The organism is Klebsiella sp. RHBSTW-00215 (assembly GCF_014103785.1).
Classification (GTDB): Bacteria; Pseudomonadota; Gammaproteobacteria; order Enterobacterales; family Enterobacteriaceae; genus Klebsiella.
Map to the genome: position 1 here is coordinate 4,707,451 of NZ_JABXQS010000001.1, position 109,910 is coordinate 4,817,360.

Here is a 109,910-nt window from a genome sequence, read left to right on the forward strand (position 1 = left end):
TCGCACTACGTCGGCCAGGAGAAGCTGCGCCCGCAAACCGGCTGGCTACCGCTGGCGTTCGCCCTCGACTGGAACCGCCCGCCGCGCCAGATGAACAGCACCTCCTATTTCTACAATCACGCCTGCCAGTGGCGCTATGAAAAACTTACCGCTCAGGAGCTGCTGTCGCCGCTGGCGGACGCCAGTAAATTTAGCGGTCACTTGATCGACTTTAACGTGCGCGCCGAGCGTATGGGCTGGCTCCCCTCTGCGCCGCAGCTGGGCGTCAATCCGCTCACCATCAAACAGCAGGCCGCCGCCGCAGGTCTTTCCCCGGCCGACTTTACCGCTCAGGCGCTGAAGTCCGGCGATATCCGCTTTGCCTGCGAGCAGCCGGATAACGGCAAGAACCACCCACGTAACCTGTTTATCTGGCGCTCCAACCTGCTGGGTTCCTCCGGCAAGGGCCACGAGTACATGCTTAAATATCTGCTGGGTACCGACAGCGGGATTCAGGGCGATGAGCTAGGTGCGACCGATGACGTGAAGCCCGAAGAGGTGGAGTGGCAAACTGCCGCCATCGAGGGCAAGCTCGACCTGCTGGTGACCCTTGATTTCCGCATGTCCAGCACCTGCCTGTTCTCCGATATCGTTCTGCCGACCGCCACCTGGTACGAAAAAGACGATATGAACACCTCGGATATGCATCCGTTTATCCACCCGCTCTCCGCCGCCGTTGACCCTGCGTGGGAGGCGAAAAGCGACTGGGAAATCTATAAGGATATCGCCAAAACCTTCTCCGAAGTCTGCGTCGGTCATCTCGACAAAGAGACCGATGTGGTGCTGGTGCCGCTGCAGCACGACTCCCCGGCGGAGCTGTCGCAACCCTTTGACGTGCTCGACTGGCGCAAGGGCGAATGCGATTTAATCCCCGGTAAAACCGCCCCGTCGATTGCCGTCGTTGAGCGTGACTATCCGGCCACTTACGAGCGTTTCACCTCTCTCGGCCCGCTGCTCGACAAGCTGGGCAACGGCGGCAAAGGCATTTCGTGGAACACCCAGAGCGAGGTCGATTTCCTCGGCAAGCTTAACTACGTCAAACTTGATGGCCCGGCAAAAGGCCGTCCGCGCATTGATAGCGCCATTGACGCCTCGGAGGTGATCCTCTCCCTCGCCCCGGAAACCAACGGTCAGGTGGCGGTAAAAGCCTGGCAGGCGCTCGGCGAATTTACCGGGCGTGAACATACCCATCTGGCGCTGAATAAAGAGGATGAAAAAATCCGCTTTCGCGATATTCAGGCCCAGCCGCGCAAGATTATCTCCAGCCCGACCTGGTCAGGCCTGGAAAGCGAACACGTTTCATATAACGCCAGCTATACCAACGTCCATGAACTGATCCCCTGGCGTACGCTGTCCGGTCGCCAACAGCTATATCAGGATCACCCCTGGATGCGCGCCTTTGGTGAAAGCCTGGTGGCCTATCGCCCGCCAATCGACACCCGCAGCGTCAGCCATATGAAGGAGATCCCCCCTAACGGATTCCCGGAGAAAGCGCTTAACTTCCTGACGCCGCACCAGAAATGGGGCATCCACTCCACCTACAGTGAAAACCTGCTGATGCTGACCCTGTCGCGCGGCGGGCCGATTGTGTGGCTTAGCGAAACCGACGCCAAAGAGCTGGGCATTGAGGATAACGACTGGATTGAAGCCTTTAACGCCAACGGTGCGCTCACCGCCCGTGCGGTGGTCAGCCAGCGCGTACCGCCGGGCATGACCATGATGTATCACGCTCAGGAACGCCTGATGAATATTCCGGGCTCGGAAGTCACCGGTCGGCGCGGCGGGATCCATAACTCGGTCACCCGCGTGTGTCCGAAACCGACGCATATGATCGGCGGCTATGCCCAACTGGCCTACGGTTTTAACTACTACGGCACCGTCGGCTCCAACCGCGATGAGTTCATCATGATCCGCAAAATGAAAAATATTGACTGGCTGGATGACGAAGGTCGCGATCAGGTTCAGGAGGCGAAAAAATGAAAATACGCTCACAGGTCGGCATGGTTCTCAATCTCGACAAATGCATTGGCTGCCACACCTGCTCGGTCACCTGTAAAAACGTCTGGAGCAGCCGTGAAGGGATGGAATACGCATGGTTTAACAACGTGGAAACCAAACCGGGTATCGGCTATCCGAAGAACTGGGAAGATCAGGAGGCGTGGCAAGGAGGCTGGGTTCGCAGCATTACCGGCAAGCTCACTCCGCGCCTCGGCAACCGTGTCGGCGTACTGTCTAAAATCTTTGCCAACCCGCTGATTCCGGGCATTGACGACTATTACGAACCGTTCACCTACGACTACCAACATCTGCACAACGCGGCAGAAGGTAAACATCTGCCCACCGCCCGCCCGCGTTCGCTGATCAGTGGCCAGCGTATGAACAAGATTGAATGGGGCCCGAACTGGGAAGAACTGCTCGGCGGCGAGTTTGAAAAGCGTGCCCACGACCAGAACTTTGCCGCAATGCAAAAGGAGATGTACGGTCAGTTCGAAAACACCTTCATGATGTATCTCCCGCGTCTGTGCGAACACTGTCTCAACCCAAGCTGTGTCGCCACCTGCCCGAGCGGCGCTATCTACAAGCGTGAAGAAGACGGTATCGTACTGATCGACCAGGACAAATGCCGCGGCTGGCGACTGTGCATCAGCGGCTGTCCGTACAAAAAAATCTACTTTAACTGGAAGAGCGGCAAGTCGGAGAAATGCATCTTCTGCTACCCGCGTATCGAATCCGGACAACCGACGGTCTGCTCCGAAACCTGCGTCGGGCGCATCCGTTACCTCGGGGTGTTGCTTTATGACGCGGACCGCATCGAAGAAGCGGCCAGCACCGAACATGAAACCGATCTCTACGAGCGCCAGTGCGACGTGTTCCTCGATCCGCATGACCCGGCGGTGATCGAAGAGGCGTTGAAGCAAGGCATTCCGCATAACGTGATTGACGCAGCGCAGAAATCCCCGGTCTACAAGCTGGCGATGGACTGGAAGCTGGCCCTACCGCTGCATCCGGAATACCGCACTCTGCCGATGGTCTGGTACGTCCCACCGCTGTCACCGATTCAGTCGGTCGCCGATGCGGGCGGCCTGCCGAGCAACGGCAACATTCTCCCGGCGGTAGAAAGCCTGCGTATTCCGGTGCAATACCTCGCCAATCTGCTCAGTGCGGGCGATACCGGCCCGGTGCTGCGTGCCCTGAAACGCATGATGGCGATGCGCCACTACAAACGCTCCCAAACAGTGGAAGGCGTCACCGATACCCGCGCCATCGAAGAAGTTGGCTTAAGCGTGGAACAAGTTGAGGACATGTACCGCTATCTGGCGATAGCCAACTACGAAGACCGCTTTGTGATCCCAACCAGCCACCGCGAAATGGCGGAAGACGCTTTCCCGGAGAAAAACGGCTGCGGCTTCACCTTCGGCGATGGCTGCCACGGGTCAGATACCAAGTTCAACCTCTTCAACAGTCGGCGCATCGACGCCATTGACATCGGTGGCGTGCGCAAACACGGGGAGGGAGAATAATGCAGATCCTCAAAGTCATTGGTCTGCTGCTGGAGTATCCGGACGAAGTGTTGTGGGAGAACCGTGAGGAGGCGCTGACGCTGGTCAGCGCCGATGCTCCGGAGCTGCTACCTTTCGTCGGGCCGCTGCTGGCGGCGAAGCTCCTCGACCGACAGGCCGAATGGTGCGAAGTGTTCGAGCGCGGGCGTGCTACTTCGCTGCTGCTGTTCGAACACGTCCACGCCGAATCCCGCGATCGCGGTCAGGCGATGGTTGATTTAATGGGCCAGTATGAACAGGCCGGTTTGCAGCTAAACAGCCGCGAACTGCCGGACCACCTGCCGCTGTATCTGGAGTATCTGAGCATCTTACCGGAGAACGAAGCCCGCGAGGGTTTACAGAACGTTGCGCCGATTCTGGCGCTGCTCGGCGGGCGGCTAAAGCAAAGGGAGTGCGAATACTATCGGCTGTTTGATGTGCTGCTGGCGCTGGCTGATAGTCAGTTAAACAGTGACAGTGTCACGAAACAGGTGGCGGGGGAAAAGCGTGACGATACCCGCCAGGCGCTGGATGCAGTGTGGGAGGAGGAGCAGGTGAAGTTTATCGAAGATAACGCCACTGCCTGCGACAGCTCCCCAATGCAGTCTTATCAACGACGCTTTAGCCAGGACGTGGCACCGCAGTATGTCGACGTCCGTGCCGGAGGCCCGAAATGATACAGTACCTTAACGTCTTCTTTTACGATATCTACCCCTACCTCTGCGGCACGGTTTTCCTGATCGGCAGCTGGCTGCGCTACGATTACGGACAGTACACCTGGCGCGCCTCGTCAAGCCAGATGCTGGATAAGCGCGGGATGGTACTTTGGTCGAACCTGTTCCATATCGGCATTCTCGGGATCTTCTTCGGCCACTTCTTCGGCATGTTGACGCCGCACTGGGTCTATTCCTGGTTCCTGCCGATGTCGCAGAAGCAGTTGATGGCGATGATCCTTGGCGGGGTTTGCGGTGTGCTGACGTTGGTCGGCGGTATCGGCCTGCTGGTTCGTCGTCTGACGAATCCACGCATTCGCGCCACCTCCACCACCGCTGATATCCTGATTCTAAGCATTCTGCTGATTCAGTGCGCGCTCGGCCTGACGACCATTCCGTTCTCCGCACAGCACCCGGACGGTAGCGAAATGCTAAAACTGGTGGACTGGGCGCAGGCGGTCGTGACTTTCCACGGCGGCGCGTCGACGCATCTTGACGGCGTGGCGTGGATTTATCGTATCCATCTGGTGCTGGGGATGACCATCTTCCTGATATTTCCGTTCACCCGCCTGGTTCACGTCTGGAGCGCCCCGGTGGAGTATTTCACCCGCCGCTATCAGGTGGTACGTTCAAGGCGATGAGTCTTTCCCCTCACCCCGACCCTCTCCCCAAATGCGGGGAGAGGGAGAAAGGCAGACCGGCGCAGAACTCAAACTCCGCACCGTACGATCCCCTCTCCCTTCCAGGGAGAGGGTTAGGGTGAGGGTAAAACGTCAAAACCTACTTCCCCGCCTCCGGATGCGTATCAAACGCCGCCATCACCGCCGCTAACTCCGCTTCGCTAAAGCCATATTTCGCATCGTCAACACCGAGGCCGAAACGTGTTTGCAACGCTTCGTACAGCGCCGGAACATCCGGTAAGTCCAGCTTTTCGACCACATGGTTTTTATCCCAATGGGTAAAGTGGAAATTGGTTAACGTCATCTTGCCACCGTCCGGTAAATGGCGGCACATCAGCAGATGATGACGAAAGTGCGACTGCGGCCAGTGTGCCGACCAGAAGTTGCCCATCACGTAGTCAGAAGCGTACTGACGACCCAAATCAAAATGGTACATCGACTGCCAGTGACCGTGATGGCTGAACTGCAGCGCCCATTCATCCCCTTCATAAATCAGGCGATACTCACCGTGCGGCGTGGTTTGTTCAACATCCGCCAGCAGCTTAATCGGCGCGGTCAGAGTCTGACCGCCAAAACCGACATCGGCAATCCAGCGTTCTCCCTCGACCTCCACCAGCAGCAGCCGATGAGTACGCGGCGGCATATGCGGCGGGTTCGCCAACACCACCCGTCCCAGCAGGCTGCGCACGTTAAAGCCAATCTCGCGCAGCGCTCTTTCCAGCAGACCATTTTGCTCAAAGCAGTAACCGCCACGACGGCCATGAATCAACTTATCTTCCAGCGTCCGATCGTCGAGATGCATCTCTCTGGGCAGCAACACATCCAGGTTCTCAAACGGGATCGCGCCGTTATGGTGGATATGCAGTTCACGCAGGGTGTTAATCGATACTTCAGGGGTTCCCGTCCAGCCCAGACGAGAAAAATAGGCGCTTAAAAATGGACTCATCAATGCCTCCAGCAATCGGTGTCCGACATTTATAGCCTGTTTTTTCTGCCTGACCAGCTATTTTGTGCGATCGCCTTTATTCACGCGTGCCCCGCTGCATCAGCGCCAGCGCGCTGAGCATTAAAGCCAGGCCAGTAAATAGCGTCAGGGAAGCCATTGCCATCCCCTGTCCTACCGAGCCCTGCTCAAACTGACGCCAGATAAACACCGCCACGGTTTGCGTCCCCGCCGGAGCCAGCAGCAGCGAGGTCACCAGCTCGCGGGAAGCCACGGCAAACACCATCAGCATTGCCGCCAGCAGCGCCGGAAATACCAGCGGCAGAACGATCAAACGTAGCGCCTGCAATGGCGTTGCGCCGTGCACCCGCGCCGCCGGTTCAAGGTTGTTACCGAGTTGACGCAGCGCGCTGCCGACATAGCGCACCGGCCACGGCAGCAGCAGACAGCAATAAGAAAGCAGCAGCATAAACCAGGTGTTATAGGGAGAAACCGGCCAGAACGGCTGATTCCACAGCAGAATCAGCCCAACGCCGACCACCACGCCCGGCAGCGCTGCTGGCATCAGCGATAATGCATCGACAATCGCACTCCCTCTGATTTTCTGCACCAGCACCAGCCAGGCCGCCAGAAGACCAATCAGGCCGACGATCAACGCTGAAGCCAGCGCCAGCGAAAGGCTGGTCCCCAACGCTGACAGCGCATCGCCCTGCTGGGCAAACAGCGCATCGAAATGTCTGAAGGTAAAATTGTCGGCATGAATACCACCCGACAGCGTCCCCATCAGGCTGGTCAACACCATTGATGCCCCCGGCAGCAGCACCGCCAACCCGCCGATGCTCGCCATAAACAACACCGCCGGAAGCGTCAGCCAGCCTAAATCCGCCCCGCTATTCTCTCCCGGCTTGCCGGTGACGCTGGTCACTTCTTTATCGCCAACCAGCCGCTTTTGCAGCCACCAGGCCAGCAGCGCTACCGCAATCAGCAGCAACGACAGCAGCGACGCGCCCGGCAGGTCGATAGGCCAGTCGGCGAGCTTTTTCTCTATCCCGACGGTGAGCATCACCAGCCCCGCCCGTGAACCGAGCGCCGCCGGAACGCCATACTCTTCAATGGCGAGGGTAAACGCCAGCAGCATCCCCGCCGCCAGCGCCGGAGAAAGCATCGGCAGCGTGATATGCCAGAACGCCCGCCAGGCGCTGGCTCCGTGCACCCGCGCCACTATCGCCAGTCGCTGACCGCTCGCCAGCAGGCTGCGCGAGACCGCAAAATAGACCACCGGGAAGATGTTGAGGGTCATCACCAGCACGATCCCGCTGCGGCTGAACAGCAGATCGTTCAGATCCCAGCCGGTCAGCTGTTGCAGATAGCCGTTGCTTTGCAGTACCAGCATCCATGACAGCGCGGCAATATACGGTGGCGTAAGAAAGGGGATCAGAAATAGCAGATCCCACAGGCGCGGCAGCGGCAAGTTAAACAATCCGCGCAGCACGCCCAGCGGCAAACCGATAATCACGCTCATCAGCGCTACGCCGCAGGCCACCCATAGGGTGCCGCCAAGCATCGTCGGCAGCTGCGGGTCGGCAATCAGCGTCGATACGCCGCTGAACGCGCCGCCCAGCGAACCGGCGCTAAACTGGGGGAATATCGCCTGTAGGACGATAAAAAAGAGCGGTAACGCCACCAGCACCAGCAGCGCCGTTAGCGTTCCCGTCGAAATAAGTTTCTGTTTCACGGTAGTTTCCTGGAAACGATCCCCGTCTGCGATCCGATAGCCCGGACAGGCGCGCCAGCGCCGCCTCCGGGAGATGCGCCGGGCTCCTGATGCCCCGGCTTTGTGTCTTCCCGGTGGCGCTGCGCTGACCGGGCTACGGGGTCACAGCCGTCTGCGATCCGGTAGCCCGGACAGGCGCGCCAGCGCCGTCTCCGGGAGATGCGCCGGGCCCCTGATGCCTCAGCGTTGCATCTTCCCGGAGGCGCTACTGTATGACTGGGCTACTTTGGCCGAGCAACGTTTCGCAACCCGGGGAAATCGATTTACTGCGCGAAGAGCGAATTAAAACGTGAAAGGACCGCGCTACGTTCGCTGTTGCCATCGCTGGTGGTCGGCAGAATTTTCAGCTCATTGAGCAGCGGACGCTTAGCCTGAACATCGCTACGGGCGGGCATTAACCAGGCATCGGCGACCTGCGTCTGACCTTCCGGGGACAGGACATAGTCAACAAAAGCTTTAGCATCGTCTGCATGCTGGCTGGTTTTAAGGATCATCATTGGACGCGGCGCAATAACCGTACCGCTGGCCGGGAAAATCACCTTCAGCGATTCGCCCTGATGAATATTGCCGTAAGAAACATAGTCCACCGCGCCGAAGACCGCCGCTTTCGCCCCCTGCATCACCGGCGTTACCGCCTGGGCATTCGGCCCGCTGACCACCATGCCGTTCTTTTTCAGCTCGTCAAACAGCGCCCAGGCTTTATCACCCATGCCATTCTGTAACCCGATCAGCAAATCCAGCGACGCGCCGGAGAGCGCCGGGTCCGGCGTGGTGACTTTATCTTTGAACGCGGCTTCGGTCAGGTCGCGCCACTCTTTCGGCTCCGGGGTGCCGCTTTTGGTGTTCCAGACGATCCCCAGCGCCGAAATACCCTGAGCGACGTAATCAGCGGATTTCAGATTCGCCGGAACTCTATCGGCATTAGCGCTCTGATACGCCAGCAGCCAGCCGCGGTTATGCAAATCCTCCGCCGTGTCCCAGGAAGCGGAGATCAGCACGTCCGCCTGCGGGTTCGCCTGTTCGGCTTCAAGACGCGCCATCACCTTGCCGGTAGTGGCCTGGAAAATATTCACCTTCACCCCGGTTTTCTTCTCATAGCCGCTGGCGAGACTTTTCGCCAGAGAGCCCGGGCCGGCGGTGTATACGGTCAGCGCGTGGGCGCTGGAGATCATGGTGGTCGATAACATAATCGCGAGCGCAACTCCTGTCTTAATGGTCATAACGGTTTTCATGCGGGTTCCCCTGAGGATGAAGTAACGGCGCGGACGGCGGCAATGCTGCCCGCAGATAAATGCACAATCTTGTCTGCCAGCAGCTCGGCTTCGCGACGGTCGTGGGTGACGTAGACGGCTGTAATACCCAACTGGCGCAGCAGGCGGCTCATCTCCACGCATAGCGACTCGCGCAGTTCGCTGTCGAGGTTGGAGAGCGGCTCATCAAACAGCAGCACGCGGGGTTCTGCCACAATGGCGCGGGCCAGGGCGACGCGCTGCTGCTGACCGCCGGAAAGCCCCGACGGTTTACGGTCAGCAAAGCCGTTGAGACCGACCATCGCCAGCGCCTCCTCGACACGCTTTTGCCGTTGGTGACGCGCTACACCGCGCATACGCAGCGGAAAAGCCACGTTCTGCGCGGCCGTCATATGCGGCCACAGAGCATAATCCTGAAAGACCATACCGAGATCGCGCTGTTCCGGGGGCATTCCCCAGCCGGTTTTCGCCACCAGACGATCGCCGAAGTGAATTTCACCGCGGGCAGGTACGGTTAGCCCAGCGAGCAAGCGCAGCAGCGTGCTTTTGCCGCAGCCCGAAGGCCCCAGCAGCGCAACGATGCTGCCCGCGTCGATATGCAGACTGATCTGATTAAGAACGGTATGAGTGCCGAAGGCGAAGGAAACGCCGTCGAGTTTGATGCCGGTAAGCGCGCGCATTATCGCCCTCCCCATTGGGAAAGCGATGCTCTGCCAGCGGTCAACATCCGCCGGGCCGCGCTCACCTGAGATAAATTCAGGGGAGCTAACATATTGTGATCCTCTTTGGGACTTTTACCCGTCATACTTCAAGTTGCATGTGCGTTGGCCGCATTCGTTCACCCCAGTCACTTACCAAAGTAAGCTCCAGGGGATTCGCTCACTTGCCGCCTTCCTGCAACTCGAATTATTTAGGGTATCGTGCCGCCGACTATAGGGAGCCTGTATGACGTATTGATTACATTTTCATTGCGGATTAACGTGTGGTCAGGCATCAGACCCATTTACCAAGGAACGCATATGAGCCGTTTTCGCCACGTGGAACTCCAGTACGCCAGTCGCCTGCTTAATCATGGCCCGACCATTCTGATAACCAGCTATGACGCCCAGTCTCAACGCCGTAACGTCATGGCCGCCGCGTGGTCGATGCCGGTGGAGTTCGCGCCGCCAAGGCTGGCTATCGTGGTGGATAAAAGCGCCTGGACGCGGGAAATTATTGAGCGCAACGGTACCTTCGGCATCGTCGTCCCGGGGGTGGAGGCAGCAAGCTGGACCTACGCGGTCGGCAGCATCAGCGGGCGCGATGAGGATAAATTTAACGCTTACGGCATTCCGGTGGTGCAAGGCCCGGAGCTGGGATTGCCGCTGATCGAAGAGAAATGTCTGGCGTGGATGGAGTGCCGCCTGCTGCCGCCAACGGCGGCTCAGGAGCAGTACGACACCCTGTTTGGCGAGGTGGTTTCAGCCGCTGCAGATGAGCGCGCGTTCGTCACCGGTCGCTGGCAGTTCGACGACGATAAGATCAATACGTTGCATCATCTCGGCACAGGAAATTTTGTCGCCAGCGGTCGCCACGTACAGGCCAATACCCCGGAAGAGTAAACCTTACCGACCCGCAGATTGTTGAGAACGGTAGCCCGGACAGATGCGCAGCATCGCCTCCGGGAAATGTCCAGGGCCGGGTAAGGCGTCAGCCGCCATCCGGCAAAAAAACAGGCTCGGCGTTCAGGCCAGGCTTGTCCTCAATCTCCACATTTTTCGCTTGATCGTCTATCGCTTCAATCATATAGTTAGGCACCATACTATATGGCTAAGGCTGTTATGGAACTTGAACAAAAATACCTTTCGCTGCTGCAGGAGGCCGAGCGTCATCAGCTTGCTGACGTCGACAATATCCGCCTCTGTTTTCAAACTCTATCGTTAGCGGCTGCCATCGACCGCGATTGCGCAACGCTGCTGGCTCCGTGGGGATTATCCGAGGGACGTTTCGTGCTGCTGTTTTTGCTCGATGCCGCAACCGACGGTCTCGCTCCCAACGTGTTGGCGGAAAAAGCAGGCGTCACCCGGGCAACCATTACCGGGCTGCTTAACGGTCTTGAGCGTGACCAGTTAATTGAGCGTCATGCCGACCCTCTTGATGGCCGGGCCATGCGCATCGCATTAACCCCTGAGGGCAAGCAGCTAATCGGCAACGTCTTCGCCCAGCACGGCCGTTGGATTGCTGGCTTATTCAGCCACCTCTCAGCGCAGGAACGCACCCAGCTATCCGAACTGTTGGCGAAAGTCGCCGCCGGTACGCTGGCAGGAAAAAGTCTCTCATGATCTGGATATCAACCCAAAGGAGTCATCCGTTATGTCCCACTATTTAGTCGAACTTTATACCCCTAACCCCGCCTGGCACGCGCTGTCTGTGGAGCAGCGTCAGCAGTTTATCAATGGCATTCAGTCTGGAATGAGCGGCCTCGCGCAATGGGGCGTTGAACTCCTGACGCTGGCCCAGACCGATACCGCTATCGATAAAGCTTCCCCACACCGTTTTTTAGGGATCTGGCGTTTTCCTGACGCTCAGGCCCGCGATGCGCTGTTGGCTGGTATCGCCGCCAGCGGCTGGTATGATTATTTTGAACATATCAATGCCGCCGCGAACACCGGTAGTCTTGAAGAGCATCTGAGCGCGCTAGGTTGATTCTCTGCGCGCTTCCCCCGGGGGCGGCGCAAAGCGCCTGCCCGGGCTACCGGTTCGCAGACGTCTGAAGACGGGTAGCCCGGACAGATGCGCAGCATCGCCTCCGGGGAATCATGTCACTTAGAAAGGAACTCGCTATGAGCGTACCGCAAACCCAGGCTCAGCTACTGGCAGCCATCGAAAAAAACTTCGCTAAATTGGCCGATTACCTGGCACATATTCCCGAAGACAAAACGGACGAAAAGGCCCTGGCTGGTCACGCGCAGGGTACGATGATGAGCGTTCGCGATCTGGTCTGCTATCTGCTGGGATGGAATGAGCTGGTGCTCAAATGGGTAACTCTTGACGAAACCCGGCAACCTATCGACTTCCCGGAAACCGGCTTTAAATGGAACCAGCTCGGACTGCTGGCGCAGAAGTTCTATGCCGATTATCCATCGCTGAATTACCCTGCTCTGCTTACTGCCCTGCATCAGGCGAAACAGCAGATTGCCGCCTGCATCGAAGCGCGGGATGACAACACGCTTTACGGCCAACCATGGTATGGCAAATGGACGCTAGGGCGGATGATCTCCTTCAACACCTCGTCAACTTATGCCAACGCCTGTGGTCGTTTGCGCAAATGGGCAAAGGAACAAAATGTGCCGTTGAAATGATCTTTGTCTCAGCGCAGCAGTCGACGCCGGTCTTCGCTGGGGGTCAGGCCAAACACTTTTTTATATAAGGTGGTGAAGTGGTTACTGTTCGCGAAACCGCATAAATAAGCTACTTCTGTAATCGTCATATCGGTTTCGCGTAATTTTACGCGGGCCGAAACTAAACGCAGGCGTTTTAAATAATTATCCGGCGTCAGCCCGGTGGCCTCTTTAATATGGCGAAAAGCGGTTCGCGTGGTCAGATGAAATTTCTCCGCCAATTGCTGCCAATTATGCTCTTCAAAACAGTGCTCCTGCAGCCAGGTAAGCAACTTATGTAGCTTATACTTTGTATTGCTATATTCGGCTTCTGATTCCGCATGCAAAATGGTGGTAACGAGCTGGAAAAACGCAGCTTCGCGCAGTGCGCTATTTTCAGCCTGCTGGCATTCAGCCGAGAATATTTTTTCAACCAACTCCCGGCAGATATGACGGGTATCCGGGGCCAGCCAACCGTAGCAAGAGGCCTGCTGTGCCGAGAATTTATGTAATAATGCATCAAGATGCTGTAAATATCGAAACTCAACCAGCGGATTAATTAACACATTAATCAGCTTAAGCGTCCCCAGCTCATCATAATAATGCACATCGCCCGGCTGAACGTAAAAAACATCGCCCTGTTGAATATATAAAGGCCGACCATTAATAACGTGTAAACCGTGTCCCTCTTCAACAATCACCAGTTCGGCAAACTCGTGACTATGCTCATGGCTATTATCTTCCGGGTCACTAGCGTACATCCCCAGCTTATCCTGCGGATGGGTGAAATAATACTCAACGGTCAACATCATCATTTATTAAGTCCAAAACGGCATACGGCGCAGTGGCAAGATAATGCATTTTGGCGGTCGTCACGAGCAAGATTTATGGAATTGTGATCGCCAACCTCCCCATCCCACCATCATTGCCATTTTCTCAAACGCTTTGGCATTGCCAGAGTGGTTGCCGCAGGCAGCGGCATCTTATGCTGCACTCAAATAAACACAGAGGACGCAGTATGTCACAGGCTATTCAGCATAATTCTCAGGTCAAGATGACCCGTCACCAGGATTTTTTACGCACCGCCGAGGTGCTCCGGCCCTCGCTGCGCAGCGAATTACACCCGCCTGTCGCCGTGATAGAAGCCCAGACTGACTCCCACGCGCTATTTGGCTGGCGTGCTGAAACGGTGAGTACCCTGGAGGCCTTTTATCAGCGCGAACTGACCAGCGGCGATAGCGTCATCATCGATTTTGGCAGCCACTATGTCGGCTACCTGCATTTGCTCTGCCAGAGCGCAGGAAGCCCGCCGGATGCCCCTGCACACCTGCAACTCACCTTTGGCGAAACCCTCAGCGAAGTCTGTGAACCCTTCAGCGAATACCAGGGCTGGCTCAGCAGCAGTTGGCTACAGCAGCAGGATCTGTGGCTTGACGTACTGCCCGCAAAGATTGATCTGCCGCGCCGCTACTGCTTCCGCTACCTGAAAATCGAGGTCAAAGCGGTATCAAGTAAATTCCGCCTGCGTTTCGACCAGATACAGGTAAACGCCGTGACCTCGGCTACCCAAACTTGCCCAGCGAGTATCTCCGCCGATCCGCAACTGCGAGAGATCGACCAGATTGCCGTTCTGACTCTGCAAAACTGCATGCAGGAAGTCTTCGAAGACGGCCCCAAACGCGACCGCCGCCTGTGGCTCGGCGATTTACGCCTGCAGGCACTGGTCAACGATGTGACTTTCTGCCGACACGACCTGGTGCGCCGCTGCCTGTACCTCTTCGCCGGACATACCCGAGAAGATGGCATGGTGTCGGCCAACGTTTTCGTCCAGCCGGATGTCATTGCTGATGACACCTTCCTGTTTGATTACTCACTGTTTTTTGTCGATGTTCTCTACAACTATCTGCAAAGCGCTGAGGATATTGCCACCGCTCGCGAGTTGTGGCCCACGGCTAAGCGTCAGATCGATCTGGCGCTAACCCGCTGCGATGACTCAGGCCTTGTGCGCGACAGCGACGACTGGTGGGTATTTATCGACTGGCAAGAGTCGCTGAATAAACAGGCTTCCGCACAAGGAGTGTTGATTTACTGCCTGCAACGAGCGATCTGGCTGGCGGAACGTTTTGAACCTGAACGGGCGGCGAGCTATCACACCTGCCTGCAACAGCTCAAAGCCGCAGCGCTCAATAGGCTATGGGACCAAGAGCAAGGCTTTTACGTTAGCGGCGCGCAGCGACAGGTCTCGTGGGCTTCGCAAATCTGGCTGGTACTGGCGGAAATCGGTACTCCTCAGCAGCGCCAGGAGATGATGCGTAACCTGGAGAAAAATCCCCCCGTAATCGCCATGAACACGCCCTATCTGCGCCACCACTATATCGCCGCCCTCTTGCAGTGCGGGCTGCGCGAGGAGGCGATTGCGCAGATCAAAGCCTACTGGGGCGCAATGGTCGATTACGGCGCTGATACCTTTTGGGAAATTTTTGACCCGGCGCGCCCTGAGTTTTCCCCTTATGGCAGCAAACTGATAAACAGTTATTGCCATGCGTGGAGCTGTACCCCGGCCTGGTTTATTCGCCAGTACGGACTTTAACAACAACGATAAGCGAGTTCATTTTATGGCAGAAACAACTTTTACCCTGTGGCGGCAGCGCGTTGGCTACGGCATCGCTGACCTCTCCTGCAACCTCGTGTGGCAGATGATTTCTCTTTATCTGATGTTCTTTTACACCGACGTGATGGGCCTTCCCGCCTATTATGTCGGCCTGATGTTCCTCGTCACGCGTCTGGTAGATGGCGTTGCCGACGTACTGATGGGGCTGGTTATCGACAACACCACCACCCGCTGGGGGCGCTGTCGTCCGTACTTGTTGATTGGTGCGGTGCCTTTTGGGCTGTTGTGTATTCTGGCCTTCTACGTGCCCGATTTCGGCACCACCGGTAAGCTGATTTACGCGTTTATCACCTATCTGTGCCTGTCGTTTCTCTACACCATCGTCAACATTCCGTTCTGCGCGATGCTGCCGTTTCTGACGAACGACTCGCGGGAGCGCACGACCCTGTCAGCGGTGCGTATTCTGCTGGGATCGCTTGGGGCGACGATTGTTGCGGTCGCTACTCTCCCCCTCGTCGGCGCGTTAGGCAAAGGTAATCAGGAACACGGTTTCTTCTATACCGCCGTGATTTTCGGCATGATTGCCACCTTTTTCCTGCTGGTGAGTTTTCGTAACGTCAAAGAAAATATCAGCATTACTCAGGAACGCATGACCTTAAAACGCGCCTGGGTCAGCCTGCGCGCCAACCGTCCGTGGCTTGTGTTCGCCATTAATATTTTCCTGATGTGGGGAGCATTCTTCTTCCAGACCGGTGCGCTGGTTTACTTCTTCCACTACTACGTTGGCAATAACGGTCTGACGGCGATCGTTGCCGGGATCTCCACTTTTGTTCCACTACTCGGCACCCTCACCGTGCCGCTGCTCGCCAGCCGCATGAAAAAACGCCATGTCTATCTGATTGCCAGCGCGATCAACCTTATCGGGATGGGCATGATGATGGCGGCGGGCGTTAATAGCTGGGGACTGATTGCCGGTGCCGTCGTGCTGTCGCTTGGCGCAGGGCAACGCACGGCTATCTACTTCTCTATGCAGGCCGATCCTGTGGATTACGGGGTATGGAAAACCGGTATCAACACCGCCGGGATTTTAACCTCGATCAACGGCTTCCTCGGTAAAGTCGCCATGGCAGGCGCAGGTGCGATTACCGGCGTGCTGCTCTCTTCCGGCGGCTATATCGCCAACCAAGCGCAAAGCGACAGCGCGATGCTGGCGATTAAAGCCTGTTATCTCTACATTCCGGCACTGCTGATTGTTGCCTCAATGCTGTGGATTGGTCGCTTCTATCGCCTGGACGACCAGTACGAGCAGATCCGCGCCGACCTCGACGCCGGACGCCGCGCGCCGTCGGACACGTCGTCGGTATCTGGAGAAAACCACGCCCTGTAAGGCGTACAACACCGCACTACTTCTGGAAAAATAAGGATTCAAATGCGTATCTCTTTGATTAGCGCAGCGGTTTGCTGCGCCCTTTTTTCGGCCTGGGGCGCGAGTGCAGCGCCTCTCACCATCGAACAACGGCTGGCGCAACTGGAGGCCCGGCTTAATCATGCGGAGCAAGAAGCGGGAGAAGCCAGCCGTCGGGCACAGCAGGCGGAACAACGTACCAGCGCCGCAGAACAGCGCGCGGCGGCAGCGGAAAAACAGGTACAGGGCCTGAGCCGGCGCACTGCAGCGACCGAGCAAAAACAGCAGGCCACCGACAAACAGCTGGCGAAATCCAGCCTTACCGACGGTTTTGAATTTAACGCTTATGCCCGTTCCGGGATGCTGGTTGATAGCCACGGTAAAGGCGCGCGCGGCGGTCCAGGCATCTCCCCGGCCAGTTCGCTCAACGGCGATGCCCACGTTGGCCGTCTCGGCAATGAAAAAGATAACTATGTGGAGTTGAGTTTCGGCAAGAAAATGACCTTCAGCGACGGGTCATGGGCGCACTTTAAAACCATGCTCGCCGATGGCGCGACCAACCCGGACCCTTGGGTGCAGGATAACGACAGCCACCACCTTAACGTACGCCAGCTGTACGTTGAAATGGGCAACTTCGCTGATTTTTCCGGGCCGTTTAAGAGCGCCTCCATCTGGGCGGGCAAGCGATTCGACCGCGATAACTTCGATATTCACTTTACCGATAGCGACATTATGTTCCTTGGTGGTACCGGCGGCGGCATCAACGACGTGGCCTGGGGCAGCCATCTGCGCGGTGATTATTCGGTTTATGCACGTAACTTCGGCGATCTGGGTAGCGATAACTACGAAGACAACGATATTCAGAACCTGATGTTCACGGCGAACCACTTCTGGAACAACTGGCAGTTGATGACCACGGCGATGACTGCCCAGGGCAACGATGACCTGAAGGATAACACCTCGACCACCGGTAGCTATGCCCTGCGTAGCGATAATACGGCGAAGAGCGGTTATTACGCGATGCTGGCTTATCACGATAAGCAGCAGTTCTACGGCCTGGCGCCAGGGGTATCCGAAAGCGCCTTACAGTACGGCGGTGGCCTTGGGGCCGAAGCGCGTCAGCCCGGCAGCGATGGCGATCTCACCGAGAATGCAAAATCCTTGCGCTTTGCATCATACGGAATTTTGCCGTTGGGGAAAAACTGGGAGCTGGCACCATCGGTTATCGCCCAGCACAGCGAAGACCGCTACCGCGATGGCGACCGCTACGATTGGGCAACCTTCAACCTGCGGGTGTCTCAGGGGATCACCCGCAACTTTGCCCTGCTGTATGAGGCTTCCTGGCAGTATATGGACCTCAATCCAAACGGGAGAAGCTATCGTTACTATGACGGCGTGCATCAATACCAGGCGGTGAGAGGCGATTTTTATAAGCTGACATTCGCCCCGACGTTCAAAGTGGGCGATGTGTTTGATATTAAAGCGCGCCCGGAGATCCGTTTCTTCGTGACATGGATGAACTGGGATAAAGACCTTGATCGCTACGCGATTAACGACGATTTCGGCAGCAAAGGCTTTACCGCCGGTGGTAACTGGAACTTCGGCGTGCAGACGGAGATTTGGTTCTGATACAGCAGCACGGCGCCGTCTTCCTCCCGGGGGCGGCGCAAAGCGCCTGCCCGGGCTACGGGCTCGCTGACGGCTGAAGGCGGGTAGCCCGGACAGATGCGCAGCATCGCCTCCGGGAAGACTCTGCAACACTCTGCGGTCTTCCTCCCGGGGGCGACGCAAAGCGCCTTGCCCGGGTTACGGGTTCGCAGACGGCTGAAGACGGGTAGCCCGGACAGATGCGCAGCATCGCCTCCGGGAAGACTCTGCAACACTCTGCGGTCTTCCTCCCGGGGGCGGCACAAAGCGCCTGCCCGGGCTGCGGGTTCGCAGACGTCTGAAGGCGGGTAGCCCGGACAGATGCATAGCATCGCCTCCGGGAAGGCAGCGTAGTTACATACTGTAACCCGGTTTCTTAATCAACTGCTCCATCTGCGGGGCGATTTCGCTGTCCCAGACCTGCTGCCAGTCGCTCGGGTCAACCTGCTTGAGGGCCACGCTCACCGAGCTGTCTTTACTGCTCAGATGGCGAACCAACACTTCGGTAATATCGGCAGCCAGCGCCGTTTTTTGTTCATCGTTCAGATCGCGGGGGAAACATTTAATATCTACGTGTGGCATAGCAGGCTCCTTATTGTCAGAACGATAAAGCTATCACAGACCGGGTATCTCGACTTTCTTTTCGTGCCTTAACATTGCTCTGCAATACCCCATTCCCCCTTTAACAAATCTACGCTGACTCCCGCACCACCAGGTGAAAGCCGATATCAACAATCACCTCTTCTTCTCCGCTGCCTTCGATGCGGTCGGCTAACAAAGTTGCCGCCTGCTCACCGATGGCGTGGCGGTCAACGCTGACGGTGGTAATAGCCGGACGGTTGCTGGCGGCGAAATCCAGATCGCCAAAGCCGATCACCGCCAGGTCCTCCGGTACGCGCAGACCGCGGCTTTCGGCTTCCATAATCGCACCTTGTGCCAGGGTATCGGAACTGCAGACAATAACGTCAAACTCGCCGGAACCGAGCAGCTCAGCCAGGCCGCGGCGCCCGAGCGCCAGCGACGCCGGAAGCGGCACTTCGACCTGCGGCGCATCTTCAAAACCGTGTTTAGCCAGCCGGGCGCACAGCCCCTGTTTACGCAGGGCCGCACGCGAGTCCCCTGCCCACAGCAGTCCCGGACGGCGATAGCCTTTTTCCAGCAAATACTCGCCGATGGTCTCGCCCACTTTTTCATGGGAAAAGCCCACCAGCATATCCAGCGGTGTCGGCGTCAAATCCCAAATTTCCACCACCGGCGTGGCGGCATTAAGAATGGTTTTCTTCAGCGCCGGGGCGTGCTGGATCCCGGTCAACACCACGCCGTCCGGGCGTCGCGAAAGCAGGGTTGCCACAAGCTCGGCTTCGGTCTGTCGACTGTAGCCCGCCACGCACAGCAGCATATGGTAACCGCGCGCCGCCAGGGTATCGCTCAGCGCCTGAATGGTATCGACAAACATATTGTTGTTGATTTGCGGCACCACCACCGCAACCAGCTTGCTGCGCCGTGACGCCAGGCCACCGGCCAGCGCATTGGTGATATAGCCCGTGGCCTGCACCGCCTGCATCACCTTTTCTACCGTTTTTGGCCTGACCAGCTGCGGCGTATTCAGCGCCCGACTGACCGTCATCGACGACAGCCCGGCGGTACGGGCAACATCATCCAGCGTCGGTGCACGCGTCGGTTTTCTGCTTTTCACGACTAAGTCCCCGTGTTGAGTCGTTTGTTGTGGGCATTATTGATGAAGCCCTACGCAATTGCCAGCCTGCTCCTGCGCATCCTCAATAGAATCAACGATCTGCAAAATAAAATGTTATCGCTATCATTATGCATTGTGAATATTCACAAATCTCTTTGGATCGTGATATGCATTGCATAATTTTACCATTAAGAACCGTTAATTGTGATCGTTTGTACAAATTAAAATCAACGTCGTGGCGCAAAAACAAAATCAGGATTAAAAATGTTAGCGCAAACATTTTTAATCCAAAAGGAACTTACCATGACCTCTAGCGCTAATTCCGAGTCCGTGACTTACGCCAAAGCTTCCGGCGTCAAAACCGCCGCTGAAACCGGCGATCGCATTGAACACGTCAAACTGTCGCTGGCCTTCCTGCCGCTGGCGACCCCTGTCAGCGATGCCAAGGTCCTCACCGGACGGCAAAAACCGCTGACCGAAGTGGCGATTATCATTGCCGAAATCCGCTCCCGCGACGGTTTTGAAGGGGTTGGCTTTAGTTATTCCAAGCGTGCAGGCGGCCAGGGTATTTACGCCCACGCCAAAGAGATTGCCGATAACCTGCTCGGTGAAGACCCGAACGATATCGACAAGATCTACACCAAACTGCTGTGGGCCGGTGCTTCGGTTGGTCGTAGCGGCATGGCGATGCAGGCCATCTCCCCTATCGATATTGCGCTGTGGGATATGAAAGCCAAACGCGCCGGGCTGCCGCTGGCAAAACTGCTCGGCTCGCATCGCGATTCCGTGCAGTGCTACAACACCTCCGGCGGCTTCCTGCATACGCCGCTGGATCAGGTGCTGAAAAACGTGGCTATCTCCCGCGAGAACGGCATCGGTGGGATCAAACTAAAAGTTGGTCAGCCGAACACGGCTGAAGATATTCGACGCCTGACGGCAGTGCGCGAGGTGCTGGGCGATGATTTCCCGCTGATGGTGGATGCCAACCAGCAGTGGGATCGCGAAACCGCCATCCGTATGGGACGCAAAATGGAGCAGTTCAATCTTATCTGGATTGAAGAGCCGCTGGATGCTTACGATGTCGAAGGCCACGCGCAGCTCGCCGCCGCGCTGGATACGCCAATTGCGACCGGTGAGATGCTGACCAGCTTCCGCGAGCATGAACAGCTGATCCTCGGTAATGCCAGCGACTTTGTGCAGCCGGATGCCCCACGCGTCGGCGGGATCTCTCCGTTCCTGAAAATTATGGATCTGGCAGCCAAGCATGGCCGTAAGCTGGCCCCGCACTTTGCGATGGAAGTCCACCTGCACCTTGCTGCCGCCTATCCGCTGGAGCCGTGGCTGGAGCACTTCGAGTGGCTGAATCCGCTGTTTAATGAGCAGCTTGAGCTGCGTGACGGCCGGATGTGGGTTTCTGAGCGCCACGGTCTCGGCTTTACCCTGAGCGAACAGGCCCGCCGCTGGACCCAGCAAAGCTGCGAGTTTGGTAAACGCCCATAATCGATTTCCCCGGATGGCGGCGTAAACGCCTTATGCGAGCTACAGGCCCCGTAGCCCGGGCAAGGCGCATCAAGCGCCGCCCCCGGGAGAAAACAACATTTTCCCGGAGGCGATGCTGCGCATCTGTCCGGGCTACCGGCCCGCAAACGACTGAAAACCCGTAGCTCTACCGGGGAAAAACCTCTTTTTGGCTGTACCCACAATACACAACCCTGCAAAGGAGTTGATTAAAATGCAACAGCAAATAAAACGCAGCAACGTGCGTTACGGTATATTATTATTTTTATTTCTGGCCACCGTATTTAATTATGCTGACCGGGCAACGCTGTCCGTCGTCGCGCCAATTATGAGTAAAGAGTTAGGTTTTGACCCGGAGGCGATGGGTCTGGCGTTTTCGGTATTTGGTATTTCCTACGTTATTATGCAAATACCCGGCGGCTGGCTGCTGGATAAATATGGCTCGCGTCTGGTCTACGGCTGCGCGCTGATCGGCTGGTCAGTGGTGACCATGTTCCAGGGCACAATCTTTATGTTCGCCAGCCCGCTGGTAGTACTGGTGATCCTGCGCCTGATGATGGGGGCCATCGAAGCACCGGCCTTTCCCGCCAACAGTCGCTTAAGCGTTCAGTGGTTCCCGAATAAAGAACGTGGATTCGTGACTTCGGTTTATCAAGCCGCGCAGTATATTTCACTGGGCATTATTACGCCGTTGATGACGATTATTCTGCATAATCTAAGCTGGCACTATGTCTTTTATTATATTGGCGCTATCGGCGTCGTGCTGGGGATATTCTGGCTAGTTAAAGTTAGAGACCCGCTACATCATCCAGCAATAAATAAGCAGGAGCTCGATTATATTCGTGAAGGTGGCGGCGAGCCGGAATTAGGCAGCAAAAAAACACAGCAGAAATTAACTCTTGCGCAAATTAAGAGCGTTTGCGTCAACCGCATGATGATTGGCGTCTATATCGGCCAGTTCTGCGTCACGTCGATTACCTGGTTCTTCCTCACCTGGTTTCCGACCTACCTCTACCAGGCTAAAGGCATGTCAATCCTCAAGGTTGGTTTTGTCGCCAGTATCCCGGCGATTGCCGGATTTATCGGCGGCCTGCTGGGCGGCGTGTTCTCGGACTGGCTGCTGAAGCGCGGCTACAGCCTGACCACCGCCCGCAAGCTACCGGTGATCTGCGGCATGCTGCTCTCCTGCGTGATTGTCGTCGCCAACTACACCTCTTCAGAAGTGGTGGTGATCGCCGCCATGAGCCTGGCATTCTTTGCTAAGGGCTTTGGCAACCTTGGCTGGTGCGTGCTCAGCGACACCTCGCCAAAAGAGATGCTCGGCATCGCGGGCGGCGTATTCAACATGTGCGGTAACCTGGCAAGCATCATCACCCCACTGGTGATTGGGGTGATCCTTGCTAAAACCCAGTCGTTTGATTACGCCATCCTGTACGTCGGTTCCATGGGCGTACTGGGTCTGTTCTCCTATCTGTTTATCGTCGGGCCGTTGGACCGCCTGACCCTGACCCCGCGTACCGCTTAATTTAAGACCTGGCGAGAATTCGCCCCCGCTGTTTCGCATCACACTCCTGCGGAACAGCGGTTTTTTTAGTAAGTTATTCCCGGCGGATTAACCTGCGATTGCGCCACCTCTTCGCCCTGCTCGCCCCAGCGGGCAAGCACCTTCTGGTACTCTCCGCGAGCAATAGCACCATCCAGCGCGGCCTGAAGCGCAAAGACCAGTCCGTTGCCTTTTTTGGTGGTAGTGGCGACGTAAGCTTTTTTCGGCCCCAGCCCCACGACTTTAGTTTTGCCGCTTAGCGCCGCTTTGTAAGCCGCCACCGACTGAGGACCAAAGAACACATCCGCCCGTCCGGACTGAATATAGAGGTTGCCGGAAGCGTCATCGGTCAAGTAGACGGGCAGCGCCGGTTTGCGCCCGGCGGATTCATTTTCGGCATTCCAGCCAAGTAGAATTCGCTCTTGATTGGTCCCGGAACCGACAATCACCTTTTTGCCGGAAAGATCCGCCGGACCGTTTACACGGGCGATATCGCTGGTGGATTTCACGGAAAACGCCAGCGAGTCGACGCGGTAGGTGGCAAAATCAAACTTCTCTTTACGCTGCTCGGTCACCGCAATATTGACCAGCGCCACATCATAGCGCCCGGAGGTGATCCCCAGCGGCCAGTCCTCCCAGGCGGTGGGCACCAGCTTCAGCTTCAATCCAAGGCTCCCGGCCAGTAGCCGTGCGATATCCGGATCGCTACCGATACGCGTGCGGTTATCGCTGGCCAGCAGCGCCAGAGGCGGCGAATTGAGCGCTGAAATAGCGACCGTCAACGTTCCTGGTTCAACGAACCGATAGTTTACCGGGATCTTCGCGATTGCCTGTTCATCGCGCGTCACCGGCAGCGGCTGCTCATTGGCGCGCAGGTCGATTGCCGCCTGCGTACCAGCAGACAGGGTGAATAGTGTCAGGGCAACAAATCCATTTCTCATGCAGGTAATACCCTCGATAAAAATTGTCGCGTGCGCTGATGCTGCGGATGGTTGAGCACCTCATCGCTGCTGCCCTGTTCGACAATCTTGCCGTCGACCATAAACACCACCTGATCCGCCACTTCTTTGGCAAAGCCGATTTCATGGGTCACCACAACAAGAGTGGTACCGGAGCGCGCCAGTTTTTTAATCACATCCAGCACTTCCCCCACCAGCTCGGGATCGAGCGCGGAGGTCGGTTCATCAAACAGAATCACTCGTGGGTTGAGCGCCAGCGCGCGGGCAATGGCGATGCGCTGCTGCTGACCGCCGGAAAGGTGCCGCGACCAGGCGTCGGCTTTATTGCGCAACCCAACGACATCAAGCAGTTCATAGGCGCGTTCAATGGCCTCTTTGCGGGTTACCTGTTTATGGGCGATGGGCGCTTCAATCAGGTTTTCCAGCACCGTCAGGTGCGGGAACAGATTGAAGTTCTGAAACACGTAACCGACGTTAACCCGCTGACGAAGGATATCTTTCTCTTTCAATTCATACAGCTTATCGCCTTTACGACGGTAGCCAATATAGTCGCCATCAATCTGGATAAAGCCTTCATCGACACGCTCAAGGTGATTAATCGCCCGCAACAGCGTCGATTTTCCCGAACCGGACGGCCCAAGGATCACCGTGACCGTGCCGGGTTTAATTTCCAGCGACACGTCATCGAGCGCTTTATGGCGACCGAAATATTTGCTGACGCCGGTAATGGAAATATGACCATTATGAGAGTTGGGCATGAACGGGCTCCTGCGGTTGTGGGCGACGAACGAGTTCAACGCGGCGACTGCTGCGTGCGCTATTGACCGCCGAACGGCGTTCGCTGCGTGCCAGGCCGCGTTCAACCGGATACTGAATAAGCGACAGCACGCTGGTGATCACCAGATACCAGGCGGCCCCAACCATCAGCAGCGGGATCACTTCCTGAGTGCGGTTGTAAATCATCTGGATGGTGTAGAACAGCTCCGGCATCGCCAGCACGTAGACCATCGCCGTTCCTTTCGCGAGGCTGATAATTTCGTTAAAACCGGCCGGTAAAATAGTGCGCAGCGCCTGCGGCAGAATAATGCGCAGGGTGCGACGGCTGGCCGGAAGCCCCAGCGCCGCCGCAGCTTCATATTGACCGTGATCGACGCCAAGGAAACCGCCGCGAATAATTTCGGCGGTGTAAGCGCTTTGTACCAGCGTGAGCCCAACCACGGCGGTAGAAAACTGCCCCAGTACGTTGATGGTTTCAAAGTTAGCCCAGCTAATGCCGGTGAACGGAATGCCAATCGACAGGGTGTCGTAGAGATAAGAGAAGTTGTAGAGAATAATCAGCACCACGATCAGCGGAAGCGAGCGGAACAGCCAGATATAACCCCAGGCGAGGCTGCTCAGCAGCCATGAACTGGAGAGTCGGGCCAGCGCCAGCAGGCCGCCTAAAATCACGCTCAGCACCGTACCGAGCAAAGTCAGCAGCAGCGTCTGCCCCAGACCTTCGAGGATCACCGGGTCAAAGAACCAGCGGGCAAAGACGCCCCACTCCCAGCGTGGGTTAAAAGCAACGGACTGAATGACCACTGCCAGCGCCAGCAGCGCCAGCACCGCGCCAACCGCCCGCAGCGGATAGCGTGCGGGGACAACCTTAATCGTTTCCGGGGTATGCATATTGGCTCCTTAAGCGCTCTGGCTTAGTGCGCTGACCGCCAGCGCTTTCGTGAAGCGCAGCCGACCATCGAACGGCGGCAGGCTGTACTCTTCCGGGTCGCGATTGAGGTCAAACTGCGCCTCATAGCCCTGGCTCAGGTAGAGCCGTACCGCTTCCGGTTGACGAAAACCGGTGGTCAGGTAGATGTGGCTATAGCCTGCCAGCAGCGCCCGGCGCTCCAGCTCTTGCACAACTTTCCCCGCCAGTCCTTGCTGGCGCAGACCTCGATGGGTCCAGATCCGCTTGATCTCTGCGGTATTGGTATCTTTCGGCTTATACGCACCGGTGGCGATAATTTCGCCGTCGCGCTCCAGCACAATAAATAGCCCCTGCGGAGCCAGATACCACTCGGTAAGCTCGACTTCGGCATCACGGGAAAAATAATCACCGTAACGCGAGGCGTATTCGCCAAACAGCCCCTCAATTATCGGCTGTAGCTCCGGCGTTTCCGGAGACACATCGCGGAAGATATCGCTCATAACGCCTCCTGTTAGTCGCCAAGTCCGGGCGGGTTAATTTCAGATTGTGGAATGCTCTCCACCCCTTCGCCCCAGCGGTTCAGCACTTTGGCGTAGTCGCCGCTCTGAATTGCGCCGTTCAGCGCCGTCTGTACTGGCTCCACCAGGCCGCTGCCTTTTTTCACCGTTACCGCGATATGCGCCGCCTTCGGCCAGCCGCCGTCAACGCTGCCCACCAGTTTGGTTTTGCCGGTCAGCGCTGCTTTCCACGCGCCAATGACGTTCGGACCGAAGAACGCATCGGCTCGCCCGGATTGCAGCGCCAAAGTTTGGGCGGCATCATCTTTGGTATACACCGGGGTAAACGGCTTCAGTCCTTTCTTGACGTTTTCAGCGTTCCACGCCAGCAGGATCGCTTCCTGATTGGTGCCGGATCCGACGATGATCCGCAGCCCGGCGATATCCTCCGCTTTTTCAATTTTGTTCAGCGGGCTGGTGCTCTTCACGTAAAAGCCGAGCGAATCCTTGCGGTAGGTGGCAAAGTCGAACTTCTCTTTGCGCTCTTTGGTGACGGTAATATTGCTGACTGCGGCATCATATTTGCCAGAGGCGACGCCGAGCGGCCAGTCTTCCCATGAGGTGGGGACCACGTTCAGCTCCAGCCCGAGGCTATCGGCCACCAGGCGGGCGATATCCACCTCACTGCCGAGCAGGGTTTTGTTATCGTCGGAGAATACGGTCAACGGCGGCGAGTTCAGCGCTGCCACCGCGACGGTCAGTTTGCCCGGCACGGCCAGGTGGAGACCTTTCGGCAACTGCGCAATGGCCTGCGGATTTTTCGCCGTATGAATCGGCGTTTTGTTGGCTTCCAGGCTCACGCCGGTGCCGTTGATATTCACGTTCTGCGCCCAGGATGAGGCGCTAACGGCCAGCGCAAGCGCCAGTAATAGCGATTTTTTCTGCGTTTTCTGCATAGCGGGTGTTCTCTATTATTGTTTTTGGAATTGATTAACGGGCTCAGCCAGCCCTAAGCTTTCGCGCAACGTGGTGCCGGGATAGTCGTGGCGAAATAACCCACGCTGCTGAAGAATCGGCACCACCTGGTCCACAAAGCGCGGGAAGGTATCCGGCGTGCCGCCCTGGATAATAAAACCGTCCGCCGCCCGCTGTTCAAACCACAGTTGCAAACCATCGGCCACCTCTTCGGCGGTCCCGGCGAAACGCGGACGCGGGCTGGCGGCTTCCAGCGCCACCTGGCGTAGGGTCAGGCTGCGCTCGCGGGCGTTGCGTTTAATCTCATCAGTGGTGCTGCGAAAGCTGTTCTGCCCGAGGTCGCCGATATCCGGGAAAACCTCATCCAGCGGATACTGGGCAAAGTCGTGGTGCTCGAAATAGCGACCGAGATAATTCAGCGCATCGTCAATCGATACCAGCGCGGCGGTGGTTTGATATTGCTGCTCTACATCGTCGGCGCTATCGCCAACGATCACGCTGACGCCCTGGAAAATATGTAGCGTATTATCATGACGACCATGAGCTGCGAGTTGGCTTTTCACATCACGATAAAAAGCCTGTGCTTCCGCCAGCGATTCCTGATGGGTGAAAATAGCATCAGCATGGGTCGCCGCCAGCTTTTTACCGTCATCGGACGCACCGGCCTGAAATATAATCGGACGGCCCTGCGGGGTGCGGGCAATATTCAGCGGCCCGGCAACTTTAAAGAAATCGCCGTAGTGGTCGAGAGTGTGAAGCTTATTTTTATCAAAAAACTGCCCACTCTGTTTATTACGCACAAAAGCGTCCTGTTCCCAGGAGTCCCATAGCCCTTTCACCACCTGCAAATATTCATCGGCGATGCGATAGCGTAGCGCGTGGTCCGGGTGCTGCGCACGGGAGAAGTTTTTCGCTGAGCCTTCCAGCGGCGAGGTCACCACGTTCCAGCCCGCGCGACCACCGCTCAGGTGGTCGAGACTGGCAAACTGGCGCGCGGTGGTAAAAGGCTCGCTGTAGGAGGTCGACAGAGTACCAACCAGGCCTAAATGCGAAGTCACCGCCGCCAGGGTGGATAATACCGTCAGCGGTTCGAAGCGATTTAAAAAATGCGGGATCGATTTTTCATTAATATATAAACCGTCGGCAACAAAAATAAAGTCGAGTTTGCCCTCTTCCGCTTTTAGCGCCGTTTGCTTAACAAAATCGAAATTAATACTGGCATCCGCTAGCGCAGCCGGATGACGCCATGCTGACATATTTCCCGATGCGCCATGTAATATCGTGCCAATGCGCAGTTGCCGTTGTTCAGACATCGTTAACCCTTCCCTTGTCAAAATCTACAGTTGTTGAAGTGCCTGTTCCGCCAGGCTGGCAAAATAGTGCGCCGCCGGGGCAATTAAACGCTCATCCGGATTAAACGCCGGATGGTGGAGACCAAATTCGCTGGCGCTGCCGATGCTGACAAACGCGCCGGGAATATGCTGGAGATAAACGGCAAAGTCTTCACCGCCGAGGTGTAAATCCGCATGGTGCGTGCGGTAGCCGGATTTATCGGCCACGTCGCTGGCAAAGGCAGCCCAGCGTTCGTCATTCACCAGTGCAGTCGGGCCGGAATACCAGAACACATCTATCTGCGCGCCGAAGGCGCTGGCAAACCCGGCGGCAATTTCGCTAACCCGGGCTTTTACCCGCTGTTGAACTTCGCTGCTGTGGGTGCGCAGCGTCCCTTCCAGCTCAACGCTTTCCGGCAGCACGTTCCAGGTATTGCCGCCCTGAATACGCGTCACGCTAAGCACCACGGAATCAAGGGTATTCACTTCGCGGCTGGCGACGCTTTGCAGCAGAGTGACTAGCTGGCTGGCCAGCAGGATGGCGTCTTTGCCTTCATGGGGCCGTGCGGCGTGCGCACCTTTACCGGTCACCTTAAAGACAAAACGATCGACGTTGGCGTAAAACGCGCCGCCGCGGGTGGCGAATTCACCAACCGGCAGGCCCGGCTCATTATGCATACCGAAAATCGCCGATACGCCCTCCAGCACGCCCGCGCGGATCAGGGTCTTCGCGCCGCCGAAGTTTTCTTCCGCTGGCTGGAACAGAATGCGGACTCGTCCCGCAAGCTGCGCTTCGCGTTGTTTAAGCAAAAGGGCCGCGCCAAGAATGACGCTGGTATGGATATCATGCCCGCAGGCGTGCATCACCCCGGCATTTTGCGAGCGAAACGCTACGCTGGTTGCCTCTTCGATGGGCAATGCGTCGATATCGGCACGCAGAGCAATCACCTTATCACCAGAACCGACTTCGGCGACCGCGCCGGTTTTCAGGTCATAAGGCAGCAAGTTGATACCACCGCTTTGCAGCCAGTCGCGAATACGCGCGGTGGTGTCGACTTCCTGCAACGAGAGTTCCGGGTACTGGTGCAGCTCGCGCCGCCAGCGAATTAACTGCTCGTCAAAGCTCATGGCTGCACCTCCGCGCTCAGATGCGCCTGGGCCAGCAGGCGTAAGGAGTTAAGACGCGCCGCGCCGTCGGTAATGGGGGTGTCGATAATAAATTCGTCAATGTTCCAGTCGGACTGGAGCGCATCGAGCTGCGCTTTCACCTCTTCCGCGGTACCAAACAACACGGCAGATTCCCGGCGGGCAATACGCGTTGGCCTGCTGCCCGCCTGACGGGCAAACGCCGCAGCCTGCGCTTCGCTGCCAACGCTCACCCGCTGGCCGTTTTCCAGCTCAACGCCCCACACTTCTACCTGTTTCGCCAGTTCGGCTGCGGTGGCGGCATCTCCAGCGACCACCACCTGAACCGCGACAATCGCCTCGCGACGGCTGAGTTCACGCCAGCGAGCCAGTACGTCGCGCAGCAGGTTTTTATCACCGTTGAGATGAGCAGCGAAGACAAAGTTCCAGTCAAGCTGCGCCGCCAGCTGTGCACTCTCAAGGCTGGCTCCCAGGAGAAAGCCATCGGCACGACGCGGCGGGATCGGCGTGGCGCGCACACTCTCTTCACCATCGGCATCGGTTAGCGATAGCCAGTTATCCAGTTGCGCAAGTTGGTCTGCGAATGAGCCTTTTTCCTGTGGATTAAGCCCTTGTTGTAAAGCGCGAGTGGAGAGCGGCAGGCCGCCGGGTGCTTTGCCGACGCCAAGATCAACGCGCCCCGGCGCAATGGCGGCGAGCATATTGAAATTTTCCGCCACTTTGTACGGGCTGTAGTGTTGCAGCATGACGCCGCCAGAGCCGACGCGAATTTTACGGGTTTGTCCGAGGATCCAGGCGATCGCCAGCTCCGGCGACGGGCTCGCGAGCTGGTCGGTATTGTGGTGTTCGGCAATCCAGAAACGGTGATAGCCCCAGGTTTCCGCCTGTTGCGCAAGCGTTAATGTACGCGCCAGCGCCTGTGCTGCCGTTTCCCCGGCTGCCAGAGGGCTTTTATCCAGGATACTGATTCGATAAGACATTTCGCAGGCTCATGTGAATTAACATGTCTGCATTATTAGAATCGGTCGCGGCCGCTGAGAAACAATTTATTTACATGTGCTCTGCCGGAAATTAGATATGCGGGGGGTATGGAGTACCATTGGGAAAGGTCAAAAGCTCCCGGAGGCGGTGCTGGCGCACCTGTCCGGGCTACCGGTCCACAGACGATTGTGAACCCGTAGCCCGGCAGAGCGCAGCGCGAGCCGGGGTTTTCTGGAGTTTAACGACGATCTTTCCAGACGGTTTGCACGTTGCAGAATTCGTGCAGGCCGAAGTGGGATAGCTCACGACCAAATCCGCTTTTCTTCACCCCGCCGAACGCCACGCGGGCATCGCTGGCGCAGTAGCCGTTGATAAACACTCCGCCGCACTCCAGCTCGCTGGCGAAACGCTGAGCCTGCTCCTCACTGGTGGTATAAACCGTCGCAGAGAGGCCAAATTCACTATCGTTTGCCAGCGCCAGCGCGTGGTTGGCGTCTCGAGCTTCGGTGATAGTCGCCACCGGGCCAAACAGCTCCTGACGGAAACCCGTCATCTCAGAAGTGACGTTCCCCAGCACCGTTGGCGCATAGTAATTACCCGCGCCTTCGATTTTCTCCGCACCCAGCAACAGCGTTGCGCCTTCTTTTAAAGTTGCAAGCACCTGCTCATGCAGCTCATCGCGCAGGTCGAAGCGCGCCATTGGCCCGACATAGTTCTGCTCATCGCGCGGATCGCCCATTTTCAGCGCGGCGACGGCGGCGACGAATTTCTGCGTAAAGGCGTCAGCAATCCCCGCTTCAACGATAAAGCGTTTTGCGGCGGCGCAGACCTGCCCGGTATTCTGATAACGACCAATCACCGCGGCTTTTACCGCCTCGTCGAGGTCGGCGTCGTTTAGCACGATAAATGGATCGGAGCCACCCAGCTCCAGCACGCATTTTTTCAATGCTGCGCCGGCCTGCGCGCCAATAGCCTTCCCGGCCCGCACGCTGCCGGTGACGGTCACGGCGGCAATACGCGAATCGTTAATAATCTGTGAAACACCGTCGTTAGTAGCATTAACCCAATCAAACACGCCAGCCGGGACGCCCGCTTGTGCGAAGATTTCACCAATTATCGCCGCGCTTCCCATCACGTTCGGCGCATGTTTGAGCAAATAGCTGTTACCTGCCAGCAGAATCGGTACCGCACCGCGCAGCACCTGCCACACAGGGAAGTTCCACGGCATGATAGCCAGAATGGGACCCATCGGGCGGAATTCAATCACCGCTTTATTGTCTTCAACCAGAGTCGCTTCGGTATCAAGCATCGCCGGACCATGCTCGGCATACCAGTCGCAAAGATTGGCTGATTTAGCGACTTCGCCGCGCGCCTGGGCAATCGGCTTGCCCATCTCAAGGCTAATCATTTGCGCCAGTTCTTCAGCGCGGACACGCATCGCGCTGCCGACGTTACGCAGCGCCGCCGCGCGGTTCGCCACGCTGACGTTGCGCCACTGGCGATAACCCTGGTCCGCAAGGGCAATCGCTGAATCGACTTGCTGTTCGGTCGCCCACGGCAGAGACGACACCATTTCACCTGTCGTCGGATTCACGGAAACCGCATGAGTTGCAGATAAATTCATCGTTTTTCTCTCTGTGTTGATTGCGAAGTGACCTTATTCTGGCTTACCCTGCCATTCATTAAAAATGAATAATATTAAGCAACATTTTCACGAAAAGAGAATGCTATGGATCTGACCCAACTCGAGATGTTCAACGCCGTCGCTATTACCGGCAGCATCACTCAGGCCGCGCAGAAGGTACATCGCGTGCCGTCTAACCTGACGACCCGTATTCGCCAACTGGAGGCAGATCTCGGCGTCGAGTTGTTTATCCGCGAAAACCAGCGCCTGCGCCTGTCGCCCGCCGGGCACAGTTTTTTACGCTATAGTCAGCAAATTCTGGCTCTCGTTGATGAGGCACGCATGGTGGTTGCCGGGGATGAACCCCAGGGGCTGTTTTCGCTCGGATCGCTGGAAAGTACCGCCGCCGTGCGTATCCCTACTACGCTGGCGCACTTTAATCAGCGCTACCCAAAGATTCATCTTGCCCTCTCCACCGGCCCCTCCGGCACCATGATCGACGGCGTACTTGAAGGCAACCTTAGCGCGGCCTTTGTTGACGGTCCGGTGGTGCATCCGGGGCTTGAAGGGTTACCGGTATTCCCGGAAGAGATGATGATCGTAGCACCAATGGGCCACCCGCCGATTGCTCGTGCCAGCGAAGTGAACGGAGCCAGCGTCTATGCTTTTCGCGCCAACTGTTCCTATCGACGTCATTTTGAAAGCTGGTTCCATGCCGATCGCGCCACGCCGGGTCGAATTCACGAAATGGAGTCCTATCACGGGATGCTGGCTTGCGTGATTACTGGGGCCGGGCTGGCGCTGATCCCGCGCAGCATGCTGGAGAGCATGCCGGGCCATCAGCAGGTCTCCGCCTGGCCGCTGGCCGAAGAGTGGCGCTGGCTAACGACCTGTCTGGTGTGGCGTCGCGGGGCGAAAACCCGTCAACTTGAAGCGTTTATAGCGCTGCTGAACGAAGATCGACAAGCAGCAGTTTCTCCATAAAGATGCTTAACGGGTCCGGCTGATACGGCGCGAAGGCGCTGCGGGTCTGATAGCCATTACGGGTATATAACGCCACGGCCGCATGCTGATGGATGCCGGTCTCCAGACGCACGGTGTGGCACTCGCGCCGTAAAGCCTCTTCTTCCAGCGCCGCCAGCAGTTTCTCGCCAAGCTGCTGACCGCGATGGGTCGGGTCGATAAATACCCGCTTCATCTCACCAAAGCCCTCCTCCCCCAGCACAATTGCCCCACAGCCAACGGCCTGCTGTTGCGGGTCGCGGATCAGCAGCGCAATCACCGATTCAGGCGGCAGTGCGCTAAGATCTATCAGATGGTTGCTTTCAGCCGGATAAAGCGCCTGCTGGTAGACGTCCAGTTGGGCGATCAAGGCGTTCAATTCCGGGTGGTTCAGCGGGGTCGCGGCGATGGTATACATAAATAAGCTCCTTTTTTAAGCGCACTGTAACGCGAGGCGTACGCTGAACCGCCATAGCTTTAACTTATAGCTCCCGCCCCCTCTTGCGCTAACCCCTTGAGGCGCAGTAATTTTGCGGCACGATGTCTGTTATCAGGAAAAAATGATGAATACCAAAGCGCGTAAGGTGATGATTATCGGGGCCGGAAACGTCGGCGCCTCTGCGGCCTATGCCCTGTTGAACCAGAATATCTGCGAGGAGCTGATCCTCGTTGATCTGAACAAAGCCCGCGCCGAAGCCCACGCTCAGGACCTCAGTGATGCAGCTGCATATATGCCGGGGATGATGACGATATCCACACGGGAAGCCGGCGACTGCGCCGATATCGATATCGCGGTGATCACCGTTTCCGGCGGCGCGCTCAAACCGGGCCAGACGCGCCTGGACGAACTGACCAACACGGCGAAAATCGTCAAAAGTATCGTCCCGCAGATGATGAACGGCGGCTTCAACGGCATCTTTCTGATTGCCACTAACCCTTGCGACATCATCACCTGGCAGGTGTGGCAACTTTCAGGCCTGCCGCGCAGTCAGGTACTGGGCACCGGCGTCTGGCTGGATACCACTCGCCTGCGCCGGGTGCTGGCCCAGGAGCTGGACATCGGCGCGCAAAGTATCGATGCCTTTATCCTCGGCGAACATGGCGATACCCAGTTTCCGGTATGGTCGCACTCGGCGGTCTACGGTTCAGCCATCGGTGACGTTTATCAAAAACATACCGGCAAAGCGCTGGACCGGGAGCTGATTGCCGAAAAGGTGCGCAAGCTGGGGTTTGAAATTTATTCGGGTAAAGGCTGCACCGAATATGGCGTTGCCGGAACTATCGCTGAGATCTGCCGCAATATTTTCACCGGCAGCCATCGTGCGCTGGCGGTATCGTGCATTCTTGATGGCGAGTATGGCGTGAGCGGCGCGGCGGCAGGTGTTCCTGCGGTGCTGACGCAAAGCGGCGTGCAGCAGATTATTGAGTTGCAATTAGCCGACGACGAAGCGGAGAAGTTCCGCCACTCTATTGAGGTGATTAAAGCCAATATCGCCCGTTTGCCATAAATTGCGTCCCTGTCACAGCCAGAGCGCCTTAATAGTCGCTCTGGCATTGCAAACTCTAACGAAAACTCGCCTGAATCGCGGTTAATGCGATGGTGTAAACGATATCGTCTACCAGCGCACCGCGTGACAGGTCGTTTACCGGCTTACGCATCCCCTGCAGCATTGGCCCGATAGAAATAAGATCAGCGGAACGCTGCACCGCCTTATAGGTCGTGTTGCCTGTATTCAGATCCGGGAAGATGAATACCGTTGCGCGACCAGCCACTGCCGAATTGGGCGCTTTTGATTTTGCCACGTCAGTCATCACCGCAGCGTCATACTGCATTGGACCGTCGATCTCCAGATCGGGGCGTTTTTTCTGCGCCAGCCGAGTCGCTTCGCGCACTTTCTCTACATCGCTACCCACTCCGGAGGTGCCCGTGGAATAAGAAAGCATCGCTACCCGTGGTTCGATACCGAAAGCGATTGCCGAGTCCGCCGATTGAATCGCGATTTCCGCCAGTTGTTCTGCGCTCGGATCCGGATTAATCGCACAGTCGCCATAAACGTACACCTGCTCCGGCAGCAACATAAAGAATACGGAAGAGACCAGCGAGCTGCCCGGGGCAGTTTTGATCAGCTGCAGCGCCGGACGAATGGTGTTGGCGGTGGTATGAATCGCGCCGGATACCAGACCATCAACCTCGTTCTGCTCGAGCATCAGAGTACCCAGAACCACGTTATCTTCCAGCTGTTCACGAGCGACTGCCTCATTCATGCCTTTGTTTTTACGCAGTTTAACCAGCCTGGTCACGTAGCTTTCACGCACGACTTTCGGGTCAATAATGGCAATCCCTGCCCCCAGTTCAATACCCTGGGCCGCAGCAACGCGATAGATCTCATCCGGATTACCCAATAGTACGCAGGTTGCTATGCCGCGCGCAGCGCAGATAGCCGCGGCTTTCACGGTGCGCGGCTCATTGCCTTCAGGCAGAACCACTCGTTTGCCCGCTTTGCGCGCCTGCTCAGTGAGTTGGTAGCGAAAGGCGGGTGGAGAGAGGCGGCGGCGGAGCTCGGGGGCCGCAGTTAGCGATTCAATCCAGTCCGCGTTGATGTAGCTCGCGACATATTCCTGCACTTTCTCAATGCGCTCATGATCGTCAACCGGGATTTCATAGTTGAAGCTCTGCAGGTTCAGGGAGGTCTGCCAGGTGTTGGTGTTAACCATAAATAACGGCAGGCCAGTGGCGAAAGCGCGTTCGCACAACTTGCTCACGTGCGGGTCTATTTCGTCACCGCCGGTCAGCAGGATTGCGCCAATTTCAACACCGTTCATGGCTGCCAGGCAGGCCGTAACCAGCACGTCAGCACGGTCTGCGGAGGTGACTAATAACGCCCCCGGACGCAGATGTTCCAGCATATGGGAAATGCTGTGGGCGCAAAACAGAACCGTTCTGACACGGCGAGTGTGCATATCACCCGCGTTCAATATCTTCGCTTTCAGGTGTTGCGCCATATCAATGATCCGGATAGCCATTAACTCAACGCTCCAGGGAATAGCTGCCAGCACGGGGATAGGGCTACTGCTGTTCAGTTTAGTGAGAAAGCGGTTCCAGATCATCGTATTCGGAATGCTATCCCCTGTAACAGGGTTATCCCGTTTGTTAAAGCCTTTATCCTCCTGAGGAGCATTGATTTTATTAATGATAACGCCGCTGATATTGCTATTTTTTGCGCCACCAAAACTGCTGCGCACCAGCTCCATGCGCTCATGAAGCTGTGTGGCTGTATTTTTGTCATGCGCCATCACAAAAACGATTTCGGCATTCAGGCTTTTAGCGATGTCATCATTCAGCGACTGGGCAAACTGATGTTTGCGGGTGGGGATCACACCTTCGATAAGCACAACATCCGCCCCCTGCGCGCATGCGTGATAGCGGGCAACGATGGCTTCCATCAACTCATCTTTCTGATTGCCAGAAAGCAGCGCTTCAACATCGCTTATATTTAGCGGCTCTGCACAACATAGGTCCGAACGTATACGAGTAAGCATTGTGGTCCGGTCAGGCATCTCTTCGCTGCCAGGCGACTGCGCAACCGGTTTGAAGAGACTCAAGCGAACGCCTTTGCGCTCCATGGCGCGAATTAAACCGAGGCTGATGCTGGTCAGGCCGATACCCGACTCGGTAGGAATTAACATTATAGTTCGGGACACGGAGGCTCCTTTTGAATAACCGTGGTATTAACAGATAAAGAGCCTGATATCCGTTATTTTATCATTGCATATGCCTGGATAATAATAGTGCTGTGGACGCGGTTAACCGCATCCACAACTCTATGCAATTAAAACAGTAAACGAATAACAGGCTTTGCTCCGAGCTTATGGCTTAAGCTTTATCAGCGCAGATAAATCGACATCTTTTTGATAATCCACATTATCAAAAGCAAAACCATTCAATTGCAGAAACTCTTTTTTATAACCTGCGTAATCTCCAACCTCAGCGAAATTATCATCGGTCAATGTGGTCATTAATTTATTAACGGCCTGCTGAACATCAGGACGAAGTTCCCAATCATCAACACGAATCAAGCGGGCGGCATCAACCGTTACACCCGCTGGCAAGTAAAGCTTTTGACTAAAAAGACGCTGCATTTGTTCAATACAGGTTTCATGCAGCCCCATCTGCTTCATGACTTGATACAGGCATAATACATAGGGTGAAAATGCCGGAATAAAAACACTCGCTTTCGTGACCAACGCCTTGCAGACAGAAACGTAGGCTTCACCTTGGTCGGCAGATAATAAATCATGAAGTCTGTCGGCGGTTTTTTGTAAGTGTTTCTTGGCGAGACCCAGAGTACCGTCGTGATAAATTGGATAGGTCATTTCCGGGCCGATATAGGAAAAGGCCACTGTTTTAGCACCCGTCGCCAATGCGTTATTTTGCCGCAACCAGCGAATCCACTCTTCCCAATCTTCACCGCCCATCACTTTTTCGGTTGCCAGGATCTCTTGTTCGTTTGCCACTTCCAGCACGGTGGTATCCAGGCAGTTTTTTTCCAGATTAACGGTTTTACCACTAAAAGGTTTGCCCACCGTCTTCAGGCAGGAGCGCCACGTCTCACCGGTTTTAGGGTCCGGGCGTACACCGGTTGCCAGGCTATAAACCACGAGATCGATTTGCCCACCGAAATCGCGGTTAATCAGCGCCATCACCTCTTCTTTCACTTGCGCCGAAAATGCGTCGCCGACGATATTATGCGCAATTCGCCCTTCGGCTTCAGCCTGCTCGCGAAAGTAAATATTATTATACCAACCAGCGGTTCCCACGCCTTTTTCGCTCGGGCCACGTTCAAACGATACGCCGATCGTATCCGCTTGTGCGCCACCAAAGGTCAGCGCCACGCGCGCGGCCAGGCCAAACCCTGAAGATGCGCCAAGAATTAACACTCGCTTAGGTCCATGTTCGATTTGCTGATGCTTTTTGCTGTAGTTAATTTGGTTTAATACCGCCTGCTGACAACCTTGCGGATGAGCGGTTCTGGCAACGACGCCATTAATAACGGGTTCAATAATCATAGTGGTATCCTGAAAATTAATTTATTTTTTCGGTGCCATCACCACGGCAACACCCTCAATAACAACTTCGTTGTTCTGATTAGTCGTTGTCGTAGAAAATTTAGCAATATTCTTTGCGAGGTTAATTTCGATCACCTCGCAGGTTGCTTTAACCGTATCGCCGATAAAAACGGGACGGCGAAACTTATTATCCTGGCCAAGATAAATTGTCCCCTCACCGGGAAGTTGCATTCCCAGCACCGCTGAAGTCAACCCCGAGACCAAAACGCCGTGCGCAATACGCTTACCAAAGATACTCTGTTTCGCCACCATATCATTAATATGAACGGGGTTGATATCCCCTGAAATACCAGAAAAAAGCAGCACATCGCTTTCAGTAATTGTTTTTTCGAAACTGGCTTTTTGTCCGATAAACAAATCGTTAATTGTATAAGACACAGCATCACCTCGATGAAATATCGTTACGTAGTCACAAGTGTAGTGTATTAGTAGATAGAATTAATGCGTTAATGCCAGCCCCATTACCTGCTCATTGAAAATACGTGCATCCATTAGCTTTAATGATGGGCTGATAACAGGAGCGAACTCCATTTTATCCAGAATATCGCGTTGTAAATCGACACCCGGCGCTATTTCGATCAGCTCGAGAGTTTTATCCGCCAGTTTAAATACCGCACGTTCAGTAATGTAATACACGGCTTTATTATTTTTGCGCGCTGTATCGGACGAAAATGTAATTTGCTGAACCTGTTTAATAAACTTGATGATACGCCCATCACGCTTGATGTTAAGTTTACCCTGTTCAACGACGATTTCACTTTCGCCAGCGGTAAACGAGCCGCAGAAAAAGACCTGTTTTGCATTTTGCGTGATATTAATAAACCCACCGCAGCCCGCAATCTTGATGCCAAACTTCGACACGTTCAGATCGCCCTTCACATCGGTCTCTGCCAGTCCAAGAAAAGCCTGGTCCAGGCCACCGCCGTCATAGAAATCAAACATCTGATCCTGGGTGATAATGGCTTCAGGAAATGCAGATGCGCCAAAGGACAGACCGCCGGCAGGAGAACCGCCGATTGCCCCGGGCTCCACGGTGGCGATCAGCTCCTGAGTAATCCGTTCCTCATCAGTCACCTCAGCAATCACCTCCGGAGCACCAATGCCATAGTTCACGATGGCATTTCTCTTCAGTTCCATCGCCGCCCTACGAGCGATAATTTTTTTCACATCCAGCGGGCGCATTTTTTTACCATTACCCGTTCTGCTGCCCCGTCCGACGTAGTTTTCATTCATGGCTTCGGCAAAAGTTTGCATATGCAATTCATCCTCCGCCACCACCAGCGCATCAACAAAAATACCGGGGATTTTGACCTGTTGTGGGTCAAGCGTACCGTTGGCAACAATACGTTTAACCTGGACAATCACTTTTCCTCCCTGATTATGAACCAGTTGCGCCGCAGCGAGGTTCTCCAGAATCAGGCACTCATCTTCCATCGTGATGTTGCCACGCTGATCGGCCGTGGTCCCACGTAAAATAGCGACCGTAGCATCAATTCGCTTATAAAAGAGGTTTTCAACACCGTTAACTTCGGTATATGAAACGATATCTTCCGTTGTTTTAGCATTAATTTTCCCGCCTTCTACGCGCGGGTCGACAAAAGTCCCCAAACCAACATGGGTAAAGGTCCCCATTTTACCCGCAGCGCTGTCGCGAAAGAGATGGCAGATCACCCCTTGGGGTAAGTTATAGCCGGTAATTTTACCTTCATTGGCGAGTTTTTGCAGTCGTGGAATCAGCCCCCAATGTCCGCCGATGGCGCTGGCGACCAGACCTTCATGAGCCAGGCGATTATTGGCCTTTTCTTTGGCATCACCCTGCCCGGCTGCAAATATCAACTCAAGATTGCGTGGATATCCGACAGACAGAAATTTATCTTCAATGGCTTTCTCTATAGATTCCGGCACAACCGCACCGATAAATCCTCCCAGAATGACTTTATCGCCATCCTTAATTAAATCAGCAGCCTGCGCAGCAGTGATTTTTTTAACTGATTGCATTATAAATATCCTTTAAATTAAAAAAGCGGTGGCATATGAAAGCATTACGATGACGGCAAGCATCGGAAATAGACAGGTAACAATAAATAGCTCTTTGTAACTTTGTTTATGCGTCAGGCCACAAACACCCAATAAGGTAATAATAAATCCGGAATGCGGTAAGGTATCCAGTGTAGAGGCGCTGAACACAATAATTCGGTGCATTAATCCCGCAGGAATATGGTGTGCGTTTGCCAGCGCCAGGAGATCCTTGCCAAACGCCAGCATCGCTAAGCCAACCCCGCCGGACGTTGAGCCAACAATCCCGGCCAGCACCGCGGTCCCTACGACAGCGGCAATCATTGCAGAGCCAGGGAGAGCAAAGACGGCGGCTTTAATCACGGCAAAAACCGGTAGCATTTTCACCACGCCGCCATAACCAACCTGGGTGGCGGTATTAAATATAGGTGCCAGCGAATCATTCGCGCCTTGCGCTAAGGTGCGGGTAATATTTCCAACCTCTTTACGATAGAGGATCAATGTCACGATAATAGCGACGCACAGTGATACGGTAATCGCCCAAATCCCCTGAACCCCACCGAAACTAGCGTAATGGTTAATAACATGATCGAGTTCGAAATATTTGGTCAGAAGAATATTACCTACGATGACAATGGCGATAGGCGTGATGGCAACAAAAATATTCCCCTGACTCCTTAATTTTTCACTTTCCTGCCCTTCGCCATAGCCTTCGCCTTTATCTTTAGCCCGCTTAACCAGTCGGGTCATATACCATACGCCGATCGCCAGCCAAACGATGGTACCGATAATGCCCACATCCATGCCTGAATAGATGGTGGTTTTAAATATGGGGATGGGAATAGTATTAATAAACTGCGCAGAGCCAGGGGCGACATAAGCAGGCAAACAACCGGCACAAATGGCGCTGGGTAATAGACGACGCGGGTAGTCGCTATTGATAAAAATCGTTCTGGCAATCGGTAATACCGCGAATACGACAACAAAAACCGACACCCCACCATAAGTGAGCAGAAACGACGCCAGAATGACAGCCAGAATCGCCTTCTTGGGTCCCATTATCTGAGAGATAAATTGGGCAATCGTTAATGCAGCGCCGCTGGCATTCATTAAGGTGCCGAAAATCGCCCCAACAAGAAAAATAGGGAAATAGGCTGCAACAAAACCGACCACCGATTGCATAAACGGCCCGGTCCATGAATATAATACCGGGATGTCAGAGCCGAGGAAAACGGCAACCATTGCCATTAGAGGTGAAACAATCAGTACAGGTACGCCGCGATAGATAAGATAAATCAAAAAAACCAAAGAGAGGAGTAAACCAATCATAATGCCCTCTGTGAATATCAGTAATATTCGCATTGCATAAACAATGCGAATAGGGGGTATTTTATTTTGTTAGCTTGAGGATAATTGCAGTACCCATACCGCCGCCGATGCACAGAGAAGCAAGACCGGTATTTTTATTCTGCTTTATCATTTCATATAACAGCGAAACGATAATGCGCCCGCCGGAAGCCCCAAGAGGATGACCAAGGGCAATCGCACCGCCGTTAACGTTCGTTCGGTTTTCAAACCACGACTCATCCACCTGATGCTCAGCGCTGAGTTCTCGTGCAACCCCCATCGCCTGAGCGGCAAAAGCTTCATTAATCTCAAGCAGATCGATATCGCTGAGGTGCATATTCGCTCGTTTTAGCGCATTGCCAATGGCCGGTACCGGTCCTAACCCCATCAATGCAGGATCAACGCCCCCCTGCCCGCAGGCGATAACTTCAGCCAGCGACTCCAGTTGCCATTTTTCCAGCGCTTCCCCGGAGGCCAGCACTAGCGCAACACCGCCATCATTAATGCCAGAGGCGTTTCCCGCGGTGACCGTCCCCTGTTTGTCAAAAGCCGGCTTCAATTTCGCCAGCTGTTCCAGAGAGGCATCTTTGCGTGGATATTCATCACGCGTAAATTTCACTTCCCCTTTACGGCTGAGAACGGTGACTGGCGCAATTTCGTCGTCGAAGCGCCCTTGCTCCACGGCCTGTACGGCTTTTTGCTGGCTTTTCAGAGCAAATACATCCTGAGCTTCACGGCTAAAATGGTATTTTTTAGCGATATTTTCTGCCGTGACGCCCATATGGTAGCGATGAAAAGCATCAGTCAGGCCATCTGAGATGAGGGAGTCAGACATTTGCTGAGCACCCATTTTCATGCCGAACCTCGCGCGGCTGTCGATCAAATAAGGTGCCTGCGACATATTTTCCATCCCCGCAGCAACCACCAGATCCATCTCTCCGCTTTTGATTTTTAAAACGCCGTCGATAACCGCCTTCATTCCACTACCGCAGATCATATTTAGGGTCAACGCCGGAACTTCGTGCGGAATACCGGCTTTTGCCGCCGCCTGTCGTCCCGGTCCCATTCCTTGACCTGCCGCCAACACGTTACCAACAATGACTTCATCAATATTTTCAGGACGAACTTTGCTTTGTGCCAGAGCAGCTGAAATGGCCGTCGCTCCCAGTTCGTAAGCCGGTATCGTCACCAGGCTGCCGCCAAAAGATCCCAATGCCGTCCGTTTAGCTCCAACGATATATACCTTTTTCATTACCCGCTCCCTAGATAACTAAGCCGCCATCAATTTTCAGCGTCTGGCCGGTAATAAAATTCGCCTTCTCACTGGCGAGGAAGAAAACGCCATTGGCAATATCCTCTGCCAACGCCATGCGTCCAAGCGGCGTTTTATCAACCATATGGGTGATTACTTTTTCAGGCAGATCTTTGGTCATTGGCGTGACAACGAAACCAGGCGCAACACAGTTAGCGCGAACTTTCGCACCTTTTCTGGCGAACTCTTTGGCCCAACCTTTGGTCATCGCAATCACGCCGCCTTTAGTTGCCGCATAATTGCTTTGACCAATATTTCCATCGGTACCCACGACAGATGACATAGTAATAATCGAACCAGTATCATTTTCCATCATTAACGGTGCGATGGCCTGAGTCATATTGAAAACGCCCTTCAGGTTAATATCTATAACCATGTCCCAATCTTGCTCAGTCATTTTAGCAATCAGATTATCGCGAGTAATTCCGGCATTATTTACCAGAACATCAACGCGCCCATCATCCAGTCTGATTTTGTTAACCAACTCGCTAATTGCCAGGCGATCGCAGACATTTAGCGTTACCGGAATCACATTCTTAAGCGTTTCTTCACCATTATGCTTAATATCACAGGCGTATATCTTTGCTGCCCCACCCTGGGAAAATAGTTCAACAACTTTACGCCCAATACCTTGCGCCGCACCGGTCACAATACAAATCTTATTTTTCATTTCATTCTCCCAAACGGATTGATTTCACATATTCACCTGAATACTCAGGCCTATGTTTCGTATTTCGCATTTAGTAATACCAATGAAAAGTGACGGGTTCAACTTGCGGAAAAATCACTTCACCACGCTAATACACACATGCAACATTCATCTACAACACAACAACATAAATATTTTTATTGATAAAATTCAAATGGTTATATTTTTGAAAATGTCCCAAAAGCACAAAAACATAGTGCGTGACTTCACAATTCATATAAAAACACAGGGCAACTTAATTAAAATATTAAAAACTGTTTTGCAAAAATGAAGGTGTCATTTTAAGCATATCAACCTTTTATATATTGCCGTGAAAGAGGCTCGGGGAATGATTGACTTTCTCTGGCCTAACAACTTAACATCAGCCATCAATGGGTTTATTACGCGTATCGGGGGCTGTCTATGTTAGACAAAACGGTTTTTTTTATGCATGTCGTTCGCTTCGGTTCAATATCTGAAGCAGCAAAGTCATTCAATATTACCGCAGCAACCGGTAGTCGCTGGCTCAAAGAACTGGAAGAAGGATTAAATGTCCCACTTTTGGTTTCGACAACGCGTAAAAACCAACCCACTGAAGCGGGCATGTTACTTTATGATAGATTTCATTCCGTATATCAAAACATCCAGGAGATATACAAAGAAGTTGAGACTATTAACAATACCGACAAAGGCGTTATCGCGATTGCATCAACACCGCTCTTTTCGCGCAATTTTCTTTCTAAAATCATTGGCGAATATCTTTTTATTTGCCCGGGAGTGAATTTTAAAATCGAAGAAACGCCCTATGTTGATGAAAATAAAAACAACACTGATTTTTATATTCGGGCCTGCGCAACCTACCGGGGCTATATTGAGCCTGATAGTTTATTGGTTAAAAAAAAGCTCTTCAATTACCCTCTGGTTGTTTGCTGCTCACCAGGTTACATCAGCGCTTATGGCGAGCCCACAACTCCGGAAGAGCTTAAGTTCCACAACTGTATTTATACATCGACGTTAGTAGGCGGGAATCGTTGGCAATTCGAGGTAGATGGTGAAATCACTACCATCGAAATTGCCAAAACGGTAGAAATTGAGAACAGTGAGTTTTTAAAGTCGGTGGCACTGGCGGGCGGCGGCATCGCCTATCTTCCGCTACCTTTGGTTAAAAAGGAGTTAGCTAACGGTGAGTTGGTTTCAATTTTAAATAATTATATCAAGAGCAAGTTTGAAATCAGTTTATGGTTTCGATCGCAGAAGAGTATGCCCAGTCGCTGTGCAAAATTTAAAGAGTTTCTCATCAAAAGAACCGATGAGATTAAAGATGTTATCAATTACTACTGAACGCATGGACTGAATTACCAGAACGACGAGGTAAACAGTCGATTGTTACACGGCGCACAACATCGCCCGTTTGCCGTAATCCGCGCTCCCGGCTAGTCAGCAATGATCAGCCGGGGATGAATATGCGCTAAGACTTCACGCGTCTCTTCCGGAAGGTGATCATCAGTGATGATATCGGTTAACGAATCAAGATGAGTGATGTTGAACAGCGACCAGGCACCGTATTTCGAGCTGTCCGCCAGCAGAATTCGCCGCCGGGCGTTGGCGATTAAATCGCGCTTGAGCGCCGCTTTTTCTTCCGTTGGTGAAGTGACGCCCTTCTCCAGATCCCAGCCATTGCAGCTGACAAAAGCCAGATCGGGCCAGATGTTTTGCAGCAGTCGGCGACCGTGTTCACCAATGCAGGACTGGCTGCTATCGTCAATACGCCCGCCGATAATGGTCACTTCGATTTGCTTGAATTCGGATAAAAACAGAGCGATATGCAGATCGCTGGTGATTACTCGCAGCGGCAGATGAGTTATTTGCCGAGCGAGTTCAATCATCGTCGTCCCGGCATCGAGGACAATGGCGTCCCCGGCCTTGACTAACGCCGCCGCCGCGCTGGCGATGGCGTATTTTTCCTGCAGGCTACGCTGGGATTTTTCCTGCGTCGTCGGCTGGGAAGGAATAAACCGGTTAAGGGTCACGCCGCCATGAGTACGGCTAATCACCCCTTCCTGATCGAGTTTAATCAGATCGCGGCGAATCGTGGCTGGCGATGCGTTGGTCACCGCTACGAGCTGATCCACTGTCACCAGATTATGGCTCTTTAGATAATCCATAATCTGCTCTAACCGGTTATATCCCTTCATGTTATTCCTGTGCTATTTGCATGGCGAGCTCAATAGAGGTAGCCATGCTGTCAGACTTAGCTTTACCTGTCCAGGCAATATCAAACGCCGTGCCATGGTCTGCGGATGTACGAATAAACGGCAGTCCGGCAGTGATATTCACCCCATCATAAAACCCGAGCAGTTTTAGCGGAATGTGCCCCTGATCATGATACATCGCCACCACCATATCAAACTGTCCTTCGTGGCACTGCATAAATACCGTATCCGGTGGGCACGGGCCGGTCACGTTCAACCCTTTGGCTTTCATCGCTTCAACGGCCGGACCGACGATACGAATCTCTTCATCACCAAACAGACCGTTTTCCCCAGCGTGCGGGTTAACGCCTGCGACGGCAATGCGCGGATTGCTAAAGCCAACCCGACGCAGGAAGCTATCGGCGATACCAATCACCGTTTCGACTCGCGGCTGATTAAGGGTATCGAGAAACTTGCGCAGCGCGACGTGGGTGGAAATATGGATAACTTTGAGCTTATCGGTATACAGCACCATCGCGTAATCTTTGGTCTGCGTCAGATGGGCCAGCATCTCGGTATGCCCCGGGAAATTGTGTCCTGCCAGGTGCAGCGCTTCTTTGTTCAACGGCGCGGTAGCAATTGCAAAAACCTCACCGGCCATCGCCAGTTCGGTCGCGCGCTTGATGCAACGGTAGGCCAAATCGCCCGCCTGCGCCTGCACTTCCCCGACGCGTAGCCCTTCCGGGTCGGCCAGCGGTTCGTCGATAACGTTAATGGTGCCAGGGCTAAACTGTGCCTGTCCGGGATTATCAATGATTCGCAGCTCGGCGCGCGGGGTGATCTCCAGCGCCAGAACACGCCGTAGCGTCTGCACGCAGCCCACCACCACAACGGGTGCGCCGTTCAGTTTTCCCTCCACCAGGGATTTGATAATAATTTCCGGGCCAATGCCTGCCGGGTCTCCCATCGTTACCGCAATGATGTTAGTCACTCATTTTCTCCTCAATAAAGTTCACAACCTCCAGCAGGGTGGTTTGTGTTCCGAATCCGCCTGCCTTGGTCATTACCGGCCGTTGCCAGCTACTACCCAGAAAATTGCCGTACGGCACGCACTGCGCCACGCGACCTGTAATATGAAATCCGCTGGCTCCCAGAGCCTGTGCGACGGCGATAGCCACATCACCGCCGGATAAATAGAGCGCTCCCGGCTGACTTTGCGCGATAGCCAGTTCGCTGACTCGTGCCAGATAAGCGCAAATACGCTCGCCGAGGGCGGTGCGATCAACCCCATGCCGTTGGCACAGGGCTTCAATCCCCTTTCGCGCCTCGCTATCGGGGCGAGTGGTAACCACACAATGATTGCTTTCGCTCAACACGGCGGCAATGCGCCGGGCATCTACCGTTGCGTCGCCGCCAAAGGCCATCGCGACGTCGATATCAACCCGCGTTACGCGCGGATGTTCGCCAAGGAGGGCAATTTGCTGTTGAGCGATTTCACTCATCGAGCCAACGACCGCCAGCAGCGGCCCGTGCGGCGCGGTGGCCAGGCTTCGCGCCAGGGCGTCGCACAGCCCGGCAGACCCCACCAGCAGCACCCTTTGCGTAGATTCCGCCACCGCCGCGATAATGGCGTCCAGTTGGGCGTTCTCTTCTGCATCCACGATCAGCACGCTTGCTGCGTTTACGGTTTGCGCCAGCGCATCCTCCAGCGTATCGACCGTTACCCGTGAACAGCGCGCATTGCTTTGCTGTGCCACCACGGTAGCGATATCGGCACTGCTAACCGGCGTTTTCGGGTCAGTTGCAAACTCAGTCTCATCAACCGGCAAGCCGTGCACATAGCACTTACCCTGCCGCGTCACCCGGCCTGCCGCAGGGAAGGCCGGAGCCAGCACCGCGATCGGGCAGTTGAGCGCCGTCATTGCTGCGTCCAGTTCAGCGCCAAGATTCCCGCGCAGCGTGGAGTCGATTTTTTTTACCGTCCAGCGCGGCTGGAAACGCGGCAAAACCGCCTGTAGTAAATGCGTGACCCGCCGCGCCGCCTCTGCTGCGGGCTGCGCACGGCTATCGCTATTGAGGATCAGCGCCTGCGCTTCTCCCTGATAGCTGGCGCTGAACGCTACTTCCGCCCGCATTCCAGTTTCTGCCAGGCTAACCCCTGCGTCATTGGCACCGGTAAAGTCATCTGCCAGCACCAGCACCTTGTTATCACCGCTGCCCATCGTTTTCCCTTTTCTCGCTGTTCGAAACTGTTTATGATTATATTCAATCACAATTGATTAAATGTGAGCAAGTTCAAGTTATTAAACCGCCGTATAAATTATAACTTCACCCACAATGTGAGTGACCCGAATAACGGATGATTAAATTTAATCATTCATAAGACAGGAGAAAGGAAGTGGCAACCATTAACAGCACTTTGATTAGCGGCGCGGGCGCGTTTACTGCCCTGGTTCCGTTGCTGGCAGGTAAACAGCGCATTTTGCTGATTACCGACGCCAACGTCGGCAAACTTGACGCTGCTCAGCAGATCCGCGCGATTCTGGAAGGTGAAGGACGTCAGGTACAGGTGATTGATGCGGTCCCTGCCGAGCCGAGCCAGCATGATATGGCGCAGATCCAGAACCTCGTTGGCGCAAGTCAGCCAGAATTAGTGGTCGGTATTGGCGGAGGTAGCGTCCTCGACGTGACCAAGCTGCTCTCCGTTTTGCTGCATCCTTGCTCGCCGGGGCTGGACGCGCTGCTGGCAGGTAAAAAGCCGCAGCAAAAAGTGATGTCGCTGTTAATTCCTGCCACGGCGGGCACCGGCTCCGAAGCCACGCCGAATGCGATCCTGGCGATCCCGGAACAGAACACCAAGGTGGGGATTATCTCGCCGGTTTTGCTGCCGGACTATGTTGCCCTGCTGTCTGAACTCACCACCAGCATGCCTGCGCATATCGCCTCTTCGACCGGCATTGACGCGCTGTGCCACCTGATTGAGTGCTTTACGTCAACCGTCGCTAACCCGGTCAGCGATAACGCGGCGCTAATTGGCCTGCGCAAGCTGGTACGCAATATCGAGCTTTCGGTGACCGAGCCGCAGAATCTGACCGCGAAGCTGGAAATGCTGTGGGCCTCATATTATGGCGGCGTGGCAATTAATCATGCGGGCACCCATCTGGTCCACGCCCTCTCCTATCCGCTTGGCGGCAAATACCACCTGCCGCACGGCGTGGCTAACGCCATCCTGCTGGCACCTTGTATGAAGGTGGTGCGTCCGCACGCGGTAGCAAAGTTTGCGCAAGTCTGGGATCTGATCCCCGATGCCGACCAGACCCTCAGCGAGGAAGAGAAATCTCATGCGCTGGTTGAGTGGCTTGCCGCACTAGTAAAACGCCTGCAACTGCCTGACAACCTGGCCGCGCTGGGCGTACCGCAGGAGAGTATCGGCGAGCTGAGCGAAGCGGCGCTTAACGTCAAACGTTTAATGAATAACGCGCCGTGCAGCGTGAGCCAGGATCAGGTCCAGGCGGTTTATCGCACCCTATTTCCAGAACAATAACACCAGGGAAGAAATGAGAATGAGCAATGCAATTACCGGCGTACTGACCGCCATCGTGACCCCTTTTACCGCCGATGGCGCAGTGAATATTCCGGCGCTGAAGCAGCAGGTTCAACGTCAGCTCGCCGCAGGAAACGGTATTTTCTGCGGCGGTACCAACGGCGAGTTCTTTGTGCTCAATGAAGCGGAAAAAGTCGCCGTTGCCAAAGCCTGCGTTGAAGAAGTGGCCGGGCGCGCCCACGTGGTAGCGCATATTGGCGAAGTGTCGACTCGCGAAACTATTCGTTTAGGTAAGCAGATTGAAAAGCTCGGCGTCGATGCGGTCTCGGTGATCACGCCGTGGTTTGTGCCACTCAAGCAGGATGAGCTTATCAGCCACTACACCGCCATCGCTGACGCCCTGAGCGTTCCGGTATTTCTCTACAACATTCCGGCGCGCACTGGCAACACCATCGAACCGCAGACCGCGCGCACGCTGGCAAAACACCCGAACATTATCGGCGTCAAAGATAGCGCTGGCAGCTACGAAAGCCTGAAGGGTTTCCTTGATGCGGTGCAGGATATCGCCGATTTCGACGTGCTGAACGGTCCTGACTCGCTGATCCACCATGGCTTCGTTGACGGCTGCTCCGCCTGTATTTCCGGGTTGGCCAACGTCGCACCAAAAGAGATCAACGCCATCTGGGCAAACTTTAAAGCGGGCGATGTTGACGGCTCCCGTCTGGCTCAGGAGAGCGTGACCGGACTACGTACCGATCTTTATAAAGTCGCGTTCTCCCCGGCAGCAGTGAAAAAAGCACTGCAGCTGATGGGCCATGAGGTTGGCGATAGCCGCTATGCGGTCAGCTTTATGCCAGCGCAGTGTGAGCAAATTAAACAGGTTATTGCTCGATATATTCCCTGAATATATCGGGAATAATTAATTAAACTGTCGGTGCTGATATATACGAACAAATAGGCCAGCACCGACAATATTCAGAATTATGCATACGATGTCTTACGTAGCGTAAGGGATATTTTTAATGTTTATATGGATGCTTGACCCAGATATATGGTTGACGCTGGTTACGCTCACCTTTCTGGAAATTATTCTCGGGGTCGATAATATTATTTTCCTCTCGCTGGTGGTGGCAAAACTTCCGCCGCATCAGCAAAATATTGCCCGTAAGTTGGGATTAAGTGGCGCGATGGTAATGCGTGTGTTATTGCTGGTGTCGATTGCCTGGCTTGCACACATTACGGTTCCACTATTTACCATTGCGAATTTTGTAGTGTCGGTGCGCACGATCATTTTATTTGTTGGTGGTTGTTTCCTTATTTACAAATCGCTGCAGGAGATCCGCGGCGAACTGATGCAGGAAGAAGAGTCACACGGCGGCAGCCAGCGCCAGCTCTCACTGGCCGGCGCTATCGTGCAGATCATGCTGCTGGATATTGTCTTCAGTCTGGATTCTGTGATCACCGCTGTCGGCTTGTCACAACATATTTTCATCATGATTACCGCCGTGATTATTGCCGTGGGCATAATGATGTTCGCCGCCAAAACCATTGGTGATTTTGTCAATAATACGCCGACGATGAAAATGCTGGCATTAACCTTTTTGTTGCTGGTCGGCGCATTACTGGTTGCCGATAGCCTGGAAGTTCATATTGCGAAGGGATATCTCTATTTTGCTATTTTCTTCTCCCTGACCGTAGAAACATTAAATATCGTTCGCACTAAAAAAATCATTAAGGCTTCGCAGCAGGATGAAGCTTACGACTCATTATAGCTCAATAAATAAAACCCTACTGAATAATAATGGAGTATGAATATGTCTGTAGTAACCGCAATTCGTGACGGGATGATTTGTCAGCATGAACAAGATGCGCGTGTGGAAACCGCGATGCTGCCGTCATCTTGCCCGCAAAACCATGCAGCTAACCTGCTGCCGCTGCCGGACGGCTCGCTGATGTGCGTGTGGTTTGGCGGTACCCAGGAAGGCGTTGCCGATATCTCCGTTTGGGGCTCGCGCCTGCTCCCGGAAAGCCGTCAGTGGAGCGATGCGGTAAAACTGTCCACTGACGCCAGCCGGTCCGAGCAGAACCCAGTGCTGTTTCTGGCCCCGGATAACGTGCTGTGGCTGCTGTGGACCGCGCAGATCTCTGGCAACCAGGACACCGCCATCGTGCGCTACCGCCAGTCAACCGACCTGGGCCAGACCTGGGGCGAGATTGCCACCCTGCTCGACAAACCCGGCACCTTTATTCGCCAGCCGATTACGGTACTGGAGAACGGTAACTGGCTGCTGCCGGTGTTTTATTGCCGCACTCAGCCGGGGGAAAAATGGGTTGGCAACGATGATATCAGCGCCGTCAAAATTTCCTCCGACCAGGGCAAAACCTGGCGCGACGTCGAAGTACCGCAAAGCCTCGGCTGCGTGCATATGAATATCACCGCCCTGCCAGGCGGCACGCTTGTCGCACTATTTCGCAGCCGCTGGGCCGACAATATCTACTACAGCCAGTCGGTAGACCATGGCGAAAGCTGGTCAGTACCGGAACCGACCGAGCTACCTAACAACAACTCCTCGATCCAGGTGACCACTCTTGCCAGCGGCGAACTGGCACTGGTGTTTAACCACATGAGCGCAGCCGGTGCGCTGGAACGTCGTGCGTCGCTTTACGATGAAATCGACGATGGCGATAACAGCCGCAAAGAGCCGGAAGTCACCAATGGCCGCACCGCTTTCTGGGGCGCACCGCGCGCGCCGATGACCGTGGCTATCTCTGCCGATGGCGGTAAAACTTGGCCGTGGCAGCGTAACCTCGATGAAGGTGACGGCTACTGCATGACCAATAATTCGCTGGATAAACGTAACCGCGAGTTCTCCTACCCGAGCATTAAACAGGGCGCGGACGGTTCTCTGCACATTGCCTACACCTGGTTCCGCCAGGCGATTAAATACGTGCACGTTTCCCCGCAATGGGTGAAGGAGTCCGCCCGATGATCGTCGGAAATCTTGACGCCCTGCCGCTGGCAGGGCTTCCCCCCGCGCTGTGGCAAATATTGTCGCATCCGGACGCTTCGCTACAGGCGCTAAGCGCCAGGGAAGACGGACGCTGGCAACCGGAGGGTTGTGGCTGGTTTTGCAATATCGGCGAGGCGCATACCCAACCTGCCGCACAGCGCCACACCGAATATCACCATCAATGGGCCGATATTCAGGTGATGCTGTCGGGTTGCGAGGTGATTAACGCGGGAATGCAGGCTGTCGCATGCGATGGCGATGAAGAGCGCAAACCGGATCTGTTTATCGCCCGTGATTGCCAGCATCCGGTAGCGATCACCCTGCACGCAGGTGATTTTGCAGTCTTCCTGCCTGGCGAGCCCCATCAAGCGCTGTGCGCGGTTGACACGCCAGCAACGGTGCGCAAAGCGGTCTTTAAGGTGCCGCGCGAAATGCTGGAAGGGTAAATAAGGAGATAGAAAAATGACAATGGAAATGATTCTGGCGCTGGGCATCCTGGTGCTGATGATCGTGTTGATCATGTCGGACAAGATGGCCTTTGGCGCACCACCGCTGCTCGCCTGTCTTTTACTGGTGGTAACCGGGCTATCAAACGTTCAGCAGGCCTTTGCCGGTTTTGTGAACTCAAGTGTGATTATGATCGCCGGGTTTATGGTGGTGATGGCGGCGCTCCAGAAAACGCGCCTCATCGGCAACGTGAAATCCTCAATGGTCAGCCTGGTCAATAAAGGCAGCTACAAGAGCTATGCACTGCTGTTGGTGATTGTGATGATTGGCGCGAGCCTGGCGGGTACCGGTTCAACCGGCTACTACGTGCTGATTCTGTCGCTGGTTTCGACAATCCCCTACAGTAAAAAGCTGCCGACCTCAAAGCTGATGATGCCGTTGGGTTTTGCGACCAACCATCCATTAATCCCGATTAACGTCGCGCTGCTGTTTGGCGTCACCGCCACGGTGCTGCAAACTGCGGGTTTCACCGCAGAAATTTCGATGGTGAAATTCGCGCTGGTGAATCTGGTGATGTCGCTGGCGTTTCTGGCCTGGTGCCTGATCTCGTATCGTTTTTTACCCGATCACCCGATTGCCGATGCGTCTGAGGAAGCGATGTCGGTACGGGAAGAGGAAGCCGTCACCCTGCCCGCGTGGAAAGAGTACTGCACCGTGGGGGCATTTGCCATCAGCGTTGTCGGTATGATGCTGATGAATCAGTTGGGTAATATCGCCTATGTGGTTCCGGGTCTTGCCGCCGCTTTTGTGATGATGATTAACGTCGTCGACTTCAAAGAGGTGCGCGATCATATGGGCGCGCCGGTTATTCTGATGATGGCGGGGGTTATCGGCGTCGCCGATGCGCTGGCCGGCACCGGTTTTACGGCGATGGTGGGTGATGCGGTAGCTGGCGTTCTCGGCGCTAACGTTTCGCCATTCCTGTTTATTTTTATCTTTGCGCTGCTGACCAGTACATGTTCCACATTTACCGGCTCCAACATGGGTTCGGTGTATATCTTCGCGCCCATTGCTATCGCCGCCTGTACCAGCCTCGGCCTCAACCCGACCGCTGCCGCCATCGCGGTAGTTATTTCGGGCTGGAACGGCGGCTATATGCCAATTGACGGTATGCCGGCGATGATACTGGGAATGGGAAAATATAAGCTGCCGGAGTTCTGGATATTCTCCGTGCCGATGTACTTAATTCGTATTCTGGCATTATGCATCGGCGCTATCGTGATATTTCCAATGTAATTATCAAATAAGAGCAGTTGTCGTATGACCCGCTAGTGGCTCTGGTTTTTCGTTGAGTACGCAGCACTCTTTTGCCCGTACCCCCTACGGACACGGGATCGGCATAATTTTTTTGCCGATCCCGCATTATTTTCATTACCCGTATTCGCTTATTTAGCGCAGCGTTATTGTGCCGATTAAATAGGTTGTCGCCTGGCCGCCAATCAGCACCCGGTCACCCTGCCACTGGCAGCGTAGATCGCCGCCGCGAGCGGATACCTGCCGCGCCTGCATCTCCGTTTTACCAAGCTTCTCGCCCCAATACGGGATCAACATGCTATGCGTCGAGCCGGTCACCGGGTCTTCCCACAGCGACTCCCCCGGGCAGAAGAAGCGGCTGACAAAATCATACTCATCATCTGCGGCGCTAATACAAATCATTTTACCCAGGCGCTGAAGCTGATGCATATCCGGTTGTACCGCTTCTACCTGCTGACGATCGCGTAAGATCACCAGGTAATCGCGAGCCACGCGTACTTCCTGCGCTTCGCTTAGCCCCAGACCGGCAAGCAGGTCCGCTGGCGGCTGTTCGACGACCGTCGTCGCCCATGCCGGAAAATCCAGCGTCAGCCAGTCGCCGCTGCGCGTCACGCGGAGCTCGCCAACAAAACGGGTACTAAAGACAATCGTCGATGACGGATGGTCGAGGTACTCAAAGATGACGTGCGAAGCCGCCAGCGTCGCGTGGCCACAGAGATTAATCTCATGCAAGGTGGTAAACCAACGCAGCTCATATCCTTCATCAGTACGGACAAAAAACGCGGTTTCCGACTGATTGTGCTGCTGCGCCATTTTCAACAACGTTTCGTCCGGCAACCATTCGGTGAGCGGGCAAACTGCCGCCGCGTTGCCGCCAAAGTTGTGGTCGCTGAACGCATCGACCAGATAAAAGTTAATTTCTTGCATTATTCTGCCCTTTCATTTTTTTTACTTATCGATAACATGACATAAATGCAGTAAATGCACACGTTCTATAGAGAAATTAATCTGTTAGCGCCTTTTATCCTACCAAAACAAAAATGAGACACACGTCACAAAATGATTGTATTTTCAGCAGTAATCGTTTTAAGATCGTGCCACTTCTTTCCTCTTAGTAACCAGCCCTGAACTTATGATTACAGACACGGTTTCACGCAAGGTCGCGTGGCTTCGCGTAGTCACGCTTGCGATTGCGGCATTTATCTTTAATACCACCGAGTTTGCGCCCGTGGGCCTTCTGTCGGATATCGCCGACAGTTTTGGCATGGAAACGGCACAGGTCGGGATCATGCTGACCATCTATGCCTGGGTCGTCGGCCTGATGTCGCTGCCCTTTATGCTGTTGACCAGCAAGATGGAGCGCCGTCGTCTGCTGGTTGGCCTGTTTATTCTGTTTATTGCCAGCCACGTGCTGTCGTTTCTGGCATGGAACTTTAACGTTCTGGTCATCAGCCGTATCGGCATCGCTTTCGCCCATGCGGTGTTCTGGTCAATTACCTCGGCGCTGGCTATCCGTATGGCCCCTGCAGGTAAACGCGCTCAGGCCTTGAGTCTGATTGCCACCGGTACCGCGCTGGCGATGGTCTTTGGTATCCCGATTGGGCGCATCGTCGGGCAATACTTTGGCTGGCGTACCACCTTCCTGGTGATTGGTGTGGGCGCGCTGATAACCATGGCTTGCCTGATTAAACTGCTGCCAAAACTGCCGAGCGAGCATTCCGGTTCGTTAAAAAGTCTGCCGGTACTGTTCCGTCGTCCGGCGCTGCTCAGCATTTATTTACTGACGGTGATTGTGGTGACCGCGCACTACACCGCCTACAGCTATATTGAACCGTTTATTCAGACGGTCGCCGGTTTAAGCGGTAACTTTGCCACCGTGCTGCTGCTGACCCTGGGCGGCGCGGGCATTGTCGGCAGTATCCTGTTTGGTAAGCTCGGCAACCGCCATGCATCCGGCTTGATTAACGCCGCAATTGGCCTGCTGTTGGCGTGTCTGTTGCTGCTGTTGCCGGCATCGCATAATGCCAATCACCTGATGCTGCTCAGCGTCTTCTGGGGCGTGGCAATCATGATTATCGGCCTTGGAATGCAGGTGAAAGTGCTGGCGCTGGCACCAGATGCCACCGACGTGGCAATGTCGCTGTTCTCGGGGATCTTTAATATCGGTATCGGCGCGGGCGCGCTGGTCGGCAGCCAGGTCAGTACCCATCTGTCGATGGCGTCGATTGGTTACGTCGGCGCTATCCCAGCCCTCGTGGCGCTGGTGTGGGCAGTGATGATTTTCCGCCGCTGGCCGGTCTCACTGGAAGATCAGCAGCCACATCACTCCTGATTATTTGAGTAAAAAAAGCCTGCCGATCGCTAGAAAGGCAGGCTTTTTTACGTCTTCTGTCAGGCGTGATAAGTGGAGACGATCTCCAGCACGCCATTAATAATAAACTGCACGCCCATACAGACCAACAGGAAGCCCATCAGGCGGGAGATAGCCTCGATGCCGCCTTTACCCACCAGACGCATAATCGCCCCGGAGCTGCGCAGGCAGCCCCACAGGATGAGTCCGACCAGCGCAAACGTCACCGGCGGCGCCACCATCACCACCCAATCAGGAAAGTTAGCGCCGTGCTTTACCGTCGACGCAGAGCTGATGATCATCGCAATGGTCCCCGGACCTGCGGTACTTGGCATCGCCAGCGGGACAAAAGCAATGTTAGCCGTCGGTTCGTCTTCCAGCTCTTCTGATTTCAGCTTGGCTTCCATCGAATGGTGCGCTTTCTGCTGTGGGAACAGCATGCGGAAACCGATAAAGGCGACGATCAGTCCCCCGGCAATACGCAGTCCGGGAATCGAGATTCCGAAGGTGTTCATCACCACCTGTCCGGCATACCATGCCACGATCAGAATAGCGAACACATAGACAGAGGCCATCAGCGACTGACGGTTACGCTCGGCATTGTTCATGTTCCCGGCCAGGCCAAGGAATAGCGCCACGGTAGTCAGCGGATTTGCCAGTGGTAGGATCACGACCAGCCCGAGGCCTATCGCTTTAAAGAGATCCATCATAGAAAATTAAAGTCCTGTAATTGTTGGATTATAAAAAATGACGCGCTCTGAGTATATCGTTTGCCGTCAGGTTGTTGCCAGTTTCCCGCAGAACGCATTCATCAATCAGTAAAATCATAAGACAGCAATGTGAAATAGAGTGACCTGAGTCACAACGATTCGTTTTAGCAAATCGTGGCATCGGCCAATCAATCAGTTTGACTTATATTTGCCTAGGCAATAATATCCCCAGCAACTAAGTCATTGCCTGGGCAACCATTGTGAAAAGTACGAGCGACCTGTTTAACGAAATGATCCCCCTTGGTCGCTTGATCCAGATGGTTAACCAGCAGAAAGATCGCCTGCTCAACGACTACCTCTCACCGATGGATATTACGTCCACCCAGTTTCGGGTGCTCTGTTCCATTCGTTGCGAAGTGTGTATTACCCCCGTTGAGCTGAAAACCGTGCTCTCGGTCGACCCAGGCGCAATGACGCGCATGCTCGACCGCCTGGTCTGTAAAGGCTGGATTGAACGGTTACCCAACCCCACTGACAAACGCGGCGTACTGGTGCAGCTAACAGCAGACGGCGCAGCCCTTTGTGAGCATTGTCATCAGGTTGTGGGTCAGAAATTGCACCAGGAACTAACAAAAAATTTGTCGGCAGATGAAGTGGTCACTCTTGAGTATTTGCTCAAAAAAGTTCTGCCGTAATAAGAAGAGGTAAGATGATGTCCAGACGTAATAACGACGCCATCACTATCCATAGTATTTTGTCGTGGATTGAGGATAACCTGGAATCGCCCCTGTCGCTGGAGAAGGTTTCAGAGCGCTCAGGTTACTCCAAGTGGCACCTGCAAAGAATGTTTAAGAAAGAGACCGGTCACTCGCTGGGCCAGTATATCCGCAGCCGTAAGCTGACTGAAATTGCGCAGAAGCTCAAGCAAAGCAACGAGCCGATTTTGTATCTGGCCGAGCGTTATGGCTTTGAATCGCAGCAAACGCTGACGCGGACTTTCAAAAACTATTTCGATGTGCCGCCGCACCAGTATCGCATTACCAACGTACCGGGCGAGTCGCGCTACCTGCTCCCACTAAATAACTGTTGTTAATCGCCTGCAAAAAGACGTATTGAGGAAATCATGAAATTATTCGCTTCCGCCGCCATCGTGCTAATGGCGCTGGTCTCCAGCCAGAGTTTCGCGGAGCAAACCACCACTCCGGTTCGTCACAACAATCGGGATGCGATGATTATTCCTTCCGAACATAATGATTCGCCGTTTGATTTCAATCATATGGCTTCGGGCAGTGATAAATCAGATGAATTAGGCGTGCCGTATTACAACCAGCAAGGCCTGTAAAATCCCTTTTAGCCCCGGCAACGGGGCTTTTTTTTATCCCCGCGCCATGCCCGGACGCACGATCCGCAGGCCAAACACGTTGATATACAGCCCGGCCATAATTAGCACCGCACCCAGCAGTTGCAGGCCGTTTAGCGTCTCGCCAAGCAGCAGCGCGGCGCTGGCCATCCCGACCACTGGCACCAGCAGCGACAGCGGCGCCACGCGCCAGGTTTCATAGCGTCCGAGTAGCGAACCCCAGATCCCATAGCCAACAATGGTGGCGATAAACGCCAGATACAGCAGCGAGAGGATCGTCAGCAGATCGATATGCAGCAGACTTGCCGCCATCACCTGAGGGCCGTCGAGGAGCCACGATGCCAGCATAAACGGCAGCACCGGGATCAGCGCGCTCCACACCACCAGCGACATAATCGGCGGTCTGCTCTCGTGCGACATGATTTTCTTGTTGAAAATATTGCCGCAGGCCCAGCTCAGCGCCGCCGCCAGCGTGAGCATAAAACCCACCAACGGCACATGCTGGCCGCCAAGACTGGCTTCCACCAGCACCAGCACACCAAAAATCGCTAGTGCGATCCCCGCTACCTGCTTGCCCTGCAAACGTTCACCGAAGACAAATGCCCCGAGAATAATGGTGAAGAAAGCCTGAGCTTGCAGCACCAGCGATGCCAGCCCGGCAGGCATGCCGAGGTTAATGGCGCAAAACAGGAAGGCAAACTGACCGAAGCTTATCGTCAGGCCATAGCCCAGCAGCAGGCGCAGCGGAATTTTCGGCCGGGCGACAAACAGCAAGGCAGGGAACGCCACCAATAAAAAACGCAGTCCGGCAAGCATCAGCGGCGGCATGTTATGCAGCCCCATCTTAATCACCACGAAATTCAGCCCCCATACCACGACCACCAGCAATGCCAGCAGCCCGTCTTTACGCGTCATAACCTGCCTCGGTTGTTATTGGAATTTTTGTGAACAAAATCAAAGTACCGAATAATTCGCCCGACGCATAGATCATTAATTTCGGTAGGGCCCAGGTGCCCTTTTCATCACCGAAGGGAACTATACAAGCCTCGGTTAGCGTGCTATTTGTGATCGGGACAACAAAAATAACATCACATCAGGCAAGGAAAAAATGATACCGACACTCAGGCGCTCAACTGCGGCGCTGCTGGCTTCGTCGTTGCTGTTAACTATTGGTCGTGGCGCAACGTTACCTTTTATGACTATCTACCTCACCCGCCAGTACCAACTGGAGGTAGATAAAATCGGCTATGCGCTGTCAACTGCATTGATCGTCGGCGTGTTATTCAGTATGGGTTTTGGTATCCTGGCCGATAAGTTCGACAAAAAGCGTTATATGACCATCGCCGTACTGGCGTTTATTGGCGGTTTTATTGCTATTCCGCTGGTCAATAGTGTTGCACTGGTCGTGTTTTTCTTCGCGCTGATTAACTGCGCCTACTCGGTGTTCTCTACCGTGCTGAAAGCCTGGTTCGCCGACGTGCTGTCGCCGGAAAAGAAGGCGCAGATTTTTTCGCTCAACTATACCTTTCTCAATATTGGCTGGACCGTCGGGCCACCCATCGGCACCCTGTTAGTGATGCACAGCATCAATCTGCCGTTCTGGCTGGCGGCGGGATGCGCGGCGCTGCCGCTGGTATTCATTCAGCTGTTTGTACAGCGTACAACGGCGGCAATTTCTCATGATAACGCCATCCAGTGGTCGCCTTCAGTGCTGCTACGTGACCGGGCGCTGCTGTGGTTTACCCTTTCCGGCCTGCTGGCCTCCTTCGTTGGCGGCTCTTTTGCTTCCTGTATTTCCCAGTACGTGCTGGTCGTTGCTGATAGCGATTTCGCCGAGAAAGTGGTTGCTGTGGTGCTGCCGGTCAACGCCGCCGTGGTAGTGGCGCTACAGTACGCGGTTGGGCGTCGCCTGACCGCCCGCAATATTCGTCCGCTAATGACGTTTGGTACGGTGTGCTTTGTGCTCGGGCTTGGCGGCTTTGTGATTTCTGATAATAGCCTGCTGCTCTGGGGCGTTTCAGCGGCGGTCTTTACACTCGGTGAGGTCATATATGCGCCGGGCGAGTATATGCTTATCGATAACATCGCCCCGGCGGGTATGAAGGCCAGCTACTTTTCTGCTCAATCACTGGGCTGGCTGGGGGCGGCTTTTAACCCGATGCTGACTGGCACCATTCTGACCCACCTGCCGCACTGGTCGCTGTTTGTGATTTTGATGGTGGCGATTGTCGCCGCATGGTTGATGATTTTCCGCGGCATGAACGTGCGCCCGTGGAACGGAAACGCGGTCGCCAGCGCGTAAACCCAGGCACCGCGCGGCTGTCAGGTTGCTGTCGTGTCTCTGTCGGGTTCCGATCGTGGTGCCCGACAACCTTATAGATAACACTCCGTCTCAGGTTTTCACCCGGAGATAGAAATAATGAACAGCAATAATCAGGTTAAACAATTACGTTTGCAGCGCGCCTGGTCACAAGAGCAGCTTGCCGAACTTACCGGGCTCAGCGTGCGGACCATTCAGCGTATTGAGAACGGTGATCGTCCAGGTCTGGAAACGCTGAGCGCTCTCGCGGCGGTATTTGAAGTGAACGTCGCCGAGATTAGCGGCGATTCATCTGCAGGGCATGAAGAGTCGCTGGATTTACGCATTGAAGAAGCTAAAGAGCGCGTTGAGCGAGAGAGTCGGTTTTATCGATCGCTGACGGTGGCGGTGGTGGTCTGCGCTCTGCTGGCGGTGCTGAACTGGCTCACCGGTTCCGAGAGCTACTGGTCCGCGTGGGTGGCGATTATCTGGGGGGCGCTGCTGGTGGTCAAAGGGTTGCGCTTGTTTGTGTTTGGCGAATGGATCAAGAACTGGCGGCAGGCGCGCTTGCAGCGGCTGTTGCGCAAGTAGCCTTTTGAACGACTCTGCGCGCTTTTCCCGGGGGCGGCGCTTAACGCGCCTTGCCCGGGCTACGGGTCCGTGCGGGATGGGGTTTGGTAGCCAGGACAGATGCGCAGCATCGCCTCCGGGAAATGCACCAATCCTCTGCGCGGTTTCCCCGGGGGCGGCGCTCGACGCGCCTTGCCCGGGTTACGGGTCCGTGCGGGATGGGGTTTGGTAGCCCGGACAGATGCGCAGCATCGCCTCCGGGAAATTCGCCAATCCTCTGCGCGTTTTTCCCGGGGGCGGCGCTCGACGCGCCTTGCCCGGGCTACGGGTTCGTGCGGGATGGGGTTTGGTAGCCTGGACAGATGCGCAGCATCGCCTCCGGGAAATGCACCAATCCTCTGCGCGGTTTCCCCGGGGGCGGCGCTCAACGCGCCTTGCCCGGGCTACGGGTTCGTGCGGTTTGGTATCCGGGAATGACTAAATGGTGACCATTCCGCGCACGCCTTCGGCTTCCATATCGCTGCCGTTACCCTGCTGGATAATCGCTCCACGTGACATCACCAGGTAGCGGTCCGCCAGCACGGCGGCAAAATCATAGAACTGCTCAACCAACAGAATCGCCATATCGCCGCGATTCGCTAGCTGGCGGATCACCTCGCCAATCTCCTTAATCACCGACGGCTGAATACCTTCCGTCGGCTCATCAAGGATCAGCAACTGCGGTCGGCTGGCCAGCGCGCGACCAATCGCTAACTGCTGCTGTTGACCACCGGAAAGGTCGCCACCACGCCGCTGCTTCATGGTTTTCAGTACCGGAAACAGCTGATAAATCTCTTCCGGTACCGTCCGCGCGTCGCGAGCGGAAAAGCGCGATAGCCCCATCAGCAGGTTCTCTTCTACCGTCAGGCGCGGAAAAATCTCGCGCCCTTGCGGAACGTAAGCGATCCCGGACTGCACTCGCTGATGCGGCTTGCGCTGAGTGATATTTTTCTCCTGCCACAGCACTTCGCCGCTACGCGCCGGAATAAGCCCCATCAGGCACTTCAGCAAGGTGGTTTTCCCCACCCCGTTGCGCCCGAGAAGGCAGGTAATCTCTCCCTGACGAGCGGAAAAATCCACACCGCGCAGAATATGGCTGCCGCCATAGTATTGATGTAACTGATTAACCTGTAGCATCCGCGCTCCTTAGCGTCCGAGATAAACTTCTATCACCTGTTCGTTGGCCTGCACTTCACGCAGCGACCCTTCCGCCAGCACCTGCCCCTGATGGAGCACCGTCACCCGGTCGGCGATGGTCTCGACAAAGCCCATATCATGCTCGACCACCATCAGCGAATGCTGCCCAGCCAGGGTGCGAAACAGCTCGGCGGTATACTCCGTTTCGGCGTCGGTCATCCCGGCGGCGGGTTCGTCCAGCAGCAACAGATGCGGCTCCTGGACCAGCAGCATACCGATCTCAAGAAATTGTTTTTGCCCGTGCGACAACAGTCCGGCCGGTCGAGAACGTTCGCCCTCCAGCCGCAGCAGGCGCAAGGTTTCGCTGATTCGATCGGTTTGCTCGCTGTTCAGGCGCGCCCGCAGGCTGGCCCACACCGATTTATCGCCCTTCAGCGCCAGCTCGAGGTTTTCCGCGACCGTGAGCGCCTCAAACACCGTCGGTTTCTGAAACTTACGTCCAATGCCCTGACGGGCGATGGCGATGGGATCGAGGGTCATTAAATCTACCGATTGATCGTAAAGCGCCCTGCCGCTCTGCGGACGGGTTTTGCCGGTGATCACGTCCATTAACGTGGTTTTCCCGGCACCGTTAGGGCCAATCACGCAGCGCAGTTCACCCACGCCAATTTGCAGCGACAAATTAGTCAGCGCCTGAAAACCGTCAAAGTTGACGTTAATCTCTTCCAGTTGCAAAACCGGGTCGGTTTGCTCACGGAATCTGTCCGTCGGCAATTGACGGGTAAAAAGTCCTTCTTCCGGTTGCATCAGCGGTCTCCTTTACGCAGCAGGCCAATCACTCCGCGCGGTAAAAACAGGGTCACGATAATAAAAATCAGCCCAAGAAAGAGCTGCCAGTATTCCGGCATCGCCACGGTAAAGTAGCTTTTCGCGCCGTTGACCAGCCCTGCGCCGAGTACCGGGCCAATTAAGGTCCCGCGGCCTCCCAACGCCACCCAAATCGCCGCTTCAATAGAGTTGGTTGGCGACATTTCGCTGGGGTTGATAATCCCGACCTGCGGCACGTATAGCGCGCCCGCCAGGCCGCACAGCACCGCCGACAGTGTCCACACCAAAAGCTTAAATCCGCGTGGGTCGTAGCCGCAGAACATCAGGCGGTTTTCAGCATCGCGCACCGCCGTCAGTACCCGACCAAATTTGCTTTGTGCCAATACATAGCCAATCCACAGGGTGAGCAACAGCAGCAGCACCGTTGCCATAAACAGCGCCGCCCGGGTGCTGATAGCGGTGATGGGGAAACCGAGCAGCGTGGTAAAGCCGGTAAAACCGTTATTACCGCCAAAACCGGTTTCGTTACGGAAAAACAGCAGCATCCCGGCGTAGGTCAGCGCCTGGGTCATTATTGAAAAATAGACCCCTTTGATTTTCGAGCGGAAGGCAAACCAGCCGAAAACCAGCGCTAATAAACCGGGTACCAGCACCACCAGCAGCATTGCCCAGGCAAAATGTTGAGTGCCCCACCAGAACCACGGCAGTTCGCTCCACGATAAAAACGACATAAAGGCTGGCAGTCCGTCGCCCGCCGCCTGGCGCATCAGGTACATGCCCATCGCGTAGCCGCCGAGAGCAAAAAAGATCCCATGCCCTAGGGAGAGCATTCCGGCGTAGCCCCAGACTAGATCCAGCGCCACGGCGACAACCGCGTAGCAGAGGATTTTACCGGTGAGCGTCAGCAGCCAGGTGGAAACCGCCAGCGGATGTGTGGCGGGCAGTAGCGCCAGAAACGGCATACTTAGCAGGCCCAGCAATAACAGAACACCGAGCCATCGCAGCGGGCGCGGCGCTTTGCGCGCCAGCGTTAAGGTAATGGGTTGGCTCATCAGTCAATAACCCTCCCTTTGAGAGCGAACAGTCCCTGCGGACGTTTCTGAATAAACAGGATAATCATCACCAGGATCAGGATTTTGCCCAGCACCGCGCCCATCTGCGGTTCGAGGATTTTGTTAAAGATCCCAAGGCCAAACGCCGCCGCCACGCTCCCGGCCAGCTGTCCGACGCCGCCGAGCACCACCACGAGGAACGAATCGATAATATAGCCCTGACCGAGTTCCGGCCCGACGTTGCCGAGCTGCGACAGCGCCACGCCGCCCAGTCCGGCGATGCCGGAGCCAAGACCAAACGCCAGCATATCCACGCGTCCGGTAGGCACCCCACAGCAGGCCGCCATCGCGCGGTTTTGCGTCACCGCGCGCACGTTCATTCCCAATCGCGTTTTATTCAACGTCAGCCAGGTGAACAGCAGCACCAGCAGCACGAAAGCCAGTACCGCCAGCCGGTTCCACGGCAGGATAAGGTTTGGTAAAACCTGCACGCCGCCGGAGAGCCACGCCGGGTTAGCCACTTCAACGTTCTGCGCACCAAACAGCATCCGCACCAGTTGGATCAGCATCAGGCTGATACCCCAGGTGGCGAGCAGCGTCTCCAGCGGGCGTCCGTAAAGATGGCGGATAACGGTACGCTCGAGCACCATGCCAATGCCGCCAGTCACCATAAACGCGACCGGCAGCGCAATCAGCGGATAAAAAGCCAGCCACTGCGGGGCCAGCTGCGCCAGCGCCTGTTGAACCAGCCAGCAGCTGTAAGCGCCAATCATCAGCATCTCCCCGTGAGCCATATTGATGACCCCCAGCAGACCATAGGTGATCGCCAGGCCAAGTGCGGCAAGCAGTAAAACAGAGCCCAGCGACAGCCCCATAAACGCCTGACCAAGAAGATCGCCCAGCAGCAGGCGATGCTGGATTTTGCTCAGGCTCTCCTGCGCCGCCGCGCGAATCGCCGGGTTGGGTTCATGTTGTGGGTCGGTCAGAGGCGTCAGTAGCGCCTGGGTTTCCGGATCGCCAGAATGACCGAGCAGTTCAATAGCCGCCAGCCTCTGTGCAGGCTGCGGACTGGCAAGCTGCAGGCGAGCAAGCGCAATTTCCAGCTGCGATTTCACCGTGCTGTCGCTTTCCACCGTCAGACGCTGCTGTAAAAGACCCGCCATCTCTGGCGTCGCTTCGCGCTGGAGCGTTTTTACCGCCGCGGCCCTTTCCGTGACGTTGTCACTTACAAGTAGATGAGTCGCCAGCGCGCTGGCTGCCAGATTACGCAGGCGGTTGGTCAGGCGTACGGGTTTTGTTGTACCGTCAGGAGTGGAGGCCGCGCCCAACACAAGCAGGTTTTCGCCCTGCTTGCTGAAAGCGTGACCGCTATTATCTGATTGTAATGTTTCACTTTTCAGCGCCCGTAGCAGCGGTAAACGTGGCGCTTGCGGTGCGGCGGCCCACTGTTCAAGCAGTTGGGCCTGCTGGCTGCGGTTGGCGGCTACGAAATCGTCGGCGTCCGCTGCCTGCGCTCGCCACGGTATCAATACCATCAGCAGCGCGAAGTAACTCATGAGGCGCAATGCGTTCATGGTCGTTCTCCTTTCTCGGGAAATCCGGGCACCGGGCCCGGACGACAGAATCCATCACCCCGGCGCTGTGCCGGGGTTTAACACTTAGTTGCTGGCGCTTTTTACCGGGTGATCGGGCTTCTTATCGTTACCGGCGATCCACGGGCTCCACGGCTGGGCGCGTACCGGCTCTTCGGTCTGCCAGACCACGTTAAACTGACCGTTGCTTTCGATTTCGCCAATCATCACCGGCTTGTGCAGATGGTGGTTGGTGGCGTCCATGGTCAACGTAAAGCCCGACGGCGCTTTGAAGGTCTGACCGGCCATCGCTTCGCGAACCTTGTCGACATCGGTGGTGCCCGCTTTGGTCACCGCCTGCGCCCACATATGTAGCCCAACCCAGGTTGCTTCCATCGGGTCGTTGGTCACCACGGTGTCGGCATTCGGCAGCTTGTGCGCTTTGGCGTAAGCACGGTAATCGGCAACGAACTGTTGGTTGGTTGGGTTATCTACGGATTCGAAGTAGTTCCACGCCGCGAGGTTGCCCACCAGCGGTTTAGTGTCAATGCCGCGCAGCTCTTCCTCGCCGACGGAGAACGCCACCACCGGCACATCGGTCGCTTTCAGCCCCTGGTTAGCCAGCTCTTTATAGAACGGGACGTTGGAATCGCCGTTAATGGTGGAGACCACTGCCGTTTTGCCGCCAGCGGAGAATTTCTTAATATTGGTAACGATAGTCTGGTAATCGCTATAGCCGAATGGGGTGTAGACCTCTTCGATATCTTTATCCTGAATACCTTTGGCATGCAGGAAAGCGCGGAGAATTTTGTTGGTGGTGCGCGGGTAGACGTAGTCGGTGCCCAGCAGGAAGAAGCGTTTCGCCCCACCGCCATCTTCGCTCAGCAAATATTCCACCGCCGGGATCGCTTGTTGGTTTGGCGCCGCGCCGGTGTAGAAGACGTTTGGCGACATCTCTTCGCCTTCATACTGCACCGGGTAGAACAGCAGGCCGTTCAGCTCTTCGAACACCGGCAGAACCGATTTACGCGATACCGAGGTCCAGCAGCCGAATACCGCAGCGACCTTATCCTGCGTCAGCAGCTGACGCGCTTTTTCAGCAAACAGCGGCCAGTTTGACGCCGGATCCACTACCACCGGCTCCAGCTTTTTCCCCAGCACGCCGCCTTTGGCATTGATGTCGTCGATAGCCATCAGGGCGACATCTTTTAGCGGAGTTTCGGAAATCGCCATCGTCCCGGAGAGCGAATGCATAATCCCGACTTTAATGGTGTCGGCGGCATAAACCTGGAAAGAGATGCCCATGCTGATCACAGAGGCGGAGAGTGCAAAAGCTTTTAATAATGTTCGACGCTGCATGTATTTCACTCCTGAATAGCGCAAAGACAAAAAATGAATTAACGACTAACAGGAAGTGATAAGGCAAAAACGGTGCCAGGTTGTTCAGTGGCCTTAAAACGCGGCGGGAGACGTGGGGAGGGAAAAATAATGAGCAGCGCTGCCTCAAAATAGTGCAGCGCTGCGCTAAGAAGAGAAATTACCAGACCTGTTCGGCAATATCAGTAACCAGACGGACTTTGTCCCACTGCTGAGCCTCAGTCAGGGAATTCCCCTCTTCGGTGGAAGCAAAACCGCACTGTGGACTGAGGCAAATCTGCGCCAGCGGGACGAATTGCGCCGCTTCCTGTAAGCGTGCTTTCACGCCCTCCGGGTTTTCAAGTTCACCGTTTTGGTGGTGATCAGCCCCAGCACGACCTGTTGATGACCGGGACGAATAAAGCGCAGCGGCGCGAAATCACCGGATCGGTCGTTATCGTATTCGAGGAAAAAGGCATCGATATTGACGCCGCCAAATAGCACTTCCGCCACCGGCTCGTAGCCGCCTTCGGAGATCCACGTCGAGCGGAAGTTACCGCGACACACGTGCAGCCCGATAGTCAGATCCTCCGGCTTTCCTTCCAGGGCCTTATTCAGGACACGAGCGTAGGTGCGCGCCAGTTCGTCCGGGTCTTCACCGCGATCGCGAACCTGTTGACGCTGTTCATCGGAGCACAGATAGGCCCAGACGGTATCATCCAACTGCAAATAGCGGCAGCCCGCATCGTAGAAGGCACGGATCGCATCGCGCCAGGTGGCTGCCAGGTCATCGAAATAGTCGGCGAGGTCCGGGTAGACGGTGGCGTCGATATCTTTGCGCCCGCCGCGAAAATGCAACACGCTTGGGCTGGGAATGGTCATTTTCGGCTGCGCGTTGCCGCTGATGCTTTTCAGGTAACGGAAGTCTTCCAGCATCGGATGATCGCCAAAGGCCAGTTTGCCTGTAACGCGAACCCCGTGCGCTTTAGTCTGTACACCGTTGAACTGGATGCCTTTTTCAGAATCGTAGCGCTCAACGCCCTGTAAGCCATCGAAGAAATCAAAGTGCCACCATGCGCGACGGAACTCACCATCGGTCACCACATGCAGGCCGCACTCGCACTGCTGTTGCACCAGATGGCGAATGGCCTCATTTTCAACCTGACGCAGTTGCTGCGCATCAATGGTGCCAGCGCTGAGCTGCTGACGGGCCTGTTTAATGGCATCCGGGCGTAAAAAGCTGCCGACGATATCTGCGCGGAACGGGGCCTGATGACGTTGCATGGTGTCTCCTTAGCAGTGGGCAAGGTTAGTTGCCCACCGTGATAGTTTATTATTTGAATATTTAGACTTCTGGATGGCTATATGTCCAGATACTGTCATGCACGCAGCGCATCGGCAAACGAGAATAATTCATGTCACATGAAATAAATTCATTTTGCGAAAGGCAATCCTTCATCCTCCCAGCCGGTCAGGCCGCCCAGCATCAGTTTGACCGGACGCCCCAGCAGAGCCAGCTTCATCGCCGCAGCATCGGCCCCGTTGCAGTGCGGACCGGCGCAGTAAACCACAAACAGCGTCTCTTCAGGCCACTGCGCCATTCGGGCCTCATCTATCTGCCGATGGGGCAAATGCAGCGCGCCGGGAAGATGGCGGCGGGCAAACGTCTCTTCACTCCCAACCACGTGCAGCAGCACGAAGTCAGGCGCGCCGTCGCGTATCGCGCTGTAAACATCGGCGCAGTCTGTCTCAAGGCTGAGCTTATGACGAAACCAGGCGGCAGCGTCGGTGGAACTGGCAGGGGCAATTGCGGTTACAACACTCATGGCATCTTCTCCTTGTCTGTGATACCACTACTTTAATTAACCTCCAGCACGACATCTGCCGCTCACCATGACTGAAAACGTTGAAATTATGACAACCGCATCCGTGACATTGTCACGCCACCGGGTAGTTGCCCTCGCCTATGACGGGTTATGTACCTTTGAATTTGGCGTCGCGGTAGAAATCTTCGGCCTGTCTCGCCCGGAGATGGGCGAACGCTGGTATCAATTTGCCGTGGCTGCCGTCGATGAAGGCGAACTGCGGGCAACCGGTGGGATTCGTCTGATGACCGACGGCGGCATGGCATTGTTAAACGAGGCGGATACCATCGTGGTGCCCGGCTGGCGCGGTATCGACGCCCCCGTTCCGCCTGCGCTGTGCGAAGCACTGGTCACGGCACATAAACGAGGCTGTCGGATCATTTCTATTTGCTCCGGAGTCTTTGTTCTGGCCGCCGCCGGGTTGCTTAACGGACGCAAGGCCACAACCCACTGGCGCTATACCGAGCAGCTCCGCGCACGATTTCCTTTGATTGAGGTGATCGACGATGTGCTGTACGTCGGCGCAGAGGGAGTGATGACGTCCGCAGGAAGTGCTGCGGGCATCGATCTGTGTTTACATCTGGTACGGGAAGATTTTGGTATCGAAGCAGCGAATACCGTCGCGCGGCGTTTAGTGGTTTCCCCTCATCGCGACGGCGGCCAGGCGCAACAGATTGTGCGCCCGGTAGCCAAAGCGCGAGAGAGCCAGCGGCTGGGGCAACTATTCGATTTTCTGCATCAGAATCTCGCCGGCAGCCACACCGTAGCCTCGCTGGCGGAAAAAGCCGGTATGGGGCCGCGCACATTTTTACGTCGTTTTGAAAATGCCACCGGCAAAACCCCTGCCCGCTGGCTGCTTGATGAGCGCCTGCTGCGCGCTACGCAGCATTTGACTCACAGCCGACTGAGCGTTGAGCAGATTGCCGAGCTTTGCGGTTTTTCCAATGCCAGTACCCTGCGCCACCATTTCCGCCAACAGTTTGCGCTTAGTCCGCTGCAGTACAGGAAGAAGTCACTCGCTGACAGGAAAGTGGTGTAACCCTTCCTCAAATAGTCACTCCCGGCAATTTGTTAAGCGTTTGTTTAGAATGGCCGGGTTATGATGTATCCAACAACCGTAAACCTGTTCAATGAGGACAACTTAGCGCAAAGCAAACTAATGGAGGTTAATCATGCTGGGAAATATGCATGTGATTATGGAGCAAAAATAAAAAAGCCCTTAAAAACAATAAATTAATTTATTTTCAAAGCCTTATAGAATCACATTTCAGGACAATTGCAGACAAATACGGACATTTAATTGCCCCAAATCGTGCCCCAAACGCAGTTTTGCCCCAAAATCTGCCCCATTTTTACCCTATCAAACAGGGCTATCATCCTCCCTCATATCGTTGAATGATGTGCGGCTATCAATTTTCATGACAACCGCAAGTTGTTGTTAGCTAAAGCGGAAACATGTTAAAGAAAAAACCACTCAGCACCGATATCTTCCGGCGTCAGTTCATAAGGCACTTTAAGCTCTCCATCTGATTTCATCAGCGTGGGAACTGTCTGTAAAACACCGTCAATTGTTTCAACCACAGCTTCGATGGAAAATACCGCATCGCTGCTGACTGAGTTCTGCATGTGAATACCCTCACGCAGCAGGCTTTTTGCCTCTTCATATGTATACATAGCACCTGACCTTAGCCGTTATTTAATTTGGCTTTGAGACTGCCCGTAACCGGATCCACATATATTGCACCTTTGGCATACGGTGCAACGGTGGGTAAATTTCTGAATATTGCTGACTCTGAGTACACATTTCCCTGTGTATTAATATCACCTGCCGCATTCATACCCTTTGCAATATTGACTGACCCGCCGCCAATAAAACTCCGGTATTGTGGTGTATCAAAAATGATGGAATCTTTTCCGTCAATCAGGTTTCCTGCCACAACCAGCGCCCTGTTCTGGTCTGATGTGTAATTTGTGGTATCACCGACCACCTTGCCGGACAAATACCCGATATGATTCTCGATTTTGAATACCCCCAGCTTCGTGTTGTAAACCTCAATATCCACATTGGTAAAGGCCACCTGATTATCGGCATTACCTAACCTGACGGCATAAACTGAGATATCAGGCAATATCAGCGAGTGAATGTACGCGCGGCCACTGAGTTTTGTTGAGTTATTCAGCACCTCAATCATTGCCCCGCCAGACGTCCACTGGTTGTAAACTTCAAATCCGATAAACTGGTTACGTCCGCCAATAACACGGATTTGGGTATTTGCTGCACCTTCAAAATGACAGTTCATAAAGATGCTGTCGTAGGCCAGCACCTCAATGCAGCAGTCGTGGCGTTTCGCCGTAGAGCTGTTCCACACGTGGAATTTATCTGCACGCAGTGTGCCGTTCTGCCCTACGCGGATGGCAGGATAGACGCCGCTGGCAAGCTGGCTGGCATCACGGACTTTAATCCTGTCGGCGTGAGAGTCTGACGAGCCACCAAAAATAAATGCCTCCTCGCCGCACCAGTCAGCCCTCAGTCGTGAATAATCTGAAGGGGCCATCCCCTTAATCGACGTGTTAGAACGACCACCAAGATTGTACGTTTTACCGCGTACGTTCATGACTTTGATGTTATCAAGGTCATGCTGCACACCGAAAAGCCGCAGGCCATCTCTTACCCCTGTATAGCTTGGCGTCAATTCATCACTAACCCACCCACCGAACAATGTCATGTTTCTTATAAAGATGCCGTTAGATTCAGAAGTAGGGGAAATTAATGACATATAGTCTCCTTCTGGAGCTCCCTTACTTTTAACCATGTCTCCTACAAAGCCAGGAAGAGCGTACCAAGAACCGCATTTATTGAGAAATTCTATAGTTATAGGGAATGGAAGTTCAATAGATTTAGATATCCCATACGACTCATTATTTACAAATTTTTTATTTTTCTTATGTGCGTAGTTTATCGCCTTTTGTATAGCTTCAGACCAGTCATCTTCATCTTTGGTTGCGCCTTTTACGACATAATCCTTCCACATGCGTGGGTTCACATTAGACAACACATCTGCCAGAGCTGCATCCAGAGGAAAGTCAGAATCGTCATCCGCAGTAACCAAGCGAACTTTCTCCGGGGCAACGATTGGATCGCCCTCGCCTGAACCCAGGTTTTGGCGAAGCGTATCGCCATCCATCAGAACAAAGTGGGTGACGTCGTTCGTAAAGCTGGTTGCATTTGTTCCGGTGGTGGTAAAGCCTACACCAGTAGCAGCATTGAGGCGATAATACTGATTATCGTAACGAATGTACTGATTACGGGCGCTGAACTGGAATGGGCCGCCTTCGTAATCCCCAAGGAAAACATATCCAGAGGAAAGCAGAAACTGCTGAAAGCGACTTTCCTTATCCACCAACGCTTCTTCAAACACCAATTGTTGTTTTCCGAGCTGCGCAACAAATCTCGCCTCGAAGTCTGTAAGCTTTACCGTGAAAGCGGACTCCATACCGAACCATGACATGCGGTTTCGGCCAAGCCGATCTGTCCATAAAGCGGATGTTATGTCATTCAGCGCCAGGTCTAAATTCTTCGAGTTATCGCGTATATCAAGCACACTTTCCGACGGAACAGGGTTCCCCGTTAAATAAAATGTCATAGTTTTACCTCAGGAACAACTCAGGCGGGAATTTCAGGCCATGCAATTTCAGGTGCAGAATTTATATCGATACGACTCAATGCAATTCTGTATTTTTTCCACTCAATCAACTGAGTTACTTCGTCTTCAGTTTGAATGCCCAGTTCAATTGCATCATTTAAAGGGGCTATTTTTTCGTTAGCCTTCTTCATTAACTCTTTGAGTATCTCAACTGCAGAACTGATATCGGCCTGTTTTTTTGCATCCAGATCGTTAATCCATTCCTGTCCATCCCATTTTTGATAGCTTTCAGAGGGAGCTTTATTTGTCACATTGCCTGGCAACCCCCCTAATTCCAGGATTACTCTTGGTTCACCGGACAGTGTGCTATAAACGGTCTCCCCTCGATGATCTTCAAAGAAAGACCACGAGTCAGTGAGGATATCGTATACAGGGATTTTGCCGGAAGCTGGAACACCTGGAGGGGATTCAGTGCTATTGGCAGGCAAACCGGTATGAGGTGGAATGCTTGCTTCCTCTGTATCCAGCAGTTCTCTGGTTTCAGGACTAAAGTGATATACAGTTACCATCTGGGGTTGCTCAGACATTTCGAAAGCCATTATGCGAGCCTCACGATATAGTTAAACGCGATATTTTTCACAGTGTTTTCTGCGTTTCCGGTAGAGTTGACCGTTATAGTATGCGAATGTGCACCTAACGTTATGCTATGAGAGTGGCTTCCTGCAGCATCAGTATCACCAAGATTCGCGGGGTTAAATCTCTGGCTTACGTCCCCACCAATCTCCCATGGACTGACCCGGCTAGGAACACCACCATGTGCGTGATCTCCGTTAATTGTAGTTTGTTTAGTTCCAAGATCTGTTGATGACGCAGAGGCTTCATGACTATGTGACTTTATGCCATCTTGTTCCTGAGAAAGAACAAGCCTTCCAGATGCAGGCTTGCCTTTTATGGTCCAGCCTCTCATGTCTGGTATAACACCTGATGGATAGGCAGCTGCAAGCAACGGATAAGCTGTCAGACTAAAAGTTTGCCCTTGCATAAATGCGAAACCGCCCTCTGCCGGTAAGATATCAGAAGGCCATGGAATCGGAGATCCAGCAGGTACAGTGGCAGAGAATATTCTTTTTAAAACCTGTAAAATCTGCGTTGAATCATCCGGGTTTAATGTCAGGTCAAATCCTTCAACAACATTAACCAGTTCAGTTTGAATCGCATTAAACCAATCGGCAACCAGTCTCGTTGGAGCGACACCACTCGCAACTTTTCCGTCAGTAAATAAACCATTTAGAGCGGTTAAAGGCTCTACATCACTAATTTTAAGCATAGGCATACCCGGTTAGTAACCAAAATAGATTTCAATTACTCATTATTAATCAATTAGAATATCGGCCATTCTCGGTTCATAGCGATATCAAATATCATTCGATATTCTGGTGTATTTAACTCGGCATCCAGACCATAGGCAAAAATAATATTAATATGGGAAGGGGCAATTTTATTCATCGAACATTCAAATTGCTTGTTTCCCCATAATGCCAGCGCGTCACCACAAAATGTAGTTCCCGAATATGAATATCTGACAGAGGATCCGGGGACATTAAACCTCCAGGTAAACGGCCACTCCTCACCGTTTATAGGCTCACCACAAACTGACATCCCACACATCGCGGGTCGAAAATGATTTATTGTGATTTGATAGCCCAGAGCTGCGGCCACATTGATGTAATAATCCCGATTAAGCCCCCCTGTACTTATAAGCTTTGAAACAACAGCTCGTTGCCTCTCACTAATACTGCTAATTTCACCGATTGCACAATCATCAGGTAAACCAAGTGTGCTTTCCCATTCGCTGAGCATCATCAGTGCTGTTGACGGAAAACCACCACCAAGCAATGCCTGTGATTCAGAGTCAGAGCGCGCGAATGAATTCCCCAGCGCCCGTAACGTAGCGTATTGACTGCTTTTCACATCACGAGGCCAGGCGAAGCCCGTTGGCAATAATGCAAATAGTGCGCGGGTATAGTCATCAACTGAGTACAGGTTCATGTGAAATTAACCTCACCCAGCAATGGTAATTCCCCCGTTTCAAGAACGATGTTCTGCACAGGGGATTCCAGCACATACCCGGTTGAACCCTCAACCTGGCTTAGCGCACCATTAATATCAGATAAATAAATCTTCCCAGTTCCATCAGGATTGCCATTATCAAAAAACAGTAAATTGATTGCATCTTTAATGGCCTGTATCGTGTCACCGCTGGCATCAGTAATGCCTGAAATGGTGAAATCAACAACTTTTTTTATCGGCGAGCAAACATAGATAATTGCCGTATCCGCCTGGAGCGGATAAATGTAATCAGCCACCCTCCCCTGATCGCCTGTTGCTTTTATGACTCCCCAGTCTTCCAGGGAAGAAATACCATCAGTCCCAGTGGGGAAGCCGTTATTTGTTGCATCATTACCATCACACATAATGTAAATAACAACACTTCCTGCCCCCATTCCTCGCCGTTTTATCCATGCACGGGTAACACCGGAAACAGCCAGCGCCCATTTTTTATAATCAGCATCACTCCCTCCCTGTGGAGGATTCTGATAGGCCAGCAGCCCTCTTTGCCTGAAGTCATCAATACTTTCGATGTCACTCCCGCCGCTGGCAGGCTCAATCAACTCTAATGAATTGTCGATACCAGATACATTCGCATCTAGTGTCAGGATCGTTCCCGCATCAGCATTTCCATCGCTCCCGCCACCAGTCTGGTCATCAGTCAAATCAGGTAAAATAGCAGTGATCGATGTCGTGCCTTTTTTCCCAACACCAATAATAAGCTCGGCATCAGTTACGTACTGATATCCATCGGACCTGTTAAGAACTGTACCAGCTGGCAATCGAGCGCCTGCAGTTCCCGTGGCCTCTACCGACGACGAGCGTGAAGCTGTGGCCGCTTTGCGGTATATCTGCTTAAGCGCCATCCATCCCGCCAGCCATTCATCAGTTGCCGTAAAGGGATTTGTCTGAAGAGCAATGTAATCCAGGTAGGCATAATGCAGATGAGACATACCGGCGTCCATGTCAGCAATAACCTTGAGATTACCGAAGCGAAGCAGCGCACCGACATTTTTCAGTTCAGCCTGCATAAACTGCCGGTTTTCTTCGCGCAGCTCACTCAGCGTTTTTCGTTTAAACGGCATTATTTATTTGCTCCCAGATCCAGAAAAATGCGCTCTCCTGCCAGTCTCCATCCGGCGGCAGATAACGAATAATCAGGTTGAGCCTGTTCGGCATGACAATCTGCGTTGTGCAACTGATATCACTGACGACACCATCGCCTTTCAGCCAGTCAAGAGCCTCTTTTGCGTACTCTTCTGCCCTTATCGCGACATTCGTCGTCAGTTTTTCGCGCCGCAGCAACCACAGCCGGCTACCCAGTTGCGTATCGGCGTCTGAGTCTCCCCACCAGCCGCGGCGATCACTACCGTCATAAGCGTCGTCCCGGCGGGCAAGGCGATCTGTGAACAGACTGAGGATGATTGCGGTTTGCAGGTCGTTGCCGGTTTCCAGAGCCCCGAGATCGGTGTGCCAGTCAGCACGAAGCGCATCAACATTCCAGAATGATGAAATATCACTCATACCTGTTCCCCTGGTTTCTCGCTGGTTACGGTATCGTTACCTTGTTCGACCTCTTTCACTTCATGATCGTGTTCGTTATACGCGTCCCTTAACTGTTTCAGCGTTTTGTCGTTGGTTTCACAGTTATCAATAACATCACCGGTGACCAGCAATTTAGGTGTGATGAGCTTCACCTGTTCTGTCGCGGTAGCCGTTAGATTTTTTGCGTTATTGACGGTGACGTCCTGGCCCTTTGCATCGATGCTGATGCCGGCTTCCGTCAACTGGATGTACAGCCCCCACTGGTTGTACATTACCGTTTCACCGGGGCTCAGATCTGAATGGCGGTACCCCTGATGGTTGGTCGCGATGACTACCGGATTCGAACGATCACCGCCCAGGAACGCCAGCACGACATCAGTACCAACGGGAAGCCCGGAAGAAAAGCCAAACTCGGCCAGTCTATGTGCGCTGGCGACCTCAAGCGGGGTCTGGTACTGCACTGACTGGGTCCCACCAGTGTCCTGCATCGCAGTGACTCGCCCCACGCCCAGCATGCTGGCAATACGGTTTGCAATATGTCGAAACTGGTTCATTGGCTGAATCCTGCTATCTGCTGGTAAAACGCATAGGGTTGCACTGCAAACGCCTCTGGTGGCATCAGCGTCAACCGGGCATGCGTACCATCGCTGTCCCGCATAAAAGTGACTTCGGCTATCAGCAATTCAGTATCCGGTAGCCTGAGCGTGGGGAGATTCACCGGGATCAGCGTATTTGGCTCCCACAATTTCCCGGCCTTATCCCGCCAGTTGTCTACCGTGACGCTTAACTGCTTCGAGCGACCGTATCGGCGGTTCATCTCCCAGTCGATCGCGCGCTGCGCCTGCTTCGACGCCATCAGCGTGCTTTCAACGATAACGATGCGTTTGCGGTATCGCATACTGGCCGCTTCAGGATCACGGGCAGTGGCCAGCGTTACCGAGTCATAGGCCGTATCCGGAGAAAATCCGGCGATCGGCGAAACGCTCATCGAGACCCCAACATAGTCAGAGAATCGTTCCGACATATCGGCGCGGTAGTACGCCTGTTCGACGTTCTCGCCTTCCGCCACTCCACTGGCTGCCCGTCGGGTTCCTGTGCGCGTAAGCAGCAGGTTTCCGTCGGGCAAATCGTAATAGAGTAGCGCGGACCACCGGGACACCCGTTCGATGATCTCCTGCGGAGATTCGCCCCAGTTAATCGTGAACTGAGGCACGTCGACCAGATCGTCAACATCGCATGACACGTTGATGCCGTACCACGAGGCCAGGCGGGAAGCGATATTCAATGCATCACTTCGGTTAATAACGTTGTTCGGCCACTCGGCAGAACAGTCCACCAGGTCCTGACATTTGCTGCGGCCGTTCGCCTGGACCTCATGCCGGGCTCGTGTTATCGCAGGCTCCCAACTGTCAACATAACCCGTTATCACCGGGTCCTCACCGAAATGGACCTCACAGGGCGCCCCCTCCACCACCAGCTGCTTTTCGTGGGTGCCCGGGTAATAGTCCAGAAGGCCCAGGCTAAAATCAGACGGGAAGCGCTCAACAGATCGCGTTACGCGGACTGAATCCCAGCCCTCTATTTTTTTGTCACCGACTGTCAGCGTTACTACATCCTGATCATCGCTCATTGTCGTAACACCTTCATCGAAACAGGCATAAACGCCGGGTGCGGTACGTCTGATTCCTGAATCAGCTCATCAGCGCGCCCGACATCCTGATATAAACGATTAGCCAGCGTCAGCGCGGGGAGTGGTTGCGCAGAATTGAACTGCATGAGCTCGCTCAAACTGGCGGAAAGCGCCGACATGGTGTCAAGAAATGACGACCTGACCAGCAGCAATGAACTGTAGAGTTCATCGTCGGCGCGGTCACCTGTCGCCAGCAGGGCAGCATCCAGTTGATCTGAAACCCGGCGGGTTATCTGCTCCGCTTCGTTACGACTCGTCGGGTTTGATTCGGCGGCCGCTGCCGCCATTGCACCGCTGCACAGAACAATGATGAGAACATTTACGCTTTCCGCTATATCCGCGCCGGCCGACGACTGCTGATATTCTGAACTTGTGGCGCGGGCCAGCTTTTCCAGCGCGGTTATCCGCTCAGTAACACCCCCGGTACAATTGAGGATTGCGTTAATAACGTCAGCAGTACGCTGCGCAAACTCGTCAACCGTGGTAGAGCTATTCAGGCCGGTGACGGTGTCAAAAATCCCCTGACGGTCCATGATAGCGCTGGCAGAAATCTGCTCAGACAGTGATTCAAAATCATCGGTGTCATCGGCAGAGCTACTCCCGGTTACACCCGATGAGCTGCCGCCCACACTCCCCTTGCTATAGCGCCCGTAGCGCTGATTCCCGAACGTCGATTTGAGAACATTGCTGACGTTCGTCACTTCGTTGGTGGTGCTGTCCACCATGTTCGTCCAGAAAGCGATCGTGTTCTTGATGGTTTTTATCGCCTGCGTCACGCCACGGATTTCACCTTTAATCCGTGCAATGGTGCTTAATACGGTGGTGCTGACCAGCTTCAGGTAATTTGTGTGAACGGATTTTCCTGCCGCACTGCTGCCGGTGACTGCAAAAACCTTTAGTCCTGACTCGATCGCCATCAGCGTGAATTCAAAGACACGACCGGCATCTGCAGAACCGGAAAGCCGAAGCCCGTTCTCCGGTATAGCCACCGTCATTTCACCCAGGGTCGGGTGAATCAATGTGCCTGCGCCCTTCTCTTCACATGCAGTGATGAGCGCCTGACGCTGGGTAATAACATCCCCACCGCCATACATCTGACTGTCCTGAATGAGGAAGCCACGAATAACAATCCGACGGACACCGCGCCCCATATCCTCTATCCAGGCGGTGTCGCGATAAGGGTATTCGTGCACGGCCTGGCGGCGGCCGTGGCTTCCCTCCTCAGCGATCACAGCAAACGGAACACCTCTGAAGCTCGAGGGGCGCAACTTACTCTGCCAGTCATCACTGGCGTCGCCGCCCATCAGCGACGAAATCGCATCCTGAATAATCGGCATTTAAACTCCAGGTATAAAAAACCGCCAGCATGGGCGGTTTTAGTTTTTTATGGCTTTAAGTTATATAGATACTAATTACATGCTGATAATGCTGAAAGCACCCAAGCGAATTGAGATGCATCAAATTTGCATTTTTCTTTATCTGTTGGGGATATTATTGCCCCATAAACTTTTCGCCCATCATTTTTGGTAAAGTAATCTTTTGTGACTATTATGTCACCGTTCTTTTTAACCCACTCGCCATAGCTATCGGAAACTTTCTTTAATACTGCCACGCTCATTGCGTCACCTGGCGTGTGGTGAAAGCGGTACAACCTGGTTCTAGTTGGTTCTATGAAATTGAAATATACATCATTCTTCCAATATGAAGGCAGGAAGATAAAAATGCCTTCAGGGTCACTCCCTTTTATTTGCTGCCTGCTAATTAGGCCACCAGGATATGAACCAATTTCACCACGCTCACTGACTACGACCTTTGTTATTACAGATTCTGAATGCTCTTCATTATAAAGAGATACGTACATCTCTAAAAAACCATCAATATTTGATGAAGAAACAACTTTGAGGGAATCCCCTGGTAGCTTTTTAATTAATGTTGACCGCGCGACATTCTGACTGAAATCCTTTCCATGAAAACATATCGCCAAGTCTGCAGGTTTGTCCTGTAAGGTTCCGGTGATCGCAGGTGTTGTTATGTCTCCCCAAAACCCTTGATTTACCATCACCCTACAGACAGCATCCCCCCTCCCAGCCAAGACCGAAAGTGGATAAAAAACAGCAAGAACAATTATGTATATAGCTTTCATTTTTTCCTCACATGAATATATTTACATAATTGTATCTTATTGTATTTTTATAGAAACTAATAATTCATAGGTGTAATTATTTTTCCATTGTTTTCAACGTTGTACGTTTTCCTTTCACCTTTATCGTTAGTCATAACGATCTCCAGTCTTAGCGGTTGTTCTGTGAAAGCATCCTTGAGGGAGCGGGCTAGGTTATCGGTGACGGTATTCGAGTCAAGGTTGCTTTTCTTTGGCGCCAGTATTGATTCCGGGCGATAGCCACCAGTCGGCATCGAGTTGATATTGTTCCGCTGCTGAGAGAGTAGCTCCGGACTGCGCTTTCCTGACCACCGGTCATCCGTGATGGCCGTTCTTATCGCGTTTTTGAGTTGTTCTTCCGTGTAGGGTTGAGAGCCCTGCTCATGCCTAATCATTGAGGCCATCAACTTCTTCAGGACTTCGGGGTTATGGAGGTCAAGACGCTGGCCTGAACCAAAACCAGTTCTGGAAGTCACATCATCGATATAAGCCCGGGTATTGTTTTCAGAACTCGGGGCATACGTATGAAGAATCCCACTCGGGGTATTATTGCCACGATCCCCATATAGCATCAACTGACGAGCCATTGCTGCAAGACCATCATGATCATTGGAGAACGTCGAGAAACCGCCGCTCTTACCTGTTGAGTTAGGGGCGCCTCTCAAGTTTCCAGGATTGTGGTTCCTGAATCCTATTGTATTGGCGGTGTTGCCCCCATCGTTATAAGGCATATTCTCATTGCCTGGAACTTTTTGTAGCAAAGCTGCAGATAAATCATCCTGCAGACTGTATGCCTGCCACATTGCTCCGTATCGGGCATTAAGCTTTTTCTCCACCTCGGGATCAGGTCTGTTAAGAGTAAAATTGAGCCTTTCAGAAGCTGACAGACTGGCTTTAAACTCATCATCTCTTAATGCTTTCCAGCGAATATCTTTATCACGATCTCCGTGATAAAAAACCTTCCCGTCATATTTTTGGGCGTCATTGAGAGATTTATCAATAGCGGGATCGTGTCGAAATAACTTAATTGCTTCATTGCCAGCGACCTTTTTAAAACCGGCAACACGAGCATAAAGCTCATTCATCTGGCGATTGGCTTCTGACATTTCCTTATTAAATTCAGGATCCACGGTCAGACCAAACTTCTCGGCCTTCGCCAGGAGCGTTGCATATTTGGCCCCCTCGCGCATCAGGGTCAATAGATCTGGAGTAAGCCCAACCGCATCGGCAAAGGATTTTTGCTGGTCAGGCCGCAAAGTCGGGAAAATTTTCGCAATCGACTCCAGTGTTTTGAGGGTATTTACTGAGCCGTCGCTATTCTTCTCAATCTGGGCGCCGATTTGCGCCATAGCAGCCATGACACCGGCATTTTTACCGCTGGCAGCCTCATTGAATGCGTTGAAAATCCCCTCAATAGACGCAGCAGCAGTCTCACTGTCCGTACCGAGAATGCGCAAGGCCCCGGAAAGCGCTGAAAACTCCTTAACGCTCATGGCGGTGTTCTGTGCGTGGGTATCGAGGTTGTAAGCCTCTTTGGCTGCGTCACGAAAACCGTCGGCAACCTTTTGAATGCCGAACCCGACCACGCCAGCCGCACCAAAGGTAGCCATTTTACCGGCCAGCTCACCGACGATCTTCAGTGGAGGAATGATATCTCCGATGAACTGGACGTTATCCCGTGCACTACGGGCCATTTTATCCAGTCGTCCGCCGACATCATCCAGACTATCAACCGTCTCATCACCGCCAAGGTTAAGCTTTTCCTGCGTCTCATCCAGTTGAGGGAGCAGGTTTTTAATGGCCTCGTTGATTTCGTCAATGGTAGCGCTGACCCTGTCGTCCGCAATCAACTCGAAATCGAATGCGTTACTCATCGTCCTGACCTCCTGACTTCAGTTTATTAATTCGGTTCGCCTGCGCCACCCACCAGAGTAGCCGTTTCTGGGTCATACCCCACGCCCGTTCGTCGCTCCACCCGAAATAGAAGGTGACGTCCGCCGCCACCTCCTGCCACGCGGTCAGGGCTTCCAGTTCAAAAAACCGAGCAGATACTCCTTACACTTGCAGAAATCCACATAGTCCATCGGCGCCAGTACGCTTTCCCGGGTGTCCGTCACCAGGGCAATAAGCAAACGCATTGCGGCAATGGCGGTGGATGCTTCCTGCTTTTCATAAAACTGTTCAACCTGAGCCAGTGTAGGAGCCTTCAGATCCAGTTGCTCATACCGTGTCTTTTGCGCTGTATCTTCCAGGGGGGTGGTCAGAATAATAACTTTCGTACGTTCTAATTCAGCCATAGATTAATTCTCCGTAACGTCGCGGCCTTCCCAGCGAACATCAAATACAGCATCTTCGCTTTCTACTTCCTGAACGTTGACCGTCCAGAGCGCGCGACCAATAATCGTTTTCCCGTTCGCCAGTTCGGCTATCACGTTAACGTTGGTCTGTTTGTTAAAATTCAGGACACTGGTGCCGCCGCTGTCACGTAGCCGCGCTGAAATGTACCCGGCAACCGGCTTTTCTTTGTAGCCATGTACGCCATCCATACCCGTCAGCGTCGAGCGGTTAACAGTGGACGGCTGGTATTTAAAGGAACCTTCCACCATGACTGAAACACCGTCCACAGTGACGTAGGCGGTACCGGCCAGGAGGTTTGAGGTATCAGCCATGATTTATGCTCCTGTATCTGTTGACTGCGCCTGCAGGCGGAACTGGTTAAGCAGCGCAAAAATACGCAGCTGATTGATGAGCGTTCCCGGCCACAGGACATCAACGCGGTTCGGATTGGACGCATTTTGTTCAACGATAATATTTTTCGCGAACGCTTCAGCATCCTGGGCATAACCGTTAAACACCAGCGTCTGGTATTCGGCTATCTGGTCAGCTTTGATGATGTTGGGCGTTACAATGGGCTGGCCCGGTGCAAAACGTGTCCCGTCAGCAGCCAGTTTCATGCGTCCAAACTTACTGGTCACCGCTGTGCGGAGATAGCGGGTCACGAACATCAGGCTGAACAACGTTTCCACCTGCAGGTAGCTGTCGTCTTCATCGCCGTAACTGTTTTTCTGGTAGGTGGTGATGATGTTTTCCACGTTGACCGTTCCGTCGTCGGCGACGGTATACGTTGAAATGCCACTGTACAGCAGGTTGTTACGCTCAGTGAGTTCGAAGCGGTCCTGCAGATCTGGCGCCAGTACGCCATAAACCGGCAGGCTCTGCAGCGGGCGGCCCGGATCATTACGCAGGCTCGGGGCAATGGCACCGGTCAGAGCGGCAGACCAGATATAACGAGGCGTCGGAGAGCGATAGACGCCCAGCAGCGTTTCATGCTGGTTATTTCGGGCCTCGCCTTTTGTGCCCAGCTCGGCGTAGGTTCCCGACGTTGTGCCGAAAGCATGCCCGTACAACTGTTTATCCCACGCCCAGCGGCCGGAAGCATCGTTCAGAAACACCTTCATGGCATCAAGAGAGGCCGTATCGTCGTACGGGTTGATGATGAAATCGAACGTTTTATCCTGCAGATTGCCGAGTGCATCCACAAAATCCGGTGCGCCGGCGCCGCCCGTCATGGCGGTCACCGTCAACGTCAGACCGGCCGGCGTAACTTCACCACCCTGCGTCCCCAGATAGTTGAGGCGAATATCAATCCCGTTACCCAGGAGCCCCCTGTTTTTTGCCGTGAACTCCACCGTGTCAGTGGCATCCGATTTAACAGCTGCTGTAACCGGGAGGTCAGTTTTTCGGGCGATAGCGGCGACCAGTGCCGCAGCGATTTGCGCCGGCGTATCGGTTGCCAGCACGGTGAGCTGCACGCGGATCCCCGCGAGGTAGAGAGAGATTACGCCCGTCTCTGACGCCTGTGACGCAACCTTAATACTCCCCTTCGCGGCCGTCATTGACCCGGAGTCGTCCGCCAGCGGCAGGATCCAGATTTCAGCGGACGTATCATTCTTCTGATAGGCCGTCATCATGCCATGCAACTGCGAGCCCTTGCCGGTCAGTTCACTAACACCATTGGCGGAGGAAACTTTAACGGGAATATTGACCTGCGTCGAACCAGCAGCCAGCATCTGGCCAATCAGCAATGTTCGTTGCGTCGCCGTCGCCGTATTGGCCATGGAGTTGTCGAACTCGACGTAAAACAACGGCGGCCGGAGGTTACCGGGTACGCGTGAAAACGGAACGGTCATTTAAGCGTCCTCTTTTTTAGCGGTGTTCTTCACACCTTTTTCCAGCACCAGGCTGACATCGCCATCCTTTAACCGGCGGCGCCAGAACGTATTATCCGGAACTTCCCCGCCCTCTTGGGGCAAAGGCTCTCCCCGGACGGGGCAGCGAACGCTAAGCCCGTCTTTTGGTTTTACAAACATTGATTACTCCTGCAGGTTAATACTGAGGCGCGGGCGCGGGGTGCCATCCGGCATTTCAACGGTGATATCGATCCCCTCCAGCGGAGGCGGGTTGATGGGATAAAAATCTTCCGGCCCCTGATAATGTTCGATATCGATTTCGAACAGCAGCTGGCCCAAATGCGCTTCCCCCTCGCCGTCAACATTAATCGTCGAACGGACTTCCGCGTACTTCTGGATTTTACGGGTGAGCTCGTAGCTGTTGATGACCGCCCTTTCCACCTGCTCGCGCAGGTCCTCCAGAGCCACCTCTGCCCGCATGGCGCCATCATCATCGGTTTCCCCGTCATATTCCTGTACGCGGCCAGTGATACGGACGGTGGTCACCGTGGTGAACGCCGGCGTATTCCGCCCCTGCGCCTTTTTATGGTCGAACGGGGTCTGAACCAGCAGCGCCGGATAGAGCGCTGCTGAGGTTGGCCAGTCCCGCGGCGAATAAACGCGGTCGCCGGCATCGGTGTGACCGGACAACGCCGTCACCACCATTTTGCGAATAGCTGATGCATTCATCGTGTTTTCACCACATTGAGAACAAGGCGGGATCCGCCATGACTGTCAGGCTCGACATTGGCCACCACGAATAACTGATTAATGACGTGGCCACCGACGGTTTTAATAAACACCCGGTCCGATACTTCAGGCTGAGGTTTACCCAACTGGCGGAACTCGGCATCACGCACACCGAGCATCGGACTGGACGTGTTAATCACTGAGTCGCCATCGAGGTTTTCAGCAGCCTGGGCATACCCACGGTCAAAAATGCCGTTAATCGTGAAAGGAGTAGTACCGTCTTTGGGACGGTACTCGTGTTCATCGCCGAAGACGCCATGTAGCGGACTCAACAGGTGTAAATCCCAGTCCACTCCCATCGCGCTTACTCCGTAGTAATTTTCACGCCACGCGCAGCAGATAACGCACGCTGCCGAAGAACCTGAACATCGGCGATCACACCTGCAGCCAGCAGACGTTCGGCGTCCTTACCGGAGACCGGAATACGCAGATTTTCGCGGTAAATCTCGCCGTCATGGCGAATGCAGTTCCCCTTCAGAACTACGTATTCAGGGGCAGCGGTTTCATCTTCATCGCTATCCGCATCCTCTACTGAATCACCGTCTTTTTCGTCATGCTGTTGGTTATCCTGAACGATGCCGCCTGCATTCAGATCGTCAACATTCAGGCCTTCTTCGGCGGTGCCTTCCGCATTCAGGTCATCCACCGACCCGGTTTTGGTTGTTTTAGCCATATCAGACCACCGTTGCGCAGAGGGATGCGTTCACCCGGCTCGGAATAACCAGCGGGGAGGACTGCATCAGGATGAGGCGTTGTGCTGGATTCTTTTCAACCCAGGACTTGGGTGCGTACGCCAGCGGGCCATAGTTGAACTCCGGATCCAGAATGACGCCAAAGGCGCGGGTCCCCATCAGGTCAGCGCCGCTCATAATGACAGCGCCATCCGGGATCATGGGTTTTTCAACATTATCCAGCGGGTCAATGTACCAGTCGTTATACAACCAGAGATCAAAGTTACCCCAGCGTCCTTTATAGACCGCACCTTTATTCACCTGAGCGCCAGCATTAACCTGGTTACCAAACGGACTTAGCGCAGGGAAAGTGATGGCGTTATCTTTGATGGTGGTATCCAGACGGAATGCCCGCCATGATTTGTTAGTGAAAACAAGGTCAGTTGGCACTGCACCTGAGTTCTTCAGGATGAGAGTCTGCCACTCTTCAATATCATCAGAGGGCTGGGTATTCGTTGCTCCGGCAGCGACAGACTGAGGCCATTTATCAGCGCCGCTCAAAGTAATCGTCAAATCTGAAGATCGCCCAAAGTTAACAACTTTGGTTTCATATCCTTCACCGGCGACAGTTACCGTACCAGATACCAGCGCGCTGGAGGCCATCCATTCCAGACGACGTTGAATCATGTCGATCTGGTCTGCCATTTCGAACTGCAGGTTGAGCATTTCACGCTCACCGGCAGTAAATTCACCGCCAATACGTTCACCAATCTGACGGCGAATAGGTTTGCGAAGGTCTGGCGCACGCAAATCCTTGATATAGGCAGGTTTAAAGGTATTAGTCTGGTATTTACGGCTTTCTACAATCTTGCCTTCTACCAGTGGAGAGACAAACGGCGCCATACGACGCAGACCAACATCAACGTCAATCGCCACCTCTTCGGTCTCATAAGTCACGACATTCGGGAAGAAGCGATCCAGTAACCAGTTCTGGCTGGTCATCAGGTTGGGTACTACCCCTACCAGCACACTGGTATCAAAAATATTGTCCATATTCAGTCTCTTTATAATGCCAGCTATGCGCTGGCAAAGATTGGAATGAGTCAGCCCCTGCCTTTTAAAGCATTGAATCAGGTGGCAAGAGGGTTAAATCAGGAAGCGGCTACAGGAGCCTGGATACTGTCTTTCAGGAAAATAGCCAGCGGACGTAGAGCAGCTTTCAATGCCGGAACGGTCCAGGAGTTATCAAAGATAATGTGGTTCTGGTTGAACTCGCCCATCAGGTACAGGCCGCCGTTCTGATCTGCAGTTAACGCATCAACATTATCAACCAGAATCGCCACCGGAGTTTCGCTACCATCGGTTGCCGTCTTCACACTCAGTTTATACTTCCCGCTGGCGGTGACCATCCCCAGTACCGTTCCGCGCTTATAGGTACCGCCGGTAATAATGCCGGAATCGGTAACCAGCTGGAGCGTGCCCGCAATAAGCTGGTCGGGTAAAAACAACGAGCTTTTCATACCCGGGGCGAACTGATTCTGACCAAACTGATCCATTATTTCTCTCCTTTAGTGGAGTTGTAGAGACTGGTCATTTTGCTCACCAGTGCCGATTTACCGCTGGCTGGTTTCCCTCCATCCTGCCCAAGCCGGACATCATGGCTTTCCTGCATACGCTGATCGAGAGAGCGCCCGCGCGTTGCCTGTGGTTGCGAGGCTGGCGCCGTGGATGCCAGAACATCGATAGCGGCGGAAGAGCTCATCCCGGTATTGAATGCGAGTGAAGCGGCCAGTGACGGATTTGCCGCGGCGTGCTTACTGCCGAAGATGCGGGCGCAACGTTTACGCTCAGCAATGCGGGCACTTTTAGCCGCTTTGCCTTCTTTGCGGTCGTCGTCATCGTCGGAATCATCCTCTTCGGAAGCATCCGGATCGTCGCCTTCATCTTCCGCATCGTCGTCGCGTTCGTCTTCTTCAGCGTCGTCGTCACGCTCATCGTCTTCCGCATCATCATCGCGCTCGTCTTCTTCCGCGCGACGCGCTTTCGCCTTTTTGGCCTTTTTATCCTCTTCCTCTTCGGATGCCGACGCGCCACGTCCGAGAAGGTGTGCAAAACTAAATGGTTTCTTTGCCATTTCAGGCTCCTGTTTTTTCGAGTAAATGTCTGAATGCAGCATCAGGCGTACACACCTCATCAGCCAGTCCAATTTCCACACCATCAGCAGCCATAAAACAGGCAGCCTGAGTACTTTTAATCACCTTCGCGCTAATCCCGCGATTCCTGGCGACGGTATTCACAAACAATTCCCCCATCGCGTTAATGTCCTGCTGGATGGCATTGAAGGCCTCTTCAGAGAGTTCCCGTAATGGCGAGCCTTCTGCTTTACGACTTCCGAAGGTAATGATCGTCACTTTCAGACCGTCGTCTTTAATTCGCTGCGTCCAGTCCAGATGCATGGTGATGACGCCGACTGAACCCACACCGCCGGTTCTGGGAACGGAAATACGGTCAGCTGCGCTGGCAATCGCATACGCTGCGGAATACGCATTTTCGGTCAGAATGGCATGGATGGGTTTCGTGCCCCGGGCGTTGTAGATTTCATCCACGAGATCAAAGCACCCGGCCACTTCACCGCCGGGCGAATCAATATCCAGGCAGATGCCGTTAACTTCCGGGTCGGCCAGCGCGGTCAGAAATGACTGGCGGATGCCGTCATAACCGGTCATGCCGCTATACGGCCTCAGGCATCCCAGCTTTTGAACCAGAGTGCCGCAAACCGGGATAACAGCAATCCCGCCTACGTTGTCGTATCCAGGATCACGCTTTGACTCCCGACTGCGGTTGCCGTCGTAGCCGTACCAGTCATCGTCTTCCATCGCCAGAGAGGATTCGATTCTGCTTATACCAAACCGGTCCATAACCGCGGCCATGATGACCTCGGCTTTATTTGGGTGAAGAGCCAGCGGCGTATTAAACAGCCGCTGAGCCAGATGGGGTAGATTCACTTTTCCTCCGGATCTTTGATTGTCTCGCTGGCGAACTGATCCGCCTGCGCCCAACTGGGTAATGGAAGGCCACGCTTCAGGCAGGATTCAATCTCCAACTGACGCTGATCAAGCACCTCCTCCCAGTCCTCACCGACGTTTTCCCCCACTTCAATTTCAAGCGTGGAAAGCCCTGCATCCAGACCCAGAATGGCGCCTTTTTTCTCAGCAACCGGGTCTACCCAGCCCCGTCCCGGCCCCATCCAGCGCGCGCGGGAATAGGCGGCACGGGCCTCGACAAAATCAGGCGCACCTGAAGGCAACGGCAGGTCTTCATTGTCGTGAACTTCCTCAACAAACGCCGTCAGAACAGGCTGCGCCGTCCCCATGGAAAAATCATCCCGTCGCCGTGTCAGTGTCTTCCAGGCTTCCAGTAAGGACGAACGAGCGGAGCTGTAGTTAACATCAGACCAGTCCTGTGTAACCTGTTGCGGAGAAAGCCCGGTACCGGACGAGAAATTACGCAGCACAGCGGATTCAAATACTTCAAAGTTGCTGTACGGCCGTGCGGCGTTAACCGTTGTGATTTTTTCACCGGGATAAAGAATCGGCATCCGGGCGCCGTTTTGCAGGGTCAGTCGGCGGTCATTGTGAAACTCCACACGGCCGTCCTGATAGGCTCCAAGACTGGTGTCGTCAAAGCTTTCCCCCATCGCAGCCTGAACCATTTCGGAATCGTACGGTGACTCGATATAGGCTGCAAAAATGGCATTCAAAATAGCGGCTTCCAGTTCGCTCTGGTCGTATTTCACTAGCATCTTCAGCCGCTGAATGACAGGTGTCAGGATGCCATTGCCACGGTGCTGGGCTCCCCGCTCATGATCGAAATCATGGACAACATGCGGACGTCCCCAGTTCGTTTCGCGGGGTATGCGTCGCCAGGTCATAGTTTTGGCGCCACTCCACCAGTCGCCGATATGCGCCTCGCGGATGTGATAAGCAACCGGTGCACCGTCCGCATCAATCTCCACGCCGCCGCGAATATTTGGCATGTCGAAATTCTGCTGTGGGTTACTTAGCCTGTCAGGATCGACGACCTGAACCGTGGTGGCATATCGTCCCCTGCCCCGTCCCAGCCGGTCAGGCCGGTACTGGAGTACCATCAGCGCGTCCCCGTCAATCAGCTTGTGGCGAAAGGCCAGGCGCAACATCTGAGGCACGGTTAATTTGCGTTCAACATCGCAGTACCTCCCTGTGTCGTACGCCCAGGTTCGCCAGTGCGCCTCCAGCGCTTTGCCGTACTCTTCTGCCCATGTTGAATCAAAGGCTTTATTACCGGTGACCATACGCAGCACCCGGTAATCGGGTTTCATGATGGGCCTGAAATTGGCACCGACAGCGTTATCCAGAAGGCGGGTAACAGCGCCATTCGCCCAACCATCGTTACGTACCAAATCTCGGGCACGCGAAACGATACGATCGCGATAGATGTTGATTTCATTGTCTGGCGACCATAGCGCCGGCTGCCAGTTCGCCAGCTGATCACTAAATGAATCGGCGGCGTCATAAGGTACCCGGCTGCCGCCCGTCAGCATACTGGGCCGCGGTGCGCGATACGGGGTACCATCCGGACCAAGTATTTGTACTTTATTCATCAGAATCGAAACCTCACTGGCTTACGTGGCCTCACGACAATACCCAGATACGCCTGTAGAAGCTGAATTAGCCCTAATAGTTCTGACAGTGTGGTTTGTTGATAGGACACGGAGCGTGTTCCGTCACCCTGTGTATAGGAAAACGAAACACCATGGCTCCCGGCTGCTAAGTCAACGTAAGCAGCCTGAGCTTTAGCCAGTGCTGCACGCGCCTGATCATCACTCATTCCAGCCAGCAGACTGGTGTTTCGGTTGAACATGGTTTTCCTTATTGCGGCAGGAGTTTAGAGATTTGCTTACGCTTAACTGGCGCGGGTTCTTCAATAACCGCGCCGGGCAACTCGTAGCTGATTTTTTCTTCTGGTACGGCAAGTGCCGGCAGGAACTTATCAGGATTAGCTTCAAGGTTTGAGGCCCGAACATTGAGCTTTAACCCCATATGTTTGAGCCCACACAGTGCGGCGTAGCTGTAGACCAGGCAGTCAAGCGCTTCGTTCGCCCTACCTGGTATCGGGTCCCAAATGCTGTAACGTTGGCCTGCAGTGACTTTATAAACAAGTCGTTCGGCCAACAGCTGGTTGAAATACCCCAAATCACGATCATCAGGAAAATGCATATAACCTGCAGCAGGCTTTCCTGGCTCGGGAGGTTCCAGATGTAATCTTCCGCGCACCACATCCTTGGCAGAGTTCACACCAATGATTATCGGACGGAAACTGGCTTTGCTTTTCGACGAAGGGCGCTTTGTCGGCCAGACCGGGTTACGCCTGCCACTTTGAGCAGACTCACCTTTGATCGCCCATACACGACGACCCAGGCGCTCTTTGGCAAACTCGTAGACTTTCTGGGTATGGTGCCCGCCGGAGTCCATGCATGTCGCCATGATGTTCAGACCTCGACCGTCACCCCGGCGCCAGATTTGCTTCAGGTACGCATCGAGACGCTTCCATGGTTCATCCGTTTCCAGATCGCCATAGATAACATCGTGAGAAACCGACCAGGATTCCTCATCGCGGCCCCACCCGGTGATGGTTATTTCGAAGCGGTCATCCTGCGTATCAACGCCTGCAGTTAACAACGCTACACCATCGGGAACAGAAGCCGGGAAGACTTCACGACGCGCCAGTAAGATATCAACCGGCAGTTGTTTTCCGTGGTTGGGTCTGTGTGGCAAACCCATCTGGGTATTCCACCAGGCTTGTTCTTTATCTGGATCCCCCTTCGCCTTGAGATATTTTCCCGCGATATCCGACGGTTTATCTTTCTGCCAGGGGCTAAACAGTTTTGAGGCCTGATAGCCGGCGTGGTGGTTGTCGACTGCCTCGTTGCCGCAATCCGGGCAAATCGCCCGGTAGACTGCATGCCGTGGTGATTCTGACCATTTCCAGACAGCATCCACGCTATTTTCATCATTCGCCCGCCAGACCTGATCGTACTCAAGCAACGGGGAGTGGCGTGAGCCACAGCACTCAAATGGCCGGGTCTGGTGCCAGCGAATGGTTTGTAACGCCCGGAGGCGCTCTCCTTCAGACCATCCTGCACCGCAGCACTCACAGTGGATCATGGCTGATTTTGTCAGGTGTTTATCACCCTCTTTCGGCCACTGAACGTGTTTGAAAAAATCCGGAAACTGCCGATGCCCGCAGTGCGGACAAACCACAGAGGCCCGGCGCTGATCAGATTCGGCATAGCTGTCGGCAATCCGGCTTTCGTCCTCAACGGTCGGCGAACAGGCGCGGACAGAAAGCCAGGTCAGGCCAAACGTTGCAGTTCGCTCCTCCGCCAGGGTGATCGGATCCCCCTCGCGGGTAATCGGGTATTTATCCACCTCATCCGCCAGCAGAACGCGGATAGGTCGGCGTGCCAGGTTATCCGGACTGCCGGCGCCAGCCAGCGCCAGAAATCCGCCGGTAAACGCTTTATAGAGGATGGTTTCTTTCGAACTCTTCTGTTTTGAGTCGCCGATGATTTTCCGTAGTACCGGCGTCACCCGCACCAGTGGGCTGATACGCTCTTTTGAAAACTGCTCTGCTGCCTCTTCTTTCGGCTGCAGGAGCAAAATCGGGCATGGGTCGAGGTGAGCGAAATAGCCGAACAGGTTTTCCAGCAATGCCGTTTTCATCAGCTGCGTGCAGCACATTACCGTAATGACATGCACGCCGGATTCGGTCGCCGCCAGCATCGGGCCACGGGCAATCTCTACGGTCGAGGTCTCCCAGTTACCGGAGGTGCTGCCCGCTTCTTTAGCCAGCTTTCGGTAATCATCCGCCCATTGCGGTACGCTGATACGCGGCGGCGGCATCCACCCCTTTCTGGCACTAAGCTGAAGTCGCTCAGTCTTCTGCCGGGTTAAATTCTGGTTCTCCGAGGACTGAGATATGTTTGTGGACATGTTCAATCAGCACCTCTGTCATCCTGTCCGCTGGCACGCCAAGATCAGCAGCCATCAACGGCGCCACTCTTGATGGCCAGTTGAGCCAGGCATCACGCTGTTGGCGAAAGGCGTTGAAAAGAACCTCCTCGGCTACGGTCATTTCAATGAGCTGACCATCTTTTTGCTGAAACTCTAATTTTGTCAGTAATGCTAAGTAGTTTTCTTTTACACGACGCGCTTCATCCAGCGATAACTCAGCCCCGTTCTCCAGGAGTAATTCCCTGGCAATACTTTCCAGTGACGGATCGCCCCCTTCATCCGCATTTTTATCTTTAGACGGTAACGGAATGGGATTCTTTTTAATGGGAACGACGGTATTGTCCTTACCCGTCCGGTTAATTGTTTTTCTGTATTTTTCAAGCTGGGCATTCGAGGCGCTAACATCAATGTCATCACCGGACATGATCAGCCATCCCCTGCTTTTCCACATCGTGACCGTTTTACGACTGACGCCGTGGAGCTTTGCAAAATCCGACTGGTTCATTGTTACCTCTGTGTTACCTGCACCTGTTACCCAAATCTGTTACCCATGAAGAAAGGTAACAACCCATGTAACAGATTTTTTTTGAGAAAGTTTTTTATAAACAGTGACAAACCAGAAGATGAAACAAAATGTAACTGTTACCTGTTACCCAAATTTGAAAACCTGTAGCTAGGAAAACACTGCGGCGCGCAATGCCCGTGCCTTACAAAAGTCTCAGGAAGGACCCATTTTTTGTAAGCGGATGATGAAAGCCCACATCGAGTCGGGTATTTTCAAGAGGCGCGCCACGAGCAGGTGGAGCGCTTCACTTAAAGGAAAAGATTATGACCAAAGAGCAACTCGATCTCATCGTAGCAATGCTTGCCGGACAACAAACGGCAACCGTGCATCTGTCGCTGCTGTTCGCTGAACAGGCTGGTATATCAAAGGGTTTGGTAGCCGATTCTTTTCGTCGAACGGCTGAGTTACTGGAGCAGGACGTAATGAACAGAGACACTATTGTTACAGTGCTGAACCAGATAGCAAAAGGTATTGACACTTCTACGACTGAGCACCAGAAAAATATCGAAGAGATAATTAAGAATGTCCTGCATTAATCAGTAAATGCATTAGTTCTCTCTGCGCTCTATTCAGCCACGCTGAATCAATCTTACATCCAACCGCAGAATTTGCAGATTCTGTGGTTTTCTTTTTCCTTTGTTTCGACATTTCATCACCTTGCTTATTTTGCTGTCCTGATCGCTTCTGCGATGGCACGGCTCAGCGCACCGGGCATCAATGCTTCCGCCATAGCCCGTGAGCGGTCCATGTACCCGAGCACTGGCGTTACGGGCAACGCATCGCCAAACCTCAGCAGCAGCTTAGGAGCGCGCTGTTTCCGCTTTGGTCGACGCGTACCATTTGCTGAGCGCTTAGCGCGTTTCTTTTTCGCCTTCATTGGTTTACGTCTTTGCCAAACAGCATCTACGCCATTGACCTCACCGACGAACACATTGGGCTTCGCTTTCAACTGCGACAGCTTATTGCGCGGCATGTTGCCGTACTTGTTCAGTTTGATGTTCTTCGGGTTGAGCAGTGCCTGGCTGTTCAGCTTATGCTCGCCGCCAAACTCGAATGGCTCCAGATACTCAGCGGCGATATCACGCACATAAACTTTCGCGCGGAGGTTATTCTTTCTGGCCCCCGATGAGCCCACAGCATTAACTGTGAAAGGCGTCGGCGATTCCAGCTTTCGTCCCAGCGCCACTTTTTGCGCTGCAGCGATATCCCTTACTACCGATGTCATAGCCTGCGCCGTAGCGAAAGGGATTTGCTTTTGCAACTGCTTTAGCTGCCGGGATAAATCCCTAATCGTTGCCATAAGATTCCTCCAGCATTATCGAAGCCACTCTGTAGAATGGCTCCTGTAATGCCCTACTCACACAGTTGCAAAACACCATGCTCAAGCGAATCAGAATAGGCAATCAAACCGTGATACTCCGGGATGGTGCTACCGTCTTCAGCTTCAAACTCAGGAATAGTGCCGGTAGTGATGGTGTATTGCGGTTGTCCGTCCTTTTTCGCAAAGTCGGCGAGGTCTTCAATCTGTTTAGCTGTTAGAACTACTGTCATACATTCCTCTCTTTACTGTTGCGGGCAGTTAGCCTGCACTGATTTGTTGTGCGCCAGAATGTCGCGCTTTGTCTGGCGGTCGAGAACATCGATATCGTGGTCAGTCAGGTAGATGATGCGCACCCAGCTGCAGGCAGTATCGATGACTTCAGGTTTTGCGGGTAAATCTTTCGCGCAGCTCGCGATCAACATCGTCATCAGGCATATGGCTAACAGTCTGCTGTACATTGCTGGCCTCTTTAGTTGCTTGCGCCTTCCGTTCTGCCACGGCGACGTTAGCGGCGGCGTTCTCTTCGGTTCGCTGCTGTTCGGCTTTGGCTTCCGCCTTACTGGTCCCGCGGGCATGGCCTAACCCAAATGCGCCAGCGATTAAGCCAAGCAGAACGACTACCAGCCCGCTGATAAATTCAAGGCTCATTGCGGCTCCTGCTGCTCATCGGCTTTTTCTTTCAGCTTTGGCTGTCTGACGTACTGAGAAAGGATGGCGAGAACTACCAGTGCGGGGCTAATCATCGCCACAACGTTGGGCGGCAGAATACCTTTGATATCCGGCGGCAGCATTGCCCAGGCATGAAGAGCAGCATCCGGGAATGATTGAGCCCATACACCGACCAACGCGCCGGCAGCGCCCAGGCGGACAGACCATGTTTTAAGCAGCAATCGGGCATGCCCAACGAACTCCAGCCGGGTATATTTGCGCAGTAACAACAGAACGAGCAAGGCCACCAGCGCCAGCAGAGCGAAAATAATCATCTTCATAGGCTCACCCGCTCTTTAACCCAGCCGTACAGGAACACCTCGTTTGCAGGCCTCGCTTCGGCTAGCTCCAGATAGCGAGCACCCTGGCTGCAATTCAGCGCTTTTAGCAATGTGGTTTCGCCATCTTTGCCGCGAACAGCAAGGTAACTCTTCAGAGCGGCGACGGTGATATTGCCGATCGCGCCGTCCGGCTTCAGGTCCGGATATAGCTTGCCCTGCATATTCAGCGCTGATAACCAGCGCTGCAGGAATGTACTGGCGACACGCGGCCCCATGTTCACGCCTGTATCACACAATTCCTGTGCAATGGCTGGCGACAACTCGGCGATGCAGTCAAACTTCGGTTCTGTCCAGTATTGCGACAGATAAATTGCTTTGGCTGTATCCCGTGGTAACGCCTTCATATCGCCACTATAGCCATATGCGCGGGCGGTAGTCTGCGTGATACCCCAGCGCGTTGGGCCGCCTTTATCATTCGGGTTATTTACGTAACCCCCTTCTTTACCGAGGATGCCCTCAATAATCTGATCTGCTGTCATGGCGCCTTAACTCCGGTAATGCGCTCCCAGAAATAGGTCAAAGCAACAGAACCCATTGCCCCGCTAATTCCGGAAGTGGCCAGTATCATGTAAATGCTTAATCCGCTTTCAATGCTCACCAGGCCAGCAATAACGCCGGTAAACCCTGAAACCACCATTTGGGCAAGAGCATTGATCAAGCTCCATGTTGCCTTGCTCTGCTTCACATCGATCAGGTAGCGGACAAGTCCACCCCAGCAAGCAATGATCAGCAGAACCAGCCAGGACATCCCGGCAATGCTCTCTTTGTCTTGCATACGTTTAGCCATAGTTACCGCCTCCGATTAAAGATCGGGAAGCTGTGTGCTTGAAAGGGGTCAGGCCCGTCAGGCTGGATTTAACAACGAAGCATATCGATGACGATTCCTGCGGGACCTGATAATAAAAAAACCCGCACGTTGGCGGGTTTGTATATTTTACTGACTGAAATTACTTATCGTCTTCAGTCCGATTCACTGGGTTGGTGATTTCAAATAAGCGTACAACCGGTTCAGAATCACCATTGCTCACTGTAGTTTTGATCGTGTGATCGTCTCTTGGAGTGAACTTGACATCCACTTCATAACCCATCGCCGCATGTTCATCACACAAATACGCGTTTGTATTCTGAGCCCATATAGCAGAAAGATCATCCAACTCACGACGAAGGCGAACCCCGATGATTTTGTTTGCTGGCTTGCCACAACCTTCAATAATACAGATGCCTGACATCTTGTTTTCCTTTACTGGTTAACCAAAAGGGAAACTAACACATCATTAAAGGTTATTCAGCTTTTTTGCTGAATGTAACAATCCCCTGCTCAATGTTACCCTGCAAGCCAATTCTGTCTTTTGCAACAGAGCAATGCTCGCCAAGCAATTCAAAGCCCACTGCATTTCTCGATAGCCTGTCTGCTACCAACAAAGAAGTGCCGGAACCAGCGAATGGATCCAATACAACATCACCTTCTTTGGTGAAAAGCTTAATGAACCACTCCGGCAAAGCTTCAGGAAATGCAGCACTATGGTTTTTATTACCGCATTCCGTGGCCATGTGTAGAACATTAGACGGATAGGCCATATCTCTACCTTGCCAGTTAGAGATATTTTTCCCAAATCCGCTTCCTACGCTGGACTCATCTCGCACGGTATCCTTGGCGCTGAGCTTCTTGAGTCGTTCCTTTCTCCAGTCTCCCATCGGGACCATTACAGCTTCCTGATACATGGCGAATTTTCTGGATTTAGTGAAATGAAGGCACCGTTCCCATGAGTCTCTGAAACGATTAGGCCATTTACCAGGGAAGGAATTTTTTTTATGCCAGATATACTCTTCCGTCCAGTACCACCCCATCTGACGCATGCGAAGAATCAACTCAAGAACATAGGTATGTCTCTCGCCATCTACGGCTTTTTCTTTGATATTAAGAATAAAAGACCCTGACGGCTTCAGAACCCTTAGCAGCTGCTCCGCGATGGGTGCGAACCAGTCAACATATTTGTCAGGGGATACCCCACCGTAAGTGCCTTTTCGCTGATCAGCATAAGGAGGGGATGTCACCACTAAATCTACGGAGGATCCCTCCATTAGCGACAGCAATTCAAGGCAGTCGCCATGATAAAGGTGCGTTCCTTCTGTCTGGATTGTTACGGTGGCCTTTTTTAACATCCTGCATTACCTCAAAGTAAAAGTAACTGGAGAATATCAGGCATTAATGCCCAGGTCCATACCTTTGTGCAAAAATAATCGCCTACATCATCCTTTCCAGCCCCTCTTGGTGTAAGGGCTTGAACTTGATTTCATTTCTCCGGCGAGCCTTTCATATAAATGGCCGCCAGATGGATTTACGACAACACACAGAGTGAGTGACGTTCTGGCGGCACAAATAGAAAAGGCCGAACAAATGCGCGGCCTTTATATGTCTGAGCAAAAAAAAGCCCACTCGTCGAAGTGGGCAAAATGGTAGTTTGTTCAGTGGAGGTTACACCGCCAGCTCTGCCACAACGTCTTATGCACGTTATTTCAGGATTTAGCGAAACGATGCAACCACACAAAAAGTATAGTACGTAAAACAAGAAAAACATGGAGTGTGGTGCCGGGTGCCTCCCGGTAAGTCGCCGCCAGTCCACAGACGACTCGCAATGCGCAAAAAAACATATCAGACTGGCAATGCCCCTCCGCATAGGGGGATTCACCACCCCAGAAATTTAACATCTGCCAATTTCATTTTCAATGCTATACGACGATGTGACAGGGGTACTGATGCAATGCATCTCGCGAATACCCCTGTCGTGTCGCCGGAAAGCAAAAAGCCCAAGGCGTTAACCTCGGGCTTCAGTAATTTTTGCTGCTCAGTTCGCTTTAACGTCCCGAGCCTATCACAATTCAAGCAGTTTCTGGCTCACTTTGCAAGTAAAATCTGTCGCCATTTGTGCCGAATGCGTCACGCATTGGTGCATATAGCATCGATTCTGCCAAACTTATCCATGCATCAACTCTTCGCCTGCAGGTCATAAAGCACCAGTCTGGATGCTTGTCATAAAGCTCTTCCGCTATGCGGCGTTTGCTCTTCCGTAACCGGTAATGCTCCACCAGCAGGTAATACAGCTCTTTGTGACCACCCGTAATAAGGACTGCCCCCAGTACCTTATCAATCAGCAGTCCTTCATCGTCTGTACAGAAGGCCAGGCCGCTTTTGTTTTTCCCCGCGAGTATTTCACGAAAAAACGCCTCAAGCTCTGGCTTCGAGATGCCAGACTTCTTCATCCTGCGTAATGCTTCGTTGATGGCTGTTTTAGTGACTTTCCCGGAAGCCAGTAACTGGTTAAACATATTCCCGCCACTGCCGCCGCCGATATAGGACCAGCGCCCCCACATACGCAGCTTTCCCTGTATCCAGATGCTTTCCAGAGTGCGGAGGCGAACCATTTCACCTGATTTACCAACTTCAGAAGGGTTAATCATTCTTCCACCTCATTTTTAATGATATGTCCGGGGATAATTTCGAAAGAGTTATTGCACTGATTTCCCCAGCGGTCCCAGCCAGGCCAGGATTCGCGAGCAAACAGCTCTACTCGCTTAACGTCGCCGTACAGCAGCTCCAGCCGGTGGCGAACTTCCCACGGTTTTTCGCTGTGCTGACCCAGGCAGGAATAAACAACCTGTTTAATTGACGCGCTTGCACGCTCTAACCCTGTCCCGCATGTTGCGATCAGGAGATCCTCTGAATTGGCCCGCGTGTGGTTGCCGCCGTTCATTCGGGTTTCGCTGTTCAGCATCACCAGCAGATCGTTAAAATCCACCAGTTCACCTTCAGTTAGCGCTTTGTTGAATCGCCTCTCTGCATATTGGTTGAGTTTGACCCACGTAAAACCTTTCATCGTGCGGATACGAAAGCCCCAAGCTTCAGCCAGCTCGATCGCTTCTTCCGTGTGCGTGCCGGTGTACCACATTGCCAAAACGGCATCTTCAGCAGCCACGTCCCAAATTGGTAAACGTTTTAGCTCTGCCAGACTCATTGTGCTGTAGTGATTCTCAGCTGCGCCGTTGCTGATTTTGTTTCCGTACTGCCAGGGCGGATCGACGTAAATAAGTTGATATGTCATACGACCTCCATATAAGCGCGAATGAAAGCCGCTGCTGCCTGGGCGTTTATTGCGTTACCGTAACCCTTCAGGCGGCCGACACGGTTGCTGCTTGCCACTCTTGCCACCCCGGACTCGACTCGTCCCATGCGTGCGGCAGACCCATCAACCAGCGGGAATGTGCCGGGTTCAACTGGACGCCATTTGCCATCTCGACATAAGAGCCAGTCCGCATCTCGCCAAAAACCGTTAACCTCAAGGGGCCGGAACTCATTGACCATGCCGCCATGCTTGGCAAATCGTCCAGCCGTCCCTTCCTCTGCATTTCCGATTCGCACCCCTGCAATGTTCTCGATCCTTTCTCTCCGTCCACCGCTCTCGGTGTTGGCCAACCCGTCATGAATGCCTGGCGCGGCAGCTGGTCCAGTCGCTCTTTCCCGTCCCGCTGCGCCGTCATTCCCGCCGAATCCTTCCAGTCGCGCGACGTTGGCGTTACCCAGCCCGCCATCTTTACCAGCCCGGCAAGATTCTCCAGCCCCCGCTTTGTTTCTGGCTGATCCTTTGTATTCGCCACCGGCGTCGGCCAGCCGGACATCATCGCCGCCGTTTGAATATTCATCCCGCCCTGACGCCCGGACGTTCCCGCTCCGGTCACTGATGACGCTGTCGGCGTTGGCCACCCAGTAGGCCCGCTCCCTGATGTGCGGCGCACCGATGCCCGCTGACGTAAACGGCACAAGCCCGAAGGCGTATCCCACTCCTTCCATGTCTGCTTGTACAAGGTCGAACCATGTGTTTGCGTTACCAGCTGCAACCTGTTCGCCAAAGACATGCTGAGGTCTGAGCTCGCTGATGAGGTGGAAGAAGGCTGGCCAAAGGTGCCGCTCGTCAGCAAACCCATCTCCTTTGCCTGCCGCGCTGAAAGGCTGGCAAGGGCAGGAACCAGTCCAGACCGGGCGATCGTCAGGCCATCCGGCGAGGCGGAGGGAATGAGACCAGACGCCGATCCCGGCGAAAAAATGGCACTGGGTAAATTCTCTGAGGTCGTCAGGTGTGACATCTTCAATACTCCGTTCGTCAACTTCGCCCGGGGCGATGTGACCGCCGGCGATAAGATTACGCAGCCATTGCGCCGCGAATGGGTCGATCTCGTTGTAGTAGGCCGCGAGCTTCATGCTGCCTCCTGCGTTTTTTTCAGGGCGCGTAAGTCTGCCAGCGCTTCGAGCCTGATTGCCTTCAACTCTTCGACTGTCCAGCGGTGAGGGGTATTGTTGTTCTCCAGCGCCTGAACGGCAGCTTCACCGTATTTCTTAACCAACCCAGCGCGGTAAGCTTCGATATTCCCGGATTTATGGGTATTACAGACGTCGCATTGAAGGTTGATGTTGATGCGGTTAAAGCGAAGATGGCCAGCAGCAGCGGTCGTCCGGTAATGTCCGGCGTGCCATGCGTTAGCATTGCGAGTGTCACAAGAAATGCAGCCTTCGCCGTTCGCCAGGGCTGTTTCCCGGCAAATGTCATTAACCGTTCTTTGGGTATAATCAATCCAGTGCTTGAGGGGTTTTACTGCATCTTTACGCTGACGCCAGAGAGCACGCTCTTTTTTGTGCTGCTGGCGTTGCTGTTGGTGTTCCTGAGAACGTTCTTTGGCTTTCTTTTTCTCATGCAGTTGAATAGCTAGAGCTGTTCCGTGCTCGGGGCTGCACCAGCGAATATTGGGGTAAGCGGGATAAAACCACTCATTACAGATTTTGCATTTGCGGCGAGGTAGTTTCATGCTGCACCGCCTGGGCGCAGATGAACAGAGACACCGCGCTCAAGGGCACGGTGTGAAATGGCGTTGCTGCGTTTTTGCGTCATCACTTTACTCCGGTGATGGCGCCATAGATTCGGTGTTCAGCCGAGGTGATTAGTATAAATCACTTTTTCTTCTTCCGGAAGAATACTTTACACTCCTCGTGAGATTCCTTTGTGATTACAATCTCTCCTTCATTAAGCGGGGTTACAACATAAACTCCACCAGAAAGGTGGTTGACAACATACGTACCCAAAACGTCCATTGCTTCATTCATTTCTTTCTTATTCATCAGTCCGCACCTTGTGAATATTTCATAAATCGTAGATTTTTCTTTTCCTGTACAGGGATGGATAAAAATGAACTCGCGACGTTCTGGAATACAATGACATATTTAGATCGTCCATCAAGACCCTATTTTCATGGACAAAATAGAATGACAATGAAAATACAAAAAACAATAAATTCAATGTATTACAAAAAATCATTGAATATAAAAAAGTCATTCACATTTTTTCTCTGGTGCAACCCCCTATTTCACTCAGCCAGAAGAACTCAGCCAATTTCAGAATTTAATTAATTGCATGTAAAATAGAGCAGCAGAAAACACTACCGCGACAAAGAATGCACATTTTGTGTAGTGTGCAACCCCCTATTTTCCAAGCCAGAAAAAGAAAACCCGCAAAAGCGGGCTTAAGATGATGGGTTGATAATCACTCCGGTAGCTTTTGTTCGACCTTGTTATGAATCTCCCACAGACTGATTCCGCAACTTGCGCAGAAACTGGCGAGATAGTCCAGACCAGACCACTCCCTAACGCCTCCGCGCGCAGCCTCGACAAAAACCGCGATTTCCTTATCGCGCCAAAGACCAAATAACCGCCAGCCGCCACCATCAGGACTTTTTACTGCAGCGATACGCGTCAATACGCCTGTTTGATACAGCTCGGTGAAGGCTGGTTTCTTTCTGGTTATCATTCGCATAAATAACAAACCTTAGATTTGTTGATAGCAAATAGCATGTTTGCGTTTTATGGCTTTGCGTTCTGCGGGGGATTTAGGCATGCTCCCGCTCCTTCTGGTGCTGGTCTTCATTGCTGAAGTCGTCGCCGTCGATGGGCATCAGGTATTTTGCTGGCATTAGCGCAAAATCCAGCCTTTTCGCTTCGCCGGTATCTCCATCCCGAGCCACCAGGTCGCCTGATATTAACCATGCATCGCCCATCGGCACTGGTTCGGCATACACCTCGCCATTCCAGGTGAACTGGGAACCATTCGGCACAAAGCCTACAACCAGCACTGACTTCCCGTCATTGGTGCGGTAGAAGCCCCCAATAATCATTGCCTGACAACCTGCGCGTAACTCAGCCATGGTTCACCTCCTGCGGGGCGGCTGGCAGCGGCATCCAGTGAGTGATTTTCTCTGGCTCCCGGCACTGCCAGTGACCGTACATAGCATGATGAACTCGCCTATACATTCCGTCGAATGTGAGCACAGATACACCATTCTCCGGCATCCGCTCGCTTACCGGAATCCATTTACCAGGCAAGGTGGCCGGTTCACTGCCGGGTGGCTGCGGGGTTGCTGCGAGCATGGCGGCGCGGCAGGCTTCATCAATTCGACATTGAATACGAGAGAGCAACTGAACGTCACCACCAAGAAATTCATGGCGGCGATTTACGTCGCACAAAATCTCCCTGGCTGTTTCAAGTGCTATCGTGTCGAAATGCTGAGTTATCGCTCGCTCATCTTGAACTACCGGCGCTGGCTGGAATGGCTTCCTATCTCTCACCCACATAACGAGTGCCTGAACATACTTCTCATGAGTAGCCGCTAGCATCTCATCTGATTCAGGGGCTGCTATACCTGCATTGCTCAATGCCATTCGCAGACCTTCAGGCACTACCGGCGCTGGCTGCGCGTGGCGATAGAGCGGAACGGGCTGAACAACATTATCAGTGCTTTTCACCAGGGCATCGTGACCACGACTCAAAGCATCAAGATTGCTTTGTGATATCCACGCCACCGGCTCGCTGTCCATTGCGACCAGTGCCATGCGGGCCAATTCTTCAATTTCATCGTGAGACGGCGGCAGCGTCATTGCGCGATGAAAGTTAGCGATTAGCTCAATGCGTTCTCTGGTTAACTGGTTATTGGTCATTGGTTAGCTCCTTCGATAATCGCATTCAGGGAGTTGAGAACCATATCCGTCATGATTCCCTTGCCGTTTAGCTTGACGTGAGCCTGTATTTCTCTACGCGCCGCCTTGAGAACGCCGACGCTGACTGTCACTCTGCGTTGATTGTCTGCATTAATTTCCTGCAGGCGTTCCAAAGATGATTTTTCAGCCATCACTCAGCCTCCCACTTGATGCCAGCCAGCCAATTTCTAACGAGCTGATATTCGTTATTTCGGAAAGAGCCGCAGGCGTAAATGTACGGCAACCGCAGGTTATGACCGTTCTGGCGCAGATAGTCTTTGCATCCATGCTCGGTAAAGCAGGCGGTAACAAACTCATCCACTTCCTGCATCGCGTATCGGTCATATCCGCGAGTGTCGCGACCATCCTGATAAAGCGCTTCCAGCCGCTTGGCTCTCAGCTCGCTGACCTCTTCACCATCCCATACCCAGCAAATTCGGCTAGGCGAGTGCTCGTCGCTTCCGATAATTTCACGCTTCTGGAAAACGACGAACATGGGCTGATCGGTAATGCGGTTGTCCTGCGTCCTGATAAGCTCACCGATTGTGTAAAGCTCAGGCGGCATCTTCACGGTGACGGTGCGGGACTCCAGCTCGGCGATGCGCTGGCGCTGAGCGGTAACTTCATCGAAAAGCGCGCAGGCGATATTTCCCTGCTGAGTGGCCAACTGCTGCGCCTTCTCCAGCGCCTCTACCAACGCGAGGATGTTTACCGGGTTGGCTTCTTTGTTGAATTCATTCAGATCAGTGATATCGATATCAATCTGTTCACCTTCATGCTGAGAGATATCGATAATCTCACCATATGGATATGCTGCGAGCCGTTCATGCGCCCCAATAGCATTCTCTGCTGCCGCTTTCAGGCTCTGCGCCAGTTCGGTGATATCAGTCATGCGGCACGCTCCTGTTTTGACTTACTCAGCGCTTCTTTGTAGCTGGCTTTGGCTGCTTTCTTTGTTGGGCACCATTCGCCCTGAATATCACGACGCGGGTAGCCATAAGATGCATCGTATGAGCATCTGAACATCCGGCATTTCCCGTGACGGTCATACTCGACCTCTGGAAGTTGATAACCCAACAGCCATTCACCGAATGGCAGGCAACTATCAGCGTCAAGGTATTCTTCGTATCGCGTCTTTTTCTTATGTTCAGGCAGCGACGAAATGGCTAATTCTTCGCCCTTATCTGTGACGCTATAGATAATGCCACCGCCAACGAAACCAGGCGCAGGCCGTGATGTTGCATAGCCATCAGAGACAAGCGCTTGCCACTTCATGTTGTCCGCATGGCCGTCGCCAGCGAGGAAGTAATTGCGGCATGGCGTCCTGTTGCGCTCATTGATACCCAGCGCGTGCTGCATAAGTTCGATAGCGATGCTCATTTGGCCCCCTCGCGCATCTGCTGGGCGATATCTTCCAGGATGCCATCAGCAAAAGAACGGTCGAAATCACCCTCTGGTGCATCTGCCATAAACTCGGTTGAGGTGAGAATCATGCGAGCGATATCGGCAGCGTTTTTGGCTGTGTCTTCGATAAAACCTGCATCCCAAGCAGCCAGCATCCTATTAGCAACGAAGTGTGCACCTTCAACGCGGCCATCAGCCTTAATCCCGGCTACGATGTGATCGGTGGCGGGGGTTTCGTCTGCAAACGTGTCGCAAATCATATGCAGGTAGCCTTCATTCGTTGGCCTGATGCGGTTCATCACTCCAGCAATGAAATACTCCCGGCATTCGCTGATTATTTTTTTTGCTGCCACGTTCTCCGCAGACAGCTGCTCGGACTTCCTGATTTGGCCCTTCAGTTGTAACGCCAGCATTTGTGCAAGACTGCCTTCACGACTTCTTGCAATTACCGCGTCTAAATCTTCAATGTTAAATTCGCTCATACAGCCCCCCCTAGCACCCAGCGCAGAGCATCAGCGTATTCACCGCTGGCACCTTCGAGGGCTTTCGTGATTTCTTTGCGTGATTTGAGACGTGGCTTAGTTTCGCCAAGCACGGCGCGCTGACGACGGGCTTTTTCATGACCGGTAGTGCCAGCGGTCGCCGCTTCGATTTCGGCTACCTTTTCCCGCTGTTCTTCGGGTTTTAGTGATGCCAGTTGACGCGCCTGGGTAACGGTTACTGTACCGGACTCTACCGCGTCTTTGACTGCCTGAGTGGCATCCAGAAGGGATAGCGTAGCGCGTACAGTGGGGACGCTGACGCCGAACATCAGCGCGAGGTCTTCCTCGTCATGCCCGCGCTCCAGCGCATCAGCCATCTTTTTGGCTCTGCCCAGCGGTGTGTCGGCTTGGCGGATTTCGTTTGCGCTGACCATTGCCTGAGCCATGCGAACAGCAGAACCGCGTTTAGTAACAGCCGGAACCAGCAGCGGAGTTTTACCCTCTTTGGCCAGGCGTCTGTTAGCCTCCAGGGTATGACGGACACGCTGACGGCCATCAACCACGCAGGAGTACCCAGTTTCCGGGTCTTTCCAGACAATAATAGGCTCCAGAACACCCTGGTCTATGATGTTCAGCACCATGGCTTCACTGAGAGGTAAGTGAATACGTTCATCGTAAAGCGGGTGAGCCTTGTCGGTTACAAGATGCAACTTTTCCGGCTCAAACATCAGAACGTTTGTTTTGCCGCTGGCGCCGTATGCGTCGATTGAGTTCTTAGCCATTTTTAACCTCGTTTTTATTCACCGCTTCAATCCATTTCTCTTCCAGCGCTTGTCTGGCTTTGTTTTTGCCACCAGCCCAGTAACCATGCTCAACGCGATAATGGTAATTAGGACATTTCAGGGCACCAAAACAGGAGCCGAACGAGTTGTCCTTCCACCAGAATTCCGGGCGAAGGCCACAATCAGGGCACACAGGTAATTTCATTGAGCTACCCCGCGACATTCCCTCAGAAGGCTTTCAAACATCGCCCGAAGCCGGTTCGCGCAGCCAAACGGCATATCGTTAAAGCACCACATTGCCGCGCCATTCCGCATGCCGCTTTGGGTAATCTGACCCGTTCCGTGTAACTGGCGAAGCTGGCCATTCACTGACGACATACCGCGCCCCAGCGCAGTGGCGATTTCACGCGTAGTCAAATCAGAGTTAGCTTTGAGAAATTCGATCATCGTGATTTCACCGCTGTATTGTGTTTTCTTGGATTTGTTTTTTTTCATAAAAAACCCCCTAGTTTATTTAACAACCCGAAGGTGGCTAACCCTTGGGCGGTAGCTATCCCAGTCAAAATTCACCCACATACCGCCGTCCATCTGGAGTCGGTCAAGGATCCGCGCACCAAGCGTTTCGGTGAGCAGTTCATGATTCAGGTTCGTCAGTACGCCTACTGGTTTCATGGCGGCAAGGCGGCGATCAATAATCTGATTCAGCAGCACCTTTTCGCTCTTGCTGTCCCTCTGCATACCCAATTCATCAAGAACGAGCAGATCGACGCGCGTCAGGTCGTCTAGCAAGGCTGACTCGGATTTGCCCTCGTCATAGCAAGCCCTGACTCTTGTGCTGAGATCTGGAACAGTAACCACCAGCACTGTCCGTCCGTCTTTCAGAAGGCTGTTGCCTATAGCCGCAGCAAGATGGTTTTTCCCGGTTCCGGGACTACCGCTAAACACGAAGCTCGCAAAACCTGAGCCAAAGTTTTGGGCGTAACTCTTTGCCATCGTCAGTGCATGTTTTTGCCCTGGCGTATTAACCTCGTAGTTGGAGAACGTGCATCCCCTGTGCAGGTTCTGAATACCCGAGCGACCGAAAATCTTTTCTGCGCGAGCCTGCTGGTTGATTTTGTCAACCTCCGCCGCTCGCCTGGCACCCTCTTCGCGATGCCATGCCATCAACTCTTCAGCGCTGCTGAATTTTGGCTGAACACCTGCCGGAATTACCCGACGAAGCCGCTCAAGTAACGAACCTGTGTTTTGCATGCTTACCCCCTGAAGCCCGCTGGTACGAAGTTGTCAGGCTTTGAAACGTGGTTAATATCCCGACCTGGCATCAGCCAGCGACCATTGACGCATTGCGGCCTTCCAGACTCAGCCCACTTCATCGCCTTCTGGTAGTACTCCTGAAAGTTCTCAGGACCAAAAAGCGTCTTGGGCCGCAGGAAGTCACACATCTTCGGGTCGTTCAGCCATTTGGCCGTCGCATAATCCGCCACCAGCATCAAATCATCGGCAGAGTACATATCCGTCAACCGACCACGGATATAGCCCATCGTGGTTTTCCCATCCCTGTAGCTGGAGCGGGTGACTCGGTTGAAATGAGCAAGAACCACTTCAGCCGGATCCGCACTTTCGTCAGGTTCAGCCTGACAAGAGTCTTTTGTAATCTCTGTAGTAATCTCTGTAGTAATCTCTGTAGGATCGGAATGGACTTTCCCCTCGTCGCGGGATGGACTTTCCCCAGTTCCCGAACAAGGGATTTCCCGTTTCCCGAAATGGACTTTCCCCATTTCCCGAAATGGACTTTCCCCATTTGGGGCTTTTTCAAAGACTTGCGTTAAAATCTCATCCAGACGGTGAAAGTCGACTTTGAAATAAATCCGGTGCTCAAGGCGCTTTTCTGTTTCAATCAGAACCCCAAGTTTTTTTAGTTTTCTTCTGGCTGTGCGCTGCTCTTCATAGCTCAGCCCTGTTTCGCCCTCTATCTCGTCAGATGTCTTGTGCACACCCAGATCCGAAGTGAGCTTGTCCATCCAGTAAGTCATCTGGCAAAAAAGAACTGTCGAACTCACTCCGCCAAGGTGCTTGGCCAGTTCCGGGTAGTACGCAACAGGACGCCCAAAGCCGCGAATGATGTCAGATGGATTCATTGCAACCACTCCAGACTTAATGCATCAGCGTGTTACCGGAAGAGCCGCCATCAGCAATCCGGTCAGAGATAGCAATCATTGCGCCGAACAGCGCTTCCATTTCGTCGTCGACACGCTGTTTGCGGTGAAGAAGTTCCCGGAAAGTTGCGGAGTAATAACTACGCACCCGCGCCAGCAGTAACGGCGGCATAGCCCGTTCTATCGCGGGGAGAAGTTGCGCAATCTTTTCGATTGATGCAGGCGAATCACTTTCAACCCAGCGATAAATCTTCTGGATATTGCGACTCAGTGCGTCAGGGTGGCTGTTGTCGTACAAATCTGGTGCGGTCATACCCATGGAGAAGTAAGCGTCGACAATCGCCGATACAGGCGTTTTACGACCGCCGGGATAAAGCGCCCAGGCGTTCATGGCCTCGCGAATGCGTTCATGCCTGATTTTCATGATTCACCTCGGCTGACTGACGTTGTGGCACGATGACGCCTTCAGGTATTCCGCTGATAGGGGTTGGATGAAGATCGGGACGCAATTCATGGGGCGTGACTTCCCAGCCCATTAGCTCGCACAGGGGAATGACTCGCCCCGCAGGAATGCGTGTGTTAATCCATTGAGATACGGTTTGTTGCTTCAACCCTAAAAGGCGACCGATCTCTCTCTGCGAGAATCGGTTTGTGATTTTTGTCTTAATTTCTTCTTTCATGAGACATCCTCCAATTGAACAAATCGGAGGATACAACAAAAAACAGTAGGCTATCAACCGTTTTTTATTGTAGGGATTGCGACAACTTTTTTTTGTATAATTTGGATATGATGAAAGCCATAGAAATTTCAATGTATAGAATTAGCAAGCTCCTCAAAGAAGAGGGTTGGAGCCAGGCTGAGCTCGCGCGAAGACTCGGGGTTGCCCAGCAGACCGTTCAGCAGTGGGTAAATGGTAAAGCAACCCCAAAGCCTGCAAGCATCGATAAGCTGGTTGAAATTACAGGCCGTCCTCCCTACTGGTTCATGCTCCCACCAGACGAAGGAGATCAGGTGGTGACTCCAGACGCAATGAAGCTAGGCCCAATGCAATTGGACCTGCTTAAAACCTTCAATGCGTTCCCGGAAGAAGACCAGCAGCAAATGCTGTCTGAAATGAAAGATCGCAAAGAGACAATGGATAAGACCGTTGCCCGGTGGCTTGCAGCCCAGA

120 protein-coding genes and 2 pseudogenes (2 of these 122 only partly in view) are annotated in these 109,910 nt (G+C 53.8%); 31 read left to right on the forward strand and 91 right to left on the reverse strand.

What is annotated here, in order from left to right:
• The 4 genes in view from HV127_RS22305 to narI are tightly spaced (each overlapping or abutting the next) and all read left to right on the forward strand, a layout consistent with a single transcriptional unit that may run on beyond the window.
• Positions 1–2,019: the 3' portion of a nitrate reductase subunit alpha gene (locus HV127_RS22305; RefSeq protein WP_182238870.1), read on the forward strand. It extends 1,722 nt beyond the left edge of the window; the window shows 2,019 of its 3,741 coding nt (coding positions 1,723–3,741); its start codon lies off the left edge, out of view; the stop codon is at positions 2,017–2,019.
• Complete coding sequence (narH, locus tag HV127_RS22310) at positions 2,016–3,560, forward strand: nitrate reductase subunit beta (RefSeq protein WP_110276571.1); 1,545 nt, start codon at positions 2,016–2,018, stop codon at positions 3,558–3,560. The genes HV127_RS22305 and narH overlap by 4 nt, the downstream gene beginning before the upstream one ends.
• The gene (gene narW, locus HV127_RS22315) at positions 3,560–4,255 is read left to right on the forward strand and encodes a nitrate reductase molybdenum cofactor assembly chaperone (protein WP_182238872.1); all 696 of its coding nucleotides are present in this window, start codon (positions 3,560–3,562) and stop codon (positions 4,253–4,255) included. Before narH ends, narW begins: the two co-directional genes overlap by 1 nt.
• Entirely contained in the window at positions 4,252–4,932 is a 681-nt protein-coding gene (narI, locus tag HV127_RS22320) for a respiratory nitrate reductase subunit gamma (RefSeq protein ID WP_182238875.1), read from the forward strand. Before narW ends, narI begins: the two co-directional genes overlap by 4 nt.
• 139 nt (positions 4,933–5,071) lie before the next feature.
• On the opposite strand, the gene nhoA is transcribed toward narI, so the two are convergent.
• The 4 genes from nhoA to HV127_RS22340 form a co-directional block, all read right to left on the reverse strand.
• On the reverse strand, positions 5,072–5,917 hold the full coding sequence (gene nhoA, locus HV127_RS22325) for an N-hydroxyarylamine O-acetyltransferase (RefSeq protein WP_182238878.1): 846 nt from the start codon (positions 5,915–5,917) through the stop codon (positions 5,072–5,074).
• A gap of 76 nt (positions 5,918–5,993) precedes the next feature.
• Positions 5,994–7,649 carry an iron ABC transporter permease gene (locus tag HV127_RS22330; RefSeq protein WP_182238880.1) on the reverse strand — a complete coding sequence of 552 codons (1,656 nt, stop codon included), beginning with the start codon at positions 7,647–7,649 and terminating at the stop codon, positions 5,994–5,996.
• Between the two features lie 302 nt (positions 7,650–7,951).
• Positions 7,952–8,920 (reverse strand): ABC transporter substrate-binding protein, encoded by a 969-nt coding sequence (locus HV127_RS22335; protein WP_182238882.1) that lies wholly within the window; start codon positions 8,918–8,920, stop codon positions 7,952–7,954.
• The gene (locus HV127_RS22340) at positions 8,917–9,621 is read right to left on the reverse strand and encodes an ABC transporter ATP-binding protein (protein ID WP_182240774.1); all 705 of its coding nucleotides are present in this window, start codon (positions 9,619–9,621) and stop codon (positions 8,917–8,919) included. Before HV127_RS22340 ends, HV127_RS22335 begins: the two co-directional genes overlap by 4 nt.
• A 336-nt stretch (positions 9,622–9,957) precedes the next feature.
• On the opposite strand from HV127_RS22340, the gene HV127_RS22345 reads away from it, so the two are divergent.
• The 4 genes from HV127_RS22345 to HV127_RS22360 all read left to right on the forward strand — a co-directional run bounded on the left by HV127_RS22345 (position 9,958) and on the right by HV127_RS22360 (position 12,279).
• Positions 9,958–10,539 (forward strand): flavin reductase family protein, encoded by a 582-nt coding sequence (locus tag HV127_RS22345; protein WP_110274163.1) that lies wholly within the window; start codon positions 9,958–9,960, stop codon positions 10,537–10,539.
• 219 nt (positions 10,540–10,758) lie between these two features.
• Complete coding sequence (locus HV127_RS22350; protein ID WP_139538247.1) at positions 10,759–11,259, forward strand: MarR family transcriptional regulator; 501 nt, start codon at positions 10,759–10,761, stop codon at positions 11,257–11,259.
• A gap of 31 nt (positions 11,260–11,290) precedes the next feature.
• Entirely contained in the window at positions 11,291–11,623 is a 333-nt protein-coding gene (locus HV127_RS22355) for a DUF6616 family protein (protein WP_139538187.1), read from the forward strand.
• A gap of 137 nt (positions 11,624–11,760) precedes the next feature.
• Entirely contained in the window at positions 11,761–12,279 is a 519-nt protein-coding gene (locus HV127_RS22360) for a ClbS/DfsB family four-helix bundle protein (RefSeq protein ID WP_182238884.1), read from the forward strand.
• A gap of 8 nt (positions 12,280–12,287) precedes the next feature.
• Here the strand turns inward: HV127_RS22360 and HV127_RS22365 are convergent, their stop codons facing one another.
• Positions 12,288–13,112: a helix-turn-helix domain-containing protein gene (locus HV127_RS22365; RefSeq protein WP_182238886.1), complete on the reverse strand. Its 825-nt coding sequence runs from the start codon at positions 13,110–13,112 to the stop codon at positions 12,288–12,290.
• A gap of 203 nt (positions 13,113–13,315) precedes the next feature.
• On the opposite strand from HV127_RS22365, the gene HV127_RS22370 reads away from it, so the two are divergent.
• Genes HV127_RS22370 through HV127_RS22380 form a run of 3 tightly spaced genes read left to right on the forward strand, consistent with a single transcriptional unit; the run spans position 13,316 to position 17,942 of the window.
• On the forward strand, positions 13,316–14,887 hold the full coding sequence (locus HV127_RS22370; RefSeq protein WP_182238888.1) for a sugar hydrolase: 1,572 nt from the start codon (positions 13,316–13,318) through the stop codon (positions 14,885–14,887).
• A gap of 25 nt (positions 14,888–14,912) precedes the next feature.
• Positions 14,913–16,295, forward strand: a complete 1,383-nt coding sequence (locus HV127_RS22375) for a glycoside-pentoside-hexuronide (GPH):cation symporter (protein WP_182238890.1) — start codon at positions 14,913–14,915, stop codon at positions 16,293–16,295.
• A gap of 42 nt (positions 16,296–16,337) precedes the next feature.
• Complete coding sequence (locus HV127_RS22380) at positions 16,338–17,942, forward strand: carbohydrate porin (RefSeq protein WP_182238892.1); 1,605 nt, start codon at positions 16,338–16,340, stop codon at positions 17,940–17,942.
• Between the two features lie 372 nt (positions 17,943–18,314).
• Here the strand turns inward: HV127_RS22380 and pptA are convergent, their stop codons facing one another.
• Complete coding sequence (pptA, locus tag HV127_RS22385) at positions 18,315–18,542, reverse strand: tautomerase PptA (protein WP_142982082.1); 228 nt, start codon at positions 18,540–18,542, stop codon at positions 18,315–18,317.
• Between the two features lie 109 nt (positions 18,543–18,651).
• Positions 18,652–19,656 (reverse strand): LacI family DNA-binding transcriptional regulator, encoded by a 1,005-nt coding sequence (locus tag HV127_RS22390; protein ID WP_182238894.1) that lies wholly within the window; start codon positions 19,654–19,656, stop codon positions 18,652–18,654.
• 303 nt (positions 19,657–19,959) lie between these two features.
• Between HV127_RS22390 and HV127_RS22395 the strand changes: the two genes are divergently transcribed.
• Together HV127_RS22395 and HV127_RS22400 are read left to right on the forward strand one after the other, a co-directional pair.
• Positions 19,960–21,156, forward strand: a complete 1,197-nt coding sequence (locus HV127_RS22395; protein WP_182238897.1) for an L-talarate/galactarate dehydratase — start codon at positions 19,960–19,962, stop codon at positions 21,154–21,156.
• A 232-nt stretch (positions 21,157–21,388) separates the two neighbouring features.
• A complete protein-coding gene (locus tag HV127_RS22400; protein ID WP_182238899.1) occupies positions 21,389–22,699 on the forward strand; it encodes an MFS transporter in 1,311 nt (436 codons plus the stop codon).
• A 65-nt stretch (positions 22,700–22,764) separates the two neighbouring features.
• Here the strand turns inward: HV127_RS22400 and HV127_RS22405 are convergent, their stop codons facing one another.
• The 8 genes and pseudogenes from HV127_RS22405 to sad all read right to left on the reverse strand — a co-directional run bounded on the left by HV127_RS22405 (position 22,765) and on the right by sad (position 31,917).
• The gene (locus HV127_RS22405) at positions 22,765–23,658 is read right to left on the reverse strand and encodes a transporter substrate-binding domain-containing protein (RefSeq protein WP_182238901.1); all 894 of its coding nucleotides are present in this window, start codon (positions 23,656–23,658) and stop codon (positions 22,765–22,767) included.
• Positions 23,655–24,434: an amino acid ABC transporter ATP-binding protein gene (locus HV127_RS22410; protein WP_182238903.1), complete on the reverse strand. Its 780-nt coding sequence runs from the start codon at positions 24,432–24,434 to the stop codon at positions 23,655–23,657. Before HV127_RS22410 ends, HV127_RS22405 begins: the two co-directional genes overlap by 4 nt.
• Complete coding sequence (locus HV127_RS22415; RefSeq protein WP_182238905.1) at positions 24,418–25,344, reverse strand: amino acid ABC transporter permease; 927 nt, start codon at positions 25,342–25,344, stop codon at positions 24,418–24,420. The genes HV127_RS22410 and HV127_RS22415 overlap by 17 nt, the downstream gene beginning before the upstream one ends.
• A 9-nt stretch (positions 25,345–25,353) precedes the next feature.
• Positions 25,354–25,863: a GNAT family N-acetyltransferase gene (locus tag HV127_RS22420; RefSeq protein ID WP_182238907.1), complete on the reverse strand. Its 510-nt coding sequence runs from the start codon at positions 25,861–25,863 to the stop codon at positions 25,354–25,356.
• An 11-nt stretch (positions 25,864–25,874) separates the two neighbouring features.
• Positions 25,875–28,148: pseudogene (locus tag HV127_RS22425) on the reverse strand (NtaA/DmoA family FMN-dependent monooxygenase).
• A gap of 24 nt (positions 28,149–28,172) precedes the next feature.
• Positions 28,173–29,294 carry an amidohydrolase gene (locus HV127_RS22430; RefSeq protein ID WP_182238909.1) on the reverse strand — a complete coding sequence of 374 codons (1,122 nt, stop codon included), beginning with the start codon at positions 29,292–29,294 and terminating at the stop codon, positions 28,173–28,175.
• The gene (locus tag HV127_RS22435; RefSeq protein WP_182238911.1) at positions 29,291–30,292 is read right to left on the reverse strand and encodes an MsnO8 family LLM class oxidoreductase; all 1,002 of its coding nucleotides are present in this window, start codon (positions 30,290–30,292) and stop codon (positions 29,291–29,293) included. The genes HV127_RS22430 and HV127_RS22435 overlap by 4 nt, the downstream gene beginning before the upstream one ends.
• Before the next feature lie 239 nt (positions 30,293–30,531).
• Positions 30,532–31,917: a succinate-semialdehyde dehydrogenase gene (sad, locus tag HV127_RS22440; RefSeq protein WP_182238913.1), complete on the reverse strand. Its 1,386-nt coding sequence runs from the start codon at positions 31,915–31,917 to the stop codon at positions 30,532–30,534.
• A 105-nt stretch (positions 31,918–32,022) separates the two neighbouring features.
• Here sad and HV127_RS22445 point away from each other — a divergent pair, with 105 nt between their 5' ends.
• Positions 32,023–32,901, forward strand: a complete 879-nt coding sequence (locus HV127_RS22445; protein ID WP_182238915.1) for a LysR family transcriptional regulator — start codon at positions 32,023–32,025, stop codon at positions 32,899–32,901.
• Here HV127_RS22445 and HV127_RS22450 read toward each other — a convergent pair.
• Positions 32,855–33,337 (reverse strand): GNAT family N-acetyltransferase, encoded by a 483-nt coding sequence (locus HV127_RS22450; protein WP_182238917.1) that lies wholly within the window; start codon positions 33,335–33,337, stop codon positions 32,855–32,857. The genes HV127_RS22445 and HV127_RS22450 overlap by 47 nt on opposite strands.
• 145 nt (positions 33,338–33,482) lie before the next feature.
• Here HV127_RS22450 and HV127_RS22455 point away from each other — a divergent pair, with 145 nt between their 5' ends.
• The gene (locus HV127_RS22455) at positions 33,483–34,427 is read left to right on the forward strand and encodes an L-lactate dehydrogenase (protein WP_182240776.1); all 945 of its coding nucleotides are present in this window, start codon (positions 33,483–33,485) and stop codon (positions 34,425–34,427) included.
• A gap of 55 nt (positions 34,428–34,482) precedes the next feature.
• Here HV127_RS22455 and pta read toward each other — a convergent pair whose 3' ends face one another.
• From pta to HV127_RS22490, 7 genes are all read right to left on the reverse strand, one after another.
• Positions 34,483–36,621 carry a phosphate acetyltransferase gene (pta, locus tag HV127_RS22460; RefSeq protein WP_182238919.1) on the reverse strand — a complete coding sequence of 713 codons (2,139 nt, stop codon included), beginning with the start codon at positions 36,619–36,621 and terminating at the stop codon, positions 34,483–34,485.
• A gap of 165 nt (positions 36,622–36,786) precedes the next feature.
• The gene (gene fabV, locus HV127_RS22465) at positions 36,787–37,986 is read right to left on the reverse strand and encodes an enoyl-ACP reductase FabV (RefSeq protein WP_182238921.1); all 1,200 of its coding nucleotides are present in this window, start codon (positions 37,984–37,986) and stop codon (positions 36,787–36,789) included.
• Positions 37,987–38,007: 21 nt separating this feature from the next.
• Positions 38,008–38,424, reverse strand: a complete 417-nt coding sequence (locus tag HV127_RS22470; protein ID WP_139539916.1) for a MaoC family dehydratase — start codon at positions 38,422–38,424, stop codon at positions 38,008–38,010.
• Positions 38,425–38,484: 60 nt separating this feature from the next.
• Complete coding sequence (locus HV127_RS22475; protein ID WP_139539917.1) at positions 38,485–40,044, reverse strand: CoA-transferase; 1,560 nt, start codon at positions 40,042–40,044, stop codon at positions 38,485–38,487.
• Positions 40,045–40,056: 12 nt separating this feature from the next.
• The gene (locus HV127_RS22480; RefSeq protein WP_182238923.1) at positions 40,057–41,391 is read right to left on the reverse strand and encodes a GntP family permease; all 1,335 of its coding nucleotides are present in this window, start codon (positions 41,389–41,391) and stop codon (positions 40,057–40,059) included.
• A gap of 61 nt (positions 41,392–41,452) precedes the next feature.
• Positions 41,453–42,661, reverse strand: coding sequence for an acetyl-CoA C-acetyltransferase (locus HV127_RS22485; protein WP_182238925.1), 1,209 nt, complete (start codon positions 42,659–42,661; stop codon positions 41,453–41,455).
• A gap of 10 nt (positions 42,662–42,671) precedes the next feature.
• Positions 42,672–43,391: an SDR family oxidoreductase gene (locus HV127_RS22490; protein ID WP_182238927.1), complete on the reverse strand. Its 720-nt coding sequence runs from the start codon at positions 43,389–43,391 to the stop codon at positions 42,672–42,674.
• 441 nt (positions 43,392–43,832) lie between these two features.
• Between HV127_RS22490 and HV127_RS22495 the strand changes: the two genes are divergently transcribed.
• Positions 43,833–44,750: a LysR family transcriptional regulator gene (locus HV127_RS22495; protein ID WP_182238929.1), complete on the forward strand. Its 918-nt coding sequence runs from the start codon at positions 43,833–43,835 to the stop codon at positions 44,748–44,750.
• A gap of 92 nt (positions 44,751–44,842) precedes the next feature.
• On the opposite strand, the gene HV127_RS22500 is transcribed toward HV127_RS22495, so the two are convergent.
• Genes HV127_RS22500 through HV127_RS22510 form a run of 3 tightly spaced genes read right to left on the reverse strand, consistent with a single transcriptional unit; the run spans position 44,843 to position 47,823 of the window.
• Positions 44,843–45,604 carry a DeoR/GlpR family DNA-binding transcription regulator gene (locus tag HV127_RS22500; RefSeq protein WP_182238931.1) on the reverse strand — a complete coding sequence of 254 codons (762 nt, stop codon included), beginning with the start codon at positions 45,602–45,604 and terminating at the stop codon, positions 44,843–44,845.
• Position 45,605: 1 nt separating this feature from the next.
• Complete coding sequence (locus tag HV127_RS22505) at positions 45,606–46,592, reverse strand: D-threonate 4-phosphate dehydrogenase (protein ID WP_182238933.1); 987 nt, start codon at positions 46,590–46,592, stop codon at positions 45,606–45,608.
• Positions 46,585–47,823 carry a four-carbon acid sugar kinase family protein gene (locus tag HV127_RS22510; RefSeq protein ID WP_182238935.1) on the reverse strand — a complete coding sequence of 413 codons (1,239 nt, stop codon included), beginning with the start codon at positions 47,821–47,823 and terminating at the stop codon, positions 46,585–46,587. Before HV127_RS22510 ends, HV127_RS22505 begins: the two co-directional genes overlap by 8 nt.
• Positions 47,824–47,999: 176 nt before the next feature.
• Here HV127_RS22510 and HV127_RS22515 point away from each other — a divergent pair, with 176 nt between their 5' ends.
• The 6 genes from HV127_RS22515 (at position 48,000) to HV127_RS22540 (ending at position 53,899) form a co-directional block, all read left to right on the forward strand.
• Positions 48,000–49,145 (forward strand): iron-containing alcohol dehydrogenase, encoded by a 1,146-nt coding sequence (locus tag HV127_RS22515; protein ID WP_182238937.1) that lies wholly within the window; start codon positions 48,000–48,002, stop codon positions 49,143–49,145.
• Positions 49,146–49,164: 19 nt separating this feature from the next.
• Positions 49,165–50,049, forward strand: a complete 885-nt coding sequence (locus HV127_RS22520; RefSeq protein ID WP_182238939.1) for a dihydrodipicolinate synthase family protein — start codon at positions 49,165–49,167, stop codon at positions 50,047–50,049.
• Between the two features lie 118 nt (positions 50,050–50,167).
• Complete coding sequence (locus HV127_RS22525) at positions 50,168–50,917, forward strand: TerC family protein (RefSeq protein WP_182238941.1); 750 nt, start codon at positions 50,168–50,170, stop codon at positions 50,915–50,917.
• 42 nt (positions 50,918–50,959) lie between these two features.
• A complete protein-coding gene (locus HV127_RS22530; protein WP_182238943.1) occupies positions 50,960–52,135 on the forward strand; it encodes an exo-alpha-sialidase in 1,176 nt (391 codons plus the stop codon).
• The gene (locus tag HV127_RS22535; RefSeq protein WP_182238945.1) at positions 52,132–52,602 is read left to right on the forward strand and encodes a YhcH/YjgK/YiaL family protein; all 471 of its coding nucleotides are present in this window, start codon (positions 52,132–52,134) and stop codon (positions 52,600–52,602) included. Before HV127_RS22530 ends, HV127_RS22535 begins: the two co-directional genes overlap by 4 nt.
• A 16-nt stretch (positions 52,603–52,618) precedes the next feature.
• Positions 52,619–53,899, forward strand: a complete 1,281-nt coding sequence (locus HV127_RS22540) for an SLC13 family permease (protein WP_182238947.1) — start codon at positions 52,619–52,621, stop codon at positions 53,897–53,899.
• A gap of 153 nt (positions 53,900–54,052) precedes the next feature.
• Here the strand turns inward: HV127_RS22540 and HV127_RS22545 are convergent, their stop codons facing one another.
• Positions 54,053–54,844 (reverse strand): PhzF family phenazine biosynthesis protein, encoded by a 792-nt coding sequence (locus tag HV127_RS22545; protein WP_110274130.1) that lies wholly within the window; start codon positions 54,842–54,844, stop codon positions 54,053–54,055.
• A gap of 205 nt (positions 54,845–55,049) precedes the next feature.
• Here HV127_RS22545 and HV127_RS22550 point away from each other — a divergent pair, with 205 nt between their 5' ends.
• Entirely contained in the window at positions 55,050–56,249 is a 1,200-nt protein-coding gene (locus tag HV127_RS22550) for a sugar transporter (protein WP_112214275.1), read from the forward strand.
• A gap of 59 nt (positions 56,250–56,308) precedes the next feature.
• Here HV127_RS22550 and HV127_RS22555 read toward each other — a convergent pair whose 3' ends face one another.
• The gene (locus HV127_RS22555; RefSeq protein ID WP_110274128.1) at positions 56,309–56,977 is read right to left on the reverse strand and encodes a MarC family NAAT transporter; all 669 of its coding nucleotides are present in this window, start codon (positions 56,975–56,977) and stop codon (positions 56,309–56,311) included.
• Between the two features lie 260 nt (positions 56,978–57,237).
• On the opposite strand from HV127_RS22555, the gene marR reads away from it, so the two are divergent.
• The 3 genes from marR to marB are packed head-to-tail and all read left to right on the forward strand — an operon-like array spanning position 57,238 to position 58,319.
• Positions 57,238–57,672 (forward strand): multiple antibiotic resistance transcriptional regulator MarR, encoded by a 435-nt coding sequence (gene marR / locus HV127_RS22560; protein ID WP_110274127.1) that lies wholly within the window; start codon positions 57,238–57,240, stop codon positions 57,670–57,672.
• Positions 57,673–57,689: 17 nt separating this feature from the next.
• Positions 57,690–58,070 carry an MDR efflux pump AcrAB transcriptional activator MarA gene (gene marA / locus HV127_RS22565; RefSeq protein WP_004102351.1) on the forward strand — a complete coding sequence of 127 codons (381 nt, stop codon included), beginning with the start codon at positions 57,690–57,692 and terminating at the stop codon, positions 58,068–58,070.
• A gap of 30 nt (positions 58,071–58,100) precedes the next feature.
• Positions 58,101–58,319 (forward strand): multiple antibiotic resistance protein MarB, encoded by a 219-nt coding sequence (marB, locus tag HV127_RS22570; protein WP_182238949.1) that lies wholly within the window; start codon positions 58,101–58,103, stop codon positions 58,317–58,319.
• A gap of 33 nt (positions 58,320–58,352) precedes the next feature.
• Here the strand turns inward: marB and eamA are convergent, their stop codons facing one another.
• On the reverse strand, positions 58,353–59,252 hold the full coding sequence (eamA, locus tag HV127_RS22575; protein ID WP_181486109.1) for an O-acetylserine/cysteine exporter: 900 nt from the start codon (positions 59,250–59,252) through the stop codon (positions 58,353–58,355).
• A 193-nt stretch (positions 59,253–59,445) separates the two neighbouring features.
• Here eamA and ydeE point away from each other — a divergent pair, with 193 nt between their 5' ends.
• Positions 59,446–60,639, forward strand: coding sequence for an efflux MFS transporter YdeE (ydeE, locus tag HV127_RS22580; protein WP_182238951.1), 1,194 nt, complete (start codon positions 59,446–59,448; stop codon positions 60,637–60,639).
• A 117-nt stretch (positions 60,640–60,756) separates the two neighbouring features.
• Complete coding sequence (locus HV127_RS22585) at positions 60,757–61,227, forward strand: helix-turn-helix domain-containing protein (RefSeq protein ID WP_182238953.1); 471 nt, start codon at positions 60,757–60,759, stop codon at positions 61,225–61,227.
• Positions 61,228–61,683: 456 nt separating this feature from the next.
• On the opposite strand, the gene urtE is transcribed toward HV127_RS22585, so the two are convergent.
• From urtE to HV127_RS22620, 7 genes and pseudogenes are all read right to left on the reverse strand, one after another.
• Positions 61,684–62,382 (reverse strand): urea ABC transporter ATP-binding subunit UrtE, encoded by a 699-nt coding sequence (urtE, locus tag HV127_RS22590; RefSeq protein WP_182238955.1) that lies wholly within the window; start codon positions 62,380–62,382, stop codon positions 61,684–61,686.
• A 9-nt stretch (positions 62,383–62,391) separates the two neighbouring features.
• Complete coding sequence (urtD, locus tag HV127_RS22595; RefSeq protein WP_182238957.1) at positions 62,392–63,189, reverse strand: urea ABC transporter ATP-binding protein UrtD; 798 nt, start codon at positions 63,187–63,189, stop codon at positions 62,392–62,394.
• Positions 63,189–64,262 carry an urea ABC transporter permease subunit UrtC gene (gene urtC, locus HV127_RS22600; protein WP_182238959.1) on the reverse strand — a complete coding sequence of 358 codons (1,074 nt, stop codon included), beginning with the start codon at positions 64,260–64,262 and terminating at the stop codon, positions 63,189–63,191. The genes urtD and urtC overlap by 1 nt, the downstream gene beginning before the upstream one ends.
• Entirely contained in the window at positions 64,262–65,836 is a 1,575-nt protein-coding gene (urtB, locus tag HV127_RS22605) for an urea ABC transporter permease subunit UrtB (protein WP_182238961.1), read from the reverse strand. Before urtB ends, urtC begins: the two co-directional genes overlap by 1 nt.
• 84 nt (positions 65,837–65,920) lie before the next feature.
• Positions 65,921–67,192 carry an urea ABC transporter substrate-binding protein gene (urtA, locus tag HV127_RS22610; RefSeq protein ID WP_182238963.1) on the reverse strand — a complete coding sequence of 424 codons (1,272 nt, stop codon included), beginning with the start codon at positions 67,190–67,192 and terminating at the stop codon, positions 65,921–65,923.
• A gap of 178 nt (positions 67,193–67,370) precedes the next feature.
• Positions 67,371–68,473 (reverse strand): annotated as a pseudogene (locus HV127_RS22615) (cobalamin-independent methionine synthase II family protein).
• A gap of 149 nt (positions 68,474–68,622) precedes the next feature.
• The gene (locus HV127_RS22620) at positions 68,623–69,015 is read right to left on the reverse strand and encodes a rhodanese-like domain-containing protein (RefSeq protein WP_182238965.1); all 393 of its coding nucleotides are present in this window, start codon (positions 69,013–69,015) and stop codon (positions 68,623–68,625) included.
• Between the two features lie 67 nt (positions 69,016–69,082).
• Between HV127_RS22620 and ftrA the strand changes: the two genes are divergently transcribed.
• Positions 69,083–70,093 carry a transcriptional regulator FtrA gene (gene ftrA / locus HV127_RS22625; protein WP_182238967.1) on the forward strand — a complete coding sequence of 337 codons (1,011 nt, stop codon included), beginning with the start codon at positions 69,083–69,085 and terminating at the stop codon, positions 70,091–70,093.
• A gap of 419 nt (positions 70,094–70,512) precedes the next feature.
• Here the strand turns inward: ftrA and HV127_RS22630 are convergent, their stop codons facing one another.
• From HV127_RS22630 to HV127_RS22760, 27 genes are all read right to left on the reverse strand, one after another.
• On the reverse strand, positions 70,513–70,728 hold the full coding sequence (locus HV127_RS22630; RefSeq protein WP_182238969.1) for a hypothetical protein: 216 nt from the start codon (positions 70,726–70,728) through the stop codon (positions 70,513–70,515).
• An 11-nt stretch (positions 70,729–70,739) separates the two neighbouring features.
• Complete coding sequence (locus tag HV127_RS22635) at positions 70,740–72,698, reverse strand: hypothetical protein (protein WP_182238971.1); 1,959 nt, start codon at positions 72,696–72,698, stop codon at positions 70,740–70,742.
• 20 nt (positions 72,699–72,718) lie between these two features.
• Positions 72,719–73,297, reverse strand: a complete 579-nt coding sequence (locus HV127_RS22640; RefSeq protein WP_182238973.1) for a tail fiber assembly protein — start codon at positions 73,295–73,297, stop codon at positions 72,719–72,721.
• Positions 73,297–74,025 carry a phage tail protein gene (locus tag HV127_RS22645; protein ID WP_228727487.1) on the reverse strand — a complete coding sequence of 243 codons (729 nt, stop codon included), beginning with the start codon at positions 74,023–74,025 and terminating at the stop codon, positions 73,297–73,299. Before HV127_RS22645 ends, HV127_RS22640 begins: the two co-directional genes overlap by 1 nt.
• A 53-nt stretch (positions 74,026–74,078) precedes the next feature.
• Positions 74,079–74,747 carry a putative phage tail protein gene (locus HV127_RS22650; RefSeq protein WP_182238977.1) on the reverse strand — a complete coding sequence of 223 codons (669 nt, stop codon included), beginning with the start codon at positions 74,745–74,747 and terminating at the stop codon, positions 74,079–74,081.
• Positions 74,744–75,892 carry a baseplate J/gp47 family protein gene (locus HV127_RS22655; RefSeq protein ID WP_182238979.1) on the reverse strand — a complete coding sequence of 383 codons (1,149 nt, stop codon included), beginning with the start codon at positions 75,890–75,892 and terminating at the stop codon, positions 74,744–74,746. Before HV127_RS22655 ends, HV127_RS22650 begins: the two co-directional genes overlap by 4 nt.
• Positions 75,882–76,331, reverse strand: a complete 450-nt coding sequence (locus HV127_RS22660) for a phage GP46 family protein (RefSeq protein WP_136895632.1) — start codon at positions 76,329–76,331, stop codon at positions 75,882–75,884. The genes HV127_RS22655 and HV127_RS22660 overlap by 11 nt, the downstream gene beginning before the upstream one ends.
• Positions 76,328–76,906 carry a phage baseplate assembly protein gene (locus HV127_RS22665; RefSeq protein ID WP_227697834.1) on the reverse strand — a complete coding sequence of 193 codons (579 nt, stop codon included), beginning with the start codon at positions 76,904–76,906 and terminating at the stop codon, positions 76,328–76,330. The genes HV127_RS22660 and HV127_RS22665 overlap by 4 nt, the downstream gene beginning before the upstream one ends.
• Positions 76,903–77,982, reverse strand: a complete 1,080-nt coding sequence (locus HV127_RS22670) for a phage baseplate assembly protein (RefSeq protein ID WP_182238981.1) — start codon at positions 77,980–77,982, stop codon at positions 76,903–76,905. The genes HV127_RS22665 and HV127_RS22670 overlap by 4 nt, the downstream gene beginning before the upstream one ends.
• Positions 77,979–79,379: a DNA circularization N-terminal domain-containing protein gene (locus HV127_RS22675; RefSeq protein WP_182238983.1), complete on the reverse strand. Its 1,401-nt coding sequence runs from the start codon at positions 79,377–79,379 to the stop codon at positions 77,979–77,981. The genes HV127_RS22670 and HV127_RS22675 overlap by 4 nt, the downstream gene beginning before the upstream one ends.
• A 71-nt stretch (positions 79,380–79,450) precedes the next feature.
• Positions 79,451–80,185, reverse strand: coding sequence for a hypothetical protein (locus tag HV127_RS22680; RefSeq protein ID WP_064342783.1), 735 nt, complete (start codon positions 80,183–80,185; stop codon positions 79,451–79,453).
• A 56-nt stretch (positions 80,186–80,241) separates the two neighbouring features.
• The gene (locus tag HV127_RS22685; RefSeq protein WP_049083806.1) at positions 80,242–82,077 is read right to left on the reverse strand and encodes a hypothetical protein; all 1,836 of its coding nucleotides are present in this window, start codon (positions 82,075–82,077) and stop codon (positions 80,242–80,244) included.
• A gap of 144 nt (positions 82,078–82,221) precedes the next feature.
• Positions 82,222–82,500 (reverse strand): phage tail assembly protein, encoded by a 279-nt coding sequence (locus tag HV127_RS22690; RefSeq protein ID WP_047723962.1) that lies wholly within the window; start codon positions 82,498–82,500, stop codon positions 82,222–82,224.
• Between the two features lie 3 nt (positions 82,501–82,503).
• Positions 82,504–82,872, reverse strand: a complete 369-nt coding sequence (locus HV127_RS22695) for a phage tail tube protein (protein WP_182238985.1) — start codon at positions 82,870–82,872, stop codon at positions 82,504–82,506.
• 3 nt (positions 82,873–82,875) lie between these two features.
• A complete protein-coding gene (locus HV127_RS22700; protein ID WP_182238987.1) occupies positions 82,876–84,393 on the reverse strand; it encodes a phage tail sheath subtilisin-like domain-containing protein in 1,518 nt (505 codons plus the stop codon).
• Positions 84,394–84,573, reverse strand: coding sequence for a DUF2635 domain-containing protein (locus HV127_RS22705; protein WP_025713564.1), 180 nt, complete (start codon positions 84,571–84,573; stop codon positions 84,394–84,396).
• A gap of 3 nt (positions 84,574–84,576) precedes the next feature.
• Complete coding sequence (locus HV127_RS22710) at positions 84,577–85,122, reverse strand: ATP-binding protein (protein ID WP_148852991.1); 546 nt, start codon at positions 85,120–85,122, stop codon at positions 84,577–84,579.
• On the reverse strand, positions 85,119–85,481 hold the full coding sequence (locus tag HV127_RS22715) for a hypothetical protein (protein ID WP_182237502.1): 363 nt from the start codon (positions 85,479–85,481) through the stop codon (positions 85,119–85,121). Before HV127_RS22715 ends, HV127_RS22710 begins: the two co-directional genes overlap by 4 nt.
• A 5-nt stretch (positions 85,482–85,486) precedes the next feature.
• Positions 85,487–85,855: a hypothetical protein gene (locus HV127_RS22720; RefSeq protein WP_182237500.1), complete on the reverse strand. Its 369-nt coding sequence runs from the start codon at positions 85,853–85,855 to the stop codon at positions 85,487–85,489.
• Position 85,856: 1 nt separating this feature from the next.
• Complete coding sequence (locus HV127_RS22725; RefSeq protein ID WP_182237498.1) at positions 85,857–86,906, reverse strand: major capsid protein; 1,050 nt, start codon at positions 86,904–86,906, stop codon at positions 85,857–85,859.
• Between the two features lie 98 nt (positions 86,907–87,004).
• Complete coding sequence (locus HV127_RS22730; RefSeq protein ID WP_182237496.1) at positions 87,005–87,409, reverse strand: head decoration protein; 405 nt, start codon at positions 87,407–87,409, stop codon at positions 87,005–87,007.
• Positions 87,409–87,987: a hypothetical protein gene (locus HV127_RS22735; RefSeq protein WP_182237494.1), complete on the reverse strand. Its 579-nt coding sequence runs from the start codon at positions 87,985–87,987 to the stop codon at positions 87,409–87,411. The genes HV127_RS22730 and HV127_RS22735 overlap by 1 nt, the downstream gene beginning before the upstream one ends.
• 1 nt (position 87,988) lies before the next feature.
• Positions 87,989–88,858, reverse strand: a complete 870-nt coding sequence (locus HV127_RS22740) for a S49 family peptidase (RefSeq protein ID WP_136071012.1) — start codon at positions 88,856–88,858, stop codon at positions 87,989–87,991.
• A complete protein-coding gene (locus HV127_RS22745) occupies positions 88,855–90,492 on the reverse strand; it encodes a phage portal protein (protein ID WP_182237492.1) in 1,638 nt (545 codons plus the stop codon). Before HV127_RS22745 ends, HV127_RS22740 begins: the two co-directional genes overlap by 4 nt.
• Positions 90,492–90,752, reverse strand: coding sequence for a gpW family head-tail joining protein (gpW, locus tag HV127_RS22750; protein ID WP_025713573.1), 261 nt, complete (start codon positions 90,750–90,752; stop codon positions 90,492–90,494). Before gpW ends, HV127_RS22745 begins: the two co-directional genes overlap by 1 nt.
• An 8-nt stretch (positions 90,753–90,760) precedes the next feature.
• Positions 90,761–92,884, reverse strand: a complete 2,124-nt coding sequence (locus tag HV127_RS22755; protein WP_182237489.1) for a terminase gpA endonuclease subunit — start codon at positions 92,882–92,884, stop codon at positions 90,761–90,763.
• Positions 92,826–93,410, reverse strand: a complete 585-nt coding sequence (locus HV127_RS22760; protein ID WP_182237487.1) for a hypothetical protein — start codon at positions 93,408–93,410, stop codon at positions 92,826–92,828. The genes HV127_RS22755 and HV127_RS22760 overlap by 59 nt, the downstream gene beginning before the upstream one ends.
• 323 nt (positions 93,411–93,733) lie before the next feature.
• On the opposite strand from HV127_RS22760, the gene HV127_RS22765 reads away from it, so the two are divergent.
• Complete coding sequence (locus HV127_RS22765; RefSeq protein ID WP_117254150.1) at positions 93,734–94,006, forward strand: hypothetical protein; 273 nt, start codon at positions 93,734–93,736, stop codon at positions 94,004–94,006.
• Positions 94,007–94,131: 125 nt separating this feature from the next.
• Here the strand turns inward: HV127_RS22765 and HV127_RS22770 are convergent, their stop codons facing one another.
• The 28 genes from HV127_RS22770 to HV127_RS22905 all read right to left on the reverse strand — a co-directional run bounded on the left by HV127_RS22770 (position 94,132) and on the right by HV127_RS22905 (position 109,418).
• On the reverse strand, positions 94,132–94,770 hold the full coding sequence (locus tag HV127_RS22770; protein ID WP_182237485.1) for a hypothetical protein: 639 nt from the start codon (positions 94,768–94,770) through the stop codon (positions 94,132–94,134).
• Positions 94,771–94,823: 53 nt separating this feature from the next.
• The gene (locus tag HV127_RS22775; protein WP_142472155.1) at positions 94,824–95,021 is read right to left on the reverse strand and encodes a hypothetical protein; all 198 of its coding nucleotides are present in this window, start codon (positions 95,019–95,021) and stop codon (positions 94,824–94,826) included.
• A gap of 12 nt (positions 95,022–95,033) precedes the next feature.
• Positions 95,034–95,213 carry a hypothetical protein gene (locus HV127_RS22780; protein WP_182237483.1) on the reverse strand — a complete coding sequence of 60 codons (180 nt, stop codon included), beginning with the start codon at positions 95,211–95,213 and terminating at the stop codon, positions 95,034–95,036.
• The gene (locus tag HV127_RS22785; protein WP_182238989.1) at positions 95,170–95,439 is read right to left on the reverse strand and encodes a hypothetical protein; all 270 of its coding nucleotides are present in this window, start codon (positions 95,437–95,439) and stop codon (positions 95,170–95,172) included. Before HV127_RS22785 ends, HV127_RS22780 begins: the two co-directional genes overlap by 44 nt.
• Positions 95,436–95,780, reverse strand: coding sequence for a hypothetical protein (locus tag HV127_RS22790; protein ID WP_182238991.1), 345 nt, complete (start codon positions 95,778–95,780; stop codon positions 95,436–95,438). The genes HV127_RS22785 and HV127_RS22790 overlap by 4 nt, the downstream gene beginning before the upstream one ends.
• A complete protein-coding gene (locus HV127_RS22795) occupies positions 95,777–96,319 on the reverse strand; it encodes a glycoside hydrolase family 108 protein (RefSeq protein ID WP_182238994.1) in 543 nt (180 codons plus the stop codon). The genes HV127_RS22790 and HV127_RS22795 overlap by 4 nt, the downstream gene beginning before the upstream one ends.
• Entirely contained in the window at positions 96,316–96,615 is a 300-nt protein-coding gene (locus HV127_RS22800) for a phage holin family protein (RefSeq protein ID WP_031280382.1), read from the reverse strand. The genes HV127_RS22795 and HV127_RS22800 overlap by 4 nt, the downstream gene beginning before the upstream one ends.
• A 172-nt stretch (positions 96,616–96,787) precedes the next feature.
• Positions 96,788–97,069: a hypothetical protein gene (locus tag HV127_RS22805; RefSeq protein ID WP_032748430.1), complete on the reverse strand. Its 282-nt coding sequence runs from the start codon at positions 97,067–97,069 to the stop codon at positions 96,788–96,790.
• Positions 97,070–97,121: 52 nt separating this feature from the next.
• Entirely contained in the window at positions 97,122–98,003 is an 882-nt protein-coding gene (locus HV127_RS22810) for a site-specific DNA-methyltransferase (RefSeq protein WP_050597570.1), read from the reverse strand.
• Positions 98,004–98,720: 717 nt separating this feature from the next.
• Positions 98,721–99,299, reverse strand: coding sequence for a DUF1133 family protein (locus HV127_RS22815; RefSeq protein WP_182238996.1), 579 nt, complete (start codon positions 99,297–99,299; stop codon positions 98,721–98,723).
• Complete coding sequence (locus HV127_RS22820) at positions 99,296–99,940, reverse strand: MT-A70 family methyltransferase (protein WP_182238998.1); 645 nt, start codon at positions 99,938–99,940, stop codon at positions 99,296–99,298. The genes HV127_RS22815 and HV127_RS22820 overlap by 4 nt, the downstream gene beginning before the upstream one ends.
• Positions 99,937–101,094: a DNA cytosine methyltransferase gene (locus tag HV127_RS22825; RefSeq protein ID WP_182239000.1), complete on the reverse strand. Its 1,158-nt coding sequence runs from the start codon at positions 101,092–101,094 to the stop codon at positions 99,937–99,939. The genes HV127_RS22820 and HV127_RS22825 overlap by 4 nt, the downstream gene beginning before the upstream one ends.
• The gene (locus tag HV127_RS22830; protein WP_182239002.1) at positions 101,091–101,696 is read right to left on the reverse strand and encodes a recombination protein NinG; all 606 of its coding nucleotides are present in this window, start codon (positions 101,694–101,696) and stop codon (positions 101,091–101,093) included. The genes HV127_RS22825 and HV127_RS22830 overlap by 4 nt, the downstream gene beginning before the upstream one ends.
• A 142-nt stretch (positions 101,697–101,838) precedes the next feature.
• Positions 101,839–102,006 (reverse strand): hypothetical protein, encoded by a 168-nt coding sequence (locus HV127_RS22835; protein ID WP_155774241.1) that lies wholly within the window; start codon positions 102,004–102,006, stop codon positions 101,839–101,841.
• 421 nt (positions 102,007–102,427) lie between these two features.
• A complete protein-coding gene (locus tag HV127_RS22840) occupies positions 102,428–102,697 on the reverse strand; it encodes a hypothetical protein (protein ID WP_049099384.1) in 270 nt (89 codons plus the stop codon).
• A 73-nt stretch (positions 102,698–102,770) separates the two neighbouring features.
• Complete coding sequence (locus HV127_RS22845) at positions 102,771–103,085, reverse strand: hypothetical protein (RefSeq protein WP_182239004.1); 315 nt, start codon at positions 103,083–103,085, stop codon at positions 102,771–102,773.
• Positions 103,078–103,875: a DUF551 domain-containing protein gene (locus tag HV127_RS31830; RefSeq protein WP_228727488.1), complete on the reverse strand. Its 798-nt coding sequence runs from the start codon at positions 103,873–103,875 to the stop codon at positions 103,078–103,080. Before HV127_RS31830 ends, HV127_RS22845 begins: the two co-directional genes overlap by 8 nt.
• Entirely contained in the window at positions 103,872–104,066 is a 195-nt protein-coding gene (locus tag HV127_RS22855; RefSeq protein WP_087749808.1) for a hypothetical protein, read from the reverse strand. Before HV127_RS22855 ends, HV127_RS31830 begins: the two co-directional genes overlap by 4 nt.
• Positions 104,066–104,806, reverse strand: coding sequence for an ead/Ea22-like family protein (locus HV127_RS22860; RefSeq protein ID WP_182239005.1), 741 nt, complete (start codon positions 104,804–104,806; stop codon positions 104,066–104,068). Before HV127_RS22860 ends, HV127_RS22855 begins: the two co-directional genes overlap by 1 nt.
• Positions 104,803–105,294: a hypothetical protein gene (locus HV127_RS22865; RefSeq protein ID WP_182239007.1), complete on the reverse strand. Its 492-nt coding sequence runs from the start codon at positions 105,292–105,294 to the stop codon at positions 104,803–104,805. Before HV127_RS22865 ends, HV127_RS22860 begins: the two co-directional genes overlap by 4 nt.
• A complete protein-coding gene (locus tag HV127_RS31835) occupies positions 105,291–105,800 on the reverse strand; it encodes an ead/Ea22-like family protein (protein WP_228727489.1) in 510 nt (169 codons plus the stop codon). Before HV127_RS31835 ends, HV127_RS22865 begins: the two co-directional genes overlap by 4 nt.
• Complete coding sequence (locus HV127_RS22875; protein WP_182239009.1) at positions 105,797–106,582, reverse strand: hypothetical protein; 786 nt, start codon at positions 106,580–106,582, stop codon at positions 105,797–105,799. Before HV127_RS22875 ends, HV127_RS31835 begins: the two co-directional genes overlap by 4 nt.
• Positions 106,575–106,787, reverse strand: coding sequence for a hypothetical protein (locus HV127_RS22880; RefSeq protein WP_182239011.1), 213 nt, complete (start codon positions 106,785–106,787; stop codon positions 106,575–106,577). Before HV127_RS22880 ends, HV127_RS22875 begins: the two co-directional genes overlap by 8 nt.
• A complete protein-coding gene (locus HV127_RS22885; protein WP_182239013.1) occupies positions 106,784–107,077 on the reverse strand; it encodes a FaeA/PapI family transcriptional regulator in 294 nt (97 codons plus the stop codon). Before HV127_RS22885 ends, HV127_RS22880 begins: the two co-directional genes overlap by 4 nt.
• A 15-nt stretch (positions 107,078–107,092) precedes the next feature.
• On the reverse strand, positions 107,093–107,833 hold the full coding sequence (locus HV127_RS22890; RefSeq protein ID WP_142461851.1) for an ATP-binding protein: 741 nt from the start codon (positions 107,831–107,833) through the stop codon (positions 107,093–107,095).
• Between the two features lie 2 nt (positions 107,834–107,835).
• The gene (locus tag HV127_RS22895; protein WP_182239015.1) at positions 107,836–108,720 is read right to left on the reverse strand and encodes a conserved phage C-terminal domain-containing protein; all 885 of its coding nucleotides are present in this window, start codon (positions 108,718–108,720) and stop codon (positions 107,836–107,838) included.
• 16 nt (positions 108,721–108,736) lie between these two features.
• On the reverse strand, positions 108,737–109,162 hold the full coding sequence (locus HV127_RS22900) for a toxin YdaT family protein (RefSeq protein WP_182239017.1): 426 nt from the start codon (positions 109,160–109,162) through the stop codon (positions 108,737–108,739).
• Positions 109,146–109,418: a YdaS family helix-turn-helix protein gene (locus HV127_RS22905; RefSeq protein WP_162121783.1), complete on the reverse strand. Its 273-nt coding sequence runs from the start codon at positions 109,416–109,418 to the stop codon at positions 109,146–109,148. The genes HV127_RS22900 and HV127_RS22905 overlap by 17 nt, the downstream gene beginning before the upstream one ends.
• A gap of 107 nt (positions 109,419–109,525) precedes the next feature.
• Between HV127_RS22905 and HV127_RS22910 the strand changes: the two genes are divergently transcribed.
• Positions 109,526–109,910, forward strand: the 5' portion of a protein-coding gene (locus tag HV127_RS22910; protein ID WP_182239019.1) for a helix-turn-helix domain-containing protein. The gene runs 17 nt beyond the window's last position; 385 of the gene's 402 nt are visible here — the first part of the coding sequence; it begins with the start codon at positions 109,526–109,528; its stop codon lies beyond the right edge, outside the window.

What these genes read in the sequence shown, in the direction of transcription:
- HV127_RS22730 (WP_182237496.1), bottom strand. Translation starts at nt 87,409, where the DNA reads ATGGATCAGTTTGGTCAGAATCAGTTCGCCCCGGGTATGAAAAGCTCG.
- HV127_RS22780 (WP_182237483.1), bottom strand. Translation starts at nt 95,213, where the DNA reads ATGTTGATCGCGAGCTGCGCGAAAGATTTACCCGCAAAACCTGAAGTC.
- HV127_RS22535 (WP_182238945.1), top strand. Translation starts at nt 52,132, where the DNA reads ATGATCGTCGGAAATCTTGACGCCCTGCCGCTGGCAGGGCTTCCCCCC.
- HV127_RS22680 (WP_064342783.1), bottom strand. Translation starts at nt 80,185, where the DNA reads ATGAAAGCTATATACATAATTGTTCTTGCTGTTTTTTATCCACTTTCG.
- HV127_RS22675 (WP_182238983.1), bottom strand. Translation starts at nt 79,379, where the DNA reads ATGCCGATTATTCAGGATGCGATTTCGTCGCTGATGGGCGGCGACGCC.
- HV127_RS22480 (WP_182238923.1), bottom strand. Translation starts at nt 41,391, where the DNA reads ATGATTGGTTTACTCCTCTCTTTGGTTTTTTTGATTTATCTTATCTAT.
- HV127_RS22435 (WP_182238911.1), bottom strand. Translation starts at nt 30,292, where the DNA reads ATGTCTTATCGAATCAGTATCCTGGATAAAAGCCCTCTGGCAGCCGGG.
- urtC (WP_182238959.1), bottom strand. Translation starts at nt 64,262, where the DNA reads ATGAGCCAACCCATTACCTTAACGCTGGCGCGCAAAGCGCCGCGCCCG.
- HV127_RS22725 (WP_182237498.1), bottom strand. Translation starts at nt 86,906, where the DNA reads ATGGACAATATTTTTGATACCAGTGTGCTGGTAGGGGTAGTACCCAAC.
- HV127_RS22490 (WP_182238927.1), bottom strand. Translation starts at nt 43,391, where the DNA reads ATGAAAAATAAGATTTGTATTGTGACCGGTGCGGCGCAAGGTATTGGG.
- HV127_RS22345 (WP_110274163.1), top strand. Translation starts at nt 9,958, where the DNA reads ATGAGCCGTTTTCGCCACGTGGAACTCCAGTACGCCAGTCGCCTGCTT.
- HV127_RS22400 (WP_182238899.1), top strand. Translation starts at nt 21,389, where the DNA reads ATGCAACAGCAAATAAAACGCAGCAACGTGCGTTACGGTATATTATTA.
- HV127_RS22905 (WP_162121783.1), bottom strand. Translation starts at nt 109,418, where the DNA reads ATGAAAGAAGAAATTAAGACAAAAATCACAAACCGATTCTCGCAGAGA.
- HV127_RS22365 (WP_182238886.1), bottom strand. Translation starts at nt 13,112, where the DNA reads ATGATGATGTTGACCGTTGAGTATTATTTCACCCATCCGCAGGATAAG.
- HV127_RS22525 (WP_182238941.1), top strand. Translation starts at nt 50,168, where the DNA reads ATGTTTATATGGATGCTTGACCCAGATATATGGTTGACGCTGGTTACG.
- HV127_RS22825 (WP_182239000.1), bottom strand. Translation starts at nt 101,094, where the DNA reads ATGAAGCTCGCGGCCTACTACAACGAGATCGACCCATTCGCGGCGCAA.
- HV127_RS22875 (WP_182239009.1), bottom strand. Translation starts at nt 106,582, where the DNA reads ATGGCTAAGAACTCAATCGACGCATACGGCGCCAGCGGCAAAACAAAC.
- HV127_RS22685 (WP_049083806.1), bottom strand. Translation starts at nt 82,077, where the DNA reads ATGAGTAACGCATTCGATTTCGAGTTGATTGCGGACGACAGGGTCAGC.
- HV127_RS22775 (WP_142472155.1), bottom strand. Translation starts at nt 95,021, where the DNA reads ATGACAGTAGTTCTAACAGCTAAACAGATTGAAGACCTCGCCGACTTT.
- HV127_RS22690 (WP_047723962.1), bottom strand. Translation starts at nt 82,500, where the DNA reads ATGGCTGAATTAGAACGTACGAAAGTTATTATTCTGACCACCCCCCTG.
- HV127_RS22645 (WP_228727487.1), bottom strand. Translation starts at nt 74,025, where the DNA reads ATGCTTAAAATTAGTGATGTAGAGCCTTTAACCGCTCTAAATGGTTTA.
- HV127_RS22840 (WP_049099384.1), bottom strand. Translation starts at nt 102,697, where the DNA reads ATGCGAATGATAACCAGAAAGAAACCAGCCTTCACCGAGCTGTATCAA.
- HV127_RS22635 (WP_182238971.1), bottom strand. Translation starts at nt 72,698, where the DNA reads ATGACATTTTATTTAACGGGGAACCCTGTTCCGTCGGAAAGTGTGCTT.
- HV127_RS22550 (WP_112214275.1), top strand. Translation starts at nt 55,050, where the DNA reads ATGATTACAGACACGGTTTCACGCAAGGTCGCGTGGCTTCGCGTAGTC.
- HV127_RS22835 (WP_155774241.1), bottom strand. Translation starts at nt 102,006, where the DNA reads ATGAATAAGAAAGAAATGAATGAAGCAATGGACGTTTTGGGTACGTAT.
- HV127_RS22810 (WP_050597570.1), bottom strand. Translation starts at nt 98,003, where the DNA reads ATGTTAAAAAAGGCCACCGTAACAATCCAGACAGAAGGAACGCACCTT.
- HV127_RS22830 (WP_182239002.1), bottom strand. Translation starts at nt 101,696, where the DNA reads ATGAAACTACCTCGCCGCAAATGCAAAATCTGTAATGAGTGGTTTTAT.
- HV127_RS22530 (WP_182238943.1), top strand. Translation starts at nt 50,960, where the DNA reads ATGTCTGTAGTAACCGCAATTCGTGACGGGATGATTTGTCAGCATGAA.
- HV127_RS22655 (WP_182238979.1), bottom strand. Translation starts at nt 75,892, where the DNA reads ATGCCGTTTAAACGAAAAACGCTGAGTGAGCTGCGCGAAGAAAACCGG.
- HV127_RS22410 (WP_182238903.1), bottom strand. Translation starts at nt 24,434, where the DNA reads ATGCCCAACTCTCATAATGGTCATATTTCCATTACCGGCGTCAGCAAA.
- narH (WP_110276571.1), top strand. Translation starts at nt 2,016, where the DNA reads ATGAAAATACGCTCACAGGTCGGCATGGTTCTCAATCTCGACAAATGC.
- HV127_RS22665 (WP_227697834.1), bottom strand. Translation starts at nt 76,906, where the DNA reads ATGAACCAGTTTCGACATATTGCAAACCGTATTGCCAGCATGCTGGGC.
- HV127_RS22445 (WP_182238915.1), top strand. Translation starts at nt 32,023, where the DNA reads ATGGATCTGACCCAACTCGAGATGTTCAACGCCGTCGCTATTACCGGC.
- HV127_RS22815 (WP_182238996.1), bottom strand. Translation starts at nt 99,299, where the DNA reads ATGATTAACCCTTCTGAAGTTGGTAAATCAGGTGAAATGGTTCGCCTC.
- urtD (WP_182238957.1), bottom strand. Translation starts at nt 63,189, where the DNA reads ATGCAACCGGAAGAAGGACTTTTTACCCGTCAATTGCCGACGGACAGA.
- HV127_RS22545 (WP_110274130.1), bottom strand. Translation starts at nt 54,844, where the DNA reads ATGCAAGAAATTAACTTTTATCTGGTCGATGCGTTCAGCGACCACAAC.
- HV127_RS22890 (WP_142461851.1), bottom strand. Translation starts at nt 107,833, where the DNA reads ATGCAAAACACAGGTTCGTTACTTGAGCGGCTTCGTCGGGTAATTCCG.
- HV127_RS22650 (WP_182238977.1), bottom strand. Translation starts at nt 74,747, where the DNA reads ATGAACCTGTACTCAGTTGATGACTATACCCGCGCACTATTTGCATTA.
- HV127_RS22455 (WP_182240776.1), top strand. Translation starts at nt 33,483, where the DNA reads ATGAATACCAAAGCGCGTAAGGTGATGATTATCGGGGCCGGAAACGTC.
- marA (WP_004102351.1), top strand. Translation starts at nt 57,690, where the DNA reads ATGTCCAGACGTAATAACGACGCCATCACTATCCATAGTATTTTGTCG.
- HV127_RS22555 (WP_110274128.1), bottom strand. Translation starts at nt 56,977, where the DNA reads ATGATGGATCTCTTTAAAGCGATAGGCCTCGGGCTGGTCGTGATCCTA.
- HV127_RS22765 (WP_117254150.1), top strand. Translation starts at nt 93,734, where the DNA reads ATGACCAAAGAGCAACTCGATCTCATCGTAGCAATGCTTGCCGGACAA.
- fabV (WP_182238921.1), bottom strand. Translation starts at nt 37,986, where the DNA reads ATGATTATTGAACCCGTTATTAATGGCGTCGTTGCCAGAACCGCTCAT.
- pptA (WP_142982082.1), bottom strand. Translation starts at nt 18,542, where the DNA reads ATGCCACACGTAGATATTAAATGTTTCCCCCGCGATCTGAACGATGAA.
- HV127_RS22900 (WP_182239017.1), bottom strand. Translation starts at nt 109,162, where the DNA reads ATGAAAATCAGGCATGAACGCATTCGCGAGGCCATGAACGCCTGGGCG.
- HV127_RS22860 (WP_182239005.1), bottom strand. Translation starts at nt 104,806, where the DNA reads ATGACTGATATCACCGAACTGGCGCAGAGCCTGAAAGCGGCAGCAGAG.
- HV127_RS22770 (WP_182237485.1), bottom strand. Translation starts at nt 94,770, where the DNA reads ATGGCAACGATTAGGGATTTATCCCGGCAGCTAAAGCAGTTGCAAAAG.
- gpW (WP_025713573.1), bottom strand. Translation starts at nt 90,752, where the DNA reads ATGTTCAACCGAAACACCAGTCTGCTGGCTGGAATGAGTGATGATCAG.
- urtB (WP_182238961.1), bottom strand. Translation starts at nt 65,836, where the DNA reads ATGAACGCATTGCGCCTCATGAGTTACTTCGCGCTGCTGATGGTATTG.
- HV127_RS22745 (WP_182237492.1), bottom strand. Translation starts at nt 90,492, where the DNA reads ATGAATAAAGTACAAATACTTGGTCCGGATGGTACCCCGTATCGCGCA.
- HV127_RS22640 (WP_182238973.1), bottom strand. Translation starts at nt 73,297, where the DNA reads ATGGCTTTCGAAATGTCTGAGCAACCCCAGATGGTAACTGTATATCAC.
- HV127_RS22450 (WP_182238917.1), bottom strand. Translation starts at nt 33,337, where the DNA reads ATGTATACCATCGCCGCGACCCCGCTGAACCACCCGGAATTGAACGCC.
- narW (WP_182238872.1), top strand. Translation starts at nt 3,560, where the DNA reads ATGCAGATCCTCAAAGTCATTGGTCTGCTGCTGGAGTATCCGGACGAA.
- ftrA (WP_182238967.1), top strand. Translation starts at nt 69,083, where the DNA reads ATGACTGAAAACGTTGAAATTATGACAACCGCATCCGTGACATTGTCA.
- HV127_RS22520 (WP_182238939.1), top strand. Translation starts at nt 49,165, where the DNA reads ATGAGCAATGCAATTACCGGCGTACTGACCGCCATCGTGACCCCTTTT.
- HV127_RS22540 (WP_182238947.1), top strand. Translation starts at nt 52,619, where the DNA reads ATGACAATGGAAATGATTCTGGCGCTGGGCATCCTGGTGCTGATGATC.
- HV127_RS22885 (WP_182239013.1), bottom strand. Translation starts at nt 107,077, where the DNA reads ATGAAAAAAAACAAATCCAAGAAAACACAATACAGCGGTGAAATCACG.
- HV127_RS22720 (WP_182237500.1), bottom strand. Translation starts at nt 85,855, where the DNA reads ATGGCTAAAACAACCAAAACCGGGTCGGTGGATGACCTGAATGCGGAA.
- HV127_RS22790 (WP_182238991.1), bottom strand. Translation starts at nt 95,780, where the DNA reads ATGAAGATGATTATTTTCGCTCTGCTGGCGCTGGTGGCCTTGCTCGTT.
- HV127_RS22630 (WP_182238969.1), bottom strand. Translation starts at nt 70,728, where the DNA reads ATGTATACATATGAAGAGGCAAAAAGCCTGCTGCGTGAGGGTATTCAC.
- HV127_RS22760 (WP_182237487.1), bottom strand. Translation starts at nt 93,410, where the DNA reads ATGAACCAGTCGGATTTTGCAAAGCTCCACGGCGTCAGTCGTAAAACG.
- HV127_RS22585 (WP_182238953.1), top strand. Translation starts at nt 60,757, where the DNA reads ATGAACAGCAATAATCAGGTTAAACAATTACGTTTGCAGCGCGCCTGG.
- HV127_RS22335 (WP_182238882.1), bottom strand. Translation starts at nt 8,920, where the DNA reads ATGAAAACCGTTATGACCATTAAGACAGGAGTTGCGCTCGCGATTATG.
- HV127_RS22785 (WP_182238989.1), bottom strand. Translation starts at nt 95,439, where the DNA reads ATGAGCCTTGAATTTATCAGCGGGCTGGTAGTCGTTCTGCTTGGCTTA.
- HV127_RS22805 (WP_032748430.1), bottom strand. Translation starts at nt 97,069, where the DNA reads ATGTCAGGCATCTGTATTATTGAAGGTTGTGGCAAGCCAGCAAACAAA.
- HV127_RS22485 (WP_182238925.1), bottom strand. Translation starts at nt 42,661, where the DNA reads ATGAAAAAGGTATATATCGTTGGAGCTAAACGGACGGCATTGGGATCT.
- ydeE (WP_182238951.1), top strand. Translation starts at nt 59,446, where the DNA reads ATGATACCGACACTCAGGCGCTCAACTGCGGCGCTGCTGGCTTCGTCG.
- HV127_RS22855 (WP_087749808.1), bottom strand. Translation starts at nt 104,066, where the DNA reads ATGGCTGAAAAATCATCTTTGGAACGCCTGCAGGAAATTAATGCAGAC.
- HV127_RS22865 (WP_182239007.1), bottom strand. Translation starts at nt 105,294, where the DNA reads ATGAGCATCGCTATCGAACTTATGCAGCACGCGCTGGGTATCAATGAG.
- HV127_RS22380 (WP_182238892.1), top strand. Translation starts at nt 16,338, where the DNA reads ATGCGTATCTCTTTGATTAGCGCAGCGGTTTGCTGCGCCCTTTTTTCG.
- HV127_RS22355 (WP_139538187.1), top strand. Translation starts at nt 11,291, where the DNA reads ATGTCCCACTATTTAGTCGAACTTTATACCCCTAACCCCGCCTGGCAC.
- HV127_RS22820 (WP_182238998.1), bottom strand. Translation starts at nt 99,940, where the DNA reads ATGACATATCAACTTATTTACGTCGATCCGCCCTGGCAGTACGGAAAC.
- HV127_RS22845 (WP_182239004.1), bottom strand. Translation starts at nt 103,085, where the DNA reads ATGGCTGAGTTACGCGCAGGTTGTCAGGCAATGATTATTGGGGGCTTC.
- HV127_RS22420 (WP_182238907.1), bottom strand. Translation starts at nt 25,863, where the DNA reads ATGAGCGATATCTTCCGCGATGTGTCTCCGGAAACGCCGGAGCTACAG.
- HV127_RS22375 (WP_182238890.1), top strand. Translation starts at nt 14,913, where the DNA reads ATGGCAGAAACAACTTTTACCCTGTGGCGGCAGCGCGTTGGCTACGGC.
- HV127_RS22695 (WP_182238985.1), bottom strand. Translation starts at nt 82,872, where the DNA reads ATGGCTGATACCTCAAACCTCCTGGCCGGTACCGCCTACGTCACTGTG.
- nhoA (WP_182238878.1), bottom strand. Translation starts at nt 5,917, where the DNA reads ATGAGTCCATTTTTAAGCGCCTATTTTTCTCGTCTGGGCTGGACGGGA.
- HV127_RS22475 (WP_139539917.1), bottom strand. Translation starts at nt 40,044, where the DNA reads ATGCAATCAGTTAAAAAAATCACTGCTGCGCAGGCTGCTGATTTAATT.
- HV127_RS22510 (WP_182238935.1), bottom strand. Translation starts at nt 47,823, where the DNA reads ATGGGCAGCGGTGATAACAAGGTGCTGGTGCTGGCAGATGACTTTACC.
- marB (WP_182238949.1), top strand. Translation starts at nt 58,101, where the DNA reads ATGAAATTATTCGCTTCCGCCGCCATCGTGCTAATGGCGCTGGTCTCC.
- HV127_RS22800 (WP_031280382.1), bottom strand. Translation starts at nt 96,615, where the DNA reads ATGCAAGACAAAGAGAGCATTGCCGGGATGTCCTGGCTGGTTCTGCTG.
- HV127_RS22350 (WP_139538247.1), top strand. Translation starts at nt 10,759, where the DNA reads ATGGAACTTGAACAAAAATACCTTTCGCTGCTGCAGGAGGCCGAGCGT.
- HV127_RS22495 (WP_182238929.1), top strand. Translation starts at nt 43,833, where the DNA reads ATGTTAGACAAAACGGTTTTTTTTATGCATGTCGTTCGCTTCGGTTCA.
- HV127_RS31830 (WP_228727488.1), bottom strand. Translation starts at nt 103,875, where the DNA reads ATGACCAATAACCAGTTAACCAGAGAACGCATTGAGCTAATCGCTAAC.
- HV127_RS22795 (WP_182238994.1), bottom strand. Translation starts at nt 96,319, where the DNA reads ATGACAGCAGATCAGATTATTGAGGGCATCCTCGGTAAAGAAGGGGGT.
- HV127_RS22700 (WP_182238987.1), bottom strand. Translation starts at nt 84,393, where the DNA reads ATGACCGTTCCGTTTTCACGCGTACCCGGTAACCTCCGGCCGCCGTTG.
- HV127_RS22620 (WP_182238965.1), bottom strand. Translation starts at nt 69,015, where the DNA reads ATGAGTGTTGTAACCGCAATTGCCCCTGCCAGTTCCACCGACGCTGCC.
- HV127_RS22895 (WP_182239015.1), bottom strand. Translation starts at nt 108,720, where the DNA reads ATGAATCCATCTGACATCATTCGCGGCTTTGGGCGTCCTGTTGCGTAC.
- HV127_RS22715 (WP_182237502.1), bottom strand. Translation starts at nt 85,481, where the DNA reads ATGGGAGTGGACTGGGATTTACACCTGTTGAGTCCGCTACATGGCGTC.
- HV127_RS22705 (WP_025713564.1), bottom strand. Translation starts at nt 84,573, where the DNA reads ATGTTTGTAAAACCAAAAGACGGGCTTAGCGTTCGCTGCCCCGTCCGG.
- HV127_RS22405 (WP_182238901.1), bottom strand. Translation starts at nt 23,658, where the DNA reads ATGAGAAATGGATTTGTTGCCCTGACACTATTCACCCTGTCTGCTGGT.
- HV127_RS22360 (WP_182238884.1), top strand. Translation starts at nt 11,761, where the DNA reads ATGAGCGTACCGCAAACCCAGGCTCAGCTACTGGCAGCCATCGAAAAA.
- HV127_RS22370 (WP_182238888.1), top strand. Translation starts at nt 13,316, where the DNA reads ATGTCACAGGCTATTCAGCATAATTCTCAGGTCAAGATGACCCGTCAC.
- HV127_RS22670 (WP_182238981.1), bottom strand. Translation starts at nt 77,982, where the DNA reads ATGAGCGATGATCAGGATGTAGTAACGCTGACAGTCGGTGACAAAAAA.
- HV127_RS22660 (WP_136895632.1), bottom strand. Translation starts at nt 76,331, where the DNA reads ATGAGTGATATTTCATCATTCTGGAATGTTGATGCGCTTCGTGCTGAC.
- HV127_RS22415 (WP_182238905.1), bottom strand. Translation starts at nt 25,344, where the DNA reads ATGCATACCCCGGAAACGATTAAGGTTGTCCCCGCACGCTATCCGCTG.
- HV127_RS31835 (WP_228727489.1), bottom strand. Translation starts at nt 105,800, where the DNA reads ATGAGCGAATTTAACATTGAAGATTTAGACGCGGTAATTGCAAGAAGT.
- HV127_RS22500 (WP_182238931.1), bottom strand. Translation starts at nt 45,604, where the DNA reads ATGAAGGGATATAACCGGTTAGAGCAGATTATGGATTATCTAAAGAGC.
- HV127_RS22735 (WP_182237494.1), bottom strand. Translation starts at nt 87,987, where the DNA reads ATGGCAAAGAAACCATTTAGTTTTGCACACCTTCTCGGACGTGGCGCG.
- urtA (WP_182238963.1), bottom strand. Translation starts at nt 67,192, where the DNA reads ATGCAGCGTCGAACATTATTAAAAGCTTTTGCACTCTCCGCCTCTGTG.
- eamA (WP_181486109.1), bottom strand. Translation starts at nt 59,252, where the DNA reads ATGACGCGTAAAGACGGGCTGCTGGCATTGCTGGTGGTCGTGGTATGG.
- HV127_RS22710 (WP_148852991.1), bottom strand. Translation starts at nt 85,122, where the DNA reads ATGAATGCATCAGCTATTCGCAAAATGGTGGTGACGGCGTTGTCCGGT.
- urtE (WP_182238955.1), bottom strand. Translation starts at nt 62,382, where the DNA reads ATGCTACAGGTTAATCAGTTACATCAATACTATGGCGGCAGCCATATT.
- narI (WP_182238875.1), top strand. Translation starts at nt 4,252, where the DNA reads ATGATACAGTACCTTAACGTCTTCTTTTACGATATCTACCCCTACCTC.
- HV127_RS22755 (WP_182237489.1), bottom strand. Translation starts at nt 92,884, where the DNA reads ATGTCCACAAACATATCTCAGTCCTCGGAGAACCAGAATTTAACCCGG.
- sad (WP_182238913.1), bottom strand. Translation starts at nt 31,917, where the DNA reads ATGAATTTATCTGCAACTCATGCGGTTTCCGTGAATCCGACGACAGGT.
- HV127_RS22880 (WP_182239011.1), bottom strand. Translation starts at nt 106,787, where the DNA reads ATGAAATTACCTGTGTGCCCTGATTGTGGCCTTCGCCCGGAATTCTGG.
- HV127_RS22430 (WP_182238909.1), bottom strand. Translation starts at nt 29,294, where the DNA reads ATGAGCTTTGACGAGCAGTTAATTCGCTGGCGGCGCGAGCTGCACCAG.
- HV127_RS22395 (WP_182238897.1), top strand. Translation starts at nt 19,960, where the DNA reads ATGACCTCTAGCGCTAATTCCGAGTCCGTGACTTACGCCAAAGCTTCC.